At 67.1% G+C, this 84,585-nt stretch carries 63 protein-coding genes; 27 read left to right on the forward strand and 36 right to left on the reverse strand.

Features of this window, described 5'->3' with window-relative positions:
• The 12 genes from QQK25_RS04445 to QQK25_RS04500 form a co-directional block, all read right to left on the reverse strand.
• Nucleotides 1-13,420 (reverse strand): cadherin domain-containing protein (locus QQK25_RS04445; RefSeq protein WP_284186858.1); only part of this gene is annotated, 13,420 nt, incomplete at its 3' end.
• 9 nt (nucleotides 13,421-13,429) lie between these two features.
• Nucleotides 13,430-14,374, reverse strand: a complete 945-nt coding sequence (locus QQK25_RS04450) for an efflux RND transporter periplasmic adaptor subunit (protein ID WP_284186859.1) — start codon at nucleotides 14,372-14,374, stop codon at nucleotides 13,430-13,432.
• Nucleotides 14,375-14,379: 5 nt separating this feature from the next.
• Nucleotides 14,380-16,329, reverse strand: a complete 1,950-nt coding sequence (locus QQK25_RS04455) for a preprotein translocase subunit SecA (RefSeq protein ID WP_284186860.1) — start codon at nucleotides 16,327-16,329, stop codon at nucleotides 14,380-14,382.
• 2 nt (nucleotides 16,330-16,331) lie between these two features.
• Entirely contained in the window at nucleotides 16,332-18,482 is a 2,151-nt protein-coding gene (locus QQK25_RS04460; RefSeq protein ID WP_284186861.1) for a PqqD family peptide modification chaperone, read from the reverse strand.
• Between the two features lies 1 nt (nucleotide 18,483).
• A complete protein-coding gene (locus QQK25_RS04465) occupies nucleotides 18,484-19,809 on the reverse strand; it encodes an efflux RND transporter periplasmic adaptor subunit (protein WP_284186862.1) in 1,326 nt (441 codons plus the stop codon).
• Between the two features lie 326 nt (nucleotides 19,810-20,135).
• Nucleotides 20,136-20,420 carry a hypothetical protein gene (locus QQK25_RS04470; protein ID WP_153159458.1) on the reverse strand — a complete coding sequence of 95 codons (285 nt, stop codon included), beginning with the start codon at nucleotides 20,418-20,420 and terminating at the stop codon, nucleotides 20,136-20,138.
• Between the two features lie 132 nt (nucleotides 20,421-20,552).
• On the reverse strand, nucleotides 20,553-22,064 hold the full coding sequence (locus tag QQK25_RS04475) for a methyl-accepting chemotaxis protein (protein WP_284186863.1): 1,512 nt from the start codon (nucleotides 22,062-22,064) through the stop codon (nucleotides 20,553-20,555).
• A gap of 284 nt (nucleotides 22,065-22,348) precedes the next feature.
• On the reverse strand, nucleotides 22,349-23,491 hold the full coding sequence (locus QQK25_RS04480; RefSeq protein WP_284186864.1) for a M14 family metallopeptidase: 1,143 nt from the start codon (nucleotides 23,489-23,491) through the stop codon (nucleotides 22,349-22,351).
• A gap of 13 nt (nucleotides 23,492-23,504) precedes the next feature.
• Complete coding sequence (locus QQK25_RS04485) at nucleotides 23,505-24,773, reverse strand: DUF445 domain-containing protein (protein ID WP_284186865.1); 1,269 nt, start codon at nucleotides 24,771-24,773, stop codon at nucleotides 23,505-23,507.
• A gap of 14 nt (nucleotides 24,774-24,787) precedes the next feature.
• Entirely contained in the window at nucleotides 24,788-25,573 is a 786-nt protein-coding gene (yaaA, locus tag QQK25_RS04490) for a peroxide stress protein YaaA (protein WP_284186866.1), read from the reverse strand.
• 23 nt (nucleotides 25,574-25,596) lie between these two features.
• Nucleotides 25,597-26,469: a cation diffusion facilitator family transporter gene (locus QQK25_RS04495; RefSeq protein ID WP_284186867.1), complete on the reverse strand. Its 873-nt coding sequence runs from the start codon at nucleotides 26,467-26,469 to the stop codon at nucleotides 25,597-25,599.
• A 3-nt stretch (nucleotides 26,470-26,472) separates the two neighbouring features.
• Complete coding sequence (locus QQK25_RS04500) at nucleotides 26,473-28,689, reverse strand: RelA/SpoT family protein (protein ID WP_284186868.1); 2,217 nt, start codon at nucleotides 28,687-28,689, stop codon at nucleotides 26,473-26,475.
• A gap of 114 nt (nucleotides 28,690-28,803) precedes the next feature.
• On the opposite strand from QQK25_RS04500, the gene QQK25_RS04505 reads away from it, so the two are divergent.
• The 3 genes from QQK25_RS04505 to QQK25_RS04515 all read left to right on the forward strand — a co-directional run bounded on the left by QQK25_RS04505 (nucleotide 28,804) and on the right by QQK25_RS04515 (nucleotide 31,159).
• Entirely contained in the window at nucleotides 28,804-29,583 is a 780-nt protein-coding gene (locus tag QQK25_RS04505; protein WP_284186869.1) for a M90 family metallopeptidase, read from the forward strand.
• Nucleotides 29,584-29,673: 90 nt separating this feature from the next.
• On the forward strand, nucleotides 29,674-30,114 hold the full coding sequence (locus QQK25_RS04510; protein WP_284186870.1) for a host attachment protein: 441 nt from the start codon (nucleotides 29,674-29,676) through the stop codon (nucleotides 30,112-30,114).
• Between the two features lie 214 nt (nucleotides 30,115-30,328).
• Nucleotides 30,329-31,159: a PEP-CTERM sorting domain-containing protein gene (locus QQK25_RS04515; RefSeq protein ID WP_284186871.1), complete on the forward strand. Its 831-nt coding sequence runs from the start codon at nucleotides 30,329-30,331 to the stop codon at nucleotides 31,157-31,159.
• Between the two features lie 44 nt (nucleotides 31,160-31,203).
• On the opposite strand, the gene thpR is transcribed toward QQK25_RS04515, so the two are convergent.
• Genes thpR through ispD form a run of 3 tightly spaced genes read right to left on the reverse strand, consistent with a single transcriptional unit; the run spans nucleotide 31,204 to nucleotide 32,919 of the window.
• Nucleotides 31,204-31,731 (reverse strand): RNA 2',3'-cyclic phosphodiesterase, encoded by a 528-nt coding sequence (gene thpR / locus QQK25_RS04520; protein ID WP_284186872.1) that lies wholly within the window; start codon nucleotides 31,729-31,731, stop codon nucleotides 31,204-31,206.
• Nucleotides 31,724-32,215, reverse strand: coding sequence for a 2-C-methyl-D-erythritol 2,4-cyclodiphosphate synthase (gene ispF, locus QQK25_RS04525; RefSeq protein ID WP_284186873.1), 492 nt, complete (start codon nucleotides 32,213-32,215; stop codon nucleotides 31,724-31,726). Before ispF ends, thpR begins: the two co-directional genes overlap by 8 nt.
• Complete coding sequence (ispD, locus tag QQK25_RS04530) at nucleotides 32,212-32,919, reverse strand: 2-C-methyl-D-erythritol 4-phosphate cytidylyltransferase (RefSeq protein WP_284186874.1); 708 nt, start codon at nucleotides 32,917-32,919, stop codon at nucleotides 32,212-32,214. Before ispD ends, ispF begins: the two co-directional genes overlap by 4 nt.
• Before the next feature lie 143 nt (nucleotides 32,920-33,062).
• Here ispD and QQK25_RS04535 point away from each other — a divergent pair, with 143 nt between their 5' ends.
• The 5 genes from QQK25_RS04535 to QQK25_RS04555 are packed head-to-tail and all read left to right on the forward strand — an operon-like array spanning nucleotide 33,063 to nucleotide 37,554.
• Nucleotides 33,063-34,334, forward strand: a complete 1,272-nt coding sequence (locus QQK25_RS04535) for an MgtC/SapB family protein (protein WP_284186875.1) — start codon at nucleotides 33,063-33,065, stop codon at nucleotides 34,332-34,334.
• Between the two features lie 43 nt (nucleotides 34,335-34,377).
• Nucleotides 34,378-35,196 carry an AmmeMemoRadiSam system protein B gene (amrB, locus tag QQK25_RS04540; protein ID WP_284186876.1) on the forward strand — a complete coding sequence of 273 codons (819 nt, stop codon included), beginning with the start codon at nucleotides 34,378-34,380 and terminating at the stop codon, nucleotides 35,194-35,196.
• The gene (amrA, locus tag QQK25_RS04545; protein ID WP_284186877.1) at nucleotides 35,183-35,752 is read left to right on the forward strand and encodes an AmmeMemoRadiSam system protein A; all 570 of its coding nucleotides are present in this window, start codon (nucleotides 35,183-35,185) and stop codon (nucleotides 35,750-35,752) included. Before amrB ends, amrA begins: the two co-directional genes overlap by 14 nt.
• A 4-nt stretch (nucleotides 35,753-35,756) precedes the next feature.
• Nucleotides 35,757-36,836 (forward strand): AmmeMemoRadiSam system radical SAM enzyme, encoded by a 1,080-nt coding sequence (gene amrS / locus QQK25_RS04550; protein WP_284186878.1) that lies wholly within the window; start codon nucleotides 35,757-35,759, stop codon nucleotides 36,834-36,836.
• 46 nt (nucleotides 36,837-36,882) lie between these two features.
• Nucleotides 36,883-37,554 carry a dienelactone hydrolase family protein gene (locus QQK25_RS04555; RefSeq protein ID WP_284186879.1) on the forward strand — a complete coding sequence of 224 codons (672 nt, stop codon included), beginning with the start codon at nucleotides 36,883-36,885 and terminating at the stop codon, nucleotides 37,552-37,554.
• 55 nt (nucleotides 37,555-37,609) lie between these two features.
• Here QQK25_RS04555 and QQK25_RS04560 read toward each other — a convergent pair whose 3' ends face one another.
• The 3 genes from QQK25_RS04560 to tadA are packed head-to-tail and all read right to left on the reverse strand — an operon-like array spanning nucleotide 37,610 to nucleotide 39,002.
• Nucleotides 37,610-38,035, reverse strand: coding sequence for a GNAT family N-acetyltransferase (locus QQK25_RS04560; RefSeq protein ID WP_284186880.1), 426 nt, complete (start codon nucleotides 38,033-38,035; stop codon nucleotides 37,610-37,612).
• Nucleotides 38,032-38,511 carry a L,D-transpeptidase gene (locus QQK25_RS04565; protein ID WP_284186881.1) on the reverse strand — a complete coding sequence of 160 codons (480 nt, stop codon included), beginning with the start codon at nucleotides 38,509-38,511 and terminating at the stop codon, nucleotides 38,032-38,034. The genes QQK25_RS04560 and QQK25_RS04565 overlap by 4 nt, the downstream gene beginning before the upstream one ends.
• A complete protein-coding gene (gene tadA, locus QQK25_RS04570) occupies nucleotides 38,505-39,002 on the reverse strand; it encodes a tRNA adenosine(34) deaminase TadA (RefSeq protein WP_284186882.1) in 498 nt (165 codons plus the stop codon). Before tadA ends, QQK25_RS04565 begins: the two co-directional genes overlap by 7 nt.
• A 107-nt stretch (nucleotides 39,003-39,109) precedes the next feature.
• On the opposite strand from tadA, the gene QQK25_RS04575 reads away from it, so the two are divergent.
• Nucleotides 39,110-42,058 carry a PAS domain S-box protein gene (locus QQK25_RS04575; protein WP_284186883.1) on the forward strand — a complete coding sequence of 983 codons (2,949 nt, stop codon included), beginning with the start codon at nucleotides 39,110-39,112 and terminating at the stop codon, nucleotides 42,056-42,058.
• Nucleotides 42,059-42,082: 24 nt separating this feature from the next.
• Here the strand turns inward: QQK25_RS04575 and QQK25_RS04580 are convergent, their stop codons facing one another.
• From QQK25_RS04580 to QQK25_RS04610, 7 genes are all read right to left on the reverse strand, one after another.
• Nucleotides 42,083-42,565, reverse strand: coding sequence for a TPM domain-containing protein (locus QQK25_RS04580; RefSeq protein WP_284186884.1), 483 nt, complete (start codon nucleotides 42,563-42,565; stop codon nucleotides 42,083-42,085).
• Between the two features lie 14 nt (nucleotides 42,566-42,579).
• Nucleotides 42,580-43,458 carry a TPM domain-containing protein gene (locus QQK25_RS04585; protein ID WP_284186885.1) on the reverse strand — a complete coding sequence of 293 codons (879 nt, stop codon included), beginning with the start codon at nucleotides 43,456-43,458 and terminating at the stop codon, nucleotides 42,580-42,582.
• A 22-nt stretch (nucleotides 43,459-43,480) separates the two neighbouring features.
• Nucleotides 43,481-44,098, reverse strand: coding sequence for a LemA family protein (locus QQK25_RS04590; RefSeq protein WP_153159479.1), 618 nt, complete (start codon nucleotides 44,096-44,098; stop codon nucleotides 43,481-43,483).
• 109 nt (nucleotides 44,099-44,207) lie between these two features.
• The gene (locus QQK25_RS04595) at nucleotides 44,208-45,038 is read right to left on the reverse strand and encodes a uracil-DNA glycosylase (RefSeq protein WP_438696423.1); all 831 of its coding nucleotides are present in this window, start codon (nucleotides 45,036-45,038) and stop codon (nucleotides 44,208-44,210) included.
• The gene (gene rimI / locus QQK25_RS04600) at nucleotides 45,035-45,487 is read right to left on the reverse strand and encodes a ribosomal protein S18-alanine N-acetyltransferase (RefSeq protein ID WP_284186886.1); all 453 of its coding nucleotides are present in this window, start codon (nucleotides 45,485-45,487) and stop codon (nucleotides 45,035-45,037) included. Before rimI ends, QQK25_RS04595 begins: the two co-directional genes overlap by 4 nt.
• Nucleotides 45,484-46,182 (reverse strand): tRNA (adenosine(37)-N6)-threonylcarbamoyltransferase complex dimerization subunit type 1 TsaB, encoded by a 699-nt coding sequence (gene tsaB / locus QQK25_RS04605; protein ID WP_284186887.1) that lies wholly within the window; start codon nucleotides 46,180-46,182, stop codon nucleotides 45,484-45,486. The genes rimI and tsaB overlap by 4 nt, the downstream gene beginning before the upstream one ends.
• A 60-nt stretch (nucleotides 46,183-46,242) precedes the next feature.
• Nucleotides 46,243-46,518 carry a hypothetical protein gene (locus QQK25_RS04610; protein WP_284186888.1) on the reverse strand — a complete coding sequence of 92 codons (276 nt, stop codon included), beginning with the start codon at nucleotides 46,516-46,518 and terminating at the stop codon, nucleotides 46,243-46,245.
• 211 nt (nucleotides 46,519-46,729) lie between these two features.
• Between QQK25_RS04610 and ompR the strand changes: the two genes are divergently transcribed.
• From ompR to QQK25_RS04670, 12 genes are all read left to right on the forward strand, one after another.
• Entirely contained in the window at nucleotides 46,730-47,461 is a 732-nt protein-coding gene (gene ompR, locus QQK25_RS04615) for an osmolarity response regulator transcription factor OmpR (RefSeq protein ID WP_153159483.1), read from the forward strand.
• A gap of 9 nt (nucleotides 47,462-47,470) precedes the next feature.
• Nucleotides 47,471-48,820 (forward strand): ATP-binding protein, encoded by a 1,350-nt coding sequence (locus tag QQK25_RS04620; RefSeq protein WP_284186889.1) that lies wholly within the window; start codon nucleotides 47,471-47,473, stop codon nucleotides 48,818-48,820.
• Nucleotides 48,821-48,859: 39 nt separating this feature from the next.
• A complete protein-coding gene (locus QQK25_RS04625; protein WP_228111725.1) occupies nucleotides 48,860-49,570 on the forward strand; it encodes an MBL fold metallo-hydrolase in 711 nt (236 codons plus the stop codon).
• A complete protein-coding gene (locus QQK25_RS04630) occupies nucleotides 49,560-49,973 on the forward strand; it encodes a group II truncated hemoglobin (RefSeq protein WP_284186890.1) in 414 nt (137 codons plus the stop codon). Before QQK25_RS04625 ends, QQK25_RS04630 begins: the two co-directional genes overlap by 11 nt.
• A 144-nt stretch (nucleotides 49,974-50,117) precedes the next feature.
• A complete protein-coding gene (locus QQK25_RS04635; protein WP_284186891.1) occupies nucleotides 50,118-50,654 on the forward strand; it encodes a septation protein A in 537 nt (178 codons plus the stop codon).
• Nucleotides 50,654-50,953 (forward strand): YciI family protein, encoded by a 300-nt coding sequence (locus QQK25_RS04640; protein WP_284186892.1) that lies wholly within the window; start codon nucleotides 50,654-50,656, stop codon nucleotides 50,951-50,953. The genes QQK25_RS04635 and QQK25_RS04640 overlap by 1 nt, the downstream gene beginning before the upstream one ends.
• A 5-nt stretch (nucleotides 50,954-50,958) precedes the next feature.
• Entirely contained in the window at nucleotides 50,959-51,213 is a 255-nt protein-coding gene (locus QQK25_RS04645) for a BolA family protein (RefSeq protein ID WP_153159874.1), read from the forward strand.
• A gap of 33 nt (nucleotides 51,214-51,246) precedes the next feature.
• Nucleotides 51,247-52,026, forward strand: a complete 780-nt coding sequence (locus tag QQK25_RS04650; protein ID WP_284186893.1) for a peptidylprolyl isomerase — start codon at nucleotides 51,247-51,249, stop codon at nucleotides 52,024-52,026.
• Between the two features lie 124 nt (nucleotides 52,027-52,150).
• Nucleotides 52,151-52,492, forward strand: a complete 342-nt coding sequence (locus QQK25_RS04655; protein ID WP_284186894.1) for a hypothetical protein — start codon at nucleotides 52,151-52,153, stop codon at nucleotides 52,490-52,492.
• 246 nt (nucleotides 52,493-52,738) lie between these two features.
• Nucleotides 52,739-53,263 carry a ShlB/FhaC/HecB family hemolysin secretion/activation protein gene (locus QQK25_RS04660; RefSeq protein WP_284186895.1) on the forward strand — a complete coding sequence of 175 codons (525 nt, stop codon included), beginning with the start codon at nucleotides 52,739-52,741 and terminating at the stop codon, nucleotides 53,261-53,263.
• 2 nt (nucleotides 53,264-53,265) lie between these two features.
• Entirely contained in the window at nucleotides 53,266-65,046 is an 11,781-nt protein-coding gene (locus tag QQK25_RS04665) for a two-partner secretion domain-containing protein (RefSeq protein WP_284186896.1), read from the forward strand.
• The gene (locus QQK25_RS04670; protein ID WP_284186897.1) at nucleotides 65,043-65,888 is read left to right on the forward strand and encodes a DUF769 domain-containing protein; all 846 of its coding nucleotides are present in this window, start codon (nucleotides 65,043-65,045) and stop codon (nucleotides 65,886-65,888) included. The genes QQK25_RS04665 and QQK25_RS04670 overlap by 4 nt, the downstream gene beginning before the upstream one ends.
• Before the next feature lie 200 nt (nucleotides 65,889-66,088).
• Here QQK25_RS04670 and QQK25_RS04675 read toward each other — a convergent pair whose 3' ends face one another.
• Genes QQK25_RS04675 through QQK25_RS04690 form a run of 4 tightly spaced genes read right to left on the reverse strand, consistent with a single transcriptional unit; the run spans nucleotide 66,089 to nucleotide 70,316 of the window.
• The gene (locus QQK25_RS04675) at nucleotides 66,089-67,885 is read right to left on the reverse strand and encodes an acyl-CoA dehydrogenase (protein ID WP_284186898.1); all 1,797 of its coding nucleotides are present in this window, start codon (nucleotides 67,883-67,885) and stop codon (nucleotides 66,089-66,091) included.
• Nucleotides 67,886-67,938: 53 nt separating this feature from the next.
• Nucleotides 67,939-68,601, reverse strand: a complete 663-nt coding sequence (locus tag QQK25_RS04680; RefSeq protein WP_153159494.1) for an energy-coupling factor ABC transporter permease — start codon at nucleotides 68,599-68,601, stop codon at nucleotides 67,939-67,941.
• Nucleotides 68,602-68,625: 24 nt separating this feature from the next.
• Complete coding sequence (locus QQK25_RS04685; RefSeq protein ID WP_153159495.1) at nucleotides 68,626-69,567, reverse strand: electron transfer flavoprotein subunit alpha/FixB family protein; 942 nt, start codon at nucleotides 69,565-69,567, stop codon at nucleotides 68,626-68,628.
• Complete coding sequence (locus QQK25_RS04690; protein ID WP_284186899.1) at nucleotides 69,567-70,316, reverse strand: electron transfer flavoprotein subunit beta/FixA family protein; 750 nt, start codon at nucleotides 70,314-70,316, stop codon at nucleotides 69,567-69,569. Before QQK25_RS04690 ends, QQK25_RS04685 begins: the two co-directional genes overlap by 1 nt.
• Before the next feature lie 227 nt (nucleotides 70,317-70,543).
• On the opposite strand from QQK25_RS04690, the gene QQK25_RS04695 reads away from it, so the two are divergent.
• Nucleotides 70,544-71,131 (forward strand): TetR/AcrR family transcriptional regulator, encoded by a 588-nt coding sequence (locus QQK25_RS04695; protein ID WP_153159497.1) that lies wholly within the window; start codon nucleotides 70,544-70,546, stop codon nucleotides 71,129-71,131.
• Here QQK25_RS04695 and QQK25_RS04700 read toward each other — a convergent pair.
• From QQK25_RS04700 to ppx, 7 genes are read right to left on the reverse strand one after another with little or no spacing between them, the layout of a single operon-like run.
• Nucleotides 71,115-71,897 carry a TatD family hydrolase gene (locus QQK25_RS04700; RefSeq protein ID WP_284186900.1) on the reverse strand — a complete coding sequence of 261 codons (783 nt, stop codon included), beginning with the start codon at nucleotides 71,895-71,897 and terminating at the stop codon, nucleotides 71,115-71,117. The two genes, QQK25_RS04695 and QQK25_RS04700, sit on opposite strands and share 17 nt — an antisense overlap.
• A 16-nt stretch (nucleotides 71,898-71,913) precedes the next feature.
• Nucleotides 71,914-72,714, reverse strand: coding sequence for an enoyl-CoA hydratase (locus QQK25_RS04705; RefSeq protein WP_284186901.1), 801 nt, complete (start codon nucleotides 72,712-72,714; stop codon nucleotides 71,914-71,916).
• 55 nt (nucleotides 72,715-72,769) lie between these two features.
• Nucleotides 72,770-73,396, reverse strand: a complete 627-nt coding sequence (locus QQK25_RS04710) for an ABC-type transport auxiliary lipoprotein family protein (protein WP_284186902.1) — start codon at nucleotides 73,394-73,396, stop codon at nucleotides 72,770-72,772.
• Nucleotides 73,397-73,422: 26 nt separating this feature from the next.
• A complete protein-coding gene (locus QQK25_RS04715; RefSeq protein ID WP_284186903.1) occupies nucleotides 73,423-74,373 on the reverse strand; it encodes an MlaD family protein in 951 nt (316 codons plus the stop codon).
• Nucleotides 74,373-75,158, reverse strand: a complete 786-nt coding sequence (locus tag QQK25_RS04720) for an ABC transporter ATP-binding protein (protein ID WP_284186904.1) — start codon at nucleotides 75,156-75,158, stop codon at nucleotides 74,373-74,375. The genes QQK25_RS04715 and QQK25_RS04720 overlap by 1 nt, the downstream gene beginning before the upstream one ends.
• Nucleotides 75,155-76,276: an ABC transporter permease gene (locus QQK25_RS04725; RefSeq protein WP_284186905.1), complete on the reverse strand. Its 1,122-nt coding sequence runs from the start codon at nucleotides 76,274-76,276 to the stop codon at nucleotides 75,155-75,157. The genes QQK25_RS04720 and QQK25_RS04725 overlap by 4 nt, the downstream gene beginning before the upstream one ends.
• Nucleotides 76,277-76,287: 11 nt before the next feature.
• Nucleotides 76,288-77,799 carry an exopolyphosphatase gene (ppx, locus tag QQK25_RS04730; RefSeq protein ID WP_284186906.1) on the reverse strand — a complete coding sequence of 504 codons (1,512 nt, stop codon included), beginning with the start codon at nucleotides 77,797-77,799 and terminating at the stop codon, nucleotides 76,288-76,290.
• 169 nt (nucleotides 77,800-77,968) lie between these two features.
• Between ppx and ppk1 the strand changes: the two genes are divergently transcribed.
• The 5 genes from ppk1 to QQK25_RS04755 form a co-directional block, all read left to right on the forward strand.
• Entirely contained in the window at nucleotides 77,969-80,056 is a 2,088-nt protein-coding gene (gene ppk1, locus QQK25_RS04735) for a polyphosphate kinase 1 (RefSeq protein WP_284186907.1), read from the forward strand.
• Between the two features lie 116 nt (nucleotides 80,057-80,172).
• Nucleotides 80,173-81,513, forward strand: a complete 1,341-nt coding sequence (locus QQK25_RS04740) for a sialidase family protein (RefSeq protein WP_284186908.1) — start codon at nucleotides 80,173-80,175, stop codon at nucleotides 81,511-81,513.
• Between the two features lie 90 nt (nucleotides 81,514-81,603).
• Nucleotides 81,604-82,941 carry an adenosylmethionine--8-amino-7-oxononanoate transaminase gene (locus QQK25_RS04745; RefSeq protein ID WP_284186909.1) on the forward strand — a complete coding sequence of 446 codons (1,338 nt, stop codon included), beginning with the start codon at nucleotides 81,604-81,606 and terminating at the stop codon, nucleotides 82,939-82,941.
• A complete protein-coding gene (bioF, locus tag QQK25_RS04750) occupies nucleotides 82,934-84,118 on the forward strand; it encodes an 8-amino-7-oxononanoate synthase (RefSeq protein ID WP_284186910.1) in 1,185 nt (394 codons plus the stop codon). The genes QQK25_RS04745 and bioF overlap by 8 nt, the downstream gene beginning before the upstream one ends.
• Nucleotides 84,115-84,585: alpha/beta fold hydrolase (locus QQK25_RS04755; RefSeq protein WP_284186911.1), on the forward strand; the 471-nt coding region annotated here is incomplete at its 3' end. The genes bioF and QQK25_RS04755, both read left to right, overlap by 4 nt.

The following is an 84,585-nucleotide window of genomic DNA, read 5'->3' on the forward strand; positions in this document are numbered from 1 at the left end:
TGTTGCCGCCGCTGTCGGTGGGCGCTTCGTAGTTCGGCGCAGCGAGGAAACTCAGCGCGCCGGTGCTGCTGTTGATGGTGAACTTCGCAGCGTCGGCACCGCCAACGATGCTGTAGCTGAGCTCGCTGGCCGTGCTGTCGGCATCGGTGGCCGTGACGGTGGTCACGGCGCTGGTGTTCTCGGCGATGCTGACCGATGCGCTCGCGCCACCGCCGTTGCTGGTGATGACGGGCGCGATTGGCGCTTCGTAGTTGATGACGAGGTAGGGACGCAGGCTGACGGTGGCGTATTCGGATGACGCGAACGTCCAGTTGTCTGCGCCGGGGTTGATGGTCAGGAACGCCCAGCCGTTGTTGGTTGCGCCGTCGGCCCACGCCTGCACCGTGCTTTCGAGGCCTGTGAGGGTGTTCCAGCCAGAAACGCCCGCGCTGAAGCTGAGCGTTGCGGTGGTGCTGGCTTCGGTGTTGTTGGTCTGGATGCCGGAGTCGAGGCTGTTCCAGGTGGAGGCTTCCGTCCAGGCGGAGAACATCCGGTGCAGGTAAACGGTGTCGGCGGCGTCGTGGTTGGTGACATAGAACGACAGCGAGGCAGAGGTGATCGTCGCGCCGAAGGGTATCTGCCCGACGCCGCTGCCGAAGAGGTTGTCGAAGCGCAGCAGGCCCTGGCCCTGCGGTGAGCCGTCATCCACCAGCACGGTGGTCGCCGTGCCGTAGGCGGTGGTCGGCGTGGTGTCCTGAACGTAGGTGTCCTGGGTGCCGGTATAGCCGCTGACGCCTTCCTGGAAACGGCTCGCCCCCACCTGGATGTGGATCGTGTCGGAGTCGGTGAGGGCGCCACCGCCCGTGTTGCCGAGATCGCCGGTGAGGATGGCGATGGCGGCATCGCCGCTGTACGCAGTGGTCGGGATGAAGCTGGCGCCGTCGAGCGCAGCGTTGATGGCCGCGATGGTGCCGGTGAAGGTCATGGCGGCATCGCTGGTGCCGTCGCCGGTGGTGAAACTCAGCCCGCTGGTGGACGACAGGGTGAAGGTGCCGTTGGTGATGGTCAGGCTCACCTGCATGGTGGCGCCGGCGGCGTCCGCGTCGCTGATGGCGATCGGGTTGCTGGTGGCGGTGCCGAAGGTCAGCGCGGTATTGACGCTGGTGGTCTGGGCGCCGGGCATGGTGTTCACCGGCGCATCATTGACCGCCGTGAGGTTGATCGTGGCGCTGTCGGCACCGCTTGCCGCACCACCGCTGCCGGTGCTGCCCAGATCGTTGACATTGAGGGACAGCGTGTCGGTGGCCGGCGGGGCATCGCCACCGAAGATGTAGCTGATGGTGCCCCCCGCGTTGCCCGCCAGCAGATCGTTGAGTTGAGCCTGCGAGCCCTCGAGCACCACGCTGGCACTGCCGGACCCCGAAACCACCGTCACGCCGGTCGTGCCGACACCGACGGTGAGGGTGCCCGAAACGACACTGAGGGTTGCCCGGAGGGTGGCCGCGCCAGCATCCACATCGACGACGGAAAGGCCGGTGCCGCTGAGGGTCAGGGTGGTCTGCTCGGTCGCCGCGTAGGTGGCGGGGGTGATGGTGACCGCCGGCGCTTCGTTCACGTTGGTGACGGTCACCGCAATGGCCTGACTGGTGGTGCCCCCTGCCCCATCTGCCGCCTGCACCGTCACGTCGTAGACGTTGTTGCCGCCGGCGTCGGTGGGCGCCTCGAAGTTGGGCGCCGACAGGAAACTCAGCGCACCGGTGCTGCTGTTGATGGAGAACTTGGCCGCATCGGCGCCGCCGACGATCGAATAGACCGGCGTTCCGCCGTCCGGGTCGGACGAGGTGACGGTGAGCACCGCGGTGGTGTTTTCGGCCACGCTGGCCGTGGCGGCGCTGGTGATGGTCGGGGCGTCGTTGGCGGGCACCATCGTGATGGTGCCGCTGGCGGTGTTGCTGGTGCCGCCGTCGCCATCTTCCAGATAGCCGGCCATGGTGCGCACGGCCGTCGAGGGGTTGTCGGAGACGTTCTCGTAGGTGATGTTGCGGCCGAGCGCCTGGGCCACCGCCGCGTTGGCGCTGGCATTGAAGGTGACGACGAGCGGCGTGCTGCCGTTGGTGCCGCCAGCCCAGGTGCCAATCACCACGCCGCCGTAGGTCACGTTGCTGCCCGAGATTCCGATCTGGCCGGCGCCGGTGCCCTGGTTGCGGATGGCGATGCGGTCTTCGGCCTGGCCGTTGGCGGTGAACTGCACGACCAGCCGGCCGGTGTCGAAATTGCCGCCGTCTTCGTCGGTGACGGTGGCGGACGCGGCCACGAGCACCGGGCCGGCGTTTTCCGGGTAGTTGGCGTTGCCCGACACGAAGCTGATGACCGGCGCGTCGTTGGCGTTGGTGACGGTGACGTTGATCGTCTGGGTGTCGGTGGCGCCGGTGCCGTCGCCAACCTGGACGATCACTTCGTAGACGTTGTTGCTGTCGGCATCGGTGGGCGCTTCGAAGTTCGGGGCAACGAGGAAGCTGAGCGCACCGGTGCTGCCATTGATCTGGAACTTGGCCTGGTCGGCGCCGCCGGCAAGGCTGTAGGTGAGCGTCTGGGCGGCGCCGTCGGGATCGGTGGCGGCGACGGTGGTGACTGCCGTGGTGTTCTCGGCCACCGAAACACCGGCCGTGCTGCCGCCGCCGTTGCTGGTGATGGCGGGCGGGTTGGTGTAGACGTCGGCGGCGAACTCGGAGGTCTCGACGAAGTTCATCCCCGATGTGAGGCGGGTGGCGGTTGCGGTCACCACCTGGCCGGTGGGCACGGCGGCGGTGATGGTCGGGCTGAAGCTGGCGTTGCCGCTGGCGTCGGTCAGCACGTCCACAAAGCCGAGATAGGTCTGACCTTCGCCGTAGCCGGATGAATCCGGCGTGGGGTTGGCGAAGAATTCGATCCGGAAGTGGGTGCTGGCGACGCTGTTGAGGGTGCCGGTGATGGTGATCGCGCTGCCGGTGGTCGACGCCGAGGTGAGCACCGGCGTGTTCTGCAGGTTGTTGGCGCCGGTGTCGGCGTCGCCGGTATCGTTGGCGGTGATCCAGTCACCGCCCACATCGATGCCGAGGGAGCTGTTGGCGTAGATGCTGTTGCCGATCATCACCGCCCCCGTCGAGGCGCCGGAAATCACCACCCCCTGATGGCCCGCGCCGGCGTTGGCGATGATGTTGCCCTCGCCAGCGCTCGAGCCGCCGATCATGGTGTTGGTGGCGTCGATGACGAGGATGCCCTGCTTCTCGTTGCCGCGGGCGGTGGTGCCGTCGGCCGCCACGCCGATCCAGTTGCCGCGGATCACCGTGCCATCGGTGGTGGCGCCATACACGCCAATGCCCTGCCATGTGTTGCCTGCGATGATGTTTCGGGTGGCAGCGGTGGCGCCGCCGATCCAGGTTCCGCTGGCGCCGGCGGCAACCTCGACGCCTTCCTGGCCGTTGGCGATCACCGTGGTGCCGCTCTCGTCCAGGCCGACGATGTTGCCCTGGACGTAGTTGTTCACGCCGCCATTGGTGACGACGACGCCGTTATCCAGGTTGCCGGAGATCACGTTGCCAGCACCGGCAACCGAGCCGCCGATGACGTTGCCGCTGCCGGTGTCGATCAGCACGCCCTGCTGGGTGTTGCCGATGGCCGCGTTGCCTGCGGCGTTGGTGCCGATGTAATTGCCGGCGATGGTGTTGAAGTTGGTGCCCGAATCGCTGATGAGCACCCCGGCGCCATTGTTGCCCGAGATCACGTTGCGGGCGCCGGCGGTGGTGCCGCCGATGGTGTTGTTGGTTGCGCCGGTGAAGATCGCGACGCCCTGGTTGGTGTTGCCGAGATCCACCGTGCCGGTGGCGTCGAGGCCGATGTAGTTGCCCGACACCACGTTGCCGGTGGCGCTTGCACCGAAGATCTGGACGCCATCGACCGTGTTGCCCGAGATGACGTTGCGGCTGGCGACGGTGGTTCCGCCGATGAGGTTGTTCGTGGCGTTGTAAATCACCACGCCAGCCTGGTTGCCGGCCGCAGCGGTGCCCGCCAGGTTGGTACCGATGTAGTTGCCGGCGACGGTGACATTCGAGGTGTTCTCGATGCGGATACCCGACGACGTGAAGTTGCTGATCGCCAGGTATTTGACCGAACTGCCCGCCGTACCACTGCCGCTGAAGAGCAGCCCGATGGCGCTGGCCCCGGCCGAGGCGCCGTTGAGCGCGATCACCGGCTCTCCCGTGAAACCCGCCTGGGAATCGCCCTCGATGTTGATGACCGAGGTGATCGTGGGCAGCGCCGAGGTGAGGTTGATGGTCTGGGCGCCGCTGCCGATGGCGAAGGTGATGGTGTCGGCACCGGCCGTGTTGTTGGCGGCGATGATCGCTTCGCGGAGGGAGATCTTGCCGTCGGCGCCCTTGTTGGCGATGAGGTTGGCGATGCTGCTGGTGTTGCCGTCGGCGGTATCGGCGGCGGTGGTGACGATCAGCTCGCTCACCACGTTGGTCACCGTCACGGCGATGGCCTGGGTGTCGGTGTTGGTGCCGTCGGAAACCCGGACGGTCACGTTGTAGACGTTGTTGGCGCCGCTGTCGGTGGGGTTCTCGTAGTCGGGTGCACCGATGAACTGGAGCACGCCGGTGTTGCTGTCGATGGCGAACTTGGCCGCATCGACGCCACCGGAAATGTCGTAGGTGAGCGTGTCGCCAGGCAGGTCGGCATCGGTGGCCGTCACCGAAGCGACGATGAGTGTGTTCTCGGCGATCGACACCGAAGCCGACGCGCCGCCGCCGTTGCTGGTGATGACAGGCGCGCTCTCGTTCACCGGGGTGACGGTGACGGCGATGGCCCGCGTGCTGGTCAGGCTGCCGTCGCTCACCTGAACCGTCACGTCGTAGATGTTGTTGCTGCCCGAGTCGGTCGGCGATTCGTAATTCGGCGCAGTGGCAAAGCTGAGCGCGCCGGTGCTGGCGTTGATGGAGAACCTGGCCGAATCGGCGCCGCCGACGATGCTGTAGGTGAGCGTCTGGGCGGGCAGATCGGCGTCGGTGGCCGTCACCGTCATCACCGCGGTGGTGTTCTCGGCCACGTTGGCCGTGGCGGCGCTGGTGATGACCGGGGTGTTGTCGTTGACGGCGGTGACGGTGACGGCAACGGCCTGGGTGGTGATGCCCCCTGCCCCGTCGCTCACCTGCACGGTCACGTTGTAGACGTTGTTGGCGCCGCTGTCGGTGGGCGATTCGTAGTCGGGCGCGGTCGCAAAGCTCAGGGCACCGGTGCTGCTGTTGATCGAGAACTTCGCCGCATCCACCCCACCGCTGATCGAATACACCGGCGTGCCGCCATCCACGTCGGTGGAGGTGACTGTGAGCACAGCGGTGGTGTTCTCGGCCACGCTGGCGGTGGCGCCGCTGGTGATCACCGGCGCGTCGTTCACCGCCGTGATGTTGATCGTCAGGGTGTTGGCGCTGGCGTCGGTGTCCTGCCCGCCATTGACCGTGCCGCCATCGTCCTGCACGCGGAAGGTCAAGGATGTTGACGTAGTACTGTTGGCCACCGGCTGGTAGGTCAGGCGGCCGGCGCTGATGTCGGAGGCCAGGATCCCGGTGCCGGCGGCAAAGGTGCTGCCGTTCAGGCGCAGGGTACCGGCCGCCGGGAGGGTGTCGATCCACACCCGCAGCAGCGCGTTGCCGTTGGCGTCGGTGAAGCCGAAGTCGGTGGTGGCGAAGGTGTAGGTGGTGTCCTCGGTGGCGCTCACGCTGCCGTCAGTCCCTGACGGTGGCGAGTTGCTCGCCACGGCGGTGATGTTGGCGGCGAACTCCGAGGTGTAGCTGAAGCTCGTATAAGTGGCGTCGCTGCGCGTTGCGGTGGCCGAGATCGAGGCGCCCCCGGCAACGGTGCCGCTCAAGGTGACGTTGAACGAAGCATTGCCCGAGGCATCCGTGATGACATTGGTGCTGCCGAGGTAAGTACGCCCTTCGCCATAGCCATTGCTGTCAGCGGCGGGGTTGGCGTAGAACTCGATCCGGTAATAGCTGCTGGCCTCGCTGTTTAGCGAACCGGCGATGATGATCTGGGTGGCCCCGTTGGTGATCGCCGACGAGATCACCGGGAAGTTCTGGAGCTGGTTGGGGCCGGTGTCGGCGTCGCCGGCGTCGTTGGCTTCGACGGTTCCGTTCCAGTTCAGGTCGATCGCCTGACCGGCGTTGTTGTAGAACGCGTTGCCAAGGATCGCGGCGTGGCTGGTGGCCGACCACAGCATCACGCCCTCGCCCGCGTTGTTGGCGATGACGTTGCCGGCACCGGCGACGACGCCACCGATGCGCGTGCCGGTGGTGTCACCCAAGAGCAGGATGCCCGACATGTTGCCGAGCGCGGTGCTGCCGTCGGCGCCCACGCCAATGTAGTTGCCGGTGATCGTCGCGCCCTGGGTGCCATTGACGGCGATACCACCCTGGCCGACGTTACTGGCGATCACGTTGCGGTCGAGGGCCGTCGTTCCACCGATCACGGTGCCGGTACCCGCCGCAATCAGGTCGATACCCCACGAGCCGTTGCCTCGAGCGACGAGGCCGGTGGCATCGGTGCCGATGTAGTTGCCGGCGATCAGGGTGTTCGCCGCGCCATTGGTGACCAGGACGCCCCGTGCGGCGAAGTTGTTGATCGCCAGCCCCCGCACGGTGCTGTTGCTGGCCTCGATGGTGAGCCCTTCGTTGACCGTGGCGTTGCCATCGAGCACGACAACCGGTGCGCCGGCATAGTCAGGCTCCGTGGTGCCGTCGATGGTCACCGCGTCCGTGATGGTGGGCAGCGCCGAGGCCAGCACCAAAGTATGGGGCCCGCTTCCCGCGATGTTGAAGCTGACGGTGTCGGTACCGGCGGTAGTGTTGGCGGCGATGATGGCCTCGCGGAGCGAGATCTTGCCGTCGGTGCCCTTGCTGGCGTTGAGCTGCTCGGCGGTGAAACTGCTGCCGAGGCCGGTGTCGTTGGTGTCGGCCGTGGTGGTGACCACCAGCGCGCTGGAGACATCGGTCACCGTGACGGCCAGCGACATGGCCGAGTAGCCCACGCCGTCGCTCACCTGAACCGACACGTTGTAGACGTTGTTGGCGCCCGAGTCGGTGGGGGCTTCGTAGTCTGGCGCGGATACGAAGCTGAGGACGCCGGTGCTGCTGTTGATGGTGAACTTCGCCGCGTCGCCCCCGCCCGCGATCGAATACACCGGCGTGCCGCCATCCACGTCGGTCGAGGTGACCGTCATCACCGCGGTGGTGTTTTCGGCCACGCTGGCGCTGGCGCTGCTGGTGATCACTGGCGCGTCGTTGACGGCGGTGATGTTGATGGTGCTGGTGCCGGTGGCGGTCTTCGCCCCGCCGGTGCCCTGCCCGCCGCTGTTACCGTCGCTGAACGTCCAGCCGAGGGTGACGCTGGCGGGCGGCGCGTCGGACGAGTTGGCGTAGGCGACGGAGCTCATCACCTCGTTGATCCGCACCTGGGTGGCCGAGGCGTTGAAAGTGAGCAGCAGCGTGCCGGACGAGTTGGTCGTCACGGTGCCGACATTCACGCCCGACAGCAGCAGGCTGCCGCCCTGGGTGAGGGTGCCCAGGTTGCCCGATGCGGAGAACACGTCCTGGGCGTTGGCGCCGCCACTACGGGCGAGCGTGAGCGTGGCGCCGGCGTAGCTGTCGGCGGGATTGAGCTCGGCGTCGAAGATGCGCACGCTCGAATCGATCACCACCGCGCTTCCGTTCTCGGTGTAGCTGGCGCTGCCGCCAAGGCTGGTGGCAGCGGGGTTGGCGCGGGTGTCGAACTGGCCGTCGCTGGAGAAGCGCACCAGCAGCCCGTCGTCGGTGGTGGTGTTGCTGTAGCCGGTGGCGACAACCCGCCCGTCGGCACCGATCGCCGCCGAATACAGGAAGCTGTTGTTGCCCAGGTGGGCGGTGAGCTTGCCGTCGCCGCTGAAGCTGGTGTCGAGGCTGCCATCGCTCAGCAGGCGGACGGCGGCAAGATCGGTCGAGCTGGCGCCACCGACCACCACGATCTTGGCGTCGGACTGCAGCGTCAGGCCCCACGACGCATCGTGACCACCGAGATCCACCGTGGTGATGCCATCGCCGCCACCGAAACCGGTGTCGATGGCGCCGGTGCTGGTGTAGCGCACCACCGCGATGTCGTTGTTCGAGCCGTTCGAGAAATAGCCACCGACGACGATCTTGCCGTCCGACTGGATGGCCACCGACTGGGCGACGTCGAAACTGCTGCCCACCGGCGTGGTGACGACGCCATCGCCGCCGCCAAAGCTGGTGTCCAGACTGCCGTCGGTGTTGTAGCGCACCACGCCGAAATCCAGCGTCGCGCCCACGGTGGCGCTGCCGCTCTGGACGAGCTTGCCGTCGGACTGGAGCGCCAGGCCATAGCCGGTATCGGTGGCCCCGGCGATGTCCGCGGTGGCCTTGCCATCACCGCTGAAACTGGTGTCGAGGCTGCCATCGGCCAGATAGCGCACGACGGCAAAATCGTTGGCCGAGGTGCCGCCGAGGACGATCCTTCCGTCGGTCTGGACGACCATGCTCCAGGCTTCGTCGGTCGAACTGCTGCCGATGTCGGTGGTGACGATACCGTCGCCGCCGCCAAAGCTCGTATCGAGGGTGCCGTCGGCAAGATAGCGTACCAGGGCGAAATCCCGATGCAGGCCGTTCTGGGTGAAGCCGGCAACGAGGATCCGGCCGTCGGACTGCAGCGCCACGGCGTGGGCTTCATCGTCGCCACTGCCGATGGCCGTGGTGACCATGCCGTCGCCACCGCCGAAGCTGGTGTCGAGGGTGCCATCCACGTTGTAGCGCATCAGCAGGAAATCGAGGTTGCTGCCGTTGCTCGAATAGCCGGCGACGAGGATCTTGCCGTCGCCCTGGACCAAGGTGGCGTAGCCCCGGTCTGCCGCAGCCCCGGGCGCGGTCGTCACCGTGTAGTCGGCAGCGTTGAAGCTGGGCGCGTCATCCACCGACGCGACAGAGATGTTGCGGGTGGCGGTGGCGCTCGTCCCCAGCCCGTCATTGACCGCGAAGGAGACCGTGCGCGTGGCGGTGGCCGGCTGCTCGGACGTATTGACATAGGTGACGCTGCGCAGCGCCGCCTGGTAGCTGGCCACGGTGGCGCTGCCGCTGAGGGTGAGCACGCCGGTCACGCCGTTCCAGCTGCCGGTGATGCCCGACTGATCGGTGAAGGCGAGCGTGTCCTGGCCGCTGGCGAAGCCGCTGGTGATGCTGACGGTGGCGCCGCTGAGGTTGGGGCTGTCGGAATCGCTCACCGTCAGCGCGCCATCCACCGCGGTGGCGGCGCCGTTTTCGGTGTAGGCCAGGGTGCTGCCGGTGGTGGTGACGACCGGCAGCTGGTTGACGCTGACCATCACGTCGGCGGCGAATTCGGACGTGTCGGTGTAGCTGGAATAGGCCGCGTTGCTCTTGGTGGCGGTGGCGGTGACGGATTCGCCCACGGCCATCGACACGGCGAGCACGGTGTTGAAGCTGGCGTTGCCCGAGCCGTCGGTCGCCACATTGACGTAGCCCAGATAGCGCTGCCCTTCCCCGTAGCCCGAGGCGTCCTGGGTGGCATTGGCGTAGAACTCGATGCGGTAGTAGCTGCTCGCTGTGCTTGCCAGGGTGCCGACCAGGGCGAGATGGCCGGCGCCGTCGATGCGGGCGGTGGCGATCACCGGGAAGTTCTGCAGACTGTTGGGGCCGGTGTCGGCGTCGCCGGCATCGTTGGCGGTGACGCCGTCGGCGTTCAGGTCGATCGCCAGGTTGGCGTTGTTGTAGAAGGTGTTGCCCAGCAGCGAGAAGCTCACGCTGGAGGCATCGGTGTAGATGCCGCCCGTAGGGTTGTTGACGATCGTGTTGCCGGCACCCGCCGCCGCACCGCCGATGGTGACGCCCGTAGAAGACGAGCCGACCCAGATGCCGCCGTAGTTGTTGCCCAGAGACAGCGTGCCGGTGACGTCGGTGCCGATGTAGTTGCCCTGGATGAGCGTCCCGGTGAGGCCGGTGGACACCTCGATCCCGTTACGCAGGTTGCCCGAGATGATGTTGCGCTCGGCCGCGGTCGTGCCGCCCACCCGGTTGTTGGCACCGCCGTAAACGTCGGCACCATCGTTACCGTTTCCCCTAGCGAGGGTGCCGGTGGCATCGGTGCCGATGTAGTTGCCAATGACCACGTTGTTCGAGCCGTACAGCGCGACGCCGGCATTGACGTTGTTCGACAGCACGTTGCGCGCCGCGGTCGTCGTGCCGCCGATAGTGTTGCCCGACGACGCCACATAGACGCCGAAGTTGCTCATCGTCGGCACGGCGGTGGTGCCGTCGGCATCCAGGCCGATGATGTTGCCCTCGATGACGTTGTTGTCGGCGCCCGCCATGAGATAGAGCGCGTAGCCGTTGCTGCTGTTGAAGCTGTTGATCGCAAGCCCGCGGATCGTCGAGCCGCCCGCCCCAGCGCCGAGCACGAGGCCATGCACCCCGGAGCCCGTGAGGCTGCCGTCGATCTCGACCACCGGCCGGCCGACCACGTAGTCGGGCTCGGTGGTGCCATCGATGATCACCGCGCCGGTAAGGGTGGGCAGCGCCGAGGTCGGCTTGATGGTGTGGGTGCCGCTCACCAGCGCATCGGCGATATTGAAGCTGATGGTGTCGGTGCCCGCGGTGGTGTTGGCGGCGATGATGGCCTCGCGGAGCGAGATCTTGCCGTCGGTGCCCTTGCTGGCATTGAGCTGCTCGGCGGTGAAGCTGCTGCCAAGGCCGGTGTCGTTGGTGTCGGCCGTGGTGGTGACGACGAGTGCGCTCGACACGTCGGTCACCGTCACCGCGATTGCCTGGCTGGCAGTACCGCCAGCGCCGTCGCTCACCTGCACCGTCACGTTGTAGACGTTGTTGGCACCCGAATCGGTGGGCGCTTCGTAGTCAGGCGCGGAGCTGAAGCTCAGTGCACCGGTGCTGCTGTTGATGGTGAACTTTGCCGCATCGACCCCACCCGAGATCGAATACACCGGCGTGCCGCCGTCCACGTCGGACGAGGTGACCGTCATCACCGCCGTGGTGTTCTCGGCCACGCTGGCGCTCGCCGCGCTGGTGACGGTCGGCGCGTCGTTGACGGCCGTCACCGCCATCGACACCACCGCCGGTACGCTGGTCAAACCGGTGCCGTCCGAGACGGTGAGGCTGATGGTGCGGGTGGCGGTGCTGGGGTTTTCGCTGGTGTTGCGGTACGTGACATTGCGCACCAGCGCCTGCACGGCCGCCACCGAGGCGTTGCTGTTGAAGGTGACGGTGAGTGGCGTGCTGCCATTGCCGAAGCTGCCGCTGTAGGTGCCGATGGTGATGCCACCGTAGGTCACATTGGTGCCCGACAGGCCGATCAGCCCGGCGCCCGTGCCCTGGTTGCGGATGCCCAGCTCGTCGCTGGCCGTACCGTTGGCGGTGATCTGGTAGATCAGCTGGCCACCGGTGAAGGTGGTGGTGTCCGCATCGGTCACGGTGGCGCCGGCATCGTAGATCACCCCCGCGTTCTCCACGTAGGTGCCGCTGTAGCCGGTCAGCGTCAGGACGGGCGCCACCGCATACTGGTAGCGCTGCATGAATACGCCGTCGGTGTCGCCGGGGCCGTTGCCGTGCCACACCACCACCAGATGCCCCTTCTCGTCGGCCGCAATGCTCGGTACGTCCTGGTAGTCGGTGGTGGTGGTATTGACCAGCGTCTCGGCGGTCAGCGCGGTGCCGGACGAATCGTACTGGCGCATGTACACGCCATCGAAGCTGCCATCCTGGGCGTAGCTCTGCCAGGTCACGGCAAAAGCCCCGCCCGCCAGCATCGTCACCACCGGGTTCTGCTGCTGGTTGGTGGTGGTGGTGTTGATCCGGAACTCGCCACCCTGGGCCGCACCGCTGCTGTTGTAGCGCTGGCCGTAGATGCCGTTGCCGCTGCCGTCCTGATTGCTTTCCCAGACAACAACGAAGTTGCCGGTGCTGTCCATCGCCACCACCGGCAGATCCTGGTTGCTGGTGGTGTAGGTGCTCACATGGAACTCGCTGCCCTGCACCACCCCGCTGCTGTTGTAGCGCTTGGCGTAGATGCCCTCGTTGTCGCCATCCTGACCAAAGCTCTGCCAGGCGATCACGAAGTTGCCCGAGGCGTCCATGGCGACACTGGGCTCGGTCTGGCTCTCGGTCGTGTAGGTGTTGACCAGGAACTCCGAGCCCTGGGCCACGCCGCTGCTGTTGTAGCGCTGGGCGTAGATGCCGTTGGTGTTGACCAGATCCTGGCTCCAGCTTTGCCAGGCAACCACGAAGTTGCCGTTGGCGTCCATCGCCACCGAGGCTTCGATCTGGTCGTAGGTGGTGGTGGTATTGACGCGGAACTCGCTGCCCTGGGCCACCCCGCTGCTGTTGTAGCGCTGGGCGTAGATGCCGTAGCTGCTGCCGTCCTGGCTGTTGCTCTCCCACACCACCACGAAGTTGCCATTGGCGTCCATCGCCACCGCCGGATTGCGCTGGTTGTCGGTGGTGTAGGTGTTGACGTGGAACTGCGCGCCCTGGGCCACGCCGCTGGCGTTGTAGCGCTGACCGTATATGCCGATGCCGGTGTCGGTGGCGCCGGAGCCGTCCATCCAGATCACGACGTAGTTGCCGTTGGCGTCCATCGCCACCGTCTTGGCCGACCAGTTCTCGGTCTGGGTGCCGGTAGTGGTGGTATTTACGAGGGTCTCCGCCCCCTGGGTCGTGAGCGCCAGCACCCCGGACCAGTCGACCTGCAGGTTCGCCGACGCAAACGGTGTCGCCTCGATCGCGCCGGTGCGCACCTCCAGATCCCAGTCGCCGCCAAAGAGCGCGCTGCCGGTCGGGTCATCGCTGGCCGCCACATCGGCGCCGGTGAGCTGGGCCAGGGTTGCCACGAGGGACTGGCCGGCAGCGCCGTCGCCCACGTCGCACCCGTAGAGCAGCAGATCGGCGTCGGCCGACAGCGCATCACCCCAGCCGGCGATCTCGCCCGCCCGCTGGAAGACCGATTCAGCGTCCAGCTCGCTGGCGCCCAGCTGGGCAACGCCACTGGCGCCGTGGCCGATCACATGCACCGCGGACACATCGCTGCGCCCGGCGAGGGCCGCGCCGATCACGCCGATGCCGTCCTCGTCGCTGCCGACCACCACCACCTCGATGGGCCGCCCCGCCTGCTGCTGAGCCGAGAGGTCATCCAGCAGCTGCTGGACGTCCGGCACCCGCGCATCGACGAAAACCAGCTCGGTTCCGCCCTGCTGGATCGCCGTGGCGCCGTCGCCCGGATGGGCCGAACCCGCCAGCACTGCCGCAACAATCCCCGCCGGCCCGGGATCGGCCGAGTAGAGGATGCGCGATTCGAAAGTCTCGATCAGCGCACGGCGGTGGCGACGGCTATTCATGAACGTCTTTTAGCGCCGGTTTTTTTCCTTGAAGGAAGTGAGGCTCGAATCCATGCGCATGCCGCCCACGAGGTGGCCCCCCGCGGCGGCGATGGGCGTCTGGGGCGAAGTCTCGCCAAAGGTGATCCGGCAGCGCAGGCCGGCCGGCAGGGTGTTTCCAGGGTTGGGCAGGGCCAGCCGTACACGGAAGGTGTTGCTCGCCGCATCCACCACGCGGTCCACCAGCGCCACGGAGGCATCCACCGGCGCCGCATTGGGCAGATCGGGCTTCACGCTGGCAACTTCACCGACCCGGATGGTGCCGAAGCGGGCCGCCGGCACGATCACCTCGATACGCAGCGGATCGATCTTCGCCACCTTGAAGATCGGCTTCTCCTCGACCCGCTCGCCCAGCGAGAGATAGCGCTCGACCACCACGCCATCGAAGGGGCTGCGGATCGTCCGGAGGCCCACCTGGGCCTCGGCCACGCCGACCTCTCGGCTCCATACCCGCAGCTGTTCGCGGGTCTGCAGCACTTTCTGCTCCGCCACCTGGAAATCCGCCCTGGCCTGATCGAGGGCCTGCTGGGCCACGTAATTCTTCGCCACCAGATCTTCGGCCCGGCGCATTTTCTGGCGGGCCAGATCACGGCTGGCTTCGGCGCTGCGCAGGTCGGCCTCGGTGGCAGCGCGCGACCGGGCAACTTCGGCGGTGGCCCGTTCCACGTCGTTGCGCAGCACGGCCAGCACCTGGCCCTTGCGCACCACGTCGCCACGCTCGGCGCGCAGGCTGTCGAGCACGCCGATGACGGCGCTCCCCAGATCGGCCACCTTGTCGGGTTCGATCAGGCAGCCGAGGGTTCCCGATGAAGCTGCGCCCGCGGTTCCACCGGCCCCTTGCGGACCGGCGGCCGCAGCCAAGCCGGCCATTCCGGCCAGCCCCCAGCACGCGCAGCTCAACATCCATTTCTTCATTGTCGTCATTCCCCGGGGCCGCCAAACGACAACCCCCGCTCCCACTCCCGATCCGCCTGCAACAATACCCATCGCGCCCGCCGCTCCTGGCCGGCCTGACGCCACTGGTACCAACCCAGCAACACCCGCAGCAGCCACGGCCCGACCTTCACCGCACCGTCCGACGTCATCCCGTACCGACGCGCCAGCAGGCCCAGCAGCGGCACCTCTGCCACCCGGGCCACATCCAGGCTGATCCACGTCTCCACACTGCCCGGGTCGCCCTGGCGGGCACATCGACCTTCCAGCTGCCGGTCGATCCGGCGCGACGCATTGAACTGGCAGCACATCACGTGGAGCCCTCCCGCCGCCGCAACACCGGCCGCCAGCGGAATATCCGTCCCCCGCCCTGCCATGTTGGTGGCCACTGTCACCTGCCCTGGCTCCCCGGCCCGGGCCACGATGGCGGCCTCGTCGGCGTCGAAACGGGCGTTGAGCACCGTGTGCGCAACCCCCGCGGCCGTCAGGCGGGCCGACAGGGATTCCGACTCGGCCACGGACGAGGTGCCCACCAGCACCGGGCGCCCCGTCTGCCGGATCTCGGCGACCCGACGGGCGACGGCGTCCCACAAAGCGTGTCTTGCCCCGTATAAACGGCCCGGAAACGATTTTCTTGAGGCCGGAAGGCGTGACGGAATGCACACGACATCCAGTCCATACACCTCCCGCAACTCGCCGCGCGCCTCGCGCAGCGTGCCGCTCATGCCGCACAGCCGGTGATAGCGCGGAAAGAAACGCTGGAAGGTGATCTGGGCCAGGGTTTCGGTGGCGGGCGACGGCCGGCAGCCCTCCTTCAGCTCCACCAGCCCGTGCAGCCCGCGGGACCACACCCGGCCCGGCGCCGCGCGGCCGGTGATCTCGTCGATGATCTCCACCTGCCCGTCGCGCACCAGGTAATGCACGTCGCGGCGATACACGTGACGCGCCGCCAGGGCCAGCGCCACTACCTCCTCGCGTAACCTGCGGGAGCGCCAGCGCCCGCCCAGCGCTGCCACCCGACCGGCCAGACGCGTCCGGCCCGCATCGGTGAGACGCGCCTGCATCGCCGGCGCATCCACGCGGAAGTCGACGCCCGAAACCAGCTCGCCCGCCAGCGACCAGGCCTGCCAGAAGAACGCCCGCGCCCCGCTGTCGCGCACCTGGCGGGAGAGGATCAGCGGCATCATCGCCTCGTCGATCAGCAGGCTGTCGGCCTCATCCACCACCGCCATGCAAAGCCCGCGCAGGAGGGGCTGGACAGTGTCTCCGCCGCCAAGGGCCGCCACCCGACGCTGCAGATCGCCCCGGGCGTGGCCCCGGCGCTGCCCGTCGCGCAGGTAATCGAAGACCAGCTCCCGCGCCGTCACGTAGCACACCGGCGCAGCGTACGACGTGCGGCGCCGGGCCTCGCTCATCTCGCCGGTGACGAAATCCACCCGCAGACCCAGCCGGGCATAGAAAGGCGCGAGGTGCGTGGCATCCCGCTCCACCAGATAATCGTTGGCGGTGAGCACGTGCACCGGCATCCCGGCCAGCGCACCGACGGCCGCGGTGAGCGCGGCGGAAAGCGTCTTGCCCTCGCCGGTGGCCATCTCGGCCAGACGGTTGTCGAGCATCACCAGGGCTGCGTGGAGCTGGGTGTCGTAAGCCTCCATGCCCAGGCTGCGCCGGGCCGCGTCGACTGCTGCGGCAAGGGCTTCGGTCAGCGCGTCGCCCGCCAGCCCATCCCGCCCGAGGCGGCCCTGCACCGTCCGCAGACGGGCGGCGAAGGCAGCTTCGTCAAGCATCCGCCAGCCCGCCAGCGCTGCGCGCACGGCGGCGAGCTGCCGGCGGTATCCGGCGCGCTGCCACGGCCAGCTGCGCCGGGGCGGCTCCCGGCGTTCCGGATAAGCGCCCCACACCAGCCCCGGCAGGGGCACACGCAGATCGAGCGGCATCGTCACGTGGCGGGATTGAAGTTGCTGAGGAAAAGCTGTTTGAGCTGGCGCGCCCACTGCACGGCAAGCGGCGCCCAGCCGTGGTCGAAACGCACCCACACCCGTCCGCCGGCCCGTTCGGGGATGAGACCATCCACCACCAGATCGAAGACGAACACCGGCGACGGCGTGCGCTGATGGTCTTCATCCGCCGGGTCGACCGCAAAGCGCCCGCCGGCAAAGTCGCCCAGGGCCGGGCTGGGGAGTTTCTCGGTAGCCGCCGGCACTGCCCGCAGCAGCCGCGCCGGCAGCGTTTCGCCCGGCGACTCGGCCAGACGCACGCCCACCTGACGGGTGTCGGAACGCACCAGCGCGGCCACGTCCTGCTCCACCGCCACCCGCACGGTGGCCGGCTCGCCGGTGAATACGTGGCCAAGCAGCGCGCCACGGGGCACGAAGGCGCCGTCCACATCAACCTGACGAGGCATCGTCAGCTGGCCGGCCACGCCGGCGCGCAGCACCAGCGCCTCCTGCAGCTCTTCAACCCGCTTGAGCTGGGCCGTCACCCGACCGATGTCGGCTTCCACATCCCGCGCCTTCACCGGGTCGCGCTGCATGGCCTGGAACAGATCGGCGTTGAGCCCCTCGAGCTGGCTGCGCAGTTTCGCTGCATCGGTGACGAGGCGGGCATCCTCGAGCCGGAGCACCACCTGCCCGGCCTCCACCTTGTCGCCGTGCCGGCCTTCCATGCTCACGATGAAACCGTCGGTGCCGGCCCGCAGCTGGGCCTGCTCCGGAATCCACACCACGCCCTGGGCAAGGGTCGAGAACGGCACCGGGATCACCCCGATCAGCAGCACCACCGCCACCGACAACCCGCCCGCCACGCGCAGCGCCCGGCGCCGCTGGGTCTCGGGCAGCGCCATGCGCAGGAGGCCATGCCAGAAGCCGAGCACCGGCTTACCGATCAGCGCGATCAGCGTGGCGACACCGGCGATCACCCCGAGCACCATCGACCAGCTCCCGATCCAGCCGACAATCGCGATCGACAACCCCACCCGGTATATCCACGAAGCCGGCGCGTAGAACACGAGCCACGGCAGCTCGCCCCGCCCCGGCTCGGGGGACGGCACGCCGGCCACATGCAGCAGCCGGTTGAGCAGCAGATGGCGCCAGAAGGCACGGCTGCGCGCCGACAGATTGGGTAGGTCGAACAGGTCGCACAGTACGTAATAGCCATCGAAGCGCAGCAGCGGATTGCCGTTGAACAGCACCGTCGACACCCCGCCGACCACCGCCACCACCAGCGCCAGATCCTGCACCAGCCCCGGCTGGACGAGCGCCCAGACGATCAGCGCCAGGCCGGCAAGGGTCAGCTCGGTGATGATCCCCGCGGCGCTGACGATCACCCGCTGCCCCGCGTGGCGGAAGGCCGCCGCCGCCGACGCATCGACGAAAGGCGCCGGCGTGAGGAGCAGCAGGCTGACGCCGGTCTGACGCACCTCACCTCCGAAACGCCGCACCGCCAGCCCGTGGGCCAGCTCGTGCACGGCCTTGATCGGCGGATAGAGCAGCCACGCCATCAGCAGGAAACGCGGCGTGCCCATCCAGGTGCGCGCCGCCGACGACAGGGCGTCGACATGGGTGGCCGCCACCAGCCCGCCGGCGCAGATCACGGCGAGCCACACCAGCAGCATCTGCCACGAGAAGATCACGTAACGCCAGCGATCGAAGCGCTTCAGGAAATCGTTCGGGTCGCCCAGGCGGACCCGGAAGGCCAGCGGATTCACGCCCAGACGACGCTCCTCGCGCGCCTCCTGGTGCTGGCGGCGGAAGATCGCCTCCACGTCCGGCGTCACCTCGCACTGGATCAGCCCGCGCTGGTTGAGTTGCACCAGCAGTTGCACGATCTCGTCCTGGGTGAGCGCCTGGTCTGGGTCTTCGGCGAGCATGGCCTCGGCCAGCGCATCCACCGTCCGGGAGCCGTCGCAGCGCCCGACGAAGGCGTAGGCCGCCGCGTTCATCCGGTGGAAACGGCCACTCACCGGATCGGCGAGCACGTACCACACCTCGTCGCGGTAGATCTGCCGACGCACCCGCACCTGCGACCGCAGGCTCGGGTGCAGGCCCGCCACCCGGTACCACTGACTGCTGAAGGCGCTCGGCCCGTTCATCTCAGTGTCCCAGCCACGACCACAGGCCGATCCGCATCCAGTCGATCAGCCGGTGAGTCCAGGCCCACGCCAGGGGCTCGCGCCCCACGGCAATCTTCGCCACGCCGCGCAGCCCCGGCCGCAGGTTGTCGGGCTGGGCCGACAGCGCCGCCTCAACCTCGAACACGTTGCGCCCTTCCACCGCGCTGGCCATCGGCGTGATGCGGGTGACGGCCAGCGGCAGCGTATCCCAGGGCAGCGCCGACAGGGCCAGATGACCCGCCTGCCCCACCCGGATGCGGGCGATGTCCCGCTCATCCACCTCGACGATCACGCGGAAACGCTCCCGCGGCGCGACCGTCAGCAGCACGTCCCCCCGCTGCACCGGCGCCCCGAGGGATTGGCTGAGATCACCGCGGATCACGACGCCGTCGAACGGCGCCTCGATGCGGATGCGCCCGAGTTGCTGGTCCACCAGGTCGAGCTGGGCGCGCGCCTCCTCGGCCTTGGCCTGGCTGACGACCAGCTGGGCGCGGTCGGCCCGCGCCATCGCGGCGCCGTAGGCGTTCTCGTGCTGGGCAAGCTCGCTCGCCCACTTGCTGCGTTCAAGCTGCAGATCCTGTTCGGCCAGCTCGGCCAGTAACTGGCCAGACTTGACCAGATCGCCCGGACGAACCAGGCCGCGCTTAAGGAACCCATCGACCGGCGCCACCAGCACCCGCTGGATCGCCCCTTCCACCCGGGCGTTGCCGCCAACCCGGTACTGGAACGGCACCAGCAGCAGCACCGTCAACGTCACCAGCGCCACGCCCAGCCCAAGCCGCAGGCGGCCACCGGCGGGTGACCGGAGCGCCGCCCAGCCGCGCCTCAGGTGATCCCGCAGTCGCTTGCGCCAGGGCCGCTCGCCGTGACGCATGTAATGCAGCACCGGGCCGACCAGCGCCACCGCGTGCTCCCATTCCATCATCACGGCCGGATCAGGCGCACTCCCCTGGCGGAACTGCAGCAGCACCGCGCCCACCAGCTCATGCTGGACGGCGATCGGGATGGTGCACACCACCCCGCCCTCCTGGCGGATGAACTCCTCGTGGGACAGGATGATCCGCGGCGGCAGCTCGGGCGGCGCGGGGGCGATGACCGTCGCCGCCTGCTCGATCGCCTCGTCCATCGCCGCACCCATCGCCCGCAAGGTGTCGGTGCTGCCGTCACCCAGCGCACCGTGAGACAAGGCGACGACCCGCGAGAATCGATCCTCGACAAAGCCGACGGCCACCCGCTCGCAGCCAAGCCGCGTGGCCAGCTCCGAGGCAAACGCGGTCGCGGCCGGCCCCAGACGCGGGTGGGACACCACAGCCGCCTGCAGGGCAAGCACTTCGAGGGCCGAAAAACCGGAAGAAGGGGCCGGGGACTGGGGGTTCAGGGCTGCGGTCCTTAGAGAATATCGTCCTCGTATTGACGACGCAGCGCCGGAAAACTTTAAGCCCGCCCGCCACCGGCTGCGCACCCTGTCACGCCGTCGCAACCCCGGCCCCGCGGGGCATTCCTATCGGCAGGCTTTCAGCGGGCATGTTTTCAGGGCGCATAAAAGCCGATGCCCCCTTCACCGCTGGGTGGAGGGGGCATCGGCCAGATGCTGTCACCAGACCCGGCAGGCGCCGGACCGGTCTGCTGCACTCAGCGCTGGGCGGTCAGCTGGGCCAGGAAGGCGGCTTCCTTTTCGGCCGGGAAAGCATGCTGAGCCATCACGCGCTGCACAGCGTGGGGATCACCACCCTCGCCTGCCACCGAAAACTCGATGCCAAGCTGCCGGCCGTTGGCGGCCAGGGTCATGAAAGCCGTCCTCCAGCGCTGGCATTCCGCCAGACGCTCACGCACTTCACTTTCGTTGCTGATGACGACACCAGCGGCCTTGAGGGAATCCAGAAACTCTGCGTAGGACTCGTTGCAATAACTGCCCATCGACTTCTCCTGTTAAATCCGGCGATCTCTCGCCTGTGATCTCTTAACGCGGCGTATCGATCGGTGGATGACACGATTTCAAAATAATTTCGGACTTTTTTCCGTCACCCGTGGCCGCACGTTCAGCCCACATCAGATGTGGAACCGGTTGAGCGCCGTCCGCAGCCCCTCGGCGCTTTGGGACAGCGCCTGCGCCTCGCCAGAGATGGCGTGGGTGGCCACCGCCGAGCGATCGGCCATCCGGGAGATCAGTTCCACGTGACGGGAGATTTCCTGGGCCGCGACGCTCTGCTCGGCCAGCGAGTCGGAGATCCGGCCGACGATGTCGCCCACACCATCGGCGCGACCGGTAATGAGATCGATCGATTCGCCCGCCTTGCCGGCATGGCTCACACCGGCATTCACCCTGCCCACCGCGCTCTCGATGCAGCCGAGCACCGACTCCTTGGCACCGCGCATGTCGTTCATCATCCGGCCGATCTCGTCGGTCGCGGTGGTGGTGCGCTCAGCGAGCTTGCGCACTTCGTCGGCCACCACCGCAAAGCCACGGCCAAGCTCGCCAGCCCGGGCGGCCTCGATGGCGGCATTGAGCGCCAGCAGGTTGGTCTGATCGGCGATGCCCTTGATGATCGTGACCACCTCCGACGCCCTTTCGGACTCGCGCCCAAGGGCCTCGACCCGCTCCACAGCGGTGCCGATCACCCCGGCGATGCCCGACATTTCGCCAACCGCGGCCTTCACGACCTGACTGCCCTCGACGGCGGCCTGACTGGAATCGGAAGCCAGCCGGCGGGCCTCGGTTGCGCTGTCGGCGATCTGGTTGATCGAGGCGGTCATCTCCTGCACCGCCGCAGCCATCGCGCTGGTGGAATTGTTCTGGTCGCCGACACCCTCGGCGATGCCGACCGATGCCGCGGTGAGTCGCGCAGCCAGCGCCTGAAGGCTATCTGCCGTACCCCGCGCCTCGGCGAGGGTGCGCCGCAGTTCGTCCTGCATCCGCGCCACGGCTTGCACCAGGGGCCGGGATTCGATGGTCGACTTGTCGAAGGTGTAATCCAGCCGCCCTGCGGAAACCCGCTGGGCAAAGTCGGAAACGACCACGCCGTCGAGCACCATGCCACGCAGCAGCCCGGCGATGTAGCACAGCAGCCCGGTCTCGACGACCACGTAAGCTGCATGCACGAGCACCCGTCCGATCCCATCCACCTGGGGGAATACATAGACTCCGGCGCCGGTCGCCTGCAGCCAGGCAAAGCTGAGGTGATGGACGGCGATGAGACCTGCCGCCGCGATCAACGGCCGCCAGTCACAGTAAAGCACCAGAAACGCCAGGAGCGCGAAGATGCCAAAATGGGCTTCGATGGTGCCACGGGTCTGGTGGATGAGCAGCGCCGAGAAGATCATGGCCGAGCACGCGACGGCGATCCGCGTCACCAGCCGGCCCTGAGCGCCGCGGCTGATCAGGAGCGGCACCAGGAAAGCCGGCACCCCCACCCCCAGCACGGCACCCCATTCACCAAAATAGGCGGCAACGCCGAGGCATAGCAGCAGATGCACGCCCAGGGCGCCGATCAGCAGGTTATCGGCGCGGGCGCGGAAGGAAGACAGGCCGTCGACGGACGGCCGCGAGTCGTGGGCGGTCATGATCGGCCACCCCACGGGGGCTGCTGCACTGCGCTGCAGATGTCGCCACGCAGAACGGCCTCGACCTGCATCGACCAGAGCTGGGCAGCAGAGACGGCAAGCCACCCACCCAACAACAACCAAGGCCATACAGCCTTCAGCTGATAGCCAGCGGAACACGGGGTTCCATTACCTGCGGTCACGATCGTGGCTCCCATTGAACAAGTTGAACACTTGTCCAATAACGACCCGATCTGTCTGTCCTTTAAATCGCGCCCTCTGCCGGCGCCTGCGGTTGCAGGCCTTCAGCCGGTGAGATGGGCCAGGATCGGGTTGAGCATCGCGGCGCCGAGTCGCTTGCTGCGCTCGCCGTTCCAGCCGGTGACGCCATCGGGCAGGTTGGCGTTGTCCTTGAACGGCATCTCGAGGGTGATCGACACGCAGCCGAAGCGATGGGCGACCCACTTCGACGCGAGAGTCAGCAGTTCGTCCTGGAAACGCCCCGCGAGATAGCCGTGCTCGGTCTGGAAATCCGGGCTGGCGGCCTGGAAGACTTCGACGAAGCGGGCCTGACGGGCGCGCTGGGCATCGGAAAAGCCCGGCACTTCCTCGGCGGTGGAAAAGAAGACATACGGCAGCGCCTCGTCGCCGTGGATGTCGAGGAAGAGCTCGACCCCGCTCGCTTCCATCGCGTCGCGCACGGCCAGCACTTCCGGGCTGCGCATCGCGCTGGGTGCGCGCCACTCGCGGTTGAGGTTGGCGCCCGCGGCATTCGTGCGCAGGTTGCCGCGGATCGCGCCGTCCGGGTTCATGTTGGGCACCACATACAGCACGGCCTTCTCGCGGATGCGCCGGGCCACCGGATCGGCGCTGTCGAGCAGGCGTTCGAGCAGGCCTTCGACGAACCACTCGGCCATGCTTTCGCCCGGATGCTGGCGGGCGATGATCCACACCGGCTGCTTGCCCGGGCCGGCGCGGCCGACGGTGACGAGATCGAGGTCGCGCCCATCGACGGTCGCGCCCAGGTTGGTGACCGATGCGAAGGCCGACATCTCGACCCGCCCCAGCAGATCCAGGTGACGTTCGTGGGAGTACGGCTCGAAGTAGGCGTAGTAGATGCTGTTGCGCTCGGGCCGGTGCTCGACGATCAGCTGGCCGTTTTCATAGCGCGTGCCGGCGATGCGGAACCAGTGGCGGCGGTCGTAGGAGGCCACGCAGCGGTAGCCGGGCCAGCCGTCGGGATAGGCGGCGTCGGCGGCGTTCTCGAAGACGAGGCGCACGTCCTGCCCGGCCGCGCCGTGGAGCCGGAAGTGGAACCACTGGCGGAAAGTGGAACCTCCACCCACGCCCTGGTCGGCCCGCAGGCGCAGGCGGATGTTGTCGGGGCGCTCGATGGACAGCACCTCGATGGCGCCGGCGTCGAAATTGCTGCTGATGCGGAGGGTCATGGCGAGGCGGAAATCAGCTGATGAGGTGGGTGACGGCGTACAGCACGAGGCCGATCAGGCCGCCGACGAGGGTGCCGTTGAGCCGGATGAACTGCAGGTCGCGGCCGACGCTCTGCTCGATCTCGCGCACCAGGTCTTCGTCGTTCCAGGCGCGCACGGTGCCGGCGATGTGGCGCGACAGCCCTTCGCGCAGCTCGGGCGCCAGGGCCTCGACGCTCTGCTCGATGTGCTCGTTGACCGAATCGCGCAGGGCCGGATTGGTGGCGAGGCTGGCGCCGATGGCGCTGGCGGCCGAGGCGATCTTGCGGCGCACACGCGAATCGGGCTTCGCCAGGTCGCTCGCCAGCCAGCCGCGCAGGTCTTCCCACAGCCCCTGCAGATAGGTGCCGACACCGGGGTGGGCGAGGAAATCACGCTTGGCCTGCTCGATGCGGGCGCGGAAGCCCTCGTCGTGCTGGAGGCGTTCGATGTAGCGGTGGATGACCTCGTCGAAGGCCGCGCGGCGCGGGTGGTTCGGATCGTTGGCAACTTCGGCGAGCAGGCCGTTCACCCCGGTGACGATACCGTTGGCGACCTTCTCGCCCAGTTCGGCAGGGTTGATGCCGACGAGGCCCAGCATGGCGACGATCTTCGGGTATTCCTTGTTCGCCACGTCCACGATCATGCCCGCAAAACCCTGCTGCACGCCGGGCTGGCCGAGCCAGTCGGCCAGCTTGGAGAGGCCATCGTCGAGCAGGCCCTGGTGGCGGCGATCCTCGGTGAGCAGATTGAGGACGCGACCCACGGTGCCGGCCAGGTCGAGATCGCCGGCGCGGCGGCGCAGGGCGTGGAGCACCAGCCTGCGCACCCGCCGGTCGTCCATGAAATCCAGCGACTGGACCGCCACCACCGCCAGCCGGTCGGCCAGCAGGCGGGCGTTGCGCTCGTCCTGCAGCCACGCGGCGATGCGCTCGGCCGGGTTGGCGGCGCGCAGGCGGCCAACGAGGGAATGGGTGTCGAGGAACTTGTCGCGGATGAACACCGCCAGGTTGTCGGCCAGCCGCGCCTTGTTGCGGGGCAGGATGGCCGTATGGGGAATCGGCAGGCCCAGGGGCCGGCGGAACAGCGCCACCACCGCAAACCAGTCGGCCATGGCGCCGATCATCGCCGCCTCGGCGAAAGCCGCCAGCCAGGGCAGGCCCTCGCGGCGGGCGAAGACGAACAGCACCGTGACGGCCACCAGCAGCCCGGTGGCGAGGAGCTTCATGCGGGCCAGCGCGGCCGCTTTTTCGGGAGATGCCATCTGCCCTGCCCCCTTCAGTCGAGCCGCCGGCGGAAGACCCAGTGGCCTTCGTCGGAGGCTTCCGGTGCGAAGGCGTAGCCGTCGCTGTTGAAATCCTTGAGCTGCTCTACCGCTTCGACGCCGTGGGTGATGGCGTGGCGGGCCATCAGGCCGCGGGCACGCTTGGCGTAGAAGCTGATGATCTTGTAGCGCCCGCCCTTCCAGTCTTCAAACGCCAGGTTGAGCAGCCGCCCCTTGAGCTTGGCCGGCTTGACGGACTTGAAGTATTCCTCGGAGGCCAGATTGACCAGCACCGGCTCGCGGCCGGCGTCGGCTTCGCCTTCGAGCAGGCGGTTGAGGGCGTCGGTCTGGGTCATGCCCCAGAAGGCGTACAGATCCTTGCCACGGCCATTCTTGAAGCGGGTGCCCATCTCGAGGCGGTAGGCCTGCATCAGATCAAGCGGACGCAGCAGGCCGTACAGGCCGGAGAGGATGCGCAGGTGGCGCTGGGCGTAGTCGAGCTGGGCCTCGGTGAGGGTGCGGGCGTCGAGGCCGTCGTACACGTCGCCATTGAAGGCGAGCACCGCCGGGCGGGCGTTGTCGGCCGAGAACGGGCGCGACCACTCGGCGTAGCGGGCCACGTTGAGGGCGGCGAGCTGATCCGACAGGCTCATCAGCTCGGCCACCTGGGCGTGGGAGAGCTCACGCAGGCCGGCGATCAGCTCGGCGGCATCGTCGAGGTAGTCGGGCTGGGTGTGACGGGGCGTGGCGAGGGGCGACTCGTAATCGAGGGCCTTGGCGGGGGACAACACGAAAATCATGATGCAGGCGCAACCAGTTGAATTCAGGGAAGAGGTTCGAGGTGGGTCGTCACCTCGGTGCCGGGCAACACCCCGGCCAGGGCGGATTCTATTTCGTCCAGCAGCGAATGGCCTTCGCGCACCGTCCATTCGCCCGGCACCAGCACCGTGAGCTGCACGAAGGCCGACACGCCGGCCCGCCGGGTTCGCAGATTCCGGTAGCTCACGCCGCGGGCGCGAAAGCCTTCGAGCACGGCCTCGGCGCGGGCCAGCGCTTCGGGTTCGAGGCTGCGGTCCATCAGCCCATCGACGGATTCGCGCACCAGCCGCACGGCCTCGCGGGTGATGTTGAGGCCCACCGCGATGGCGATCAGCGGATCGAGGATCAGCCAGCCAGTGAAGGCCACCAGCCCCACGCCGGCGATCACGCCGAATGATGTCCACACGTCGGTCATCAGGTGGCGCGAATCGGCCTTGAGGGCGATGGAGTTGAAGCGCTCGCCGGCCCGCCCGAGCACCCGGGCGACCACCAGATTGACCGCCGTCGCCACCGCCGACCACGCGAGGCCCCAGCCCGGCGATTCGATGTCCTTGGGCTGGATGAGTCTTTCAGCGCCGGCCCAGATGATGCCGACCGAGGCGCCGAGGATGAGGATGCCTTCAAAGCCGCTGGAAAAGTATTCGGCCTTGCCATGGCCAAACGGGTGCTGGCGATCAGCCGGCGCCCGGGTGACGATGATCATCCACAACGCGAACGACGCGCCGGCCAGGTTGACGAAGGATTCCAGCGCATCGGACAGCAGCCCGACGGAGCCGGTGATCCACCACGCAAAGGTCTTGAAAGCGATGGTCGAGACAGCCGCCGCGATCGACAGCCACGCGAAGTGGTGGCGGTCCATGCCGGTGCTGCCGGTCATCGCTCAGCCGCGCTCCACGTCGGTCACGCCCTTCACTTCGCGGATCAGGGTGAGCGCCCGCTGGATCTGCTGCACGCCCTGCACCTCGAGGGTGAAGCGCATCCGCGCCGAGCCCTTGCGGCTGAGGGTGTTCACGGCGATCACGTTGAGCTTCTCCTTCGAGAGCACTTCGGAGATGTCGCGCAGGAGGCCCTGGCGGTCCATCGCGTGCACCAGGATATCCACCGGGAACACGGCGTCCTTGGCCGCCCCGGCGCGGCCGGTGCCGCCCCACTCGGCGCTCACCAGGCGCTCCGGATGGCGCTTGACGAGGGACTGGAAGTCGCGGCACTCGACCCGGTGGATCGACACGCCACGGCCGCGGGTGACGTAGCCCTGGATCGCGTCCGGCGGCGCCGGCTTGCAGCAGCGGCCCAGCGAGGTCATCAGCTTGCCGACACCGACGATGAGGATGGTGTCGCCTGCATCGCCCGCGTGGCTCTTGCCGATGACGACCTCGGGCTCTTCGGCGGCGGTTTCGTCCGCATCGACGCCGCGCAGCGCGGTCTGGATCGCCCGCGGGCCCACCTCGCCACGCCCGGCGGCGATGAACAGCGCCTCGGCGTTCTTGAAGCCCAGCCGCGTGGCGAGCTCGTCGATGTTGGCCTGGCCGTGGCCTTCGCGCTGGATTTCCTTGACCAGCACGCTGCGCCCGCGGACCAGCATTTCCTCTTCTTCGAGGGCGCTGAAGTACTGCTTGATCTTCTGTTTGGCCCGCGGCGTGGCCACGTAGCCCTGCTGCGGGTTGAGCCAGTCGCGGGACGGCCCGCCTTCCTTGGTGGACATGATCTCCACCGTCTGGCCGTTTTCGAGGGGCGTGTTGAGGGTGACCAGCTGGCCATTGACCTTGGCACCCCGGCAGCGGTGGCCTAGATCGGTGTGCACCCGGTAGGCGAAATCGATGGGCGTGGCGCCGCGGGGCATGTCGATCACGCGGCCCTGGGGCGTCAGCACGTAGATCGTGTCGTCCAGCGAGGCGCGCTTGAACTGCTCGACCCAGTCGGCCGCGTCGGTCACCTCGTCGCGCCAAGACAGCAGGCTGCGCAGCAGCGCGATCTTCTCGTCGTAGTCGGCGTTGGTGGCGTTGCCGCTGCCTTCCTTGTAGCGCCAGTGGGCCGCGACGCCCAGCTCGGCGTGGTTGTGCATGCCGTGGGTGCGGATCTGGACTTCCAGCGAGCGGCCGTCGGCGGCATACACCGCGGTGTGCAGCGACTGGTAGTTGTTGCCCTTGGGCATCGAGATGTAGTCGTCGAACTCCTTGGGGATCGGCGTCCAGATCTGATGCACGATGCCCAGCACGGCGTAGCAGTCCTTCACCTCATGGACCAGCACGCGCAGTGCGCGCACGTCGAAGATCTGCGAGAAATCCAGCCGCTTGGCGCGCATCTTGTTGTAGATGCTGTAGATGTGCTTGGGCCGGCCATAGACGTCGGCCTTGATGCCGATGGCGGCGATCTCGTTCTTGAGGCGCGCCACCGAATCGACGATGAACTGCTCGCGCTCCACCCGCCGCTCGTCGAGCATCCGGGCGATGCGCTTGTAGGTTTCGGGCTCGAGGAAGCGGAAGGACAGATCCTCCAGCTCCCACTTGAGCTGCCAGATGCCCAGCCGGTTGGCGAGCGGCGCGTAGATGTCGAGGCTCTCGCGGGCGATGGATTCGCGGATCACGCCCGGGTGATCGGTGAAGTAGCGCAGCGTTTGCGTGCGCGACGCCACCCGCAGCAGCACTACGCGGATGTCCTCGACCATCGCCAGCAGCATCTTGCGCAGCACTTCGCTCTGGGCGCGGATCTCCGGCGCACTGGTGGAGGTGTTCATGCGGGTGATGACACGCAGGCCGTTGAGACGGCGCAGGCCATCCACCAGCCGCGCGACGGTATCGCCAAAACGCAGCGTGATCTCGTCGGTGGGATGGAGCAGCACGTCGCCCACCGCAAAGCACAGCGCGGCGATCCGCGCGTCGGCGTCGAGGCGCAGGGACGCCACGATGAGCGCCGTACCGAGGGCGTGGGGCCACACCGGCTCGCGGGTGCCAAGGCTGCGATCGGCATACAGTGCCTGGGCCCACTCGTGGGCCTCGGCAACCCGGCGGACGTCTTCGGGAAGCAATCCTTCGCTCAGCAGCGCGAGGGCGGAGGATGGGGATGCGGACTGGGAAATCGAATGCGTAACGGCGACCATGCCGACATTATCCTATAGGCTGCCGATGCAGCGTTTGATCTTGATCGTACCGGCGGTGACGGGCGGCACGCCCATCCCGCCGAAAGCCAGCCCTTCGACCAGCGATTTCCCCCGATGTTCTCAGCCTTCCGAAAATGGCGCCGGCGCCGCGCCGCCAGCCGCATGCAGGTTCCGCCCGAGCAGTGGAACCGCGTCGAAGCCCGCCTGCCCTTCCTCGCCTACCTGCCGCCCGACGAGTTGCCCACCCTGCGCCAGATGGCGCTGGAGTTCCTGGCCGAAAAGGAAGTCCACGGCGCCGAAGGCCTCGTCGTCACCGACGACATGCTCCTCTCCATCGCCCTGCAGGCCTGCCTGCCGGTGCTGCACATCGGCCTCGACGCCTACGCCGGATGGATCGGCATCGTGGTGTATCCGGGCGATTTCGTGATCCCCCGCAGCATCGTCGACGAAGACGGCGTGGTGCACGAATACGACGACGAGGTGCTGGGCGAAGCCTGGGAAGGCGGGCCGGTGATCCTTTCGTGGTCCGAAGACACGGGCGCCGTCGACGGCATCAACGTGGTGATCCACGAATTCGCCCACAAGCTCGACATGGGCAATGGCGAGGTGGACGGTTTCCCCGCCCTGCCCCCCGACATGAGCCCCGAAGCCTGGGCCGCGGCCTTCCAGCCGGCCTACGACGACTTCTGCCAGCGGGTGGACGACGGCGAGGACACCGCCCTCGACCCCTACGGCGCCGATCATCCGTCGGAGTTCTTCGCGGTGATGAGCGAGGCCTTCTTCGAGACGCCGGGCCTGCTCCGCCACGAATACCCGGACGTCTACACCCAGCTTTCCCGTTATTACCGCCAGGAGCCAGCGACCCGCGAAGGGCAGCCCGGATCAGGTGAATAGCATTGCCGAAACAATTCTTTGCTAGTTGGCCGGGCGCTGTCTAAAGTGACTAGGCCGCTGTGGCATTTCCGACAATGTGGAGAGTGATTCATGGCCATTACGTGGATTCTGGTAGCCAACGCAAGCCTCGCCCGACTGTATGCAAACTTCGGTCCCAAGCAGGGACTCAAGCTCGTAAAGGAACTCGTCCATCCCGAAAGCCGCATGAAAAATGCCGAACTGTCGTCCGATCGCGCCGGCCAGATGCAGGCCAGCGGCAGCGGCCACGGCGCCCGGGAGCAGCAGACCCCACCCAAGCTCAACGCCGCCAAGCAGTTTGCCCAGGCCCTCGCCAAAGAGCTCTACCTCGGCCGAAGCCGCAACGAATTTGCCCGCGCGATCCTCGTCGCGCCGCCGTCGTTCATGGGCATGATCAACGCTAATCTCGACGGCCCCACGGCCCAGATGATCACCGACCGCCTCGAGAAGGATTACACCAAAACCTCCGAACCCGACCTGCGTGGTCACCTCGGCAACTGCATGCTCGTTTGACCTCCCCGCGTGCTCCCTCGGGCTCCGGTGGCATGACGCACCCCGGAACGCGCATTTAGCCTGAGGGAAACACCGCGCTTTCAGGCGGATGTGATACCCGTCGCATCCGCCTGTTCTTTGCCCCAAACCCACCCGTGATCCGTGAGGAAGTGCCGCAGTCATTGTCTGCCGCACACCTATTCTCGCCGCCATCCCATCCAGTTTGGTGTGCATCATGAGAAAGAACCTCCTCGCCGGCCTCGCCGTCACCTGTGCCCTCGCCGCCCCGTTTTCCGCTTCCGCCGCCAGCGTGACGATCGACGGCAACTTCACCGACTGGGGCATCACCAACAACGGCACCACCGCCGGCTGGACGCCCAAGACCGGCATCAACTACGCCGTCGAAGACCAGAGCGACGCCATGAGCGGCTTCCTGAGCCCCGGCTGGGGCGGCCAGGCCTACGACGCCGAAGCCATCTACGTCACCTGGCAGACCAAGTCCGACGGCAAGACCTACCTCGACGTGGGCGTCGTCACCGGCCACGACCCCAGCACCGCCACCACCGCCAACAGCTACGGCCGCGGCGACATCGCCATCGATTTTGGCCGGAACGGCAGCTGGGACTTCGGCATCCTCACCGCCAACCGCAGCGCCACCCTGCTGCGCGGCGACGTGGTCGCCACCACCAACGCCAACTGGTCCACCGGCCTGTGGAGCTCGCCCGGCGTGTTTGCGCCTGAAGCCTCGCCCTACGTGACCAAGGTGGCCAGCGGCACCGACGTGGGCAACGCCAGCGTCGCGATCTCGAATGCCTTCACCAACATGGGCATCCTGGGTGGCAACCACTGGTTCTATGAAGTGGAGATTCCGGTGGATGCCTTTGGCAGCCACTGGCAGGGCATGAACCCGTCGGAAGCGTTCAGCATCCAGTGGACGATGCTGTGCGCCAACGACATCGTGGCCCTCAACGTGGCCGCCTCGACGGTGCCCGAACCTGCGATTCCTGCCCTGGTGCTGGCCGGCCTCGCCGCAGCCGGCCTCGCCCGGCGCCGCCACAACGCATAAAGACAACGCTTGAAGGATTTGAAGCCGGCAGCCGCCGGCTTTTTTTACGCCAGCGGCCAGGCGGCCAGCTGCACGTAGGCCGGGCCCGCGGGCGACAGGGTCGACGCCACCAGCGCAAAACCGGCCACCGGCCAGTCGATGGGCGTGAAGTCCGGCAGGGCAGACGGACGGGCCTTGCGCAGCAGGGTGAGATGGGGAACGAAGGCCGCCTCGCCCGCGTGGGCAAAGCCGGCACCGGCCAGCGCCTCGCGCACGTCGGCCACCAGCCGCAGGAGCTGCGGCGGGGTGCTGGAACAACCGCCCCACACAATGTGGTTGTGGGGCCAGTAGCCGAGTCGGTCGATCCGGAGCGAAAAAGCCTCGCCCCGCACCGCTGTCATCGCCGCGCACAGCGCCGGCAGGCGGCCCTCGGCCACGTCGCCGAGGAAAGCCAGAGTCAGGTGCAGGGTGTCCCGGCGCATCTGCCGCCCGCCGCAGGACTGATGGGCCGCGGTGGCAAGGCCGGACAGGCGTGTCGCCACGTCATCCCCCGGCCACAGGGCCAGGAAGACGCGGCGGGTGGATTCAGCCATCCACCCGAGCGAGCAGCGCCACCGCCTGGGCCGCGATGCCCTCGCCCCGGCCGGTGAAGCCGAGCTTCTCGGTGGTCTTGCCCTTCACGTTGATCGCCGCCGGATCGACGCCCAGATCAGCGGCGATGTTGGCGATCATCGCCGGCACATGGGGCAGGATCTTCGGCGCCCGGGCGATCACGGTGGCGTCCACATTCACCGTCTGCCAGCCGGCTGCGCGGGCCGCGGCTGCCGCCTCGCGCAGCAGCACGCGGGAATCGGCACCCTCGAAGCGCGGGTCGGTGTCGGGGAAATGCCGGCCGATGTCGCCAAGGCCAGCCGCGCCGAGGATGGCGTCGGTGATGGTGTGCAGCAGCACGTCGGCGTCGGAATGGCCGAGCAGGCCGCGGGCGTAGGGAATCGTCACGCCGCCGATGATCAGCGGACGGCCGGGAACCAGGGCATGGACATCAAAGCCCTGCCCGATGCGGAACGGAACATTCATTCTTTGCCCTCGCGGTGCTGGAGGATCCACTCGGCCAGGTGCAGGTCGAGGGGATAGGTGACTTTGAGATTGGTCGGATCGCCCCGCACGAGGCGCGGACGCAGGCCCATGGCCTCGATGGCGCTGGCCTCATCGGTCACGTGGCGGGCGCTCTCCAGGGCGCGCTTGAGCATCACGTAGCGGAACATCTGGGGCGTCTGGGCCTGCCACAGGCCGTCCCGCGCAACGGTGTCGGCGATGCGGTGGGTGCTGTCCTCGCGCTTCAGGGTGTCGGCCACCGGCACCGCCAGAATGCCGCCCACCTCGTCGTGGATGAGCTCATGCACCAGGGTTTCGATGTGCCAGGGCGCGAGGCACGGGCGGGCGGCGTCGTGCACCAGGATCCAATCGGATTCAGCGGTGTGCTCGGCGATCGCCCGCAGGCCGTTGAGCACGCTCTCGGCCCGCGACACCCCGCCGCAGAACAGCGGCACCAGGCGATCGCCGAACGGACGCCAGTCGTGGCGGTCCCATTCCTGGTCGCCCACCGACAGCACCACATAGACCCGGTCGATCACCGGCGAGGCGCACAGCACGCCGAGGGTGTGACGGATCAGGGGTTCGCCGAGCAGGGGCAGATACTGTTTGGGGTGTTCGCTCTTCATCCGGCTGCCGCTTCCGGCGGCGGGCACGATGGCGAAGCAACGGCTGGTGTGGGTTCGCATCGGCGCATTTTAACCTCAACTGCCGCCCCGGCCGCCCGGCCGGGCCCGCCACCGTGCCGGAAAACCGCATCAGGGCTTGATTCCGGGCTTCAGCTCGGGCCGTTCCTGCCGCAAAATGAACCATCGCCCCCGCCGAGATCGCCATGCTGTTCTCCCTGCCGTTTGAACCGCGCCAGCTCGAAGCCCTCGCCCTCGCCACCGCCATCGGCCTGTTGATGGGTCTCGAGCGCGAACGCCGGCCCGCAGCCCGGGCGGGCGTGCGCACCTTCGGCCTCACCGGCCTGCTCGGCGCCCTGTCGGCGCTGCTGGCCGAACTGCTGACCACGCCTGCCTTCATCGTCGCCGGCTTCGTGCTGGTGGCGGTGATGATCATTTCGGCCAACCTCCGCCAGGCCGAGCCCGACGACGATCCCGGCACCACCTCGGTGATCGCCCTGCTGGTGTGCTACAGCCTCGGCGCGATGGTGTGGCTGGGCCACGGGCGGCTGGCGGTGATGGCCGCGGTGGGCTCGACGATGCTGCTCTATTACAAATCGGAGCTGCGCGGCGTCGCGGCCCGGCTCACCGCCCAGGACTGGCGCTCGATCCTGCAGTTTTCGGTGCTGTCGCTGATCGTGCTGCCCATCCTGCCCAACCAGGGTTTCGGCCCCTACGAGGCGATCAACCCGCATCAGGTGTGGCTGATGGTGGTGCTGATCGCCGGGGTCAGCCTGGCCGGCTATGCGGCGCTGCGCTTCGTGGGCGCCCGCTACGGCGCGCCGCTGCTGGGGCTGCTGGGCGGGCTGGTGTCGAGCACCGCCACCACGATGGTGTTCGCCCGCCACGCCCGGGAAAACCCGGCGATGGCACCCACCGCCACGCTCGTCATCCTCCTCGCCAACCTCATCATGGTGGTGCGCATCATCGGCATCGCCTGGGCCTTGTCCCAGTCGGTGGTGCCGCTGCTCGCCGTGGGGTGCAGCATGGCGGTTCTGATCGGCGGGGTGGTGATCGCCTTCAACTGGCGTCAGCTGGCGGGCCAGAGCGCCCTGCCGGTGCCGGAAACCCGCAACCCGACAGAACTCCGCGCCGCCCTCGGTTTCGGGCTGCTCTACGCCGGCGTGCTGCTGTGCGCAGCCTGGCTGTCGGACATCGCCGGGCGCGGCGGTCTTTACCTGCTGGCCTTCGTCTCCGGGCTCACCGACGTGGACGCCATCACCCTGTCCACCCTGCGCCTGCTGAGCGTGGGCAAGCTCGACGCCGCGCCTGCCGCCGTGGCGATCCTGCTGGCGATGCTGGCCAATCTGGCGTTCAAGTCGACCCTCGCCTTCACCCTTGGCGGCAGCATCCTCGGCCGGCGCGTCGTCGGCGGAATGCTGGCCGTGGGCGCTGGAATCGCCAGCGGCATCGCATGGTTGGCACACACCTCCCTATAATGGGATCAAGGTTCGCCCAAAGCATTCAAGGCAAGAGGAAATCATGGCTCAAGCGTCACAGCGTCTGCCCGCCGTCGCCGGACTGTTCTACCCGGCCGACCCCCACAGTCTCCACGCCCAGATATCGGGCTACCTGGCTGGCGCGATGCCCGCCGAGGTCGTGCACTCGCCCAAGGCCATCATCGTGCCCCACGCGGGCTACATCTACTCCGGCGCGGTGGCCGCCAGCGCCTACGCCGAGCTCGTCCTGCGCCGCGACGTGATCCGCCGGGTGCTGATCCTCTGCCCGACCCACCGGGTCGCGGTGCGCGGGATGGCCGTCCCCGCCGCCCAATCCTTCGTCACGCCCCTGGGCGCCGTCGCCATCGACCGCGCCGCCTGGCTTGCCGCCCGCGAGCTGCCCGGCGTGCTGGTGGACGACCGCCCCCACGCCGAAGAGCACGCCATCGAAGTCCAGCTGCCCTTCCTGCAATCCACCCTCGATCACTTCGAGATCCTGCCCATCGCCGTCGGCCAGGTCGATCCCAAGCTCGTCGCCCAGCTGCTCGAAACTCTGTGGGGCGGCCCCGAGACGCTGATCGTCATCAGCTCCGATCTGTCCCATTACCACCCCTACCGCCAGGCCCAGTGGCGCGACAAGGCCACCATCGCGATGATCGCCCAGCTCGACCCGCATCTGGACGGCGAGCAGGCCTGTGGCGCCGGCGCCATCAACGGGTTGCTGATCGCGGCCCAGCGCCATCATCTCGCGCCCCACCTGCTTGATCTGCGCAACTCCGGCGACACCGCCGGCGACCGCGACCGGGTGGTCGGCTACGCCTCCCTTGCCTTTGCCGAAGACCGCAACCATGCCCAGCACTAACACCCCCCTCGGCCGCGTCCTCCTCAGCCAGGCCCGCAAGGCCATCGCCGACGCACTCGACCTGCCCGCCCCGGCGACCTTCGACGACCCGCAGCTGGCCGAGCGCGGTGCCACCTTCGTCACCCTCACCATCGATGGCGAGCTGCGCGGCTGCATCGGCAGCCTCAACGCCCACCGGGCGCTGGGCATTGATGTGGTCGAAAACGCTCGCGCCGCAGCCTTCTCCGACCCGCGCTTCCCGCCCCTGTCGGCCGACGAGTTCGACAAGGTGCGCGTCGAGGTGTCGCTCCTCAGCGCGCCCGAGTTCCTCGAGTTCCGCGACGAAGCCGACGCCCTCGCCCAGATCCGCCCGGGCATCGACGGCGTGATCTTCTTCAACGGCTGCCAGAAGGCCACCTTCCTGCCCCAGGTGTGGGACCAGCTGCCCGACAAGGCCAGCTTCATGGGCGCCCTCAAACAGAAGGCGCGGCTGCCGGTGGATTTCTGGGGGCCCAACGTAATGATCGCCACCTATCAGGTCCAGAAGTGGCGCGAGGCATCGCACAACCCGGAGTGACGCCATGACCGACCATCCCGCCCGCTACTGGCATCCGCTGCCCGACGGCCGCCTCCAGTGCGACCTGTGCCCGCGGGATTGCCGGCTCCACGAAGGCCAGCGCGGCGCCTGCTTCGTGCGCCAGATGGTCGGCGGCACGATGGTGCTCACCACCTACGGGCGCAGCTCCGGCTTCTGCATCGACCCCATCGAGAAGAAGCCCCTCAACCACTTCTACCCGGGCAGCAGCGTGCTGTCCTTCGGCGCCGCCGGCTGCAACCTGGCCTGCAAGTTCTGCCAGAACTGGGACATCTCCAAGAGCCGCGACATGGACCGGCTGATGGATTCCGCCGGCCCCGCCGACATCGCCGCGGCAGCCGCCCGCCACCACTGCCGCAGCGTCGCCTACACCTACAACGACCCGGTGATCTTCGCCGAGTACGCCATCGACACCGCCCTCGCCTGCCGTGCGCAGGGCATCGCCAACGTGGCGGTCACCGCCGGCTACATCCACCCGGACGCCCGGCGCGACTTCTTTGCGGTGATGGACGCCGCCAACGTCGATCTCAAGGCCTTCACCGACGACTTCTACGTCCACCAGTGCGGCGCGCACCTCACGCCGGTGCTCGACACCCTCGCCTGGCTCCACCACGACACCGACGTGTGGGTCGAGATCACCACCCTCCTGATCCCCGGCCTCAACGATTCCGACGCCGAGATCACCCAGCTCAGCCAGTGGATCGCCACCGAACTGGGCCCGGACGTGCCGCTGCACTTCACCGCCTTCCACCCGGACTACAAGCTCGACCAGATCCCCGCCACGCCGCCCGCCACGCTCACCCGCGCCCGGCGCATCGCCCGGGACGCCGGCCTGCATCATGTTTACACCGGCAACGTGCATGACCCCGACGGCAGCTCCACCTACTGCCCCGGCTGCGGCCAGGTGGTCATCGAGCGCGACTGGTACGCCATCGGCACCTACCGGCTCGACGCCCACGGCGCGTGCACCGGCTGCGGCACCCCGATTGCCGGGCGCTTTGCCGACTTCCGCGGCGCTTTCGGGCCGCGCCGTGTACCAGTGCACATCCACGCCCAGAACGGGTGACGCATTACCTTGTCCACCGGCAAGGGCCCATGCGATCGTCCCGCCCATGATGAAACTGCGCCACACCGAACTCAGCATCCCCGCCGGCCCTGTCTGGCTGGAAGCGCTCCAGGCCCACGCGCCGGACAGCGCCGGGCTGATCGTCATCGCCCAAACCGCCGTGGGCAACCACCGGGAATCCCGCGAAGCCCACTTCGCCCAGCGCCTGCAGGACGCCGGCTTCTCGACGCTGATCTTCGACCTGCTCACCCGCTACGAAGAAAGTCGCGACCCGGACACCCGCTACAACACGCCGCTCCTCGGCCAGCGCATCAACGCCCTGTTTGAATGGCTGCGCCACCAGCCGCCGCTTGTCGAACTGCCCATCGGCCTCACGGCCAGCGGCACCGGCAGCGCTGCCGCCATCCGCGCCATCGCCCGCGAGCCCGAGATGATCGGCGCCTTCGTGTGCCGCGGCGGACGACCGGGCCTCGCCGGCATCACGCCGCTACGCCAGGTCGCCTGCCCGACCCTGATGATCGTCGGCAGCCACGACGAGAACCTGCCCAACGTGCGCCAAGCCTTCGACCTGATCGGCGGCCGCAAGACGTGGCGCTCTATTGCCGGCACCGACGAATTCTTCCGCGAACCCGGCGCCCTCGACGCCGCCGCCACCCTGGCCATCGAGTGGTTCCGCGCCCATCTCGAACGCAAGCCGGCCCAGCAGGGCGCAGCCTGAAGCTGCCGAACGCGTTGCTTTTAAAACCAATTTTGTTTTATTCGAAACAAACGATTTAAAGGCTGCGGCTCATCGTCCGGTGGGGCAAGCCGGCTTCTTCGTATTCCTCGCCTTCCGGCACAAAGCCGAAGCGCGCGTAAAAGCCCAGCGCGTGGGTCTGGGCATTGAGCACCACCCGCGCCATGCCACGACGCTTCGCCTCGTCGATCAGCGCCTGCAGCAGCAGCGCGCCGACACCCCGACCGCGCCAGCCGGCCAGCACCGCCATCCGCCCGATGTGGCCGTCGGGCAAGAGCCGGCCGGTGCCGATGGCTTCATCGCCCGCCAGCGCCAAGGCGTGGCACGACAGCGGATCGAACTCATCGAGCTCCAGCTCGACCGGCACCTTCTGCTCATCCACGAAAACCGTGAAGCGGATCGGCGAAGCCTGAGCCGACAGCTCGTCCCAGCTACCCAACCGGACCGTCAACGCCGCGCTCACGCCAGGATCTCCACCGGCGTGCCGGCCGGCACCAGATCGAACAGCTCGGCCACCTCGCGGTTGCGCATCCGCACGCAACCGATCGAAAGCGGCACGCCCATCGGCTCGGTGTCCGGCGTGCCGTGGATGTAAATGTAGCGGCGCATGGTGTCCACGTCGCCGAGGCGATTGACGCCCGGCTCCTTGCCCGACAGCCACAGGATGCGGGTGAGGATCCAGTCCCGCTCGGGCATCTGCGCACCCACCTCGGGCGTCCAGACTTCGCCGGTCGGGCGCCGGCCGCGGAAGGCCGCACCGATGGGCTGGCCGGCACCGATCTTCGCACGCACCACATGCCGCCCGCGGGGCGTGCGGTGGCTGCCAGTTTGCTCGCCCGGGCCATTTTTTGCGGTGGAGACCAGATAGCGGCGGATGCACGCGCCATCGTCGCCGATGAGTTCGAGGGTCTGGGTGGGGATGTGGATTCGGATCAGCACGAGGGGGGCTCTCCCGCCGGTTTCTTGCGTCGGGCGGCAAAAAAACCGGACAAAAGTCCGCCGCAGGTGTCGGCAAGCACGCCTCCGGCCACCTCGGCGTGATGGTTTAGGCGTGTCTCACCGAAAAGATCGATTACGCTACCAGCGACACCCGTTTTGGGGTCGCTGGCGCCAAAGACCACCCGGGCGATCCGCGCATGCATAATCGCCCCTGCACACATGACACATGGTTCAAGGGTGACGTAAAGTGTGCAGCCGGGCATGCGATAGTTCGCCAGTGTCGCGGCTGCGTCGCGCAGGGCCATCACTTCCGCATGGGCCGTCGGGTCGTGCCGTCCGATCGGCTGGTTGAAACCGCGGCCGACGATCTGCCCGTCGGGCGCAACGATCACGGCGCCGACCGGCACTTCGCCGCAGCGGCCAGCCTCCTCGGCAAGATCGAGGGCAAGGCGCATGAATTGGGCGTCCGCTTCGGGACATGTAGGGGTCATGGTAAGGCTGAAACCGGCTCTCGGATCAAAAAAGACAGATTTTAAAGCACCAACGTGGAAACGCCCGCCCTGACAGCGATGACGGTAATCCCCACTGGAAAGGTCCCATGATTTCCGACCCAGGCCGCGAACCGATGCTCGACTCGCCCGCCACGCAAACCGTCACATCGCCATCGGCCGGCCAGGCCGGCGGCGCGCTGCTGCGCGCCCATCCGGCCGCGCTGGCGGCACTCTACGCGGTGGCCGCCACGGTGCTGATGACCATGGCGGAGCAGCTCCTCCCTGCCAGCCTGTCGTGCTACGCAAGCGGTTTCCTGATCGGGCTCACCGCCATCCTGTTGTTCGTCCTGCGCTCCCCCTCCCGGGCCACCCCTGCCCCCGCAGTCATCCAGCCGCTGGTCGCCACCGCACCACCCCCCGCTACCGAATTCGGTACCGGCCCCCTTCCTGCCGATCCCGACCCACTGTTCCGCGAAGCGCTGAAGGACGTCCGGCACGTGCTCTACCGCTTCAACCCCACCCACGAGTGCTACGACTACATCTCGGACTGCGCCGAGAGCTGGCTTGGCACGCCGATCGACGCACTGTGCGCGCCGGGTGGCTGGCATCACTTCGCCCGCCGCGTGCCCGCCGACGACCTGGGCCGCGTCTGGGCGCAGATCGGCGACGCCCTCAGGACGCCAGGCACCGAGCCCATCGGCATCACCGTCGAATACCGCCTCGAGACCGCCGCGGGCGAAGCCCTGTGGGTGCGCGACGCGATGACCCTGCTGCGCAAACCCGACGGCAGCCTCCGGGCCATCGTCGGCAACGCCACCGACCACACCGCCGAACGCGCCACCCACGAATACCTGCAGGTCACCCTGCGGAGCATCGGCGAGGCGGTGATCGCCACCGATCCGCACAACCGCGTCACCCTCATGAACCCGGTGGCCGAGGCGCTCACCGGCTGGAGCGAAGACGAAGCCCGGGGCCAGAGCCTCGCCACGATCTTCCACATCGAGGATGACGCCGACGGCCACACCCGGCTCATCAACCGCCGCGGAGAAGGCCGGCCGATCGCCCACAGCAGCGCGCCCATCCGCGTCACGCCCCACGACACCGCCGACGCCACCACCCTGGGCGAAGTGCTGGTGATCCGCGACCAGGCCGCCGAACACGCAGCCCACCAGGCCGTTGTCGAGCAGCAGGCCCGCTACCGGGCGCTGGTCGAGAACGCGCCGGTGGGCATCTTCCACTACGGCAGCGACCTGCAGATCAGCTACTGCAACAACCGGCTGGCTGAAATCCTGCACTCCTCGCCCGAGCAGCTGCAGGGCGTCGATCTCCACTCCCTCGGCGACGAAGCCATCCTGTCGATCCTCCAGCGCGCCCTCGCCGGCCAGCGCGGCGCCTACGACGGGCCCTTCGTCACCCCGCTGTCCACCGACGTCCACATCCTGTCGATCCGCGTCGCGCCCGAGTTCGACGCCACCGGCGAAGTGATCTTCGGCGGCGTGGGCATCGTCGAGGATCGCACCGCGTACCTCGAAGCCGAGGAGCAGCTGCGCGACACCAAGGAGCGCTACGTCCTCGCCCAGCGCGGCACCAACGAAGGCCTGTGGGACTGGGATCCGACCACCCGCCACCTATACCTGTCGTCACGCCTGCTGTCGCTGCTGGGCCTCAAGAGCGACACCCTGCGCACCACCGGCGAGGAATGGCTCAAGCTGATCCACCCGGACGACCGCGCCCGCTACCGGGCCGACGTGATCGCCCACCTGCGCGGCGAGACCGATCATTTCGAATCCGAATACCGCCTTGCCGACAAGGACGGCAAGTTCCACTGGGTGCTCGCCCGCGGCCTCGCCCACCGCAACCAGCAGGGTCGCGCGGTGCGCATCGTCGGCTCGATCGGCGACATCACCGCCCGCAAGCTCGCCGAGGAACAACTCAAGGCCGAGCGCGACTTCTCCCGCGGCCTGATCGACAGCCTGCCGGCGCCCTTCTTCCTGTTCGACCAGCAGGGCCGGCTGGTGCTGTGGAACCGCTTCGTCTCCGAACTCACCGGCCTGCCCGACACCGAACTCCAGAACGCCGAGGCCGAAACCCTGGTCATCCCCGAGCAGGAGCCGGTGATGGCCCATCGCATCGAATCCGCGCTGATCTCCGGCGAAGCCTCGGCCGAGGTCATGCTGCGCCGCGTCGACCGCGAGCCCGTGCCCTTCCTGGTGGTGGGCCGCCGGGTCATCCTCGACGGCAGGCCGCACATCGTCGGCGTCGGCACCGATCTCACCGAGCGCAAGTTCGCCGAGCGCGCCATCAAGCGCCTCAACACCGAACTCGAACGCCGGGTGGCCGAGCGCACGTCGCAGCTCAGCGCGGCGCTCAACGAGCTCGAGAGCTTCAGCTATTCGGTGTCCCACGACTTGCGCGCGCCCCTGCGCGCCATCGAAGGCTACAGCGCCATCCTCGGCTCCGATTACGGCGACAAACTCGATGAAGAGGCGAAGGAGCTGCTCCGCCGCGTCCGCGCCGCCGTGCATCGAATGGGTCAGCTCATCGACGACCTGCTCACCCTGTCGCGGGTCAGCCGGAAGGAGCTCGAACGCCGCCCGGTGGACCTCACCCAGCTCGCCCAGTCCATCTGCGAAGAGCTCCGCCAGCAGGAGCCGACCCGCGAAGTCCTCATCGACATCGCCCCCAACCTGCAGGTCGAGGGCGATCCGAGCCTGATGCGCACGGTGCTCGAGAACCTGCTGGGCAACGCCTGGAAGTTCACCGGCCGGGTCGAACACCCCGCGATCCGCTTCGAGGCCACGGTGCACGAGGGCGTCGACGCCTTTGTGGTGCGCGACAACGGCGCAGGCTTCGACATGCGCTACCGGGAAAACCTCTTCCGGCCGTTCCAGCGCCTGCACTCGGATCGGGAATTCCCGGGCACCGGGATCGGGCTGGCCACCGTCGCCCGCATCGTCCGCCGCCACGGGGGCGAAGTGTGGGCCGAAGGCGAAGTGGGCAACGGCGCTTCGCTCTATTTCAGCATCGGCCAGACGCCGTTGCTTGGGAGCAGCTGAACCCGCCGCTGGCGGGCCTTAGCCTTAAAGCAGGATCGGGCGATCCGGCAGTTCGTTGGGATTGTCGGGCCGGGCCGGGAAAGGCCCCGCGAGAAGATCGCCCACCGCGCGCACAGCTTCCACCGACCCCTCGCCAAAACGCCCGTCACGGAAGGCCGCCTCCATCGTGCGGCACACGCGCTCCCAGGCGGCCTGGGGCACGCGCCGGGCGATGCCGCGGTCGGCGACGATCTCCACCTGGCGGTCAAGCCACTGCACATAAATCAGCACGCCGGTGTTCTCTTCGGTGTCCCACACCCGAAGGCGCGAGAACACCTCCACCGCCCGCTCACGGGCCGTGGCGTCGCGCATGAGCTCAGGCAGATCCAGCCCTGCCTCAACGGCAAAGCGGATCTCGCCCCGGTGGCACGCTTCGGACGCCGCAACCGCCGCGTCGATGGCAGCCATCACGTCCGGCGTAAACGTACGGCCGAGCACCCATGAGGGCGTGAAGAGATGACGAAGCACACGTCCGATCCGCATCACCAGCCTCCCGACGCGCCGCCGCCGCCAAAACCGCCACCACCGCCCGACCAGCCGCCGCCACCTCCGCGACCGCCGAATCCCCCGCCAAAACCACCACCGATGGTCGGCCCGCCGCCGATACGCCCTGCACCACCGCTACCGGCAACCAGCGAGAAAATGAACGCCAGCACCGCGCCCACCGCGCCCACCAGCAGCACGCTGGTCAGCGTCCAGGCGCCAACCCCGACGATTCCGGCCGCAATGGTCGAACCCAGCAGACGGCCAAAGATGGCCTTCAGCACGCTGCCGACGACCAGCGTGAAGATGATGCCGAGCACCAGCGCCTCTTCCAGCCCCATCTGCTGGTCATCGGCGCCAGCGTTGGGCGTGGGCGCAGGCAGCGCCTCGCCATTGATCCGGGCGACCAGCGCCGCAACGCCGGCCTCGATGCCACCCGGGAAATCCCCGGCCTTGAAACGCGGCGCCACCACCTCGGCGATGATCCGCTTGGCGATGGCATCGGGCACCGCGCCTTCCAGCCCGTAGCCAACCTCCACGCGCATCCGCCGGTCGTCCCGGGCGACAACGAAGAGCACGCCATCGTCGACGCCCTTGCGCCCCAGCCGCCAGGCTTCCGCCACGCGCAGGGAATAGGACTCGATGGGTTCGGGTCGGGTCGTGGAAACGATGAGCACCGCCAGCTGGGCGCCCTTGTCCTTTTCCAGCTGGACAAGCTGCGACTCCAGCGCCTGCCGCCGGTCTGCGGGCAACAGGCCGACGGTGTCTGTGACATGGGCGCTGAGCGCCGGAAGGGGCTGCAGCTCCTGGGCAAAAGCCAGCCCGAAAAAACCGAGCCACAGCCCGGCCACCAGTCCGATCACGCGCGCCAGCGCCACGGCGGGATACGCCTTGCCGGGCTTACTGAGCCGGCTTTGCCGGAGCCGCCGGCGCGCCGAAATTGACCTTGGGCGCTTCGCTGATGGCGGCTTCGTTCTCCACCGAGAAGTTGGCCTTCGGTTTGGCGCCGACCACCATCGCGGTGAGGTTGTTGGGGAAGGTGCGCACCGTCACGTTGTAGTCCTGCACCGCCTTGATATAGCGGTTGCGGGCCACGGTGATGCGGTTCTCGGTGCCTTCGAGCTGGGCCTGAAGGTCGCGGAAGTTCGCGTCGGCCTTGAGGTTGGGATAGTTCTCGGTCACCACGAGCAGGCGCGACAGCGCACCGGAGAGGTCGCCCTGGGCCTTCTGAAACTTGGCCATGGCTTCCGGATCATTCACCAGCTCCGGCGTCACCTTCATCCCCGCCACGTTGGCGCGGGCTTCGGTTACCTGGGTCAGCACTTCCTTTTCGTGGGAGGCGTAGCCCTGGACGACCTGCACGAGGTTCGGGATCAGATCGGCCCGGCGCTTGTACTGGTTGAGCACCTCGGACCAGGACGCATTGACCTGCTCGTCGTTGATCTGGATCTGGTTGTAGCCGCAGCCCGACAGGAGCAGCAGCGAGAGGATCATCGACAGGAAAAGCTTGATACGCATGGTGTGTCCTCGTCAGTAATAAGTGTCTGAAGCCAAAGCCCGATCAACCATTTTAGCGACTCGGGATAAACCCAAGGTACCGCCCATCCGACGCCATCAAATCTTGCAATCAGACTGCATCGGCCTTCAGACGTTTCATCGTCGCCCGGGCAAAGCACAGGTCTTCCCAGGCCTTGGCCTTGTCAGCCAGATTACGCAGCAGATACGCCGGGTGGTAGGTGACCACCACCGGGATGCCGCCGAACTCGAACAGCTTGCCCCGCGCTGCGGCGATCCGGACTTCCTGGTTGAGCAGCGCCTGGGCCGCCGGACGGCCGAGGGCGACGATCAGCCGCGGCTTGATCAACGCGATCTGGCGCTCGAGATACGGGAAGCACGCCGCAAGCTCGTCGGTCTCCGGCGTGCGGTTGTTGGGCGGACGGCACTTGACCGCGTTGCCGATGTACACGTCGTTGCCCCGCGCGAGGCCAATGCTCGCCAGCATGTTGTCGAGCAGCCGGCCCGCCTGGCCGACGAAGGGTTCGCCACGCTCGTCCTCCTCGGCGCCCGGCCCCTCGCCCACGAAAAGCCAGTCCGCCTGCCGGTCGCCCACACCGGGCACCGCCTGCTTGCGGCGCTTGCACAGGGCGCAGGCGTCACACTCGCGGATGCGCGCTTCGAGATCATCCCAGCCCAACCCGGCGATATCGCCGGCAGGCGCCAGACGTCGCGCCGGCGCTTCGGCGGGTGCGTCGGCAGGCAGCGCGACGGGCGGGGCAAACCGCGCCAGCGGCACCGGCCTGGATGCAGGAGCCGGCGCAGAAACGGGCGCGACGACAGCCGGCTCGGGCACAGGCGCGGGTGGTTCGGGTTGTGCTTCCTCGACCGGTTCGGCCCCACGCAGCCGCCACAGGGGTGCCAGCCCCATCTCCCGGAGGATCGCGTCGCGGCGTCGGTTCACAGGGGCAGCCTCATCACCAGCGCATCCTCGCGACCGCCTTCCGCCGGGTAGTAGCCCTTGCGGCGTCCGATGGTCTCGAAACCGGCCCGCGCGTACAGCGCCAGCGCCGCAGCGTTGGACGGGCGCACTTCAAGAAAAAGCTGGGTCGCGCCCGCGTCGCGGGCGGTGCCGGCCAGATGATCGAGGAGCCGCCGGCCAAGCCCACCCCGCTGACGATCGGCCACGACGCTAACGTTGAGGATGTGGGCTTCATCGATCACCCGCATCAGCACCGCATAGCCCACCGGCACCGGGCCATCGAGCATCATCCAGCAGCTGTAACCGGCCGACATGGAATCGGAGAAATTGCCTTCCGACCACGGAAACGGGTACAACAGGCGATCCTGGGCGGCAACCCAGGCCAGGTCGGATTCCTGCATCGGCACGAAGCGAAAATCGCCAACGGTCATGCCTTGCCACCGCGGGCGAGGCGCTCGGCCGTGGTCATCGCCACCTTGTCGCGCACGTAAAGGGGTGCCGCCAGCGCCGCGTCGATGGTCTCGCCACGGGCAAGACGCACCGCAGCCAGTCGGGCCACGCTCGAGGCGAGCGGCACCGGCGAGGCGTCGAAGCCCGTCAGGCGCTCGCCGACCGCCGGCACGAGGGTGTCGCCATAGGCCTTGAAGGCCGAGCCGAAACCGAACCATGCGCCTTCTGCCGGCAGCCGCACCTCGCCCGGCGCCGCACAGGCCGGCGCCATGCGCTCAACCAGCTGGCCGTCGCGACGCTCGTAGGCGGCAAAGTAAACCTCGGACATCCGCGCATCCACGGCAACGAAGATTGCCCCGGACTCATCCGCGCACTGGCTCGCCAGCGCTTCCAGCGTACCCACCGGGATCACCGGCTTGCCAGCGCCCATTGCCAGCCCCTGCACCACGCCGCAGGCCAGCCTCAGACCGGTGAAGGCACCGGGGCCGGCGCCAAAGGCAATGGCGTCCAGATCGGCCAGCCGAGCGCCGGCATCGGCAAGAAGGCCGAGGATTTCGGGGAGAAGGGTTTCGGAGTGGCCGGGGCGACCGGCAACCGACCGCTCGCTGATGCGTTCACCGTCGAGCAGGGCGACGGAAGCGGTTTCGGTGGAGGTTTCGATGGCGAGGATTTTCATGGCCCGCGCATTCTACCGTTTCCGGGACGGCGAGCCGCGGCGGCGTTGCGCGATCGAAGCTCAGTCGCGCCGGCGCATCGGGCCGTAAACATCACGGCCGGCTTCATGCACGTCGTGGCGCAACTGACGGCGCTCCTCGGACGACCAGCGCCGCGGGTTGCGGCTGTCCTCGGCCTCGGGACGGCGCTGCTGGGCGTCGGGGACGAGCCCCTGCGCATCGCGGATCTGCCCCTGCCGGTCGTAGGGGCCGGCGTAGGAACGCAACCACGCACCCGCCCGCTCGACACCCTCGGCCGACGCGGCGCTGCCAGCGCCCAGCCCGATGGCGCCTGCCACGAGAAGGCCGAGTGCACGCAGTGTCGACAATGTCTTCTGACGTTCCATGGGGCTGAATCCTAACCTGACCAATTGGATTCTGGCAGTCCCCTCCGCGAATGAAATCAACCTTTGTAAGAGGATGTTAGACCCCCATCACGGCTTACGTTTGCTTACCCGCCCTAACCTGCCCGTCTGGCGGCCGGACGGGCGAGGCGCTAGGATTCGGGTCATGGAAAAAGAGAGTTATCGCATTCTGGTCGTTGATGACGACCTCCGCCTCCGGGATCTGCTCAAGCGCTACCTGAGCGAGCAGGGCTTTGCCGTCAAGACGGTGAGCGACGCCGCCCAGATGGATCGCGCGATCCTGCGCGAGCATTTCGACCTGATGGTCCTCGACCTGATGCTTCCCGGCGAGGATGGCCTGTCGATCTGCCGGCGCCTGCGGGGCACCAACAACCCGATCCCCATCGTGATGCTCACCGCCAAGGGCGACGACGTGGACCGCATCGTCGGCCTCGAGATGGGCGCCGACGATTACCTTCCAAAACCCTTCAACCCCCGCGAGCTCGTCGCCCGCATCCACGCGGTGCTGCGCCGTCAGCCGCAAACCCCGCCGGGTGCCCCCGCCACCGAAGACGAGGACGTGCGCTTTGGCCAGATCGTCGTGCAGCTGGGCTCCCGCGTGCTTGTCCGCAACGGCGAGGAGACCCTCCTCACCACCGGCGAATTTGCGCTGCTCAAGGTGTTGCTCCAGCACCCGCGCCAGCCGCTCTCCCGCGACCGCCTGATGGAGCTCGCCCGAGGCCGCGAATACGACGTCTTCGACCGCTCCATCGACGTGCAGATCTCCCGCCTGCGCAAGCTGATCGAGGAAGACCCCGGCAAACCCCGCTACATCCAGACAGTGTGGGGCTTCGGCTACGTCTTCGTGCCGGACGGCAACAAGCACACCGCCCAATAACGCCGATCCGTGTCGCCGCTTCACCCCCGCGCCCTCCTGCCCGGCTCACTGCTGTGGCGAATCTTCCTGCTGGTGGCGGTGCTGATGCTCGCCTCGGTCACGGTGTGGTCCGTCATCTTCAGCCACTTCGACCAGCAGAACCGGGCGCGGCAGACGGCCCAGACCGTCGTCAGCATCATCAACCTCACCCGCACCGCGCTGCTCAATGCCGATCCGGCCCTGCGCAAGGATCTGCTGCTGGATCTCGCGACCCTCGAAGGCATCCGCATCTACCCGGCCGAGCCCCAGGACAAGATCGCTCCGCTTGAAGACACCGCGGTGCTGCGTCAGGTGATGACGGACGTGCGCCTGCAGCTCGGCGCCGAAACCCGCTTCGCCTCATCGTGGGAAGGCCTGCCCGGCTTCTGGGTGAGCTTCCGGATCGAAGCCGACGACCCGGCCGACCACGCGGACTTCTGGGTGATGCTGCCCGCCGAGCGGATCATCCGCCCCCACGCCCGTGAGTGGATGTGGTGGGGCCTCGCCGCCCTCAGCCTGGCGATGCTTGGCGCCTACATGATCGTCTCGCGCCTGAACCGCCCGCTGCGCGCGATGGCCGCCGCTGCGCGCACCGTTGGCCGGGGCGAGATCCCGCCACGGCTCTCCGAGCGCGGCCCCGCCGAAGTCGCCGATCTCGCTCATGCCTTCAACCAGATGTCCAACGACCTTCAGCAGCTCGATGCCGACCGGGCGCTGATCCTCGCCGGCGTGTCCCACGACCTGCGCACCCCCCTCGCCCGCCTGCGCCTGGGCGTCGAGATGTGCGGCGCCGACCCAGCCGACGTGGACGCGATGGTCTCCGACATCGAGGACATGGACCGGATCATCGGCCAGTTCCTGGAATTTTCCCGTATCGACGGCGGCGAAACCCTCGCGGCCGTGGATCTCGGCGAACTCGCCGACGAACTTGCCGGCGTGTATGCCCGGCGCGGCTTCCCGATCGACCTCCGGCGCAGCAGCGCCCCCCCTGCGCTGGCCCGGCCCCAGGCTCTGCGCCGGGCCGTCACCAACCTGATCGAGAACGCCCTCAACTACGCCGGCGGGCCACCCGAACTCGAAACCGGCGTAATCAACGGCCGACCGGTGCTCCACGTACTCGACCGGGGCCCCGGCATCCCGGCCTCGGAAACCGAGCGCGTCAAGCGCCCGTTCACGCGCCTGGAGGCCGCCCGCAGCAACACCAAGGGGTCGGGCCTCGGGCTCGCCATCGTTGACCGCATCATCCGGGGGCAATTTGGCGAATTCCAGCTGGCATCCCGCCCCGGCGGCGGGCTGGATGCCCTCATCCTGCTCCAGGCCGCGCCCAAGGACCCGAGTTAAAGCTAGAATCGGAGCAATCCCCTTTATGGCGCAAAACCCATGATTCTGTTCCGCCAGTTCTTCGACGACGCCAGCTCGACGCTGACCTATCTGCTCGCCGATCCCGTCACCGGCGACGCCATCATCATCGATTCGGTCAAGGCTCACCTGGGCGCCTACCTCAGCTTCCTGCAGGAACAGGAGCTGCAGCTCGACTGGGTGCTGGAAACCCACATCCACGCCGACCACATCACCGGCTCAGCCGGCCTGTGCGAACTTACCGGCGCCCGCAGCGCCATGGGCCGGGCCGGTGCCGCCGGCTGCGCCGACCGGCTGCTCGGCGACGGCGACACCATCGTCTTCGGCAACCAGGTGATCCGCGTCATCCCCACCCCGGGCCACACCCCGGGCTGCGTGACCTATCAATGGCGCGACCGCATCTTTACCGGCGACGCACTGCTCATCGGCGGCTGCGGCCGCACCGATTTCCAGGGTGGCGACGCCGGCCAGCTCTACGACAGCGTCACCGAGCGGCTGTTCACGCTGCCCGATGAAACCCTGGTCTACCCCGGCCACGATTACCGCGGCGCCCGGGTGTCGTGCATCGCCCAGGAAAAACTGGGCAACCCCCGTTTCAGCGGTCACAACCGCCAGAGCTTCATCGAACAGATGGCGGCGCTCCAGCTGCCCCGCCCCGAGATGATGGACGAAGCCCTGCCCGCCAACCTCAACTGCGGTCGCAGCCGCTCGCTGGATGTCCATGGCGCCTGAGCAAGCCACCACTGCCTACGCCCAGCTTGGCGGCGAAGACACCCTTCGCCGCCTCGTGCATCGCTTCTACGCTCTGATGGACACCCTGCCGGAAGCCTGGGAACTGCGCCAGATGCACCCGGAGGATCTCTCCGGCTCGGAAGAAAAACTCTTCATGTATCTGAGCGGCTGGCTCGGCGGCCCCCCGCTGTACGAGCAGGCCAACGGTCATCCGCGCCTGCGTGCCCGCCACCTGCCCTTCACCATCACCAGCGCCGAGCGCGACCAGTGGCTGATGTGCATGAACCTGGCCCTTGACGAGGTCCTTCCCGACCACCCGCTGCGGCCACGCCTGTGGGGCGCCATCGAAGGCCTCGCCGATCACATGCGCAACAAGGCCGACCCACCGGGCGCTCGTGAATAAATCGTTCGCCGATCCCTGCCGGGTGCTTCCAGCGCCGGCTGTAATTCAGTACAGTACGCCCGTTTGCGACCCGGACCGCCCGGCCCTGCCGGCCCCTCCGTCGCCATTCCTGCGTCCTGCCGAGCCGTCTCCCAGCGTCCTGCGATGAAATTCCTCTTCGACCTGTTCCCGATCATCCTGTTTTTTGTCGCGTACAAGTTTGCCGGCATCTTTGCCGCCACTGCCGTGGCCATCGCCGCGACCATCGGGCAGATCGCCTGGGTATGGTTCCGGCACCGCAAGGTCGACACCATGCTGTGGGTCAGCCTGGCGATCGTCACCATCTTCGGCGGTGCCACGCTGATCTTCCAGAACCCCACCTTCATCAAGTGGAAGCCCACCGTACTCTACTGGTTCTTTGCCGTGGCGCTGCTGTTCTCGGCCTACGTCCTCAAGAAGAACCTCATCCGCACGATGCTCGAAGCCCAGCTCAAGCTGCCCGAGCACCTGTGGCAGACGGTCAACCTCGCCTGGGCCGGTTTTTTTGCACTGATGGGGGTGCTGAACATCTTCATCGCCTACAATTTTTCCGAAGACACCTGGGTCAACTTCAAGCTCTTCGGCGGCATGGGTCTGATGCTCGTGTTCGTGCTGGCCCAGGGAATGCTGCTGTCCCGCTACATTGAAGAGGAACCCAAGTAATGCTGTATGTCCTGATCGGCGAAGATGCCCCCGGCTCCCTGGACAAGCGTCTCGCCGCGCGTCCCGAACACGTCGCCCGCCTGCAGGCGCTGCAGGCCGAAGGCCGACTGGTCCTGGCGGGCCCCTGCCCTGCCGTGGATTCCCCGGACCCTGGCCCTGCCGGCTTCACCGGCAGCGTGATCATCGCCGAGTTCCCTTCTCTCGCCGACGCCGAAGCCTGGGCCGCGGCCGATCCCTACATGACCACCGGCGTGTTCGCCCGCTGTACCGTCAAGCCGTTCCGGAAAACCCTGCCGTGAGCGTCATGGACGAAATCCGCCAGCGGCTGGCCGTGCTGGCGCCGGTCAAGGTCGAGCTCATCGACGACAGCGCCCTGCACGCCGGCCATGCGGGCGCCCGCTCGGGCGGCGGGCATTACCGGCTGTCCATTGTCTCGGCGGCGTTCGCCGGCAAGAACACCGTTTCCCGTCACCGGATGATTTACGATGCGCTCGGCGACATGATGCGCAAGGAAATCCACGCCCTTGCCATCCAGGCAGAAACCCCGGAAGACCTTTAAATCTCCACCCCCTACACCACGCAAGGAAAACTGATGAAAACCCTCCCGAGCCGTCTGGTCGTTTCCCTCTTCGCAGCCTTCGTTGCGCTGCCCGCCTTTGCCCAGACTGTTGCCACCGTCAACGGCACCGCCATCCCCCAGGCCCGTGCCGACGTGATGATCTCCGAGCAGAAGTCCCAGGGTGCCCCTGAATCCGAGCAGCTGCGCAACGCCGTCAAGGAAGAACTTGTCCGCCGCGAGATCCTCTCCCAGGAAGCCCGCAAGAAGGGCTTCGAAAAGAACGGCAGCGTCCAGGCCCAGATGGAACTCGCCCGCCAGGCCGTGCTGATCCGCGCCTACCTGCAGGATTTCGTGAAGACCCACCCCGTCACCGACGCCGATGTGAAGTCCGAATACGACAAGATCAAGGCCCAGCTCGGCGACAAGGAATACAAGGCCCGCCACATCCTCGTCGAGAAGGAAGAGGACGCCAAGGCCATCATCGCCAAGCTCGAAAAGGGCGAGAAGTTTGAAGATCTGGCCAAGCAGTCCAAGGATCCCGGCTCCCGCGAAAAGGGTGGCGATCTGGGCTGGGCCAACCCGGCCGGCTTCGTGAAGCCTTTCGCCGAAGCGCTCACCAAGCTCGAGAAGGGCAAGATCACCACCACCCCGGTGAAGACCGACTTCGGCTACCACGTCATCAAGCTCGAAGACAGCCGCGCCCTCAAGGCCCCGGCTTTTGACGAAGTCAAGGGTCAGCTCAAGCAACGTCTTGAGCAGCAGAGTGTCGAACGCCATATCGCCGACCTGCGCGCCAAGGCTGCCGTCAAGTAATTCGATCGACCGGCTCCAGCCTGAAAGCCGACGCGTCAGCGTCGGCTTTTTTGCTTCTGGGGCCCGCCTCGCCGGCGACACGGCATACGGATAGGGCGGACTTCCACCTCGACGGGAGGTCAGGATGGACAGGACATCAGCGCCGCGCCAGGAACCCTTCTGGCACCTCCTCTACCGCTATCTGTGGCCCTTCGCGTGCTTTCGCGACGTGACCCAGGGCAGCCTCATCGAACGCCGGCAGAACTACCGCTACAACCGCCAGATGGGCGTCCACCTCCCGGGATTCATGGCCAAGTGGGCCTGCCTCACGCTGGTGTTCTTCCTGCTCGGGCTGGCCTTCGAGGAACTGCTGGAAGTAATGCTCCCCGCCGCCTGCTGCTATGTCACGAGCACCTGGGCCCTGACGATCTGCGTCCAGCTCTGCGTTGCCTGGCTATGGCTACGGCGCTTTCCAGAGCTCCATTGACCTGAGGCGCGGAAAGCTGAGCCAACCACTCATACACTGCTGGCGAGTGAGAGCATGACCAAGTGAAGGGCCGTCAGCGGCGCCCCAATCTGGACATGACGAACGTGCGCCCAAGCAAAACGACTACCCACATTGATTTACACAATACAATGTGTATACACTTACAGGCATCACATCATTCACATTGAATGCCTGCAATGCCATCCGGGGTCACGATGGAAAATAGTGCGGGCTCCCTGATGCCCCATGACACTCAGCCCATCCCATCCACAGCACCTCGCTCCGACGAGCCTCGGCAACGCCCATTCCCGCCAAACCTGCGACATCACCGCCAACGGCAGCCGCGACCACCAGGCTATTGACGGTCGCACCCAGCCCGACTGCGACTGCGGCGATCCCAGAAACAGCCAGATCCGGCTCAACCGCCTGGTCCACCGCTACGCCGGCACCAAGATCAGCGCCTCCCTCAAAGCCTGGGACCACCAATCCGGCGACACCAACGACGACACCCAAGTCGCCATCCGGCGCCACAGCATGCCCGGCGGAACAGCCAGCCACGGCCCCCGTACCTCCATCATTCGCGCGCCCCTCGCCGCCCCCGCCCGCACCACCTTTGGCGTCCGCAGCAACGCTTGTCTCCTGAACCACAACGTTTTCGCCGGCTCACCCCCGTCTCGGTCGCCCGACTTCCAGACGCCCATCGCCTTGATGGGCTTCGCCATCGGCCTGACCTGCCACCCCCTGGCCATCCCCCCTGAATCGGGCTTCTGACCATGAACCGACTGTGTTTCCGCCTCGTCTTCAACCCCACCCGCGGCATCCCGATGGCTGTCGCCGAAAACGCCCGCAGCCATCCGAAGGGCGGCACCCCTGGACGCAGCGCATCGCCCGGCCGCTCCGTGCGCACACCCTGCCAGACGCACCTTCGGGCCCTCACCGCCGGGGTCATGCTCATCACCGGGAGCCTGCTATGGCCCGCCCAGGTCAGCGCGCAGATCGTCGCCGACGGCCGCGCTCCCGGCAGCCAACGCCCGACCATCCTGACCGCCCCGAACGGCGTCCCCCTCATCAACATCCAGACGCCCAGCGCCGCCGGCGTATCGCGCAACACCTACAGCCAGTTCGACGTCCCTGCTGCCGGCACCATCCTCAACAACGCCCGCAGCAGCGCCACCACCCGCCTCGGCGGACTCGTGCAAGGCAACCCCTGGCTCGCCACCGGCACAGCAAGGGTCATCCTCAACGAAGTCAATGCCGCCAACCCCAGCCAGCTGCTCGGCTACCTCGAAGTCGGAGGCGCCCGTGCGGAAGTCATCATCGCCAACCCGGCCGGAATCCTCTGCAATGGCTGCGGCTTCATCAACGCGAGCCGTGCCACCCTCACCACGGGCACGCCCGTCATCACCGACGGCCGCCTCGATGGCTACCGCGTCGGCACGGGTACGCTCGTCGTCGATGGCCTCGGGCTCGACGCGCGGGACACCGATTTCACCCAGCTCATCGCGCGGGCAATCCGGCTGAATGCCGGCGTGTGGGCCGCGGATCTTCAAGCCATAACCGGCGCCGCCGAAGTCGCGGCGGACGGCAGCAGCGCAACACCACGCCCCCCGGCCGGCTCGGCACCGGCGTTCGCCCTCGACGTCGCAGTGCTGGGTGGCATGTACGCCGGCAAGATTCACCTCATCGGCACCGAAGCTGGCGTAGGCTTCCGCAACACCGGCCAGATCGGAGCTTCAGCCGGAGAAGTGCGCATCGACCAGCGTGGCTGGATCGACAACAGCGGGCAGATAGACAGCGCCACCCGGCTGACCATCACCACACCCGAAACCCTCACCAGCAGCGGGGCACTGCACGCCGGCACTGACGCCGTACTGAGCGGCCACGCAGGGCTCAGCCTTGATGGCAGCGCCGTTGCCGGTGGCGACCTCAGTCTGTCCGCCAGCGCCCCTGGCGCGCGTCTGACCAGCGGCGCCGACGCCTGGCTCGTCGCCGGCCACGGCAACGCTGGCGGCATGCTCAGCCTCAGCGCCGCCGGCCCCCTGGCGGCGCACGGCACCCTTATCGGTGGCGCCGCCATCGACACAAGCGCTGCCAGTCTCGACCACTCGACGGCCCGATTCACTGCCCCAGCCGTTCAGCTGCGCGCCACCCAGGGCGACCTGAATCTCTCGGCAAGCCGGCTCCACACCGAGGGCCGCCTCACCGTCAGTACGCCTGGGCTTCTTCGCAGCGCGACTGCCAACATTTCTGCCGGCCAGCTCGCGCTGGCAGCCCACGACCTCGACAACACAGGTGGCGTACTCCTCCATCTGGGCACGGACCCGCTGCAGCTTGTATTTGCCGGCACCTTCAACAACAGCAGCGGGCGCCTTGCCAGCAACGCCGTCGCGATCAATCTCGGCGCTGCCACGCTGTTCAATCGAGGCGGGCAGATCGAACACCGGGGCAACGGCACCCTCAGCCTCCGCGCCGACACTTTCAGCGGAAGCGACGGGCAACTCATTACCCAGGGCCAGCTCGACCTCACCGCGGGCCATCTCGACCTCGATCGCGCCCAGACCCAGGCCACGCATCTCACGATCACCGCCGCCGAGTTCAGCCACCGCCAGGGCACCCTCCTCCAGACCGGCAGTGCTCCGGCCTCACTCACCGTCAGCGGCCAGCTCCACAACCAGAACGGCCACATCGGCACCAACGCCGACCTCGCCCTCACCGTCGGCAGCCTGAACAACGACGGTGGCCGCCTTGAGGCACAGCACGGCAGCCTCGCCATTGGTGCTGACTTCATCAGCAACACCCGCGGTCAGCTCTACGCCACGGACGATCTGCGCGTCACCGCAGGCACCCTCACCAATCACGACGGCAGCGCCTACGCCATGCGCGATGTGGCCCTCGCACTCGCGGGCGGACTCGAAAGCAGCGGCACGCTCGCTGCCGCCCGTCATCTGGGCGTCAGCGCGGCATGGATCCAGACCAGCCCCGGCAGCCACCTCGCCGCCGGTCTGCAGCCCGACGGCCGGCTTGAGGGCGACGGTGCGCTCACCCTCCAAGCCCGCTCAGCCCTCGCCGCCCACGGCCAGAACCTTGCGGCGGGCGCGCTCAGCATCGCCGCAAGCAGTCTCGACCTCTCCGGCAGCACAACCCGAGCCCGCAACCTCACCCTCAGCGCCGACCTGCTCGACGCCCACACAGCCCGCCTCGTGGCCAACGGACAACTGCAAGCGCAGATCAGCGGCCACCTCGACAGCCGCGACGCCTATCTGAGCGCCGACCACCTCGACCTGAGCGCCGCCAGCCTCGACAACCGCGGCGGCGCCCTCATCAGTAGCGGTACCCGCGCCGCACACCTGCAAGTACACGACGAACTCACCAACCGCGGCGGGCAGATCGCCAGCAACGCCGACCTCACCCTCAATGCAGCCACCCTCGACAATCGGGGCGGCAGCGTCGTTGCCACGCAAGACGCCCAACTCACCGTCCGCGTCGCCGGCTTGCTGGACAACACCGGCGGGCTCATTGCAGGCAATCACGGTCTCACCCTTGGCGCCTCCCGCCTCGCCAACGCCGCCGGGCAACTCGAAGCCGCCACGGGTTCCGCCCATCTCAGCACCGACTTCTTCGACAACGCCAGTGGCCGCCTCTTTGCCGCCACCAACTTCACCCTGCGGGGTGGCGAGCTGGCAAACGGCAGCGGCAGCCTCTACGCCGGACGCGACGCCAACCTGGCCCTTTCCGGCGCCCTCCAGCACGACGGGGTGATCGCCGCCGCCCGCCACCTGGATGTCAGCGCAGCACGGATCAACGCCACCTCCGGCAGTCTTATCGCCGCCGGCATGCAAACTGACGGCCACCTTGCCGACACCGGCTCGCTCAACGTGCAGGCCAGCTCAGCCATCACTGCCCACGGCCAGCACCTCGCCGCAGGCGCCCTCTCCCTCAGCGCCCCCGCTCTCGACCTCGGCAGCAGCCTCAACGCCGCCCATGCCATCCGCCTTGCGGCCGACACGCTAAGCCTGTCCGGCGCGAATGTCCGCGCCGAAACCACCCTCAACGCCCAAGCCGGCGACCTCCTCGACACCCGAGCCGCCCACGTCAGCGCAGCTGAACTCAGCCTTCATGCCCGGCGCCTCGACAACACCGGTGGCGACTTGCGCCAGACCGGCGGTGGTGCCCTGCACATCGCACTCCCCGGCGCCCTCACCAACACCGGCGGGCAAATCCACAGCAACGGCGACAACCTGCACCTCAGCGCTGCCGGCATGGACAACCGCAACGGTTTCATCGGCCATGCCGGCGGCGGCACGCTGACAATCGACACCACCAACTTCACCGGCAGCGGCGGTCAGATCATCAGCAACGGCCACCTGAACCTGAGCACCCAGCGCCTTGTGCTCGACAACGCCACCAGCCAGGCCGACACCTGGCACATCAGCGCCAGCACCCTCGACCACCAGCGCGGCAAGCTGCTGCAAACCGGCAGTGGTACGAGCACCCTGAGCGTCGCCGCGCAGTTCGACAACAACGCTGGACGCGTCTCCAGCAACGGGGGCCTCGCTGTTGCGGCCGGCCAACTGGACAACCTGGGCGGCACCCTCCTCGCCACCCTCGACCTCAATCTCCAGGCTGCCAACCTCAACAACCCGGATGGCACCCTGTACGCTGGCCGCAACGTCACCCTCGCTGTCGCCGACACCCTCACCCACGGCGGCGTGCTCGGCGCGGGGCGCGACCTCGGCATCACCGCCGGCACCGTCGCTGCGGGCGCCGGCAGCCTCCTGGCCGCCGGCCTTCAGGCAGACGGACACCTCGCCAGCGACGGCAGCCTCTCGCTCAGCGCCCAACGCCAGCTCGACGCCCATGGCCGCCAGCTCGCCGCCGGCAGCCTCATGTTCGACGCAGCCCAGCTCGAGCTTTCCGCCAGCCAGAGCGCCGCCGCCTCCATCCAGCTCACCGCACGCAGTGGCGATCTCCGTGCAACCGGCGCCGACATCAGCGCGAGCAACCGGCTACAGACCCAGGTTGCCGGCCTCCTCGACACCCGCCTGGCCCATCTCAATGCCGCCGCCCTCACACTGCGCGCTTCCGCCCTCGACAACACCGACGGCGAGATCGTACAAACCGGCAGCAGTGATCAGCACCTCGAACTACCCGGCACCCTCGTCAATACCCGTGGCCGCATCGCCAGCAACGGCAACGCCTTGAGCCTTGCCGCAGCCACCCTCGACAACACGGCCGGGCGTATCGAGCACGCTGCGACCGGCCAGCTGAGTATCCGCGCAGCCACGCTCCTCGGCGACGGCGGCCAGATCGCCAGTGCCGGCAAACTCGATCTCGTCGCCCACCGCGTTGAGCTTGCCGGCGCCTCCACCCAGGCCGTCGGCCTGGCCCTCAGCGCAGACAGCCTGAACAACCAGGGTGGCACCCTCTGGCAAACCGGCACCAGCGAAGCCCACATCAACGTCGCCAGCATCCTCGACAACCGCGACGGGCAGATCGCCGGCAACGGCGCAGTCAAGCTCGCTGCCAACGTTGTCGACAACCGCCACGGCGAGATTGCCAGCACCCAGGCCCTCACCGCTGCGGCCAACCGCCAGTTCGACAACCGCGACGGCGGACGCGTCCACGCCGGCCATGACGGCCTGATCACCACCTCCGTGCTTGCCAACACAAATGGTGAAATCACTGCCGGCAGCCGGCTGGACGTCACCGCAACCACCCTCGGCAACGCCTCCGGCCTCATCGCAGCCGGCACCGATCTGAACCTGACCGGCGCCGAGATGGACAACCGCAGCGGATCCCTGGCAGCCATCGCGGGTGGCCTCACACTCACCGCCGGCGGGCTCACCACCAACGCAGGCGGGCACATCGCAGCTGCCCGTAGCCTCACCCTCGCCAGCGGCCAACTCGACAACACCCGCGGCACGCTCGTCGCCAGCAGCGCCACCGTAACCAGCCGTGGCCCCCTTGCCAACCGCGACGGACACATCGTCGCCTCCGGCAGCCAGGACGCCGGCACCCTCACCGTAACCAGCGGCCCCCTCGACAACCAGGGAGGCCTGATCCAGGCCAGCGGTCACCTGCTCATCGACACCCGCGGCGCCGATCTCGTCAATCGCGCCACCCTCGCAACCGGCGGCATCTTCGGTGGCGCCGATGTTGTGCTCCGCAGCGGTCTTCTCGACAACCAGGCCGGCTACATTGGCGCCGGCCGCCTTGAAGTCCTCGCCGACAAAATCGACAACACCATCGGCGGCACCGTTGCCAGCCTCGGCGTCACCACCGTCACGGCAACGGCGCTGCACAATGCCGACGGGCGTATCCAAAGCACGGGCGATCTCAGCCTCGCGGTCGCCAGCAGCATCGACAACACCCGCGGCGCGATCCAATCCACCCAACACGCCCAGCTCAGCGCAGCCGCAATACTGAACAACAACACGCGGGGCCCCGGCCTGGGCATTCAGGGCCGCACCGTCGAGCTCGTCACGCCGCGGCTCGACAATCGCGACGGCCTGCTCGCCGCCGATGACAGCCTGCGCGTCACCAGCACCGGTCACATCGACAACACCCGAGGCCTTTTGAGCGCCCTCGGCAGCGTCGTGCTCCACGACCCCAACCCGCGGCCAACCCTCGCAATCATCAACAGCGGTGGCGAAATCCTCGCCGGCCGGCAACTCTCGATCTCCGCCGCAACACTCGGTGGCGACGGGCGCCTGCTCAGCTGGGGTGATCTCGACCTGCACCTCGCTGGCGATTTCGGCAACAACGGTGAAATTCGCGCCAACGGCAACGCCAGGCTTGCGCTTTCAGGCACCTTCACCAACAGCGCCAGCCTCGCCGCTGGCGGCCACCTCGACTTACGGGTCGCAGCCCTCGACAACCGGGCCACTGGCGAAATGCAGGCCGGCTCGGCACTCCTCGCCAGTTCCACCCTGGTGAACCGCGGCCTCATCGACGCCAGCGACGCGCGCCTCGAAAGCGCCCTCCTTGACAACCTAGGTAGTGGCCGCATCTACGGGGACAACCTGGCAATCCAGGCCGCCACCCTCACCAACGCCGCAGAAGACGGCAGCGCGCCGGTGATCGCCGCGCGGAAGCGCCTCGACATGGGCATCGGCAATCTCATCAACAGCGAGCACGGTCTGTTATTCAGCGCTGGCGATCTCGTCATTGGCGGTGGACTCGACACCACCAGCCACGCCAGCGGCCAAGCTCGCACCGTGATCAACCGCAGCGCCACCATCGAAGCCCTCGGCAACCTCACCCTCAGCGCCGAGCGCATCGAAAACCTGGACACGCACTTTGCCACCGAGGTGGTGCGTACGTCGGTCACAGCGCATCGGGAGTTCTCGTTCAAGGAGCACCCCGAGCGCTACGACGCGTCTGAAGTTCACTATGAATACAGCTTCGATGACGACGGAGTCCGGACTCTCGTCGTCAACCAGCCTTACGACGACGGCCGCCTGACCTCCAGCGAATGGTTTGTCGAATACAACTTCAACCGCACCGTCGATGAGGTACGCCTGCTCGCCAGCGACCCGGCCCGGATTCTGGCCGGCAGCAATCTGCACGTCACCAGCGCAGCGCTCACCAACGACATGAGCCAGATCATCGCCGGGCGGCAACTCCGGCTGGAGCTCGCCACACTGGATAACCGCACTGCCACCGGCACGCGCACGGCCACCGACATTGGGGAGGCAATCGATTACTGGCGGTTCAAGGAAGACGGGCGCGACAGCCAGGGAACGCTGCTCGCCGACTACGCCCCCGCCCCACGCATCCAGACCTATGCGCTGGTCACACCCATCCTCGCCGAAAACACCACGGTCGCCGGAAGCGGAACAAGCATCGGGCACAGGTCCATCGACGCCCTCGTGGCAACGGCGACCGGTAGCCATGCGACCACTCCCGCCTCACGTACTCCGGTGCTCATCGAGGTGCGCAGCAGCGTGGACACCGGCAACCGGATCACCGGCAAGATCCTCGATACCGCCACGCCGACCACCATCGCACGGGATACCGGTGTTGTCCCCACGAGTCCGGCGGTGACCATCCCCCCCCTGGCGCAAATCAACACGACGGACAGCCCATCGCAAACCGTAGCCCAAAGCACCCCGGTATCCCGTGACGCAGCAACCGCAGCCGACAGCGTCACCCCTCGGACCTCCGCGATCCCCACCGGCAATACCATCGCCAGCAACACGCAGACCGTTGTGCGATCCATCGCGCCCTCCTTCACCCTGCCCAACAGCAGCCTGTTCCGCCTGAACGCAGACACCCGCGCCCGCTACCTCATCGAGACCGACCCGCGCTTCACCGATGCGCGCCTGTGGCTTAGCTCCGACTACCTCCTGGGCCAACTCGCAAGCGACCCGAACGCAGTGCAGAAGCGCCTCGGCGACGGCTTTTACGAACAACGCCTCGTGCGCGAGCAGATCGCCCAGCTCACCGGCCAGCGTTTCCTCGATGGTTACACCGACGACGAGACCCAGTTCGCAGCGCTGATGACTGCCGGAGCCCGCTTCGCGCAGGCGTGGCAACTCCGCCCAGGCGTCGCCCTCAGCGCCGAACAGATGGCAGCGCTCACCACCGACATCGTCTGGCTTGTGAGCACCCCCATCACGCTCGCCGACGGCAGCGTCACTCACGTGCTCGTACCTCAGGTCTATGCCGTCGTTCGCGACGGTGACATCGACGGCGCCGGAGGCCTCCTTGCCGGCGCCAGCCTGTCCCTCGCAGCACAAGGCAGCGTGAAAAACAGCGGCACCCTCGCCGCACGCGAGCGCCTGGACCTCACCGCCGACACCCTGCGCAATGCAGGCGGTCGTATCAGTAGCAGCGCGGTCGATGCCCGAACGCTCGGCGATCTGGAAAACATCGGAGGACGCATCGAAGCCTCGCGTGCGCTGACACTCCTCGCCGGTCGCGATCTCACGGTGGCCAGCACCACTGCATCCACCCAATCCCGCCAGGGCAGCCGCACCGCCGTCGACCGGACCGCCACCGTCTATGTCGGGGGCGGCGATCTCACCCTCGAAGCCGGCCGTGATCTCCACCTCGACGCCAGCCAGCTCATCAACCTCGCCCCCACCGGGGCCGGCCCGGCGGGCTCCACCACCCTCGTCGCTGGCCGCAATCTGGATCTCGGCACCCTGGCCGAAAGCCGCCGCCAGGAGATTGTCTGGAACGCTCGAAACTATCGCCGAGACGGAGAAGACCGCGAAATCGGCTCCACGATCCACACTACCGGCGACCTGCACCTGCAAGCCGGCCAGGACATCACCGCCCGCGCCGCCCAGCTCACCAGCGATCACGGCGCCCTGACCGTCACGGCCGGGCGCGATCTCACCCTCATGGCCGGCACCCAACGTCAGCTTCTTGATGAAGCCCACCAGTACAAACAACGCAGCCTGCTATCCAGCACAACCATCACCACCCGCGATACGCTGGACAGCACCACAGCCCTCGCCAGCACCCTGAGCGGCGACACCACCACCCTGTATGCCGGCCGGGACATCCGGGTCATGGGCAGCAATGTGGTGAGCACGGAGGGCACTGCACTGGTGGCGCAGCGTAACTTCACCGTGGAAAGCATCGTGACTTCCAACACCCAATCTCACCAAAGTCAGACAAAGAAGAGCGGTTTGCTAGGAGGAAGTGGTGTCGGCTTCACCATTGGCTCACAGCAACTCAAGGACGCTACCAGCGACACCAACGTAGTTCACGTCGGGAGCACCATCGGCGCGGTGGACGGCAGCTTACTCGTAAGCGCGAAGGGAGATGTTGCAATCAAATCTAGCGACATGCTGGCCGGCGAAGACATAGCGCTAATGGGCCGAAACGTGAGTATTGAGGCGCAACAGGATAAGGCCAGCTATCAAGAATCCCATGAGTTCAAACAAAGCGGTGTCACGCTCGCGCTAAAGAGCGCCATTATCGATACCGCTCAGGCTGTCGATGCTTCCGCCCAGCGAGCGCAAGAGGCTCAGGATGGCCGCCTGGGTGCGCTGCACGCGGCAAAAGCGGGCGCAACGGCATACGCTAGCTATGGCGCGATGACGAAGGAGGCGACCGCCATTAGTAAAGGGGACACAGGCAGTGTCAGCATCCAGGTCTCGGTCAGTAGCAGTCGGAGCCAGAGCCGCTCCGAAGCCACTTCCACCCTCGTCCGCGGCAGCTACGCACTTGCAGGCGGCAATATCGGCATCACCGCAATCGGAGAGCAGACTGCGACCGGGCTACCTGTGGATGGCACTGGAGATCTTGAAGTCGTTGCAAGTGCCCTCAAAGGCCAGAACGTGACCCTCACAGCCACTCGCGACATGCTGCTCCAGAGCGGTCAGAATATGACCGACCAGCATTCGTCAAACAGCATCGGCGGGTGGTCTGTCGGGGTGGGCGTGTCGTTGGGTAAGCAGACGGGTATCACCCTAAATGGCAGCGCATATGCAGGCTCGGGCGGGAGCGACGGCAAGTCGGTGCAGCAGGTCACAACCCAAGTCGAAGCCAGCGATACGTTGGTTCTGCGCAGCGGTCGCGATACCGTTCTCGAAGGCGCCCAAGCGGTGGGTTCACGGTTGGAGGCCGACATTGGGCGCAACCTGACAATCCAGAGCGTCCAAGACACGATGCGATATCACGCAGACCAGCACCAAATCAGCGCAGGAGCCTCCGCCACTTACGGTACGGGCGGCGGCTCCGCCAACATCGCTGTCAATTGGAGCCGAGCGCACGCAGATTACGCCAGCGTCAACCGGCAGAGCGGTCTGTTCGGTGGCGCTGGAGGCTACGACGTAGATGTTGGGCAGCATACGCAACTCGACGGCAGCGCGATTTCCAGCACAGCAGCCCCCAACGACAACCGCCTCTCCACCAACAGCCTCGCCTATACCGACATCGACAATCACAAGGAAGCGTCGGCCAGCGCTGGAGGTGTCAATCTGAGTTCAGACATTGTGTCCAATCCCGGATACGGCCTCGGCAAGAGCGCTTTTGGCAGCATGCTCGCCAACGCCAGCAAGGCAAACAGTGACAACTCGACCACCTACGCCGTAATCGGGGCAGGCACGCTTGAGATACGCAGCGGTGATCGACAAGCCTCCGACACCCTCAAGCGGGATCTAGAGGGCGCCACGCGTTCGCTGACGCGCGACGACATCGGTGCCATGCAGAGCAGCGTCAACCGAAGCAGCGAAGCCGGAACGTTAATCGCAGACATCGCCGCCGTCCTCGCTGACGAAGGAATCAGAAAGTATCTGAATCCCACCTTACACAAGGTCTTCTGCATCCAGCAACCCTGCACCAATGATCAGGAGCAGAACAGCCGGAGATTAGTCGAAAGCAAACAGCAGATTGCCTCCGCCCATCCGGAATGGTCGGACGAACAGGTGCAGACCGAGGCTCTCGCCGCCATCACAGCGTACAACCCGAATCGTGATCTGGACGCCAACGCTGTCAAACAGGTTGCGCGCGGAGAACAAAGCCTCGACAGCGATCTGACCGCCCAGAACGGGCACGAAACAATCAACAACGTCCTAACTCTGCCCGCTACCGTCGAGGAGCTGAAGGCCCTGAGCAACGACGAAAAGAAGGACTCCAGTGTCTTCAGCAACGGAATCTTCAATTCCTTGGACAGGGCGGCCCAACTAGCCTTGCAGATGACACCCCCGAGCGATGACTATGCACGGATTCAGAAAAAAGGGGAAACCACACCGAACATGACCTACTTAGTGCATACCGACGAAGCCAGCAACGGCGCGGGAGAACTGATCGTGGCTGCCATCGAAAAAGCCGCTGAAATCTTCAAAATCCCGTCACCCGCCTCCAGGCTGGAGGCCAGCGTCGTTCAGGAACTGTTGTTGCAGCGCAATGCGACAGGTGAGGCCGAACACCGCTTCAAGGATGGCAGCATCGCTTACGACAATCCCGTCATTAGTCCATCCCATAGCCGGGGCACCATGACCCAAGTGGGCGCATTGTACCTGCTCGCCGAAAGGGGCGTCACGGATGCACCGCTGACCTTGCTCGTCAACAATCCGGCAGCAGAAAAGAATCGATTTGAGACTACCGCGAAGGTTGTTTCACGCATGACCCCCAGCTTCTGGGCGCCGGAAAACGACCCCGTCGCCGTGGTTATCGGTGGCTACCCAGGGGCCTTATCCTGGTCAGACGTCGCCGAGATGTCCGCCACATCTTACTCAGTGCACAGTTGCGGCGGCACCGCGGCGATAGGATGCGATATGACCAACGTCAATCACGCCAAACTGTTTAGCTACCGAGATCTGAATATTCACGAAATGAACCAGAATAGACAATCCCATATTACCCCATTCCTGCACGCGTGGCTGAGCAATCAGCTGCCCGCAATGGCGCCGGCAATAGACATCAACACACTGCAGACAAACCAGAACGAACTAAACTGGCGGCTGCAATTGAAGACACCAATGCCAACCCTGCCCGGTTCGCAGGGATGGAACGGTGCGCCACCTGCGCCCAGCGACGCCCGCCTTGATCAACTTGAACAGTTACGCCGGCAATTGGGGAGCGGAACGAAATGAGCACTCCCAAACGCACCCTGCTGCTCTTTTGGGGGGTGGCCGCGGCGGTAGCCGGTTGTGCCTTCGAAGCGCGCCGAGATGGGAGCACAGGTCACCCCTTGCCGGCCTCACCCCGCGCACCGCGGGAGTTGAGCCTAAAGCACTACACCGTCAACCTGTTCGGGGAATACCGCGTTGTCCACGCCTACCTGGACGGGGTCAATATCAGCGTGTGTTACTCAGGCGCCGAGCCAAGCGACGTCCGGTTCGAGATGGTGACTTACACGAGCGGTAAGGCGAATACCCCAAGCCCCCCAGTACCGGGTTACTTTCTGAACCGGCGAGATCGAGCTAACCCTCCCCCTTACCCTGGCGTAACCGCAGCATTCCAGATACTCGGCACCAAGCACAGAAACGCCTACTTCGGCTATGACTTCATGACTTTCGGGAAATTCTGCGGTGACTGGACCGCCGGGGGCGCGGTCACACTAGGTATCCGTGACCGGCGCGCCGAGTCGATAGAACATCTTATTCTGGATAAAGAAACCTGGACCCGCGACTACAACGCGAGAAAAATTGCAGAAGGCACGCATTTCAGAGCATTCCTGGAGCCCACCGAGTACGTGGTGCGCAACGGTAACCGCTGGGTACATTTGCGCGAAAGAAGCCCGACCGTGCCGGGCATGGACGAAAACGACACCTGGCTGCTCCCGGTAGGGGATTCGAACTACTACTTCTACCTCGCGTTCGGCCATATGTACGGGGCGCGAATCGACCAGAACGTCGAATACATGAAAGTCCAGAGTCTGGTCGATCGGATCATCGACTCCTTCGTGGTGGAGAAACTGGAAGCCGAAAAATAGATTCTCTCCCGCAATCTCGGCTGGGCCGGCCATTGGAGACCAGAACACGATGAGCCCCCTGAAACGCACGCCCCGGCGATCCACGACAAGAACTTCGATCAAATCGAATCTTTGAAATCGCTGCGACCAAATAAAAATGCCGTTCAGCTTACGCTGAACGGCATTTGTCTGGCGATCCAGAACCGACAGTCAGTTCAGGATCAGAACTGATCTTCCGTCAGATCCAGCGCGCCAGCAGCGCCATTCACCACCGTGTAAGCCAGGCCCGGAGCCTGCGACAGCACGTGGTCGGCGTAGAAGCGCGCGGTGGTGATCTTGGTCTTGTAGAACGACGCATCACCGCTGCCTTCGGCCAGGCGACGGGCGGAGACCAGCGCGGCACGGGCCATCTGCCAGCCACCGGCAACGATGCCGAGGAGCTTCAGGAAGGGCACAGAGCCGACGGATGCCGCCTTGATGTCCTTGCCGTAGGTCGCGACGATGTATTCCACCGCTTCTTCCACCGCCGTCACGCCGGCCGACAGGGACTTGCGGATGGCTGCGAACTCGTCGCCAGACGCTTCCGCCAGTTGGGCCTCGACCTTGCGCATCTCGGCAACCAGCGCCTTGGCAGTGAGACCGCCTTCGCGGGCGATCTTGCGGCCGATCAGGTCGTTGGCCTGGATGGCGGTGGTGCCTTCGTAGATCGCGGTAATGCGGGCGTCACGGTAGTGCTGGGCGGCGCCGGTTTCCTCGATGAAGCCCATACCACCGTGCACCTGCACACCATCGGAGGTGATGAGGTTGGCGTTCTCGGTGCACCAGCCCTTGACCACCGGGATCATCAGATCAACGAATGCCTGGCTACGGGTACGCACGGCTTCGTCGGCGTGGTAATGAGCCATGTCGGTAGCCGCACCGACCACGTAAGCCAGTGCGCGCATGGCTTCGGTGGTGGACTTCATGTTCATCAGCAGACGACGCACGTCGGCGTGATGCAGGATGCTCACCTTCGGGCCGCCACGAACGCCGGCTTCGGTGCCCTGGACACGGTCCTTGGCGTAGGCCAGCGCCTGCTGATAGGCACGCTCGGAGAGGGCCAGGCCTTCCATGCCGACTGCAAAGCGGGCTTCGTTCATCATCACGAACATGTACTCGAGACCGCGGTTGGCTTCGCCGACCAGGGTGCCGATGGCGCCGCCGTTATCGCCGAAAGCCAGCACGGCTGTCGGGCTGCCGTGGATGCCGAGCTTGTGTTCGATGGACACGCAATGCACATCGTTGCGCTCGCCCGGGGTGCCGTCGGCGTTGAGCAGGAACTTGGGCACCACGAACAGCGAGATGCCCTTCACACCTTCCGGCGCATCCGGCAGACGAGCCAACACCAGGTGAATGATGTTGTCCGTCATGTCGTGCTCGCCGTAGGTGATGAAGATCTTCTGGCCGAAGATCTTGTAGGTGCCATCACCTTGGGGCACGGCGCGGCTGCGCACGGCGGCGAGATCGGAACCGGCCTGGGGCTCGGTCAGGTTCATGGTGCCGGTCCATTCGCCGCTCACCATCTTGGGCAGGTAGTCGGCCTTCTGGGCATCGGTGCCGCACAGGGAGATCGCTTCGATCGCGCCGGTGGTGAGCATCGGGCACAGGGAGAAGGCCATGTTGGCCGACTTCCACATTTCCATCACAGCGGTGGAAACCAGCTTCGGCAGGCCTTGGCCACCGAATTCGGGTTCGCAGGCCAGCGCAGTCCAGCCGGCTTCGGCGAACTGCGTGTAGGCATCCTTCCAGCCCGGCACGGTCGTCACGACACCGTTGTCCCACTTGGCGCCGATGGTGTCACCAGCACGGTTGAGGGGAGCCAGCACGCCGTTGGCGAACTTGCCGGCCTCTTCGAGGATCGCATCCACCACGTCGGGGGAGGCATCCTCACAGCCAGGCAGGGCGGCGACGGCTTCGAGATCAGCCAGTTCGCGCATCACGAACTGCATGTCACGGATAGGGGCGTTGTAACTGCTCATCGTATTTTTTCTCCACTCTAGTTGTTTTGGATTTACGACCTGGCAGGGCCGGCTTACTGATTCAAATAACTGCGGTCATCAAAACTCGCCACCCATTCCGGGCGGTAAACCACCAGCAATGTGAGCGCCATACCCGACAGCCAGGCCTCGGCGAAGCCAAGCAGCAAAAAGAAGGGCAGGTACTCGGACAACAGCAGATCCGCCGGGTAAGCGCCGGCAGCAAAGAGCATCACCGACGCCACGGTACCCTGGACGAGGACCACCGCCGCGGCGCCAATGAAGGCATTGATGAAGATATAGACAAAGAAATGCTTGGGCAGCCAGCGCTCCACGAGGCGGAAATAAAACCGCCCCGCCAGCACCGGCACGATGCCCATCACCAGCAGGTTGAGCGGATAGGCCGCCCATTCGGCGCTGCCATTGATGGTGATCCCCAGCAGGGCGAGCGCCACCACCACCAGGGCCAGCTGTGGCCCGAAGATCAGCGTGCTGGCCATGGCCCCGAGCAGATGGAGATTGAGCCCGGGCTTGACGCCGGCGTTCATGCTCCACAGCAGGGTAAGAATCACGGCGGCGCCCAGCAGCGCGTTGAGCTGATGCCCATCGAGCAGCCGCCGCCACGGGGCCGTCCGATAAATCCACGCTCCGACCCCCGCCCCGCAGCAGATGGCACCCACGTGCCATGCTGTCGAGAAGAGGTCGGGCGCGAAGTTCATTCAAGCGATCCCGACTGGGGCTTGTCAGACTGCGGAGACCAGCTGCGGAACCGCGTCGAACAAGTCGGCAACGAGGCCATAGTCGGCCACCTGGAAGATCGGCGCTTCCGGATCCTTGTTGATCGCCACGATCACCTTGGAATCCTTCATGCCGGCCAGGTGCTGGATGGCGCCGGAGATGCCGACCGCCACGTACAGCTGCGGGGCGACGATCTTGCCGGTCTGGCCGACCTGGTAGTCGTTCGGGACGTAGCCCGCATCGACGGCCGCACGGCTGGCACCAAGGGCGGCACCCAGCTTGTCGGCGAGGGGCTCGAGCACCTTGTGGTAGTTCTCGCTGCTGCCCATGCCGCGGCCGCCGGAGACGATGATCTTGGCAGCGCCAAGCTCAGGACGGGCAGACTTGGTGAGCTCGCGACCGACCAGCTTGCTGAGGCCGGCATCCGCCACCGCGGCAACCTGTTCGACAGCGCCAGAACCGCCCTCACCCGCCGCTTCGAAGGCGGTGGTACGCACGGTGATGATCTTGACGGCGTCGGCGGACTTGACCGTGGCCAGCGCGTTGCCGGCGTAGATCGGGCGGACGAAGGTGTCGGCGGATTCGATGCCGACGATGTCGGAGATCTGCGCCACATCCAGCAGGGCGGCCACGCGGGGCAGCACGTTCTTGCCGAAGGTGGTCGCCGGAGCCAGCACGTGGCTGATCGCGCCACCGGCCGCATTGACGACGGCGACGATCTGGGCGGCGAGGTTCTCGGCGGACTGGTCGGCAAAGGCGGCGGAATCGGCCACCAGCACCTTGGCGACGCCGGCCACCTTGGCAGCGGCTTCGGCGGCGGCACCGGCGCCGGAACCGGCAACCAGCACGGCCAGATCGCCACCCAGCTTGGCGGCGGCGGCAATCGTGTTGAGCGTCGCGGCCTTCAGGGACGCGTTATCGTGTTCGGCAACAACCAGAACCGTCATCACAGCACCTTCGCTTCGTTCTTGAGTTTTTCGACCAGCTGAACCACATCAGCCACCATCACGCCAGCGCTGCGCTTGGCCGGCTCGACGACCTTGAGGGTCGTGAGACACGGCGTCACATCGACGCCCAGATCGGCCGGCTTGACGGTTTCCAGCGGCTTCTTCTTGGCCTTCATGATGTTCGGCAGCGTCGCGTAACGCGGCTCGTTCAGGCGCAGGTCGGTGGTCACTACTGCAGGCAGGGCGATTTCGAGGGTCTCGAGACCGCCATCGATTTCACGGGTGACGGTTGCCTTGCCGCTGCTCACCGCCACTTTGGAAGCGAAGGTGGCCTGGGGCCAGCCCATCAGCGCGGAGAGCATCTGACCGGTCTGGTTGGCGTCGTCGTCGATGGCCTGCTTGCCGCAGATCACCACCTGGGGTTGTTCCTTGTCGCACAGGGCCTTGAGCAGCTTGGCCACGGCGAGGGGCTGGAGTTCCACGTCGGTTTCGACGAGGATGCCCCGGTCGGCGCCGATGGCCATCGCGGTACGCAGGGTTTCCTGGCAGGCGCCCACGCCGCACGACACCGCGACGACTTCGGTCGCGACACCGGCTTCCTTCAGGCGCACGGCTTCTTCAACAGCGATCTCGTCGAAGGGGTTCATGGACATCTTGACGTTGGCGATATCCACGCCGGAACCGTCGCTCTTCACGCGCACCTTGACGTTGTAGTCGACCACGCGTTTAACGGGAACCAGAATCTTCAATGCTGCGCTCCTTCCATATGAGACGTTCTCCACCATTTTCGGCATGCCAGCGCGCCGGGAGTTCCATCCCGCCACGGGCCGACAGCCTCTTTTTTCGCCTTGCCGACACTGCAGCGCATTTGCGCGCACCGTCACGGCGTCAAGCAGGCTAGCTTCTCACAGCAAGCCTTGCCTTGTCACTTTCCGTACGGTAGCGTATGGAGCAATAAGCGTCAATACTACTGCGTATGGATAAGCCTCCCCGCGCCCAACTCGACCGCACCACCTGGATTCACGCCGCCCTCGACACCCTTGCCGACGAGGGCGCGGGAAGCATCCGTGTGGAAATCCTGGCCAAACGCCTGCACGTCACCAAGGGCAGTTTCTACTGGCATTTCAAGGATCGGCAGGATCTCCTCGACGCCGTGCTCGAGACCTGGAAGGAAGGCCGCATCCGCGACATCGTCAAGCAGACGCGCCCGGAACCCGGCCGCGAGGAAGCCCAGCTCTACCACGTCATCGACGTCTACAGCGCCAGCCGCAACAACAAGGGCATCCTCATCGAGCTAGCGATGCGCGACTGGGCCCGTCGTGATCCGGCCGCCCAGAAGATCGTCGAGGCAGTGGACACCGCGCGCCTCAACTGCGCCCGGGATCTGTTCATCGCCTGCGGTCTGCCGAAAAACGAGGCCTCGACCCGCAGCGTGTTGCTGTACGCCTACGTGTTCGGGGTGTCGATGATGAATTGTGGCAACTTCGACGGCAATGTCGAAGAGATGAAGACGGAGATCCGCCACATCATCGCACGCAGCCGGACGCCTACCCCGCCGGCCTGAGGGTTGCCAGCCCCGGGATCGCCGCCACCGCATTGACGCCCGTCGCGGCGATCAACGCCTCCACCGGCATGTCCCGTAGCGCTGCCAGTTCGTGGGCAAAGCGCGCCAGGTTGCCCGGATCGTTGCGCCCGCCGCCGCACCACACGGGCGGGATGTCGGGCGCGTCGGTTTCCAGCACGATGGATTCGAGCGGCAGTGTCGCCGCCAGCTCGCGGATGCGCCTTGACCCGGGGTAAGTCATCGCGCCGCCAAACCCCAGCCGAAAGCCCAGCTTGATGAAGGCATCGGCCTGCTGACGGCTGCCGTTGAATGCGTGGGCGATGCCACCCGGCACCGGGATCCGCCTCAGAAACTTGAGGATCTCGTCCTGGGCGCGGCGGATGTGAAGCACCACCGGCAGATCGACATCCCGGGCGAGCCTGAGCTGCGCCTCGAAATAGCGCATCTGCAGCGGCAGGTCGCCGTCCGGCACGAACCCGTCGAGCCCAATCTCTCCCACCGCCACCGCCGAGCCTTCGGCGAGCCTTTCGCGCAGGCGATCGAGATCGTCCGGCCCAGCCTGGCCGACGTACATCGGGTGGATGCCGAAGGCGTGGCGGCAGTCCGGGTTGTCCCGTGACAGGGCCGCCACGGCATCAAAATCCGTCGCGCCGACCGCCGGCACCAGGAATCCGCCGACGCCCGCGGCACGGGCTGCCGCCAGGATGCCAGGCCGGTCGGCGTCGAACTCGGCGGCATCCAGATGGCAGTGGGTGTCGATCAGCACCCGAGGCGGCTCCGGCTTACTTGCCGGTCCAGACCGGCTTGCGCTTGGCCATGAAAGCGTCGATGCCTTCGGCAGCGTCCTCGCACATCATGTTGCAGGCCATCACTTCAGCGGCCTGCTGGTAGGCGGCGTCGAGGCCCATCTCGAGCTGCGAGTAGAACATCTGCTTGCCCATGGAGATGGCAGCCGGCGACTTGGCGCAGATCGACGCGGCGAGCTTGGCCACTTCTTCGTCGAGGGATTCGAGCGGCACCACGCGATTGACGAGGCCGCGCTGCTTCGCCTCGGCGGCGTCGATGAAATCGCCGGTGACGAGCATCTCGAAAGCCTGCTTGCGACCCATGTTGCGCGACAGGCCAACGCTGGGCGTGGCACAGAACAGGCCCACGTTGATGCCCGAGACGGCAAAGCGCGCCACGTCCGACGCCACCGCGAGATCGCACATGGACACCAGCTGACAGCCCGCCGCGGTGGCGATGCCATGGATGCGGGCGATGACCGGCTGGGGCATGTTCACGATCTGCATCATCACCTTGCCGCACAGGCGGAACAGCGCCTGCTGGAAAGCCTTGGTGTAGTTGCCGCGCATCTCTTTCAGATCGTGGCCGGCACAGAAAGCCTTGCCGGCGCCGGCGAGCACCACCACGCGCACGGTTTTATCGGCGGCAACGGCCTCCAGCTCGGCCAGCAGGGCTTCGAGCATGGGCTGGGACAGTGCGTTGAACTGGCTCGGGCGGTTGAGCGTGATGGTGGCGACGCCGTCGGCGTCCTGGCGGAGCAGCATGGGTTCGGTGTTGGGCTGGACGACTGCGTTCATGAGTTCTCCTCCTGGTTTTGAAATCGCCGGCACGTGTCGGCCGGTCGTGGCTGCGTCACGCGCCGCAGCGGGCGCGCACACGGTGGGCTGGATCGGCGTCGAGGGATTCGAGCCAATCCAGCAGTTCAAGGTTAACCCGGGCAACGCCGTCGCGCAGGGCGAGGACGCCGCCAACGGCGTTGGCCGAAGGTGCCGGCACGCTGGCGCTGAAGCTGCGCATGGCAATCGACTGGTCGCTGCGAGGTGCAAGCAGCGCGGCGCGCAGTTCGATCACGCCACGGCTCACACCTTCCGATTCGAAGACCTGGGCGAACTCGTCCAGATCGACCCGCAGCCTGCAGCCTATCGCGCCCGCGGGCGGCAGGTCACCTTTCATGCTGCGTTTGAGGGCGAGCTCAAGCAACTGCCCCGGATGGGCGGCCCAGCGGTTCTCAACGAACACCTGGCGACGCGTCGGCTGGGCATACAGCAGCCGGTAATGCATCGCGGTGGACGCCAGCCACGGTGCCGGCACAACCTCGGTGCTGCGGATAGGAAAAGCCAGCACCCGCGGCGGCGGGCCGTCGAGGGGGCCAAAATCGTGCACCGCGTAACCCGGGGCCGCCTTGGGCACACTGTTGCAGGCGGCAAGCAGCAATGCGGCGACGGCGAGGGACAGGCGGATGAGAGGCAGGAGCTGCATGGGCCGGTTCCGGTTGAAGAGGCGACTCAATGGCTGCCCGCCGCGTTGCCGAACCCGGCCTCGCCCGGCCCGGGAGGCGGACGGCGGCGGCCGAGGAGGAGCAACTGCGGGGTCTCGTCGATCTCGTCGAGCAGATCGGAGAGCTGCCGCGAGGTGGTGGTGAGTTCCTGCAGCAGCACGTTCAGGCGCGGCAGCGTGCTGGTGGCGAGGCCTTCGCCGGTGGTGCCGACCAGGCCGTCGATACGGTCGCTCACGGTCTGCAGTCGAGCCACCAGATTACGGCCATCGCGGGCCAGGGGCACGGCGTCGGCGCTGAGGCGTTCGAGGTTGTCCAGCGACCGCCCGATGCGACCGAGGTTTTCCTTGCTGACCACCTGGCGCACGGCGGCGAGGGTCTGCGGGACTTCCTTCAGGGTGCGGTCGAGCCCCTGACTGGAGGATTCCAGGTGGGCCAGGGTGCGCTCGATGCGGGCAAGGTTCTCGGGCGCGGCCAGGGCCGACAGGCGCTGGGTGAGCTCGCGCACCTGACGCAGAGTTTGAACCGACGCGTCGGCCACCTCATCCACCAGCCCGGGGGCAAGCTTGAGGCGCGGCGGCGCACCGCCCTCCCCCGCCAGCGGCGTGGTGTCGTCGCCGGCGTCATCCAACGCGATGAAGGCAAGCCCGGTGACGCCTTGCGTGGCGAGCCGCGCTCGGGTGCTGCGGGTGATCGGCAGATCGGTGCGGATGCGGGCGGTGACCAGCACGTTGCGTGGGTCGGCCGGATCGAGGTTGATGGCCGCCACCTTGCCGGCCACGATACCCCGGTAACGCACGGTGGCCTGAACGTTGAGCCCGTTAACGCTGCCGGAGCTCACCAGCAGCACGTCGCGGGTGGCGTCTCGGCGGTCCGAGAACCACCACAGGGCGCCCACCAGCGCACAGCTCAGGATGATCGCGAACAGCCCGGCCGCGATGGCGTGGGAACGACTTTCCATCAGGCTTCGGCCCGTCCGCGGGCGAGCGCGGCCTGGCTGCGCTCACTGTGGAAAAAGCGTTCGATGAATGGATCCTGCACCGTCATGATCTCGTCGAGGGGGCCGTTGGCGAGTATACGCCCTTCGGAAAGCACGGCCACGCGGGTGGCCAGCGCGGCCAGGGTGTCAAGATCGTGGGTCACGAGCACCACGGTGAGGCCCAGCGCCCGGTGCAGCGCGCGGATCAGACGCACAAAACCGGCGCTGCGGTCCGGATCGAGGCCGGCGGTCGGCTCGTCGAGAAGCAGCAGCTCGGGCTCCAGCGCCAGCGCCCGGGCCAGGGCGACCCGCTTGACCATCCCGCCGGAGAGCTCGGCCGGCATGCGCAGCGCCACCTCGGGGCCGAGCTCGACCATCGCCAGTTTCAATAGGACAAGATGGTTGACCAATTCTTCGTCGTCAATGCCCGCCTCGCGCAGCGGGAAGGCCACGTTGGCAAACACGTTGAGCGCCGAGAACAGCGCCCCTTGCTGGAACAGCATCCCGAAACGGCGCCGGCGGGCGAGCTGGGCGTCGCGGCTGCCGGCGGACAGCGGCTCACCGAACAGCCGCACCTCGCCTTCGGCCGGCTGCAACAGCCCGACCATCTGGCGCAGCAGGGTCGTCTTGCCGCTGCCCGAGCCACCAACCAGGGCCACCACCTCGCCCGCCGGCACGGCCAGGTCGATGTGCCGATGGACCCAGGTGTTGCCGAAGCGGGTGGATAGCCCCTTCAGCTCGACGGGAAAGGTGCCGGCGCCGCTCATCGGAAAGGCAGCCCGATGTTGCGGGTGGCGACGGCGAAGATCGCATCCACCAAAATCACCACGGTGATCGATGTGACCACCGAGGCCGTCGTGTTGGCCGACAGGCTCTCGGTGTTGGGCTTGACCCGCAGCCCGAAATGGCAGGCCACCAGCGCGATCAGCAAGCCAAAGACCATGCCCTTGCCCAGCCCGATCACCAGATTGGCCATCGGCACGGCCCGGGGCAGTGTGTTGAGAAAGAATTCGTAGCTCATGTCCAGCTGCAGGTTGGCCGACACCATGCCGCCAAAGACCGCCACCGCCGAGCCCCACAGGGTGAGCAGCGGCATCGCCAGCGCCAGCGCCACCACCTTGGGCAGCACCAGCCGGATGTAACGGGAGATGCCCATCGTGGTGAGGGCGTCCACTTCCTCGGTGACCCGCATCACGCCCAGCTGGGCAGTCATCGCCGAGCCCGAACGCCCCGCCACCAGCACCGACACCAGCACCGGCCCGAGCTCGCGGATGATGCCAAGGCCCAGGATGTTGACGATGAACACGTCCGCGCCAAAGGCCCGCAGCTGCAGCGCCGAGAGGTAGGACATCACCACACCGATGAGAAAGCCCACCAGCGCCGTCACCGGCATCGCCTTGACACCGACCTTGTAGAAGTTGGCCGACATCTCCCTGAGCGGCCACTGCCCGCCGCGGCGCAGCAGGTAGAACAGATCAAGGCACAGCTGGCCGACCAGCGCGACGAAATTGAGCAGATGATGGCCAAAGCCGATGAGCATCCGGCCCAGGTGGGCGGTGGCATCCAGAAAACGGTAAGGCGGCTCGACCGGAACGCTGACCTCGCCCAGCGCGTCGATGCGCCCGAAGATGCCTTCGAGCTCGGCCGGCAGCACCAGCTGCGCTGGGCGCCGACGCCCCCAGCGACGCCACAGGAGCAGTGCGCCAAAGCTGTCGAGGCGGGTCACGCCGGTGAGATCCCAGCCGGCGGAATCGGGGGTTTCCTCAAGCCGCTTGCGAAAATCCGCCAGCTGCGGCGAGAGCAGGCGCAAGGTCCAGTCGCCCGACAGCGCGACCGCCGCGCCATCGCTGCGGATCGCCGGTTGCGGTCGGGCGTCGGGGGCCATCGGCCGGGCGGTCAGGCGCCCGCCAGGTTGCGGGCCGGGGCACGCTCCACGCGCACCTTGAGGGGCAGCCCGATGGCCTGCCACTGGCGTTCTTCCTCGTCGAGCACGGCGGCGGTGAGCGGCAGGTTGCGCAGCCATTCGCTATCGGCGATCAGCACGTAGCCACGGCCGTCGCGCTTCAGCCGCAGCGGCGGCACGCCACGCCCGTCGCGGGCGCGATGCACCACCGCCGACAGGCGCAGGCACAGGATCAGCCGCCATTCCGGGCTTTCGGGGCCAAGCGAACTCACCCGAGACAGCTTGCCCCGATGGGCCAGCACCATCCGCGCCAGGCGCCCCTGATCCATCCGAGAGAAGCCCGGCATGTCGGCGTTGCCGAGGATGTAGGCGCTGTGCTTGTGGTAGCTGGAGTGCGCGACCGACACGCCCACCTCGTGGAGCATCGCGGCCCATTCGAGGAAGCGCCGATCCACGTTTTCTTCATCCGCCGCGCCGGGTTCGAGCTGCAGCAAAAAGGCCCGGGCGGTTTCGGTGACTTGCCGCGCATGGGGCAGATCAACGCCGTAACGCTCGACGAAGGCCGACACGGTGGCGTCGCGCAGATCATGGTGGTGGTAGCGGCCGAGCAGATCGTAGAGCACGCCCAGGCGCAGCGCGCCTTCCGAGAAGGCCATGCGCTCGAGGCCGAACTCCTGGAACACCGCCCACATGATCGCAAACCCGCCGGTGAGCACCGGCAGGCGATCGGGGCGGAGGCCCTCCAGTTGCAGGTTGTCGATGCTGCCGGCCTTCAGCATCGCCGTGCGCAGGCGTTCGAGCCCGGTGCGGGTGATGCCACCATCCGAGAAGCCGTTGAGTTCGAGGATATCCACCAGCGCCTTGGCCGAACCGCTGGAGCCGACGGCTTCTTCCCAACCCACCTCGCGGTAAGCGTGGGAGATGGTCTGGATTTCCTTTTGCGCGGTGAGTTCGGCCTCGCGCAGACCGCGCTTGTCGATGCGGCCATCCGGGAAGAAGCGCAGCGAGTAGCTCACGCAGCCCATGTAGAGGGACTCCAGCGCGATGGGCTCGAAGCTCTTGCCGATCACGAACTCCGTCGAGCCGCCGCCGATATCCACCACCAGCTGCTGCTTGTGGGGATTCGGCAGGGTGTGGGCGACGCCCACATAGATCAGCCGCGCTTCTTCGCGGCCGGCGATGACCTCGATGGGGAAACCCAGCGCGGCCTCGGCCTGGACGAGGAAGTGCGACGCGTTCTTGGCGACCCGCAGGGTGTTGGTGCCCACGGCGCGGACGGCCTCGGGCGGGTAATCACGGATGCGCTCGTTGAAGCAGCGCAGCGCGCTGATGCCACGGAACTGCGCGGCGGCGTCGAGCATGCGGTCGGACGACAGGCCGGCGGCGAGGCGCACCGACTCCTTGATGCCATCGAGGGGATAGATCTGGTCATTCACAATCCGCCCGATCTGCAGGCGGAAGCTGTTGGAACCCAGATCGATGGCGGCGATCAATTCACGATTCATGAAGCAGGCACGAGCTGCGCCCCGTGGCGCGGAAGCCGGGGATTCTAGCACCCGCGTGCGGCGCTTCTGCGCGCAGTCGACACAATGTCGGGTATTGCGAAGCTTCATGATGCGGTAACAAAATCGTCACATACTTGGCATTCAATCGGACGATTCGACAGGAGAGCCCATGCGTCTAAACGCCCCCGACCGCCATTTCCGCCACGACCACTTCACCAACCGCGAGTTGTCCCTGCTCCAGTTCCAGCGTCGCGTCCTCGCCCAGGCGGCCGATCCGTCGGTGCCGCTGCTGGAGCGGCTGCGCTTCCTGTGCATCGTGTCGAGCAACCTGGACGAATTCTTCGAGGTACGTGTCGCCGGCGTGAAGGAGCAAATGCGGCTCGGCAGCGTGGCACTCACCACCGACGGGCTCACCCCCGCCATCCTCCATGCCCGCATCAGCCGGGAAGTCCACGGCCTCATCAGCGAGCAATACACGCTGCTCAACGACGTGATCCTGCCGGCGCTGGCCGCCGAGGGCATCGTCTTCCTGCGCCGCAGCGTGTGGACCGACGCCCAGCACCTGTGGGCCCGCGAATACTTCATGCGCGAGGTGATGCCCATCCTCACGCCCATCGGGCTCGACCCGGCGCACCCCTTCCCGCGGGTGCTCAACAAGAGCCTCAACTTCGCGGTCGAACTCGAAGGCCGCGACGCCTTCGGACGCAACTCCGGCGCCGCCATCGTCCAGGCACCCCGCGCCCTGCCGCGGGTCATCCACCTCCCGAAGGAGCTCACCGGCGTTGATTATGGCTTCGTGTTCCTGTCGTCGCTGCTCCATGCCCACGTGGGCGAGCTCTTCGAGGGGATGAACGTCCTCGGCTGCTACCAGTTCCGGGTCACCCGCAACTCCGACATGTTCGTCGATGAAGAGGAAGTGAAGGATCTGCGCGCCACCCTCAAGGGCGAACTCCAGCAGCGCCACTTTGGCGACGCGGTGCGGCTCGAACTGGCCGACAACTGCTCCGAGGCCATGGCCACCTTCCTGATGAAGCAGTTCGGGCTCGACCCCGCCGACGTGTATCGGGTGCCCGGCATGGTCAATCCGGTGCGCCTCAACCAAGTGCCCGACTGGGTCGACCGGCCCGATCTCAAGTACCGCCCCTTCCTGCCGGCCCGGCCGCGGGGGCTGGACAAGCGCGAGAACATCTTCGCCGCCATCCGCCGCCACGACATCCTGCTGCACCACCCGTTCCAGAGCTTCGAACCGGTGATCGAGATGCTGAAAGCCGTCGCCGACGACCCGGCCGTGGTGTCGGTGAAGATGACCGTCTATCGCACCGGCACCGATTCGGTGCTGATGGAACACCTCATCCGCGCCGCCCAGAAGGGCAAGGAAGTCACCGTCGTGCTCGAGCTGATGGCACGCTTCGACGAGGAAGCCAACATCAGCTGGGCCGCCCGCCTGGAGGAAGTCGGCGCCCACGTGGTGTATGGCGTGTTCGGCTACAAGACCCACGCCAAGCTGCTGCTCGTGGTGCGCCGTGAGAACGGCAACCTGCGCCGCTACGCCCACCTGGGCACCGGCAACTACCACCCGCGCACCACCCGCTTCTACACCGACTTTGGCCTCCTCACCGCCAACGACGAGATCGGCGCCGACGTGGCCGAAGTCTTCAAGCAGCTCACCGGGCTGGGCCAGGCCGGCAAGCTGCGCCACCTGTGGCAGGCACCCTTCACCCTGCAGCCCAATGTGGTCGCGGCGATCCGCGAGGAAGCCGAGATCGCCCGCGCCGGCCGCAAGGGGCGGATCATCGTCAAGGTCAACGCCCTGCTCGAACCCGAAACCATCGAAGCCCTTTACGAAGCCTCCCAGGCCGGCGTCGAGGTGAGCGTGATCGCCCGCAGCGTGTGCGCCCTCAAGCCCGGCGTGCCGGGGCTGTCCGAGAACATCAAGGTGCGCTCGGTGGTCGGCCGCTTCCTGGAGCACCACCGCATCTTCTATTTCCTCGCCGACGGCGCCGAGAAGCTCTATCTTTCCAGCGCCGACTGGATGGAGCGCAACTTCTTCAAGCGCATCGAGGTCGCCTTCCCGATCCTCGACCCGAAAGTGAAACGGCGTGTAATCAAGGAAGGCCTGCGCCCCTATCTGGGCGACAACTGCCAGGCGTGGGAACTCGATGCCGAAAACCACTACCGCCGCAAGAATCCCCGCACCACGCGGCGAGCCGCGCAGGAAATCCTGCTCAAGGAACTCACCGGGGTGACGCCCGCCTGAACATCGACCATCGCCCGGCTGCCCCCCGTTTCGCCCCGCCCGGCGCACGGGAGGAAAGCCGGAAGGCGATGGTGATGTAGAATTCCGGCTCGATTCGTTCATCGATGGCCAAACCCATGTCTGTGTCCCGCCTCCGCATCGCCCCTGCCACCCTGATCGCCGGCTCCCTCGCCGCCCTCATGCTGTCCGCCTGCGGTGGCGGTGGTGGCGACAGCAGCAGCTCCACCCAGGCACCATCCAATTTCGCCGTCGTGGCTGGCGATGGTCAGGCGACCGTCACCTGGGACGACAACACGGCCTACCAATACTGGCTCTACTACGCCCCGAGCGTCAGCTTCTCGACCGTCGAGCAGTGGAGCAAGCTCACCGGCGCACAGTCCAAGGTCGGCTACAACAACGACAAGGGCATCCGCCCGCCCATGGTCGTCACCAGCCTGACCAACGGCACCACCTATTACTTCGCGATGAACGGACGCGACAACGGCGGCAAGGGCGGCCCGCTCTCCGCCACGCTGTCGGCCACCCCGCGCGCGTCCGGCGACAGCTGGCTGACCGGCGGCGTTTTCAGCGGCAGCCCGACCATGCGCAGCACGGCGCTGGGCACCGACAGCAACGACTCCACCTCCAACTACGTCGCCGTCGGCGACGGCGGCGTGGTGTACTCTGCCCCGGCCTACACCAGCAGCGCGCCGCTCGCCTGGACGTCCAAGGCCACCCTCGGCGGCCAGCTCAACGGCGTGGTCTACACCCTGAGCAAGTTCGTCTCCGTCGGCACCGGCGGCAAGACCTGGTACGCCACCACCCCGGGCACCTGGACCGCCGGCACCATCAGCGACGCGGGCACCGCCAACCTCAACGCACTCGCCAGCAACGGCGCCACCGTGGTGGCCGTGGGCGACAACGGCCGCATCGTGTACTCCACCGATGGCCAGAGCTGGACCCCCGCCGCCTCGGTGCCCGGTGGCACCCCCAACCTCTACGGCGTGACCTACTCCGTCAAGGGCCAGTGGATCGCCGTGGGCGCCAACTGCACGATGCTCACCAGCACCGACGGCAGCACCTGGACCACCCAGGCGGTCACCCTCAGCGGCGCCGGTTGCACCGATCTGCGCAGCGTCGATACCGTCGCCGTCACCACCAACAGCGTCACCACCTACTACTTCGCCGCGGTAGGCACCGGCGCTACTGGTGGCGCCATCATCACCAGCAGCGACGGCAGCACCTTCACCCAGCTGGCCGACGTAGGCAGCGCACCCCTCTACGCCGTTGCCGCCTCGTCCGACGGCCGCTTCGCCGCCGTGGGCGCCAGCAACGCGATCTACATCGCCACTGCCATCAACACCTGGGTGGCCCCCACCACCAAGCCGACGCCGGGCGCCACCATGTACGGCATCACCCGCGCCAACGCCACTTACACGGCCGTCGGCGCGGGCGGCGCCAGCATCTACTCGTACTGAGCACTACCGACGCAACACCGATTCATCACCGGTAAAAAGTGGAGCGGCTCCCCGGAGCCGGCTCCACTTTGTCCTTCTGAAGCCAGCCTCATGTCCGTCGACCATAACTCCGCCAACGCCAGCCTCCTCGGCCGCTCTCTCGCCGCCGTGTGGCACCCGTGCACCCAGATGAAGCACCACGAGCAGCTACCGCTGGTGCCCATCAAACGGGGCGAAGGCGCCTGGCTCTACGACATGGACGGCCGCCGCTACCTGGACGGCATCAGCTCCTGGTGGGTCAATCTCTTTGGTCACGCCAACCCGCGCATCGGCGCAGCCCTCAAGCAGCAGCTCGACCAGCTCGAACACGTGATGCTCGCCGGCTTCACCCACGAGCCGGTGGTCGAGCTCTCCGAGCGCCTCGCCGCCCTCACGCAGCACCAGCTGGGCCACGCCTTCTACGCCTCCGACGGCGCCTCGGCCACCGAGATCGCCCTCAAGATGAGCGCCCACTACTGGCGCAACCACGGCGAGCCCGGCAAGAACCGCTTCGTCAGCCTGGCCGGCAGCTACCACGGCGAGACCGTCGGCGCCCTGGCCGTCACCGACGTCGCCATCTTCCGCGACGCCTACGCCCCGCTGGTACGCCCCGGCACCTGCGTGCCCAGCCCCGACGCCCGCAATGCCGCACCCGGCGAGACCGCTGCCGACGTGGCCCGCCGCGCCGCCGCCGCCCTCGACGCCCACCTGACCGAACACGGGCACGAGACCGCCGCGCTGATCGTCGAGCCACTCATCCAGTGCGCCTCCGGCATGGTGATGTACGACCCGGAATACCTGCGTCTCGCCCGCGAGATCTGCACCCGCCACCGGGTGCATCTCGTGGCCGACGAGATCGCCGTGGGCTGCGGCCGTACCGGCACCTTCTTCGCCTGCGAGCAGGCCGGCATCTGGCCGGATTTCATCTGTCTCTCGAAGGGCATCTCCGGCGGCTACCTGCCGCTCTCCATCGTGCTCGCCACCGACGACGTCTTCGCCGCCTTCTACGACGACGACACCGCCCGCGGCTTCCTGCATTCCCACAGCTACACCGGCAATCCGCTGGCCTGCCGGGCTGCGCTCGCCACCCTCGACATCTTCGCCCAGGACGACGTGCTCGCCGCCAACAGGATCAAGGCCGAACGCCTGGGTGCCGCCTTCCGCGCCGCCATCGGCAGCCACCCGGCGGTGCGCAACCTCCGCCAGCGGGGCATGATCCTGGCCTTCGACGTGGAAGGCGCCTCGTCCGGCTTCTCGCGCCGCTTCTTCACGGAGGCCCTCGCCCGCGAGCTGCTGCTGCGCCCCATCGGCAACACGGTCTACACCATGCCGCCCTACATCCTCAGCGACGCCGAGATCGACCACCTCGCCCGCCAGACCGCCGCCGCGCTGGAGGCCAGCCTTGGCTGAGCCCATCGACCCGCTCCTCGAACTCTCCGCCAGCCTCGCCGATCTCGACGAAGCCGGCCTGCGCCGCCGTCGCCGGGTCGCCACCACGCCCTGCGCCCCTTCGGCACTGCTCGAAGATCGCCCCGGGCCGGTCATCGCCTTCTGCTCCAACGACTACCTCGGCCTCGCCGCCGATCCGGCCCTGGCCGAAGCAGCCGTCCTCGGCACCCGGCGCTGGGGCGTCGGCTCTGGCGCGTCCCACCTGGTGAGCGGCCACTACGCCGTGCATGAAGAGCTCGAAACGCGCCTCGCCCGCTTCGTCGGCATGGACGACGCGCTGTATTTCTCCGCCGGCTACATGGCCAACATCGGCGTGATGCCGGCCCTGGTCGGCCGGGGCGACGCCATCTTCGCCGACAAGGTGAACCACGCCTCGCTGGTCGATGGCGCCCTGCTCTCCCGGGCCGAGTTCATCCGCTATCCCCATTGCGACCTCGCCGCCCTCGCCGCCCGCCTCGAAGCCTCGACGGCCCCGCGCAAGCTGATCGTCACCGACAGCGTGTTCAGCATGGATGGCGACCTCGCCCCGCTGCCCGAACTCCTCGCCCTGGCCGAAGCCCACAAGGCCTGGCTGCTGGTGGATGACGCCCACGGCTTCGGCGTGCTCGGCCCCCAAGGCCGCGGCAGCCTTGCCCACTTCGGGCTGTCGTCGCCGCGCCTCATCTACATGGGCACCCTCGGCAAGGCCGCCGGCGTCTCCGGTGCCTTCGTGGCCGGCCAGCGGGATGTCATCGAGTGGCTGGTCAGCAAGAGCCGCAGCTACATCTTCACCACCGGCGCCCCGCCGCTGCTGGCCCACACCCTGCTCACCGCCCTCGACCTCATCGAGCAGGGCGACGCCCGGCGCGCCCACCTCAACGCCCTGATCGACCGCCTCAAGCACGGCCTGCACTTCAAGCGCTGGCAGCTCCTGCCCTCCGACACCCCGATCCAGCCGGTGGTCATCGGCGACAACCACGAGACCCTCGCCGTCTCCCGCGCCCTCGACGCCGAAGACCTGTGGGTGCCCGCGATCCGCCCCCCCACCGTCCCCAAGGGCGCCGCGCGGCTGCGCATCACCCTGTCGGCGACGCACAGCTTCGCGCAGGTGGATCGCCTCATCCACGTGCTCAACCACCTCGAAAGCCTTCAGCCATGAACAGCCCGGTCGTGCTGCTCCACGGCTGGGGCCTGTCATCGGCGGTGTGGGCGCCACTCACTGCGCAGCTCGCACCAAGCCTGACGATCCATACGCCCGACCTCCCCGGCCACGGCAACGCCCCTGCCGCCGGCGAAACCCTCGCCGACTGGGCCGACGCCCTGATTCCGGCGCTGCCCGACGGCGCCACCGTGATCGGCTGGTCCCTCGGCGCCCAGCTCGCCCTGCACCTCGCCGCCCACGCGCCGCGCAAGGTCGCCCGGCTGGTGCTGATCGCTGCCAGCCCGCGCTTCGTCCAGGCCGACGACTGGCCCACCGCGATGCCCGTCGACACCCTTACCGAGTTCCGCCGCAGCTTCGACCTCGACCCGGCCGCCACCCAGCGCCGCTTCGTCGCCCTCCAGGCCCTGGGCGACGCCGCCCGGCGCGAGGTGTCCGCCACCCTCACGGCAGCCGTCACGCCCGCC

Source organism: Zoogloea oryzae, assembly GCF_030161255.1.
Classification (GTDB): domain Bacteria; phylum Pseudomonadota; class Gammaproteobacteria; order Burkholderiales; family Rhodocyclaceae; genus Zoogloea; species Zoogloea oryzae.

Excerpts from the sequence above, each read along its gene's own strand:
- QQK25_RS04665 (WP_284186896.1), top strand. The coding sequence starts at position 53,266 with ATGAACCGACTGTGTTTCCGCCTCGTCTTCAACCCCACCCGCGGCATC.
- QQK25_RS04740 (WP_284186908.1), top strand. The coding sequence starts at position 80,173 with ATGTCTGTGTCCCGCCTCCGCATCGCCCCTGCCACCCTGATCGCCGGC.
- QQK25_RS04590 (WP_153159479.1), bottom strand. The coding sequence starts at position 44,098 with ATGCGTATCAAGCTTTTCCTGTCGATGATCCTCTCGCTGCTGCTCCTG.
- QQK25_RS04725 (WP_284186905.1), bottom strand. The coding sequence starts at position 76,276 with ATGGCCCCCGACGCCCGACCGCAACCGGCGATCCGCAGCGATGGCGCG.
- QQK25_RS04630 (WP_284186890.1), top strand. The coding sequence starts at position 49,560 with ATGGCGCCTGAGCAAGCCACCACTGCCTACGCCCAGCTTGGCGGCGAA.
- QQK25_RS04675 (WP_284186898.1), bottom strand. The coding sequence starts at position 67,885 with ATGAGCAGTTACAACGCCCCTATCCGTGACATGCAGTTCGTGATGCGC.
- QQK25_RS04720 (WP_284186904.1), bottom strand. The coding sequence starts at position 75,158 with ATGAGCGGCGCCGGCACCTTTCCCGTCGAGCTGAAGGGGCTATCCACC.
- QQK25_RS04715 (WP_284186903.1), bottom strand. The coding sequence starts at position 74,373 with ATGGAAAGTCGTTCCCACGCCATCGCGGCCGGGCTGTTCGCGATCATC.
- ompR (WP_153159483.1), top strand. The coding sequence starts at position 46,730 with ATGGAAAAAGAGAGTTATCGCATTCTGGTCGTTGATGACGACCTCCGC.
- QQK25_RS04660 (WP_284186895.1), top strand. The coding sequence starts at position 52,739 with ATGACACTCAGCCCATCCCATCCACAGCACCTCGCTCCGACGAGCCTC.
- QQK25_RS04485 (WP_284186865.1), bottom strand. The coding sequence starts at position 24,773 with ATGGCATCTCCCGAAAAAGCGGCCGCGCTGGCCCGCATGAAGCTCCTC.
- QQK25_RS04635 (WP_284186891.1), top strand. The coding sequence starts at position 50,118 with ATGAAATTCCTCTTCGACCTGTTCCCGATCATCCTGTTTTTTGTCGCG.
- QQK25_RS04495 (WP_284186867.1), bottom strand. The coding sequence starts at position 26,469 with ATGACCGGCAGCACCGGCATGGACCGCCACCACTTCGCGTGGCTGTCG.
- amrS (WP_284186878.1), top strand. The coding sequence starts at position 35,757 with ATGACCGACCATCCCGCCCGCTACTGGCATCCGCTGCCCGACGGCCGC.
- QQK25_RS04475 (WP_284186863.1), bottom strand. The coding sequence starts at position 22,064 with ATGACCGCCCACGACTCGCGGCCGTCCGTCGACGGCCTGTCTTCCTTC.
- QQK25_RS04480 (WP_284186864.1), bottom strand. The coding sequence starts at position 23,491 with ATGACCCTCCGCATCAGCAGCAATTTCGACGCCGGCGCCATCGAGGTG.
- QQK25_RS04555 (WP_284186879.1), top strand. The coding sequence starts at position 36,883 with ATGATGAAACTGCGCCACACCGAACTCAGCATCCCCGCCGGCCCTGTC.
- ispF (WP_284186873.1), bottom strand. The coding sequence starts at position 32,215 with ATGAATGTTCCGTTCCGCATCGGGCAGGGCTTTGATGTCCATGCCCTG.
- QQK25_RS04695 (WP_153159497.1), top strand. The coding sequence starts at position 70,544 with ATGGATAAGCCTCCCCGCGCCCAACTCGACCGCACCACCTGGATTCAC.
- QQK25_RS04745 (WP_284186909.1), top strand. The coding sequence starts at position 81,604 with ATGTCCGTCGACCATAACTCCGCCAACGCCAGCCTCCTCGGCCGCTCT.
- yaaA (WP_284186866.1), bottom strand. The coding sequence starts at position 25,573 with ATGATTTTCGTGTTGTCCCCCGCCAAGGCCCTCGATTACGAGTCGCCC.
- QQK25_RS04455 (WP_284186860.1), bottom strand. The coding sequence starts at position 16,329 with ATGCCGCTCGATCTGCGTGTGCCCCTGCCGGGGCTGGTGTGGGGCGCT.
- QQK25_RS04650 (WP_284186893.1), top strand. The coding sequence starts at position 51,247 with ATGAAAACCCTCCCGAGCCGTCTGGTCGTTTCCCTCTTCGCAGCCTTC.
- QQK25_RS04625 (WP_228111725.1), top strand. The coding sequence starts at position 48,860 with ATGATTCTGTTCCGCCAGTTCTTCGACGACGCCAGCTCGACGCTGACC.
- QQK25_RS04505 (WP_284186869.1), top strand. The coding sequence starts at position 28,804 with ATGTTCTCAGCCTTCCGAAAATGGCGCCGGCGCCGCGCCGCCAGCCGC.
- QQK25_RS04535 (WP_284186875.1), top strand. The coding sequence starts at position 33,063 with ATGCTGTTCTCCCTGCCGTTTGAACCGCGCCAGCTCGAAGCCCTCGCC.
- amrA (WP_284186877.1), top strand. The coding sequence starts at position 35,183 with ATGCCCAGCACTAACACCCCCCTCGGCCGCGTCCTCCTCAGCCAGGCC.
- QQK25_RS04460 (WP_284186861.1), bottom strand. The coding sequence starts at position 18,482 with ATGAACGGGCCGAGCGCCTTCAGCAGTCAGTGGTACCGGGTGGCGGGC.
- QQK25_RS04470 (WP_153159458.1), bottom strand. The coding sequence starts at position 20,420 with ATGGGCAGTTATTGCAACGAGTCCTACGCAGAGTTTCTGGATTCCCTC.
- ispD (WP_284186874.1), bottom strand. The coding sequence starts at position 32,919 with ATGCGAACCCACACCAGCCGTTGCTTCGCCATCGTGCCCGCCGCCGGA.
- tadA (WP_284186882.1), bottom strand. The coding sequence starts at position 39,002 with ATGACCCCTACATGTCCCGAAGCGGACGCCCAATTCATGCGCCTTGCC.
- QQK25_RS04670 (WP_284186897.1), top strand. The coding sequence starts at position 65,043 with ATGAGCACTCCCAAACGCACCCTGCTGCTCTTTTGGGGGGTGGCCGCG.
- rimI (WP_284186886.1), bottom strand. The coding sequence starts at position 45,487 with ATGACCGTTGGCGATTTTCGCTTCGTGCCGATGCAGGAATCCGACCTG.
- QQK25_RS04655 (WP_284186894.1), top strand. The coding sequence starts at position 52,151 with ATGGACAGGACATCAGCGCCGCGCCAGGAACCCTTCTGGCACCTCCTC.
- amrB (WP_284186876.1), top strand. The coding sequence starts at position 34,378 with ATGGCTCAAGCGTCACAGCGTCTGCCCGCCGTCGCCGGACTGTTCTAC.
- QQK25_RS04705 (WP_284186901.1), bottom strand. The coding sequence starts at position 72,714 with ATGAACGCAGTCGTCCAGCCCAACACCGAACCCATGCTGCTCCGCCAG.
- QQK25_RS04450 (WP_284186859.1), bottom strand. The coding sequence starts at position 14,374 with ATGAAGAAATGGATGTTGAGCTGCGCGTGCTGGGGGCTGGCCGGAATG.
- QQK25_RS04640 (WP_284186892.1), top strand. The coding sequence starts at position 50,654 with ATGCTGTATGTCCTGATCGGCGAAGATGCCCCCGGCTCCCTGGACAAG.
- ppx (WP_284186906.1), bottom strand. The coding sequence starts at position 77,799 with ATGAATCGTGAATTGATCGCCGCCATCGATCTGGGTTCCAACAGCTTC.
- QQK25_RS04680 (WP_153159494.1), bottom strand. The coding sequence starts at position 68,601 with ATGAACTTCGCGCCCGACCTCTTCTCGACAGCATGGCACGTGGGTGCC.
- ppk1 (WP_284186907.1), top strand. The coding sequence starts at position 77,969 with ATGCGTCTAAACGCCCCCGACCGCCATTTCCGCCACGACCACTTCACC.
- QQK25_RS04645 (WP_153159874.1), top strand. The coding sequence starts at position 50,959 with ATGGACGAAATCCGCCAGCGGCTGGCCGTGCTGGCGCCGGTCAAGGTC.
- QQK25_RS04510 (WP_284186870.1), top strand. The coding sequence starts at position 29,674 with ATGGCCATTACGTGGATTCTGGTAGCCAACGCAAGCCTCGCCCGACTG.
- thpR (WP_284186872.1), bottom strand. The coding sequence starts at position 31,731 with ATGGCTGAATCCACCCGCCGCGTCTTCCTGGCCCTGTGGCCGGGGGAT.
- QQK25_RS04710 (WP_284186902.1), bottom strand. The coding sequence starts at position 73,396 with ATGCAGCTCCTGCCTCTCATCCGCCTGTCCCTCGCCGTCGCCGCATTG.
- QQK25_RS04515 (WP_284186871.1), top strand. The coding sequence starts at position 30,329 with ATGAGAAAGAACCTCCTCGCCGGCCTCGCCGTCACCTGTGCCCTCGCC.
- tsaB (WP_284186887.1), bottom strand. The coding sequence starts at position 46,182 with ATGAAAATCCTCGCCATCGAAACCTCCACCGAAACCGCTTCCGTCGCC.
- QQK25_RS04685 (WP_153159495.1), bottom strand. The coding sequence starts at position 69,567 with ATGACGGTTCTGGTTGTTGCCGAACACGATAACGCGTCCCTGAAGGCC.
- QQK25_RS04500 (WP_284186868.1), bottom strand. The coding sequence starts at position 28,689 with ATGGTCGCCGTTACGCATTCGATTTCCCAGTCCGCATCCCCATCCTCC.
- QQK25_RS04575 (WP_284186883.1), top strand. The coding sequence starts at position 39,110 with ATGATTTCCGACCCAGGCCGCGAACCGATGCTCGACTCGCCCGCCACG.